General features: G+C 44.4%; 83 protein-coding genes and 2 pseudogenes (2 of these 85 only partly in view). 57 read left to right on the forward strand and 28 right to left on the reverse strand.

The window, feature by feature from the left end:
* The 3 genes from FO447_RS01440 to FO447_RS01450 form a co-directional block, all read right to left on the reverse strand.
* Positions 1 to 1,123: the 5' portion of a di-heme oxidoredictase family protein gene (locus tag FO447_RS01440; RefSeq protein ID WP_118139187.1), read on the reverse strand. Its footprint begins 569 nt before the window's first position; the window shows 1,123 of its 1,692 coding nt (coding positions 1–1,123); its start codon is at positions 1,121 to 1,123; its stop codon lies beyond the left edge, outside the window.
* Between the two features lie 141 nt (positions 1,124 to 1,264).
* On the reverse strand, positions 1,265 to 2,461 hold the full coding sequence (locus FO447_RS01445) for an imelysin family protein (protein ID WP_118139186.1): 1,197 nt from the start codon (positions 2,459 to 2,461) through the stop codon (positions 1,265 to 1,267).
* A gap of 102 nt (positions 2,462 to 2,563) precedes the next feature.
* Positions 2,564 to 3,982, reverse strand: a complete 1,419-nt coding sequence (locus tag FO447_RS01450; protein ID WP_234699038.1) for a hypothetical protein — start codon at positions 3,980 to 3,982, stop codon at positions 2,564 to 2,566.
* A 362-nt stretch (positions 3,983 to 4,344) separates the two neighbouring features.
* Between FO447_RS01450 and FO447_RS01455 the strand changes: the two genes are divergently transcribed.
* Positions 4,345 to 5,301: a LuxR C-terminal-related transcriptional regulator gene (locus tag FO447_RS01455; protein ID WP_200757352.1), complete on the forward strand. Its 957-nt coding sequence runs from the start codon at positions 4,345 to 4,347 to the stop codon at positions 5,299 to 5,301.
* A gap of 132 nt (positions 5,302 to 5,433) precedes the next feature.
* On the opposite strand, the gene FO447_RS01460 is transcribed toward FO447_RS01455, so the two are convergent.
* From FO447_RS01460 to FO447_RS01480, 5 genes are all read right to left on the reverse strand, one after another.
* Positions 5,434 to 6,063, reverse strand: coding sequence for a response regulator transcription factor (locus FO447_RS01460; RefSeq protein WP_117692118.1), 630 nt, complete (start codon positions 6,061 to 6,063; stop codon positions 5,434 to 5,436).
* 54 nt (positions 6,064 to 6,117) lie between these two features.
* Positions 6,118 to 7,389, reverse strand: coding sequence for a phospholipase D-like domain-containing protein (locus FO447_RS01465; protein ID WP_117692120.1), 1,272 nt, complete (start codon positions 7,387 to 7,389; stop codon positions 6,118 to 6,120).
* Positions 7,390 to 7,446: 57 nt separating this feature from the next.
* On the reverse strand, positions 7,447 to 8,427 hold the full coding sequence (locus FO447_RS01470; RefSeq protein WP_022120878.1) for a KpsF/GutQ family sugar-phosphate isomerase: 981 nt from the start codon (positions 8,425 to 8,427) through the stop codon (positions 7,447 to 7,449).
* 75 nt (positions 8,428 to 8,502) lie between these two features.
* Positions 8,503 to 9,252: a 3-deoxy-8-phosphooctulonate synthase gene (gene kdsA / locus FO447_RS01475; RefSeq protein WP_117692122.1), complete on the reverse strand. Its 750-nt coding sequence runs from the start codon at positions 9,250 to 9,252 to the stop codon at positions 8,503 to 8,505.
* A gap of 76 nt (positions 9,253 to 9,328) precedes the next feature.
* Complete coding sequence (locus FO447_RS01480; protein ID WP_200757354.1) at positions 9,329 to 11,689, reverse strand: mechanosensitive ion channel family protein; 2,361 nt, start codon at positions 11,687 to 11,689, stop codon at positions 9,329 to 9,331.
* 176 nt (positions 11,690 to 11,865) lie between these two features.
* On the opposite strand from FO447_RS01480, the gene FO447_RS01485 reads away from it, so the two are divergent.
* The 15 genes and pseudogenes from FO447_RS01485 to FO447_RS01555 all read left to right on the forward strand — a co-directional run bounded on the left by FO447_RS01485 (position 11,866) and on the right by FO447_RS01555 (position 35,409).
* Complete coding sequence (locus FO447_RS01485) at positions 11,866 to 12,816, forward strand: ATPase (RefSeq protein WP_118190332.1); 951 nt, start codon at positions 11,866 to 11,868, stop codon at positions 12,814 to 12,816.
* Positions 12,817 to 13,067: 251 nt separating this feature from the next.
* Positions 13,068 to 14,053: pseudogene (locus FO447_RS01490) on the forward strand (IS982 family transposase).
* A 98-nt stretch (positions 14,054 to 14,151) separates the two neighbouring features.
* Positions 14,152 to 17,316: a SusC/RagA family TonB-linked outer membrane protein gene (locus FO447_RS01495; RefSeq protein WP_118415184.1), complete on the forward strand. Its 3,165-nt coding sequence runs from the start codon at positions 14,152 to 14,154 to the stop codon at positions 17,314 to 17,316.
* A 19-nt stretch (positions 17,317 to 17,335) separates the two neighbouring features.
* The gene (locus tag FO447_RS01500) at positions 17,336 to 19,012 is read left to right on the forward strand and encodes a RagB/SusD family nutrient uptake outer membrane protein (protein ID WP_117692158.1); all 1,677 of its coding nucleotides are present in this window, start codon (positions 17,336 to 17,338) and stop codon (positions 19,010 to 19,012) included.
* Between the two features lie 39 nt (positions 19,013 to 19,051).
* Positions 19,052 to 21,151 carry a hypothetical protein gene (locus FO447_RS01505; protein WP_200757356.1) on the forward strand — a complete coding sequence of 700 codons (2,100 nt, stop codon included), beginning with the start codon at positions 19,052 to 19,054 and terminating at the stop codon, positions 21,149 to 21,151.
* An 18-nt stretch (positions 21,152 to 21,169) separates the two neighbouring features.
* A complete protein-coding gene (locus FO447_RS01510; protein WP_118415188.1) occupies positions 21,170 to 23,803 on the forward strand; it encodes a hypothetical protein in 2,634 nt (877 codons plus the stop codon).
* Between the two features lie 30 nt (positions 23,804 to 23,833).
* Positions 23,834 to 25,402, forward strand: a complete 1,569-nt coding sequence (locus FO447_RS01515; RefSeq protein ID WP_118415190.1) for a cellulase family glycosylhydrolase — start codon at positions 23,834 to 23,836, stop codon at positions 25,400 to 25,402.
* A gap of 212 nt (positions 25,403 to 25,614) precedes the next feature.
* Positions 25,615 to 26,928 (forward strand): glycoside hydrolase family 5 protein, encoded by a 1,314-nt coding sequence (locus FO447_RS01520; RefSeq protein ID WP_200757359.1) that lies wholly within the window; start codon positions 25,615 to 25,617, stop codon positions 26,926 to 26,928.
* A gap of 141 nt (positions 26,929 to 27,069) precedes the next feature.
* Positions 27,070 to 28,356: a glycoside hydrolase 5 family protein gene (locus tag FO447_RS01525; protein WP_200757361.1), complete on the forward strand. Its 1,287-nt coding sequence runs from the start codon at positions 27,070 to 27,072 to the stop codon at positions 28,354 to 28,356.
* Between the two features lie 130 nt (positions 28,357 to 28,486).
* A complete protein-coding gene (locus FO447_RS01530) occupies positions 28,487 to 28,924 on the forward strand; it encodes a transposase (RefSeq protein WP_089543290.1) in 438 nt (145 codons plus the stop codon).
* A gap of 2 nt (positions 28,925 to 28,926) precedes the next feature.
* Positions 28,927 to 29,829 (forward strand): IS3 family transposase, encoded by a 903-nt coding sequence (locus FO447_RS01535; protein WP_153083943.1) that lies wholly within the window; start codon positions 28,927 to 28,929, stop codon positions 29,827 to 29,829.
* Positions 29,830 to 30,253: 424 nt separating this feature from the next.
* Positions 30,254 to 30,601, forward strand: a complete 348-nt coding sequence (locus tag FO447_RS01540; protein WP_117695123.1) for a helix-turn-helix domain-containing protein — start codon at positions 30,254 to 30,256, stop codon at positions 30,599 to 30,601.
* Positions 30,602 to 30,606: 5 nt separating this feature from the next.
* The gene (locus FO447_RS01545; RefSeq protein WP_118417203.1) at positions 30,607 to 31,560 is read left to right on the forward strand and encodes an IS3 family transposase; all 954 of its coding nucleotides are present in this window, start codon (positions 30,607 to 30,609) and stop codon (positions 31,558 to 31,560) included.
* A 387-nt stretch (positions 31,561 to 31,947) separates the two neighbouring features.
* Positions 31,948 to 33,315, forward strand: coding sequence for an ATP-binding protein (locus tag FO447_RS01550; RefSeq protein WP_117586118.1), 1,368 nt, complete (start codon positions 31,948 to 31,950; stop codon positions 33,313 to 33,315).
* A gap of 1,149 nt (positions 33,316 to 34,464) precedes the next feature.
* The gene (locus tag FO447_RS01555; RefSeq protein ID WP_200758618.1) at positions 34,465 to 35,409 is read left to right on the forward strand and encodes a hypothetical protein; all 945 of its coding nucleotides are present in this window, start codon (positions 34,465 to 34,467) and stop codon (positions 35,407 to 35,409) included.
* Between the two features lie 88 nt (positions 35,410 to 35,497).
* Here the strand turns inward: FO447_RS01555 and FO447_RS01560 are convergent, their stop codons facing one another.
* The 7 genes from FO447_RS01560 to FO447_RS01590 all read right to left on the reverse strand — a co-directional run bounded on the left by FO447_RS01560 (position 35,498) and on the right by FO447_RS01590 (position 48,042).
* Positions 35,498 to 36,562: a hypothetical protein gene (locus FO447_RS01560; RefSeq protein WP_118139183.1), complete on the reverse strand. Its 1,065-nt coding sequence runs from the start codon at positions 36,560 to 36,562 to the stop codon at positions 35,498 to 35,500.
* Between the two features lie 6 nt (positions 36,563 to 36,568).
* Positions 36,569 to 38,929, reverse strand: a complete 2,361-nt coding sequence (locus FO447_RS01565; protein WP_200757363.1) for a cellulase family glycosylhydrolase — start codon at positions 38,927 to 38,929, stop codon at positions 36,569 to 36,571.
* Positions 38,926 to 39,381 carry a T9SS C-terminal target domain-containing protein gene (locus FO447_RS01570; protein WP_118154026.1) on the reverse strand — a complete coding sequence of 152 codons (456 nt, stop codon included), beginning with the start codon at positions 39,379 to 39,381 and terminating at the stop codon, positions 38,926 to 38,928. The genes FO447_RS01565 and FO447_RS01570 overlap by 4 nt, the downstream gene beginning before the upstream one ends.
* A 110-nt stretch (positions 39,382 to 39,491) precedes the next feature.
* Positions 39,492 to 41,507: an IPT/TIG domain-containing protein gene (locus FO447_RS01575; protein ID WP_118154023.1), complete on the reverse strand. Its 2,016-nt coding sequence runs from the start codon at positions 41,505 to 41,507 to the stop codon at positions 39,492 to 39,494.
* Between the two features lie 71 nt (positions 41,508 to 41,578).
* Positions 41,579 to 42,883: a glycan-binding surface protein gene (locus FO447_RS01580; protein WP_234699039.1), complete on the reverse strand. Its 1,305-nt coding sequence runs from the start codon at positions 42,881 to 42,883 to the stop codon at positions 41,579 to 41,581.
* 28 nt (positions 42,884 to 42,911) lie between these two features.
* The gene (locus FO447_RS01585; protein WP_119237175.1) at positions 42,912 to 44,708 is read right to left on the reverse strand and encodes a RagB/SusD family nutrient uptake outer membrane protein; all 1,797 of its coding nucleotides are present in this window, start codon (positions 44,706 to 44,708) and stop codon (positions 42,912 to 42,914) included.
* Between the two features lie 25 nt (positions 44,709 to 44,733).
* Positions 44,734 to 48,042 carry a SusC/RagA family TonB-linked outer membrane protein gene (locus tag FO447_RS01590; protein ID WP_200757365.1) on the reverse strand — a complete coding sequence of 1,103 codons (3,309 nt, stop codon included), beginning with the start codon at positions 48,040 to 48,042 and terminating at the stop codon, positions 44,734 to 44,736.
* Between the two features lie 772 nt (positions 48,043 to 48,814).
* Between FO447_RS01590 and FO447_RS01595 the strand changes: the two genes are divergently transcribed.
* From FO447_RS01595 to FO447_RS16230, 23 genes are all read left to right on the forward strand, one after another.
* Positions 48,815 to 50,104, forward strand: a complete 1,290-nt coding sequence (locus tag FO447_RS01595) for an acetylxylan esterase (protein ID WP_200758446.1) — start codon at positions 48,815 to 48,817, stop codon at positions 50,102 to 50,104.
* Positions 50,105 to 50,108: 4 nt separating this feature from the next.
* On the forward strand, positions 50,109 to 51,272 hold the full coding sequence (locus tag FO447_RS01600) for a glycoside hydrolase family 26 protein (protein WP_234699040.1): 1,164 nt from the start codon (positions 50,109 to 50,111) through the stop codon (positions 51,270 to 51,272).
* Between the two features lie 12 nt (positions 51,273 to 51,284).
* Positions 51,285 to 52,457, forward strand: coding sequence for a glycoside hydrolase family 130 protein (locus tag FO447_RS01605; RefSeq protein WP_200757367.1), 1,173 nt, complete (start codon positions 51,285 to 51,287; stop codon positions 52,455 to 52,457).
* Between the two features lie 122 nt (positions 52,458 to 52,579).
* A complete protein-coding gene (locus FO447_RS01610) occupies positions 52,580 to 53,923 on the forward strand; it encodes an MFS transporter (protein ID WP_200757368.1) in 1,344 nt (447 codons plus the stop codon).
* 41 nt (positions 53,924 to 53,964) lie between these two features.
* Positions 53,965 to 55,146: an AGE family epimerase/isomerase gene (locus tag FO447_RS01615; RefSeq protein ID WP_200757370.1), complete on the forward strand. Its 1,182-nt coding sequence runs from the start codon at positions 53,965 to 53,967 to the stop codon at positions 55,144 to 55,146.
* A gap of 163 nt (positions 55,147 to 55,309) precedes the next feature.
* Positions 55,310 to 55,927 carry a deoxynucleoside kinase gene (locus tag FO447_RS01620; RefSeq protein ID WP_200757372.1) on the forward strand — a complete coding sequence of 206 codons (618 nt, stop codon included), beginning with the start codon at positions 55,310 to 55,312 and terminating at the stop codon, positions 55,925 to 55,927.
* Between the two features lie 26 nt (positions 55,928 to 55,953).
* The gene (locus FO447_RS01625; RefSeq protein WP_006846365.1) at positions 55,954 to 56,580 is read left to right on the forward strand and encodes a deoxynucleoside kinase; all 627 of its coding nucleotides are present in this window, start codon (positions 55,954 to 55,956) and stop codon (positions 56,578 to 56,580) included.
* A 454-nt stretch (positions 56,581 to 57,034) separates the two neighbouring features.
* Positions 57,035 to 58,177 carry an ISAs1 family transposase gene (locus FO447_RS01630; RefSeq protein ID WP_118139234.1) on the forward strand — a complete coding sequence of 381 codons (1,143 nt, stop codon included), beginning with the start codon at positions 57,035 to 57,037 and terminating at the stop codon, positions 58,175 to 58,177.
* A 618-nt stretch (positions 58,178 to 58,795) separates the two neighbouring features.
* Positions 58,796 to 59,146 (forward strand): NADH-quinone oxidoreductase subunit A, encoded by a 351-nt coding sequence (locus FO447_RS01635; RefSeq protein ID WP_006846362.1) that lies wholly within the window; start codon positions 58,796 to 58,798, stop codon positions 59,144 to 59,146.
* Positions 59,137 to 59,862 carry an NADH-quinone oxidoreductase subunit B gene (locus FO447_RS01640; protein ID WP_117727080.1) on the forward strand — a complete coding sequence of 242 codons (726 nt, stop codon included), beginning with the start codon at positions 59,137 to 59,139 and terminating at the stop codon, positions 59,860 to 59,862. Before FO447_RS01635 ends, FO447_RS01640 begins: the two co-directional genes overlap by 10 nt.
* Positions 59,863 to 59,881: 19 nt before the next feature.
* Positions 59,882 to 61,453: an NADH-quinone oxidoreductase subunit C gene (locus FO447_RS01645; RefSeq protein WP_200757374.1), complete on the forward strand. Its 1,572-nt coding sequence runs from the start codon at positions 59,882 to 59,884 to the stop codon at positions 61,451 to 61,453.
* Between the two features lie 2 nt (positions 61,454 to 61,455).
* A complete protein-coding gene (gene nuoH, locus FO447_RS01650) occupies positions 61,456 to 62,541 on the forward strand; it encodes an NADH-quinone oxidoreductase subunit NuoH (RefSeq protein WP_117692680.1) in 1,086 nt (361 codons plus the stop codon).
* A gap of 34 nt (positions 62,542 to 62,575) precedes the next feature.
* A complete protein-coding gene (locus FO447_RS01655; protein WP_118153999.1) occupies positions 62,576 to 63,106 on the forward strand; it encodes a NuoI/complex I 23 kDa subunit family protein in 531 nt (176 codons plus the stop codon).
* Between the two features lie 15 nt (positions 63,107 to 63,121).
* Positions 63,122 to 63,649 (forward strand): NADH-quinone oxidoreductase subunit J family protein, encoded by a 528-nt coding sequence (locus FO447_RS01660; RefSeq protein ID WP_117587066.1) that lies wholly within the window; start codon positions 63,122 to 63,124, stop codon positions 63,647 to 63,649.
* A complete protein-coding gene (gene nuoK, locus FO447_RS01665; RefSeq protein ID WP_006846356.1) occupies positions 63,646 to 63,954 on the forward strand; it encodes an NADH-quinone oxidoreductase subunit NuoK in 309 nt (102 codons plus the stop codon). The genes FO447_RS01660 and nuoK overlap by 4 nt, the downstream gene beginning before the upstream one ends.
* 6 nt (positions 63,955 to 63,960) lie before the next feature.
* Positions 63,961 to 65,916, forward strand: a complete 1,956-nt coding sequence (gene nuoL, locus FO447_RS01670; protein ID WP_117692676.1) for an NADH-quinone oxidoreductase subunit L — start codon at positions 63,961 to 63,963, stop codon at positions 65,914 to 65,916.
* 33 nt (positions 65,917 to 65,949) lie between these two features.
* Positions 65,950 to 67,449, forward strand: coding sequence for a complex I subunit 4 family protein (locus tag FO447_RS01675; RefSeq protein ID WP_200757376.1), 1,500 nt, complete (start codon positions 65,950 to 65,952; stop codon positions 67,447 to 67,449).
* Between the two features lie 15 nt (positions 67,450 to 67,464).
* Entirely contained in the window at positions 67,465 to 68,916 is a 1,452-nt protein-coding gene (locus tag FO447_RS01680; protein ID WP_022120140.1) for an NADH-quinone oxidoreductase subunit N, read from the forward strand.
* A gap of 146 nt (positions 68,917 to 69,062) precedes the next feature.
* On the forward strand, positions 69,063 to 69,248 hold the full coding sequence (locus FO447_RS01685; RefSeq protein WP_200757377.1) for a DUF4250 domain-containing protein: 186 nt from the start codon (positions 69,063 to 69,065) through the stop codon (positions 69,246 to 69,248).
* 147 nt (positions 69,249 to 69,395) lie between these two features.
* Positions 69,396 to 70,289, forward strand: a complete 894-nt coding sequence (locus FO447_RS01690; protein ID WP_117587070.1) for a YitT family protein — start codon at positions 69,396 to 69,398, stop codon at positions 70,287 to 70,289.
* A gap of 210 nt (positions 70,290 to 70,499) precedes the next feature.
* Positions 70,500 to 72,257 (forward strand): ATP-binding protein, encoded by a 1,758-nt coding sequence (locus FO447_RS01695; RefSeq protein ID WP_200757378.1) that lies wholly within the window; start codon positions 70,500 to 70,502, stop codon positions 72,255 to 72,257.
* Between the two features lie 949 nt (positions 72,258 to 73,206).
* Positions 73,207 to 74,394 (forward strand): clostripain-related cysteine peptidase, encoded by a 1,188-nt coding sequence (locus FO447_RS01700; protein ID WP_200757380.1) that lies wholly within the window; start codon positions 73,207 to 73,209, stop codon positions 74,392 to 74,394.
* Positions 74,395 to 74,399: 5 nt separating this feature from the next.
* Positions 74,400 to 74,735, forward strand: coding sequence for an MATE family efflux transporter (locus FO447_RS16230; protein WP_200757382.1), 336 nt, complete (start codon positions 74,400 to 74,402; stop codon positions 74,733 to 74,735).
* A gap of 404 nt (positions 74,736 to 75,139) precedes the next feature.
* On the opposite strand, the gene FO447_RS01715 is transcribed toward FO447_RS16230, so the two are convergent.
* From FO447_RS01715 to FO447_RS01725, 3 genes and pseudogenes are all read right to left on the reverse strand, one after another.
* Positions 75,140 to 75,991: an Rpn family recombination-promoting nuclease/putative transposase gene (locus tag FO447_RS01715; RefSeq protein WP_118079759.1), complete on the reverse strand. Its 852-nt coding sequence runs from the start codon at positions 75,989 to 75,991 to the stop codon at positions 75,140 to 75,142.
* Positions 75,992 to 76,102: 111 nt separating this feature from the next.
* Positions 76,103 to 78,943 (reverse strand): excinuclease ABC subunit UvrA, encoded by a 2,841-nt coding sequence (uvrA, locus tag FO447_RS01720; RefSeq protein WP_200757384.1) that lies wholly within the window; start codon positions 78,941 to 78,943, stop codon positions 76,103 to 76,105.
* A 27-nt stretch (positions 78,944 to 78,970) separates the two neighbouring features.
* Positions 78,971 to 79,279: pseudogene (locus FO447_RS01725) on the reverse strand (gliding motility-associated C-terminal domain-containing protein); the annotation flags it as partial.
* 239 nt (positions 79,280 to 79,518) lie between these two features.
* Here FO447_RS01725 and FO447_RS01730 point away from each other — a divergent pair.
* The 4 genes from FO447_RS01730 (at position 79,519) to FO447_RS01745 (ending at position 83,952) form a co-directional block, all read left to right on the forward strand.
* Complete coding sequence (locus FO447_RS01730; protein WP_200757386.1) at positions 79,519 to 80,913, forward strand: LysM peptidoglycan-binding domain-containing protein; 1,395 nt, start codon at positions 79,519 to 79,521, stop codon at positions 80,911 to 80,913.
* A gap of 41 nt (positions 80,914 to 80,954) precedes the next feature.
* Positions 80,955 to 81,716 carry a porin family protein gene (locus FO447_RS01735; protein ID WP_117727060.1) on the forward strand — a complete coding sequence of 254 codons (762 nt, stop codon included), beginning with the start codon at positions 80,955 to 80,957 and terminating at the stop codon, positions 81,714 to 81,716.
* Positions 81,717 to 81,778: 62 nt separating this feature from the next.
* Positions 81,779 to 83,155: an MFS transporter gene (locus FO447_RS01740; protein WP_200757388.1), complete on the forward strand. Its 1,377-nt coding sequence runs from the start codon at positions 81,779 to 81,781 to the stop codon at positions 83,153 to 83,155.
* 122 nt (positions 83,156 to 83,277) lie between these two features.
* Entirely contained in the window at positions 83,278 to 83,952 is a 675-nt protein-coding gene (locus FO447_RS01745) for a hypothetical protein (protein ID WP_117692637.1), read from the forward strand.
* Between the two features lie 181 nt (positions 83,953 to 84,133).
* Here the strand turns inward: FO447_RS01745 and FO447_RS01750 are convergent, their stop codons facing one another.
* Positions 84,134 to 85,009 carry a sigma-70 family RNA polymerase sigma factor gene (locus tag FO447_RS01750; protein ID WP_006847025.1) on the reverse strand — a complete coding sequence of 292 codons (876 nt, stop codon included), beginning with the start codon at positions 85,007 to 85,009 and terminating at the stop codon, positions 84,134 to 84,136.
* A 302-nt stretch (positions 85,010 to 85,311) separates the two neighbouring features.
* Here FO447_RS01750 and FO447_RS01755 point away from each other — a divergent pair, with 302 nt between their 5' ends.
* The gene (locus FO447_RS01755; protein WP_117692635.1) at positions 85,312 to 86,838 is read left to right on the forward strand and encodes a peptide MFS transporter; all 1,527 of its coding nucleotides are present in this window, start codon (positions 85,312 to 85,314) and stop codon (positions 86,836 to 86,838) included.
* A gap of 535 nt (positions 86,839 to 87,373) precedes the next feature.
* On the opposite strand, the gene FO447_RS01760 is transcribed toward FO447_RS01755, so the two are convergent.
* A complete protein-coding gene (locus tag FO447_RS01760; RefSeq protein ID WP_200757390.1) occupies positions 87,374 to 89,536 on the reverse strand; it encodes a S9 family peptidase in 2,163 nt (720 codons plus the stop codon).
* A gap of 53 nt (positions 89,537 to 89,589) precedes the next feature.
* Positions 89,590 to 90,873, reverse strand: a complete 1,284-nt coding sequence (locus tag FO447_RS01765; RefSeq protein WP_200757392.1) for an O-acetylhomoserine aminocarboxypropyltransferase/cysteine synthase family protein — start codon at positions 90,871 to 90,873, stop codon at positions 89,590 to 89,592.
* A 198-nt stretch (positions 90,874 to 91,071) separates the two neighbouring features.
* Here FO447_RS01765 and FO447_RS01770 point away from each other — a divergent pair, with 198 nt between their 5' ends.
* Complete coding sequence (locus tag FO447_RS01770; RefSeq protein WP_118139612.1) at positions 91,072 to 92,535, forward strand: DUF1846 domain-containing protein; 1,464 nt, start codon at positions 91,072 to 91,074, stop codon at positions 92,533 to 92,535.
* 129 nt (positions 92,536 to 92,664) lie between these two features.
* On the opposite strand, the gene FO447_RS01775 is transcribed toward FO447_RS01770, so the two are convergent.
* From FO447_RS01775 to FO447_RS01795, 5 genes are all read right to left on the reverse strand, one after another.
* Positions 92,665 to 93,606 carry a HipA domain-containing protein gene (locus FO447_RS01775; protein WP_200757394.1) on the reverse strand — a complete coding sequence of 314 codons (942 nt, stop codon included), beginning with the start codon at positions 93,604 to 93,606 and terminating at the stop codon, positions 92,665 to 92,667.
* 3 nt (positions 93,607 to 93,609) lie between these two features.
* Positions 93,610 to 93,978 carry a HipA N-terminal domain-containing protein gene (locus tag FO447_RS01780; protein WP_200757396.1) on the reverse strand — a complete coding sequence of 123 codons (369 nt, stop codon included), beginning with the start codon at positions 93,976 to 93,978 and terminating at the stop codon, positions 93,610 to 93,612.
* A 12-nt stretch (positions 93,979 to 93,990) separates the two neighbouring features.
* On the reverse strand, positions 93,991 to 94,197 hold the full coding sequence (locus FO447_RS01785) for a helix-turn-helix transcriptional regulator (protein ID WP_117692622.1): 207 nt from the start codon (positions 94,195 to 94,197) through the stop codon (positions 93,991 to 93,993).
* A gap of 218 nt (positions 94,198 to 94,415) precedes the next feature.
* Entirely contained in the window at positions 94,416 to 96,353 is a 1,938-nt protein-coding gene (yidC, locus tag FO447_RS01790; protein ID WP_200757398.1) for a membrane protein insertase YidC, read from the reverse strand.
* A 55-nt stretch (positions 96,354 to 96,408) separates the two neighbouring features.
* Entirely contained in the window at positions 96,409 to 98,013 is a 1,605-nt protein-coding gene (locus FO447_RS01795; RefSeq protein WP_200757399.1) for a CTP synthase, read from the reverse strand.
* Between the two features lie 138 nt (positions 98,014 to 98,151).
* On the opposite strand from FO447_RS01795, the gene FO447_RS01800 reads away from it, so the two are divergent.
* Entirely contained in the window at positions 98,152 to 99,435 is a 1,284-nt protein-coding gene (locus tag FO447_RS01800) for a DUF3078 domain-containing protein (protein WP_200757401.1), read from the forward strand.
* Between the two features lie 68 nt (positions 99,436 to 99,503).
* Here FO447_RS01800 and FO447_RS01805 read toward each other — a convergent pair whose 3' ends face one another.
* Both FO447_RS01805 and rlmD read right to left on the reverse strand, forming a co-directional pair.
* Positions 99,504 to 100,673, reverse strand: coding sequence for a porin (locus FO447_RS01805; RefSeq protein WP_200757403.1), 1,170 nt, complete (start codon positions 100,671 to 100,673; stop codon positions 99,504 to 99,506).
* Between the two features lie 25 nt (positions 100,674 to 100,698).
* The gene (gene rlmD / locus FO447_RS01810; protein WP_200757405.1) at positions 100,699 to 102,150 is read right to left on the reverse strand and encodes a 23S rRNA (uracil(1939)-C(5))-methyltransferase RlmD; all 1,452 of its coding nucleotides are present in this window, start codon (positions 102,148 to 102,150) and stop codon (positions 100,699 to 100,701) included.
* 888 nt (positions 102,151 to 103,038) lie between these two features.
* On the opposite strand from rlmD, the gene ppdK reads away from it, so the two are divergent.
* The 11 genes from ppdK to FO447_RS01865 all read left to right on the forward strand — a co-directional run.
* Entirely contained in the window at positions 103,039 to 105,759 is a 2,721-nt protein-coding gene (gene ppdK / locus FO447_RS01815) for a pyruvate, phosphate dikinase (RefSeq protein ID WP_118199982.1), read from the forward strand.
* Positions 105,760 to 105,928: 169 nt separating this feature from the next.
* A complete protein-coding gene (locus FO447_RS01820) occupies positions 105,929 to 107,410 on the forward strand; it encodes a phage integrase SAM-like domain-containing protein (RefSeq protein ID WP_117587337.1) in 1,482 nt (493 codons plus the stop codon).
* Positions 107,411 to 107,470: 60 nt separating this feature from the next.
* Positions 107,471 to 107,692 carry a hypothetical protein gene (locus FO447_RS01825; protein WP_117587336.1) on the forward strand — a complete coding sequence of 74 codons (222 nt, stop codon included), beginning with the start codon at positions 107,471 to 107,473 and terminating at the stop codon, positions 107,690 to 107,692.
* Positions 107,693 to 108,883: 1,191 nt separating this feature from the next.
* Positions 108,884 to 109,567, forward strand: coding sequence for a JAB domain-containing protein (locus tag FO447_RS01830; RefSeq protein ID WP_234699041.1), 684 nt, complete (start codon positions 108,884 to 108,886; stop codon positions 109,565 to 109,567).
* Positions 109,568 to 109,666: 99 nt separating this feature from the next.
* Positions 109,667 to 109,912 carry a hypothetical protein gene (locus tag FO447_RS01835; protein WP_117588232.1) on the forward strand — a complete coding sequence of 82 codons (246 nt, stop codon included), beginning with the start codon at positions 109,667 to 109,669 and terminating at the stop codon, positions 109,910 to 109,912.
* Between the two features lie 648 nt (positions 109,913 to 110,560).
* Entirely contained in the window at positions 110,561 to 110,734 is a 174-nt protein-coding gene (locus FO447_RS01840; RefSeq protein WP_181985899.1) for a hypothetical protein, read from the forward strand.
* 753 nt (positions 110,735 to 111,487) lie between these two features.
* Positions 111,488 to 111,826 carry a single-stranded DNA-binding protein gene (locus tag FO447_RS01845; protein ID WP_200757407.1) on the forward strand — a complete coding sequence of 113 codons (339 nt, stop codon included), beginning with the start codon at positions 111,488 to 111,490 and terminating at the stop codon, positions 111,824 to 111,826.
* Between the two features lie 657 nt (positions 111,827 to 112,483).
* Positions 112,484 to 113,065 (forward strand): phosphoribosyltransferase, encoded by a 582-nt coding sequence (locus FO447_RS01850; RefSeq protein ID WP_153088334.1) that lies wholly within the window; start codon positions 112,484 to 112,486, stop codon positions 113,063 to 113,065.
* Entirely contained in the window at positions 113,062 to 113,547 is a 486-nt protein-coding gene (locus tag FO447_RS01855) for an SLOG family protein (protein ID WP_238405548.1), read from the forward strand. Before FO447_RS01850 ends, FO447_RS01855 begins: the two co-directional genes overlap by 4 nt.
* Positions 113,548 to 113,858: 311 nt before the next feature.
* Positions 113,859 to 114,875: a hypothetical protein gene (locus FO447_RS01860; RefSeq protein WP_200757409.1), complete on the forward strand. Its 1,017-nt coding sequence runs from the start codon at positions 113,859 to 113,861 to the stop codon at positions 114,873 to 114,875.
* 10 nt (positions 114,876 to 114,885) lie between these two features.
* On the forward strand, positions 114,886 to 115,343 hold the 5' portion of the coding sequence (locus FO447_RS01865) for a hypothetical protein (RefSeq protein ID WP_153088330.1). Its footprint extends 22 nt past the window's final position; 458 of the gene's 480 nt are visible here — the first part of the coding sequence; the start codon lies at positions 114,886 to 114,888; its stop codon lies off the right edge, out of view.

Below are 115,343 nucleotides of genomic sequence, written 5' to 3' on the forward strand. Positions count from 1 at the left end.
CGGTATGCTTCTTCTCAGGGTCAACCTTGTTGATATACTCAGGGAAACCCTTCTGCACGTCTGCATCGTTCATGGCTGTGGTAGCATAAATCTTGCCATCAAGACTGAGGTAGTGGTAGCGACGGTCTGGACGGGTAACATTGGTGATGTTCCAGATAGCGTTGGCACCGGCAGCATCGAGCAGCGGACCACGGCTCAAAGCGTATGTATAGCGGCGGACATATTTGGTACCGTCTCCCTGCATAGAATTGGAATAGTAGCTGTTCCACTTGTTCTCAGCCTGGTTCCACATAGCTGGGTTCAAGGCATCAGTCTTGCCCACAGAATTGAAATACTTGCTCTCAGATTCCCACTGCTTGGTGATTTCCTCATCAGGAATAGCATCAGTAAGACCTGTACCATAGATACCGATGGTAGATTCAAGACGGATACCGATTTCTTCTGCCACCTGATCGTTTGGAATCACTACTTCCTTGCCGTCCCTCTTCACGGTAACTGGTGAGTAATAGGCATCTGCAGGGATGGTTACCTCAGGATAAATCAGGTCGTAAGTCTCACCATCAGCAAACTTGTTGCCCCATTCGTCTGTATAGTGCTTCCAATCGATATTGATCTTCGTTTCATCAATCTGTGGCTTGAATGGCTCAACAGCACCAGTCTGTGGCATACCTGCTACAGAGTAGATGTAGGCGTTGGTCTTCTTGTCGTAGATAACCAGCAGGTATCCGTTACCCATATCTGAGTATCTGTAGCGCTTCTGGCGCTTGCCATGACCATATGCAGGATGGCAATAGAGGCAACCCTGACGTACATAGAGCGGACCAAGACCAGCGAATGCTCCATCGGTATTGGTATTGAAGTCGCGCTCAAAGAGTGCCTCACCAATCTGGAAGGCTGCTCCGAAACCTTGCTGCTCTACGGCAGGAGTTGGCTGCTTGTAGGCATTGGCACCTTGGAGTGTCGTAGTACCGAGCTTACCACCAGCATAATACTCTTCTGACTTTTCAGAAGTGCTGCCGCCTCCACCGAGATCAATCACATCATCTACAGATGATTTGCTGTCGCTACAGCTCATCATAGCTAGAGCGGCGCAAAATAATGGAATTAATTGTTTTTTTTTCATAATGTTGTAAATTTACTTTATATGATTCACGTATTTTGCTACGTTTTTCCCGTATCTGTTTTATTACGCAAAAGGTTGGTAGTCTTTTTTAAAAGGCTACCAACGTTTGATCTGCATATTTTCGTATTTTAGAAACTGGAATTACTTTTTCCAAGTAATCTTCTTCAATGAGTTGAGGAGTTTCAAGTCATTATCAGCAAGAGCACGGTAGGTTGGGATAACGGTGTTCTTGACGAATGCCTCGTTTACCTTCTTGAACTCAGTCTCGAGTGTTGCGTTGCCTGAGAATTTCTCGATTTCTCCATCGAGTGCATCGAGTGCACTTTCCAACTCATCAAGGGCAGCCATTGCATCCTTTGCACTCTGGTCTGTGTAGAAGAGTACGAAAGGCTTCTTCATGTTGCTGATCTTGTTGAGAGCTGCATCCAGCTTGGTCTGTGCATTCTGTGCAGCTGCCTTCATATCTGCATTGTTTACCTTGAGGCAAACACCCAGAAGTGAAGTTGCTGTTGGCTGATCAACTACATTCCAACCGCCATAGAGAGCATGCTTGCAAGACATGATGTTATCATAGAAGTCAATGATAGAGTTGCGAGCAAATGGAGACTCGATATAGTTAACGTCCGCACCAGTAGCAGGAGCGCCGATCTTAGAGTCACGTACCTCACCGATGATCTCGTTGGCACCAGCAATGATCTCACGGGTTGCCAGGGTGATAGAAGAGTACTTAGAACCTGGTTCACCTGCAGTCATGAAATCCTCACCGTAGTTCTTTGATTCAAACTCAGCATCATCAATAATCTTCTGCTCAGCCTCTGACAATTCGCCGCCCCATGCGGTAACCAACTTCAAAGAGCTGAGATACAAATCCTGTGCTGCGCTCTGAGCGAAGTAAACCTCATTGGCTGTCATATCCTTGATCTTGCGAGCCTCACCGTCGCGGAAAATCAGATACTCTACAGCGTGGAAACCTGTCAGGTTCTGACCATTTGCAATCGCATCATCAATCAGGGCTGCATCATCCTCGTCGGTTGCTGGATTGTATTTCTTCATGTACTTATCAAACTGTACGCGGTCGAATGGCCATGTGTCAGTGTGTGGGTCCAATCCGAAGTCTGTAGCAGGACCGAAGAGGAAAGCCTCAGACCACTCCCAGTCCTGGCGAGCCTCTCTCCAGTTTTCACAAGCTTCTCTCACAATTGCATCAGTACCATTCAAGTCTGGATTGACACTTGATGGAGCCTCTGGCTCGTCATTGTCATCACTGCAGCTTGCGAAACCTAATGACAGTGTCAAGGCTGCTGCAAAAAGCATAGAATACTTAAAAATCTTTTTCATTGTTTTTTTTGTTTTATTTATGTTTTTTTGACTATTTATTTTCGCTGATGGTAATCAGGAATTCAAGATTCCTGATTACCTTTTTATAAATTTGATAAAAGCTTACTTCTTAATCTGTTTCTTCAACTCCTGGAGTTCCTTGGTGAGCTGGTTGATACGCTCCATCTGGTATTTATCTACTTCCTGGGCTTTCTTGAATTTCTTGTTAACCCAGGTAGTTGTATCGAAGAGGCCAAAGAATGTGATACCCAGATTGAGGCTTGGCTCATTGTTGTAAGCACTCTCGAGGAATCGGTGGCTATACTCCGCCTTGATGGTGACAGGCTTGATAGGAGAATAGTTGATACCGGCACCCATTCTCTTCACGTGGTCGTACTCGTAAGCTACCTTCTTGTTGCCACTTGCGTATGTGTTGTAATCTTCGTAACGGCCGAAGACATAGAGCTTCTGCTTGTTTCGGAGGCTCTCTATCTGAGAGAAAACATTGTAACCGGCTTCGATACCTACAGAATAAGCACTGCTGGCAATTGGCGAGTGCTTGGAAGGAGAACCATCCTGCGCATTGTGCTTAGGGAAGGTGTTCATGAAAGCAGTCATCTTGGTAGCATCGTCCAGATGAGCATAGGTGGCATTACCACGTACTATCCAGTTCCATCGGTTCAACTCGAAACCGAAGCTGCCGATAGACAAGGCTCCATGTACATCTTTATAGGAAGCACTGGCTTTCTTTTCTGTATTCTTGAAAGTATAGCCGTAGTAGCCGCTCAAACTGAGTCGCAAACCTGGTATAGAATAGTTGTCGATGCGGGCCGCACCGGCATAAACATTGCCAATCTTGTATTCGTAAGGACTTGTAGCTCCATAATGCACGAAACAGTTGTGACCGAAACGCTCAGCATCGAGACCCGATGTGAAGATGGCCTCATAGCGCCAGTCCTTCAACTTACCCCACAGGGAAATACCCACCTGGTGCCAGGTGTTAGGAAGAATTTTGGCTTCGCCCTCAGAACGGTAAACTGAGAAGAAATTATTTGGCATGTGATAGGCGTTGATCTCACCAACAGGAATAATGATTTCACCAGCCTTGATATTGAACTTGCCACCCCAGAACGCTTTGTTGAGCCAGAACTGCTCAAGGGCAACCTCACCGCCACGCTCAGTCTCAGCCTCGTATTCACCACTTTCATCAGCATCGATTTCTACAGCATTCTCTGTTCCACCATGCTCGAACTCAATTTCCATTCCCATGGTCCAACCTTTTCCGAAATCATAGCCCAGATTGAGGGTTACGTGTGGCAAGTCGAAACGGCCATGGCTGTCATCGTCTTTATAGGTGGCAGGGTCTCTGTAACGGTTGAAATGCTGGCTATAGAAGTTGCGGCTCATTACGGCCTCTCCATAACCACCAATGGTAAATCGGGGTTTTGCTGCTGTACTGTCTGTGCAACACTGTTGTGCACTTGCCGTTGCCAAACCGGCAACCAGGGCAGCTGACATCAATCCAATTCTTAAACTGTTCATCTTTATTATTTTGAATTTATTGTTATCGTATTATCCTTAATAAAATAAAGAAAAGAGCGCGGATGTCTGCTTGCGGTCTCGACACTTTAGAGGCCTAGTATCTCCTTAAAGCCATGAGGCATGATAAGGAATTACGCAGCTCTGCCGCTCGGGAGTGGCAATCATCACCGCGCTCTTTCTCGATTTCGGGTGCAAAGGTACGGAGTTTTAAAAAATCTTGCAATACCTAAAAATCGGTAAACTGTCGCATCCCCATTTTTAGGTATTGCGAGTTTCGAAACTTTTTTGTATATTTGCAACCGAAATAGAAACATTATGAATGTTCTTGATACAAGGATGTTTTCATTTAAGGATAAAAGAAGATGAAAAATCAGAAGATGTATGAAGCTGATGACAAGATGATCAGCATCATTAGAGACAATTATAACATTTTACAGAGCCTCGGTAGCTTCGGCATCAACCTGGGCTTTGGCGACAAGACTGTGCGTGAAGTTTGCGACGAGCAGAAGGTGGATACCTATACTTTCCTGTCCGTGGTAAACTTGACGATTAATGGTTACAAGGAGTATGACAATGCCGACCGCCTGTCGCTGCCGACCCTATTGCATTATCTCAAGGCATCGCATGCCTATTACATAGATTTCCAGTTGCCGTTTATCCGTAAAGAACTGGTTGAAGCGCTGGATGAAAAGGATAATCTGGCACGCCTTATCCTCAAGCTTTATGATGATTATGCCCATAGTATAACCAATCATATGCGGTATGAAGAAAAGATGGTATTCCCTTATGTTCAGGCACTTATAGATGGTAATGCCAATGCAAACTTTGATATAGAAACCTTCTCGAAACACCATGCTCAGGTAGATCTGAAGTTAAAGGAACTCAAGAGTATCATTATCAAGTATTTGCCTTCTGATGGCTTGCATAATAATCAGCTCAGCGCCACTCTTTATGATATATATAATAATGAGGAATGGCTCACCCATCACTCTGAGGTAGAGGAAGAAATCTTTATTCCTGCAGTAAGAAATGCAGAGCGTAAACTGAAGCAGAACGATGTGAGTGCCAAGATTTCGAGCATGATTAATCAGACTCCGATGAGTGACGAACAGTTGAGCGACCGTGAGAAAGATGTGATTGTTGCTTTGGTTCAGGGAATGACCAACAAGGAGATTGCTGACCACCTGTTTATCTCTATCAATACGGTCATTACGCATCGCAGAAACATCGCCCGAAAGCTTCAGATTCACTCTCCTGCAGGTCTTACAATTTATGCCATCGTGAACAATTTGGTTGATATTTCTTCTGTAAAGCTGTAGTTTATCTGTGGAATATCAGTTTAAATAATGTTATTTTTTCTAAAATGATAGCGCCTTCCTCTCACATGAGGGGAAGGCGCTATCATTATATTTAGGTATGTGATGATTCTGCATCACTATTTATGGTGAAGGCTAGATCATATTGATGTCAACAAAACCATGCATCACAGCATAAATGGTGAGTGAAGACACACTTTTTAATCCCAGTTTTTCCTGTATTTTCTTGCGATGGGTAATCACAGTAGTCAGTCCGATACAGAGTTGGTCGGCTATCTCTTTGTTGATTTTCCCTTGTGCTACCAGAGATAATACCTCTATTTCTCTATCCGACAGAACTTTTTCCTGAGTGACAGGGGGCATGGCAGGGATATGTTCGCCATGAGGATGACCGGAATGCTGCAGGTTGAGAAGCTCTTTTATCAGGTATCCTTCTGGTACATTGACGCAGAGACAATGAAATTCTGCAAGTTGCGAATTGGGATCGTTGCTGGGTGTTAGAACGATTACGTGGCGGTTCCTGTTGCCCTGTGTGAAGAAGTAACGGTGTTCCAATACAATGTGCATAGATACAAAGCTATGAACAAAGTGGTCTGGATTGTTTGCCTCGTACTGACGGAACGAACCGAAGGTCGAGATTTTCATCATGGGCATCACCGACTCAAGCAGTTGTCTGAGTCCCATTGCGGCGAGTGTATTGCTCTCTACTATTGCCATTTCTGGCATCTGTTTGCCAGCCATGGCTTTCATCATTTCTTCATTCATCTCTGTTTATTTTACTTCTGCTAGTGAAAGTTGGGTTATACTTATATCTTGTTTTTACAAGAATGGAGTGAGTACCTTTGCGGCAAACCATCCTTTGAATCTTTGCCAGCCCGTACGCCATTCTCTCCAGTTCTTCTCATTGAGTAAGAAACTGTCTTTCTTTTCCCCATCAAAGAGCTGTACCAGTTGTTGTGTAGTACAAGAATCCACAATCACTGCATTCTCTTCATAGTCCCAGCGCAGGCTTCGGGCATTGAGATTGGCACTGCCCACGGTACAGAACTTGCCGTCTACCATGATAATCTTGGTATGGTGGAAGCCCGGCGTATACATCCAAACATTGCATCCTGCCTTCATCAGCTTGTGCGCATTATAGAAACCACAGTCAGGAGTCAGCGGAATGTCGCTCTTGGTAGAGAGCATGATTTCTACCTTTACTCCTCTTTTCACAGCATTCTTCAATGCCTTTTTGAGTTTATGACTCAAGGTAAAGTAGGGGCTGATGATCTTGATGCTGTCCTGTGCATCATTGATGGCATTCACATAGAAATATCGGATGATATCCTTTGTAATATGCGGTTCGCGGTTGATGATGCCGACCATCTTTCTGTAGGCTGTTGCTGTCGTATCTGGCTTGAGATTCTCTACCAGATAATCCTTCTTCTTATATCTCCAGAACTCAGTGCTGTGCACATTCTGTCCGCTCACCTTGTTCCACATCTTGAGGAATATCTTCTGTAGGGTATTCACCTCGCTTCCGTCGATGCGACAGTGCATATCGTGCCATTCTCCTACAACCTTCGTACCTTTTATATAATAGTCGGCAACGTTCATACCGCCTGTGTAGGCAATCTGCCCGTCGATGACAACGATTTTACGGTGATCACGGTTGAAAATTGCATGTACCCATGGAAACTTCAGGGGCTTGTATTCATAAATCTCTATACCGTTGGCACGGATTTTCTTGAGATGTCTCTTTCGCAGAGGCTTATTGTTGGAAGAGTTTCCGAAACCATCATATAAGGCTCTCACCTTCACACCCTCCTTGACTTTCTGAGCTAGCAGGTCGAAGAGGAGGGAGGCGATGCTGTCGTTGCGAAAGTTAAAGTATTCCAGGTGTACACTATGTTTAGCCTGTCGGATTGCCTGGAACATATCATCAAACTTTTCCTGACCATTCATCAGTAGGGTTACTGAATTATCGTGAGAAAAGCTGACTCCTTTCCCACGAAGCTGATTAACGATCAATGAATCGCTGGTCTGTGCGCTGCACAGCGAACTGGCAAGCATCAGTGTTATCGTTGTTATTATCTCTCTGAGTCTCATGTCAACTCCTAATAATCTATTTGCTATAAATTATTAATTATAAATTGTTAATTAAAATCACACCATGCAGGCATAGTGATCTACAATGCCCTTTAAATGATTATCCTTGTCTACAACCAGTACCGTATGCACCTTATACTTGTGCATGATGCGCTGAATCTCCGAAATCTTCGTCTTCGGAGTCACCATTTTCGGAGTGGTGGTCATGATGTCGCTTACAGTCTTGTTAAAGAATTCTGCCTGCCATTTCTCCATGGCGCGTCGGATATCACCATCGGTAATAAGTCCGATAACGTGGTTGTCTTCATCCAATGAGATACCCAATCCCAGTTTGCCCTTGCTTACGTGGATGATAGCCTCGCCCAGGTGCATTTCCTTAGGAATGATAGGCATATCATCGCTGCGCATCACATCTTCTGCTGTGGTCAGCAGTCGTTTGCCTAATTCTCCACCAGGATGGAACTGTGCAAAGTCACGAGGCTTGAAGTGGCGTACCTGCATCAGGGCGATAGCCAGTGCATCACCCATAGCCAATGCTGCAGTAGTACTGCTGGTAGGGGCGAGGTTCAGCGGACAAGCCTCCTTCTTTACCTTTACGGTGATATGATGGTTGGAGTATTTTGCCAGCAGGGAATCTGGATTTCCGGTGATGGAAATGATAGGAACATTCATGTGGAGTACCATCGGGATGAAACGAAGCAGTTCATCGGTCTGACCGCTGTTACTCAGTGCCAGAACCACATCCTTGTCGGTCATCACACCTAAGTCGCCGTGATAGACATCCAGTGGATTGATGTAGAAGGCTGGTGTGCCTGTAGAGGCAAGTGTAGCGGCAATCTTGGCACCTACGTGTCCACTCTTGCCCACACCTGTAACGATAATCTTGCCTTGGCAATGATACATCATGTCTACTGCTTTCTCAAAGTTGTCGTCCAGATAAGGTATCTGGTCGAGGATGGCCTGCGCCTCGTCTCTAAGAGCCTGTTCGCCATAACCGCGAACAATCTTATCATCTATATTGTTATTTTTATCGGTCATTTCTAAATCATTTGAATTGGCTTTCCATTCGTACGCCGAACGTTGTTTCTTCATTCTTCGTTCTTCACTTTTCACTTAAAGGAGTTCCTGGATAAGTGATTCCAACTTGTTTAATTCCAGCATGTTGGCTGCATCGCTCTTGCCCTGGTCTGGGTCAGGATGTACTTCAAAGAAGTAGCCGGTAGCTCCGAAAGCTTTAGCCGCCTTTGCCATTGCTGGAACGAACTTACGGTCGCCTACCGTCTTGCCGTCACCTGCACTCGGGCGCTGAACGCTATGGGTACAATCCATGATGACATTTGGCACAATCTCCTTCATGTCAGGGATGTTTCTGAAATCTACCACGAGATTGTTATAGCCGAAACAATTGCCGCGTTCTGTGAGCCAAACTTCCTTGGCACCGCTCTCCAATGCTTTTTCTACAGGATATTTCATATCTCTACCGCTCAGGAACTGTGCCTTCTTGATGTTGACGGTTTTACCAGTCTTGGCTGCAGAAACCAGAAGGTCGGTCTGTCGGCAGAGGAAGGCTGGAATCTGGAGAATATCACATACTTCGCCTGCTGCTGAAGCCTGATAACTCTCATGAATATCTGTTGTAACCTGAAGGTTGTACTTCTCCCTGATATCTCCCAGCATCTGGAGTCCTTTCTCCAGTCCTGGACCACGGAAAGAGTGGATGCTGGTACGGTTGGCTTTGTCGAATGAAGCCTTGAATATGATTTTAGTTCCTAACTTTTCGTTGATGCGGACGAGTTCCTGAGCTACTGTTTCCAATAGTTCCATTGACTCGATGACGCAAGGACCTGCTATGAATGTTGCCATATCTTTTTATAGTTTATAGTTGATAGTTTATAGTTAATAGGGAGTAAACCTGCTATTAACTGTAAACTACAAACTGTTAATTATTAACTTGTTTGATTGTAATCTCACGCTGTGGGAACGGAATCTCGATGTTGTGATCGTTGAGCGTATCGTAGATGCACTCCATGATGGTGGCATCGTCGATGGCTTGGGTAAGCACGTTCACCCATACTACAATTCTGAGTGTGATGCAGCTGTCATCGAAACTCTTCAGTAACACCTTCACCCCTTTGTCCTGATAGATACAGTCCAGTTTCATGAGGGCTTCGATGAGAATCTGTTTCACTTCCTTCACATTGCTGCCATAAGCAATACCTACCTCCAGAATATCCAGCTCATAACCATGATTCTTGGTCATGTTCTTGTAGTTCTTCGAGAAGAGCTGCGAGTTCTGGAAGGCTATGACCGAACCGTCGGTAGCCTCCAGCATCGTAGAGGTATAACTGATACTGCTTACCTTACCACGGGTGCCGTCACAGATAATGTAGTCACCCACCTTCACACGGCCCATCATCAGAGATATGCCGTAGTAGATGTTCTCAAGAATATCCTTTGATGCAAAACCCAGACCGGTTGATAAGCCGGCAAAGATAGCTAGCAGCCATGATTTACCAACTTGGAATACGTTCAGGGCTATCATCAGCCAGATACCCCAGATAATCACCTGCATCACGTTCTTGAACATCACAATCTTTGAGGCAGCCGACGCCGGGTCTGCTTTCTCGAAGTGATGACGCATGAAATCTACAGAAGTAATGTTGATGTAGTTGAACAGGAAGTACAGACAAGCTACCTCTGAAATACTGAAAAGCGATGCAGTGAAGTTGCTGGTCTTGATGTAATCCTTGTTGAATATCTCCCAAGTCGTATCACTCATGTTGAATACATCTGCTGCCCAGTAGATAGAGATGATGAACGAGAGTACACCTGAAATAGGGAGCAATACCTTATAGATAAAGCGATACAGCCATTTGTCGGTAATCGCCCTGTCTGCCAGCTTTTTACGCTTGGCATATACGCTGAGCCATCCCTCGCAGCAGGTAATGGTAAGCACGCAGGTAAGCTGCATGGTCCACCAGATGATAAGCTGGACGGCAAGCAGTGTGAAACCTGTCCAGGCAAAAATGGTACTTACTCCGAATACGGCAAGCGATATGAATGCGTATGTCTTGTCAGTGCGCAATACCTGGTTGTGCTTTCTGCCAATCACATTCCACTGCCAGAGAGCGCAGAGCAGAAGGACTGGTGGAAAGATGAGGTTTACAAGGTCGTTTGGTATCAGGATGATACGGAACACGATAACGATGAAACCTACCAGCATCAATGGCGAATAGATACGGAAGGTATTCTTGATCTTATCGTTGTCTACACGTAGCAGGATAGATACCAAGATGACGCCAACTAACCAGGAATATTCTACCAGCAGCTGGCTTGCCATAATCACGAAGTTCTGGGTAACCGCCATTCTTACGATACCGAGAATAACTGCGAAGGTTACTACCGTCATCGCCATGATAAGGCATGGTCGTTTTGCCATAAAACTTTCCTTTCTGTTCTCGAACATACCATGCTTCATGAGTTGGGTAATTACGATGCGGATGGTAAAGAGATTGAGGAAGATGGAGATGAGACCCCAGAAGATGATGATACCAAAGAGGATGAAGATGATACGAACATCCCATTGCGACATCATGCCCGGTACGGGCTTGTATTTCTCGGTTACAGACATCTTTGCCTCCTTATAGTTCATGCTGATATTACGGAGTATGCGCAGATAGTTGTCGCCTCCATTATTGAAAATGCTGTTCTGGATATCTTCGTATCTGCGGTTGGCATAGTCGTTGAGTGCCTGTAACTTACGGTCGGTTCTGTCGTAAGCCTGTACATAGGCTTGCAGCTGTTTCTGTTTCTCTACCAGCTGGCGGCGGATATTGACAGCCAGAGTCAGGTCAACGTTTCGGTTCACCTGTGCTTCTTCGCTGAGAAACATGGTGTTCATGCCGTAGAGATAGTTGATGAGCGAATCGAAACGCGCCACCTCAACATTGTTCTTCTTGATCATCTGGCGGAAAGGAACAGCCTTCGACTTAAACTTCTTAAACTGCTCTGTAGCCTCATGACAGGCATACGTCATGTCGAAAATATACCCATTGCGCTGCGAATAGAGCATGATGGAGTTCTGGTCAGCCTGTTTCACAATACTGATGAGCTCCTGAATCACAGCCAACTGTTGAGCCTTGGCAGCTTGGTTCTGTTTCTCCAAGTCTATGTGATAGTTGGTCAATTCTGTACGCAGCATATAGAGCGTTGTGTCCAGGTTGGCTTCCTTGAGCACTGCGTTGCTTGGCAGTACGAATGCCACCATCAGCAGAATTATGATGTATAGTCTCTTCTTCATATTTAGTAAATTTGACTGCAAAGTTATTAATAATTCGTGAAAAAGCAAAGAGAAAATCGCCTTTTTTGATATATTAGCACCTTTACGTTCGATTTTTAGGGTTATCTTTTGCATTTTTCATATAAATTGATTACATTTGCAACGTCAAAGGATACGTTAATTAATCAGATTGGAATATGAAGATACTCATAGCAGATAGTGGCAGCACCAAGACCGATTGGGCTCTGGTTGATGAACAGGGTAACGTGATGGTTACCTGTAAGACGCAGGGCATCAGTCCGATTCATCAGAGTGATGCCGAGATTTTGGATGTATTGTGTAAGGAACTTGTTCTGTCAGAGCAGCCTCAGGAGGTTTTCTTTTATGGCAGTGGTGTAACCGAGGCGATGAAGTCTCGCATGAAATCACTCTTGCAGCAGTCTTTCCCCGAAGCCAAGGTTGAGGCTGAAGGTGATATGCTGGGAGCAGCCCGTGCCCTGTTTGGCAAGAAACCGGGTATCGCCTGTATTTTGGGAACCGGTGCCAACAGTTGTCTTTACGATGGAGAGAAGATTGTGATGAACACGCCTCCGTTGGGATATATCCTGGGCGATGAGGGTAGTGGGGCAGTAATCGGCAAACTTTTCCTCAATGGTATCTTCAAGGGCACATTGCCTGTATCGCTAAAGAATAAATATCTTGCCTGGTCGGGTTTGGATTATCCTACTATTATTAATAAGGTGTACAGACAGCCGCTTGCCAATCGCTTCCTTGCTTCCATCTGTCCTTTTATCTCAGAACAGATAGCAGAAGGTGAGAAACACGAGAACGGGACTGACGAACTGAATGAAGCCATGTCACTCTATCGTATGATATTGGAGAGCTTCAATCAGTTCTATGCAAAGAATCTCACACCTTATATTAAATATGTCAAGGCGAGCACCGAAGATATAAGTCAGTTGGAGCCAGGCATGAAGGCATGGCATTCATCCTTGGAAGAAGAAATCCCAATGCTTGGTTTTGTTGGAAGCATAGCTCATTACTTTGAATCACCTTTGAGAAATGTGATGGAGGATGAGTTTCATCTCAAGATTTCCCAGATTTTGAAAGCTCCGATGCCGGGGTTGATAAAATATCATATTAATTAAACTATTTTTGCACCAAAATGTATTTTATGCTACATTTTGGTGCTTTTTCGTTAAAAAATGTAGGTTGTGCAACATTTTATACGTAATTGATTAACCAAAACATACCCCATTGTGTCTGTTTTTTATCTATCTTTGCCCCCGGAAAAGTAAATGTAAACAACGATAAATCGAGGCAATCCTCATAACCGAGGCTTATACCTTATTTATATAAAGACCTGTTGGCGGAATTAAAAAACCGCCTGAAAATTAGTATATTTTTATGGAGAAAAAAGTTGTGCATCTCGTTGATTTTTAGTAACTTTGTAGTGTCCAATTATAAAGTTATATATTTCACGCTATGCACAACTTGTATGCAAATTTCGTAAAAATTCTTGAGATATGCAAGGATTTCTCCAAAAATTTAGTTAATGAGCTAGGAAATATTCCTCGCCCAGGAGTCGTACCACGTTTTTCAGACCTCGAAGTTGTTGCTTTGAGCTTGACAGCCGAGCATCTTAGCATCGACAGTGAAAACAACTTGTTCGATAGGCTGAAGGAGTATAAGGCAGATATGCCAAATCTGATTTCTCGACGCCAGTTCAATGACAGGCGAAAGTTCACTGCGGAACTATGTGAGAAGATTCGTAAGCGCATAGCGTCAAAGATGGATGGTGCAGAAGAATATTTCTGCATAGATTCCAAACCAATAGAGGTGTGTCGCTTGTCCAGAGGCTTGCGTTGCAAGATGAAAGGAACAGACGTAACAAACTCTCCTGCATTTGGCTATTGCGCTACTCAGAAGATATACTACTTTGGGTATAAACTCCACGCTGTCTGTGGGTTAAGTGGAGTTATCCACTCGTATGACCTGAGTCCAGCTAATGTTCATGACATTCATTTTCTTAAAGATGTAAAGTTTCAATTCCATGACTGTTGCATCCTTGGCGATCGAGCTTACCTCAGTGCGGAACTACAGCAAGACTTGTTTTCTTCTGTAGGCATCAAGTTGGAAGTTCCATATCGCTTGAACATGAAGAATTGGCGACCAACATTTAAGCCTTATGCTAAGGCGAGGAAGAGAATCGAGACAAATTTCTCTCAACTTTGTGATCACTTCATGCTCTTCCGAAACTATGCTAAGCAAACACTAGGACTGTTTACCCGAATCATCGGGAAAATCAGCGCATTTACAGTCTTGCAATATATTAATTATGTAAACAACAGACCGGTTGGCAGGGTTAAGTATGCGCTAAATTAATTCCGCCAACGGGTTATAAAGGCAATATTCGTCCTATGTTACATAGGCCCTATATTAAACCTAGAAGCAACAATTATTAATTTAAACCTAAAGTAATTATGAGAAAAACATCTCAGAAATTCTCGCAGAGCCACATGCTCTGCAAAGTTGCTCTGGTAGCCATCATGTTGGTGTTCCAGGCAATGTTAGGAATCGGAGCGGGTGTCCTCAATGCTCAGACGGTTAAGGGTACTGTCATCTCTGGCAGTGACAATGAACCATTGATTGGTGCAAGTGTCATGGTACAGGGTACAAAGACGGGTGCCGTTACTGACCTGGATGGTAACTTTACCATTGAAGCAAAGAATGGACAAACACTCGAAGTTTCGTATCTGGGCTTTATCACCCAAAAGATTAAAGTTACAGGTTCGACAATCAACGTAACCTTAAATGAAGACAAGCAGTCACTTGATGAAGTTGTCGTAGTAGGTTACGGTGTTCAGAAGAAAAAGCTGGTGACGGGTGCTACCGTTCAGTTGAAGGGTGACGACATCGCCAAGCTTAACACCACCAACCCTCTTTCTGCCATGCAGGGACAGACACCTGGTGTTAACATCGTTTCTACTTCTGGTCAGCCAGGTGCAGCCATGAGTGTTACCATTCGTGGTTTGGGTACCGTAGGAAACTCTCAGCCTCTTTACTTGATTGATGGTGTGGGTGGTGATATCACAACCTTGAACCCTGCCGACATCGAGAGCATCGACGTGTTGAAGGATGCTGCTTCTGCTGCTATCTATGGTGCACAGGCTGCCAATGGTGTAGTCCTCGTTACAACCAAGAGCGGTAAGGAAGGTTCTTCCAAAATTACATACGATGGATATGTAGGTTGGCAGACTCTGGGGCGCCAGATAAGTATGCTCAATGCCTCTGAGTATATGACAATTATGGATGAGGCTCGCCTCAACTCAGGTATGTCTCCTGTTGATTGGATGTCTTTGAGGGGTATTCGTAATGCAGAGGGTGTTATCAATAATACAGACTGGATTGACCAGGCTGTAGATAATGGTGCATTGACCACAAGCCACAGTTTGGCCTTTACCGGTGGTAGCAAGACTTCTACTTATTCTATTTCTGGTGGTTATACAGGACAGGACGGTCTCATTGGCGGTTCTGACGTTTCTTATTATAAAAGGTATAACCTTCGTGCCAATTCAGAGCATAAAATGTTCAATGGTTTGGTTACTGTAGGTGAGCATGTAGGCTTTGTTTATAAGGATAGCCGTGGTATGAACACAGGTAATATTTATAACAATAACCTTCGTGGTGCTTTTACAACCTCTCCTTTGGTTCCTGTTTATGATGCCAATGGTAACTTTAATTCTACAGAGAGTTCTGACTGGAATGTGAATGATGGTAACCCTTATGGTACCATGATGATGAACCGTTACAATCAGAGCAAGTCTACTTCTGTTGATGCAAATGTATATGTTCAGATTGAGCCTATCAAGAACTTGAAGTTTAAGACAGTCTTTGCTGTTAATTACGGTGGTTCAGACTATCGTTCTTATTCTCCTGTTTATAAGTTTACTCCACAGAGTGGTAATGGTATCACTAAGGTTAGTCAGAGTGATGGTAGTGGTATCTCTCTGGTTTGGACTAATACCCTGACTTATGATTTCAATATCAAGGAACATCATATTAATGCCTTGATTGGTAGCGAGACTTCTAAGTATGATGGTAGCTCTTCTGGTAGTACCGGTTATGGCTTGACAGCTGGTTTCAATGATTGGGATCATGCTTATGTCAAGAACACCGACCAGAGTTCAAGCGACCGTACCATCAGCGGTGCTCCATATAACCCTACTCGTGGACAGTCTTTCTTCGCTCGTTTGGGCTGGTCATGGAAAGACCGTTATATGGTTAATGCAACCATGCGTGCCGATGGTTCTTCTAAGTTTGCAAGAGGCAACCGTTGGGGTTACTTCCCATCTGTTTCTGCAGGTTGGACATTGACAGAGGAAAAGTTCATGAAGTCTACTGCTTCTTGGTTGGATTTCTTGAAACTCCGTCTCTCTTGGGGTCAGGTAGGTAATGCCAATGTCAACTGCTTCCAGTATTTGGCTCCTGTTACAACATCCAAAACCAACTACAACTTTGGTGCTACCGGTGGTACAGATGCCTGGGTAATGGGTGCATACACTAGCCGCTTGGCAAATGAGAAAGTGAAGTGGGAGACTTCTGAACAGTACAATCTCGGTATCGATGCACGTTTCCTCCGTCAGCGTCTTTCTCTGACATTCGATACTTATATCAAGAACACCAAGGATTGGTTGGTACAGGCTCCAGTATTGGCAACAGCCGGTACTCAAGGTCCAGTCATCAATGGTGGTGATGTAAAGAATAAGGGTGTCGAACTTGGTCTTTCCTGGAATGATCAGATTGGCAAGGACTTTGTTTATAGTGTAGGTGCCAACTTCGCTTACAACCACAATGAAGTAGGTAATATTCCTACATTGGATGGTATCATCCATGGTGCTACCAACCAGATTTATCAGAATGCAGAAGAGTTCTATCGTGCAGAGAATGGTCATGCAATCGGTTACTTCTGGGGTTACAAGACAGCAGGCATCTTCCAGAGCCAGCAGGATATCAATAATTGGATTGCTGCCGGTAATGGTGTGCTCCAGTCAAATGTACAGCCTGGTGATGTAAAGTATGTTGATGTTAACCATGATGGTGCTATCAATGCTAATGATAAGGTTGATCTGGGTAATGGTCTTCCTAAGTATACTTTCGGTTTCAATTTTACCCTTGGTTATAAGGGCTTTGATTTGAGTGCAAACTTCACTGGCGCTGCCGGTTTCCAGATTGCACAGTCTTATCGTGATCCTAGTGGTTCACAGGGCAATTACAGTCATCGCATTTTAGGCAGATGGACAGGTGAGGGTACAACCAATGAGATGCCTCGTGTTACATACGGAGACGTAGGTAACTGGTTGTTCTCAGACCTCTATTTGCAGGATGGTGACTACATCCGTTTGCAGAACCTTACCTTGGGTTATGATTTCAAGAAACTTATCTCTTGGAAGGGCCTCTCTAAGTTGCGCCTCTATTTCCAGGTACAGAATCTTTTTACTTTGACCAAGTATGATGGTATGGATCCGGAAATCGGTTCATACAATGGTACAGATGGTAACAGTAGCGACTCTTGGGTATCAGGAGTTGATATGGGTTACTATCCACACCCACGTACTTTCATTGTAGGTGTAAATGTTGCATTCTAACTCTAAAATTGAAAGTGATATGAAAAGAAAACATATATTCATGAGTGCGTTGATTTTGTCAGCTTTGACACTTACTTCGTGCGATGATTTCTTAGATACAGAGTCCAAGACCGACCTCAACTCAGAAACTGCTTACAGTAATGCTGAGACAGCAGAGATTGATCTCGTGGGCTGTTATGATGGATGGCAACGCACCTATACAGATGCGGGTGTCGGCATGTATCTGATGGCTGAGTTTGCTTCTGATCAGGCTTTTGCAGGTTTGGGACTCTCTGATGCCAAGAATAACAATGTGATAGACCAGTTTGATATTAGCATCGCTCCTTCGTATAACGACTTGTTTAATACAGACTGGAAGAACTATTATGCAGCTATCTTTCGCTGTAATCAGTTGATTGCTGCTGAGAATACCATCAATTGGGGTGGTAATGATAAGGTGAAGGGTCGCATTCTCGGTGAGGCTCGCGCCATCCGTGCCATCCTGTATTTTGATATGGCTCGTTTGTTTGGTGATGTGCCTTTGCTGTTGACACCATCTGAGGAAAATATTCCTCGTACACCAGTTAAGGATGTTTACCAGGTTATCTTTGATGACTTCAAGTATGCCATCGCCAATATTCCTGCTGATGCTTATCCGCTCGATAATCGTGATAGCAATGATGGTCGTATTACCAAGTATGCTGCCGAGGCTATGATGGCTCGGGCGTACCTCTATTATACAGGTTACTATGGTGAGGAGCATCCTGCTTGCTCTAAGTCTGATGCTGTTGTAGCAATCAATGATGTGGTTGTAAATGGAGGATATGAGTTGGAGGCCAACTACAAGGATCTCTGGATGCCTGCTTGTACCAAGGATGCTTCTTCTAACGGAGAGTATGCATGGAGTACAACTTATGCCGGAAAATGGTATGATGGCAAGACCTGGAAGGCTGGTCAGGGTAGTCTCTCTAAGGAGATTGTGCTCAACATGAAGTTCAATTCTACTCACGACTATAACGGAAATGGTGATGGTAATACCTTCTCTGTTTATCTGGGTCCTCGTAACCGTAGCGCTGCTGATATTTGTATTGCAAGTGGATGGGGTGCCTGCACTGTTACTCCTTCTTTCGTAGAGCAGTTTAAGAACGACACTCGTTTCTCTGCTTGTGCATGGAGCTGCAAGGAAGCAGGATTCTCTCCTGACTTGAATGATACTTACGAATACACTGGTTACTATACCCGCAAGTATGCACCTATGTGTTTTGCAGATGGTACTCGCCAGGAGGTAGGTTTCAAACTCGGTGAACAGCATCAGAATATCACCTACTATCAGGATTATACCATTATGCGTTATGCAGATGTACTCTTGATGCAGTCTGAGTTGACGGGTTCTAACTCTGGTTTGAATCAGGTTCGTGCCCGTGCTGGTGAACTCCCAGAGGAGTATAGTATTGAGAATATCCGTAAGGAGCGTGCTATCGAGTTTGCTTTCGAAGGCCTTCGCTATTGGGATTTGATGCGCTACGAAAAGGATGGAGCTTTTGCTGCTAAGACAATTGCTGAGGCTCAGAATGGTGCTTCTGTCCAGAATGGTGGAGCAGCTGCAAAGACCAAGTTCGTGGAGTCTAACTTTACGACCAAGAAGGGCTTGATGCAGATTCCTAATACTCAGATTACACTTTCTGGTAATGTCTTGACACAGAACCCAGGATGGTAATAAGTATAGTTGATTTTAATCATTTAAAAATCGGAAAATATGAAATTATTCAATCATATATATATGGTACTTGCCATATTTGCTACTTTGTTGATGGCGGCTTGTTCGCCTGACAACTTGAGCATGGGCGGCAAGGCTTACTCTCCTGAGGAATTGGTGGAGGGCAAGGCTTATACCGTGACCATTAATGGCAATGTTGTGACCTTGACATCCAATATTCCTGATTGTACGGCTCTTTGGGTTACTCCTTCTGGTCGTTCTCAGAAACCGGTTCAGAAGTTGGAGTTGCCTTTCGCTGGTGACTACGAGGTTACTTTTGGTGTTGAGACCAATGGTGGTGTGGTTTATGGTGAACCATACAAGTTTAATCTTCCTCAGAACGACTTCTCGCTCTTGAACGATAACAAGTGGTTCTATCTGGCTGATCAGGATTATAAGGGTGGTCAGTTCCCTGATGCGGAGACTTTGGCTGCTGGTGTCAAGAAAAAATGGATTCCTTGCTATGCAAGTTTTGGCATCGGTCAGTGTTCTGGTCCTGTGATGTATGCTTTACCTTATGACCCTGATGGTGATGGTAAGGGATTTACAGAGGATGACAAGCTCGGCAATGTTTACAAGGATATTCTCTTTGAGAACTTTAAGCCTAACTGGGATCCTGGATTCCAGAGCTGGTTGATTCCTGAGACTGACCCTTATATGGATTCATATATGGAGTTCAGTATGGATGCCAAGAATGGTTGCGTGGCTACCATGTATCGTGGTGAGGCAGGAACAAAGGGAGCTAGTACCGGATCTAATCTCATTGGTAAGTTTAACATGAATTTAGAGGAGAAGACGATGCCTAAGATTTCGTTCTCTGATTGTTATGCTATGCACAATGTTGCCTTTGATGAAGTTTGTTCTAACTATACCCAGGATATCTCTATAGTTGAACTGACTCCTTATATGCTTCAGTTGGCTACTCGTCGTACCAACTCTGAAGGTAACTGGTATATCATCTGGAACTTCGTTTCTCAGGAAGTTTTGGATACTAAGGGTAAATGTATTCCTGCTGCCGACAAACTTTTGGATGTTGTATCTCCTAAACTTCCAGAGTATCCTAACTTGGCAACAGATTTGTTCACTATCGAACATAATGATGTTTCTTATGTTGGTAATAAGGCTACATTCATTCTCGATTCTGAGAAGCCTTACGATATCTTGTGGTGGAACAATTCTCCATTTACTTACGAAACATCGAATGCTAATGGTGTACCTAGCAAGCAGGAGATGGCTGTTCAGAATGCTGCTCGTTGGAAGTCTGTAATTGGTGATAAGTATAACGAAACATGGGCTCCTAAGCCTGCAGATGCTGTAGTGGATAACTTCCAGCTTTCTATTGAGAAGATTACGGGTCAGGATTTCTACAAGTTCTCTTGCACAGACTGCGAAGGTCAGGAACTCGAAGGAAGAATGGAAATCAAGGATGGTAACAAGTTGGTATTCAATAAGTATATCAATATCATTGCAGCTTCTAGCGATAAGCGTACTATCAAGTTGAGAACTCGTGAGTTTACAGTCTTGGGCGAGGATGCTGCTGGTCAGTTGATGATTGGTGTTCCTGAAGCAAAAGATGCTGACGGTAATGTCAATACTTATCTCGTAGCTTGCCTCAACCATAAGGCTATTGGTGGTGGACAGACAGGTCCTACTATCGTGGGTATTGATGCAACCAAGATTCCTGACAAACTTTGGACCGAGAATGGTTGTCTCCGTTTAGGCTTCTGGCATTACGGAGCTTCTGGTTCTGGTATCTTCAAGGATGAGATTGGCAAAATTAAATTGAAGAAGAAGCAGACTATCACAGTTGTCTTCAAGATTAATAGTGGTATTACGTGGTCTGCTACTCCAAAGTGTGCTCTTATTACTGATAATAAGGATATAGGTGGTATTTGGGAGCCAAAGCGCTTTGAACAATCTGATGCAGTTGAACTGAATACTAATGGTGAGACAACTGTCTCTTTGACTAATACGTCAGGTTCTACAGTTACCTTTACTGGTACTTGCCTCGACCTTTCTATACAGTTGGATGGTTATGGCACATTGGATGGTGATGCCTCTGCTGTAGGTGTGGAGATTGTTTCATGTACGATTCAATAACTTTAATAGAATTCAATTATGAAGAATAAAATATTATTTGGAATAATGGCATTTGTCATGAGCATCTTCTTCGCAGGATGCTCTGACGATGACTATTCTCCTAGCACAACCCCATTGCTGGATGAAAATTCCGTTGTTACGGGGTCTGCTGACGTTACAGCCTCTTCCGCTATCTTCCATGGTACGGTGAAGGGACTCGAAAGTCAGTCGTCCGGATCTTACACTGTAGGATTCATGTATGGTGATGCCGAGGACAATCTTTCTGAGAAGGTAACCGGCGAAAGCACCTCTGAGTTCAGTGCTTCTATCTCTGGCACTCCTGGTCAGGTGGTTTACTATCAGGCTTTCGTTACCTTGCAGGGGCACGTTACTTATACGGGTACTGTCTCCAGTGCAGTCTTAACCGATTCCAAGGCTATCACTGGTGAGGTAAAAGATCTGACAGCTACCACTGTTACTTTCCAGGCTTCTTTGGAGAAAGCTCCTGCTGATGCCGTAAGCGGTATTATCCTGTCACCTGATACTAAGACAGAGAAAATCCGCAAGGGTGTACGTATTCAGGCTGATGGTATCAACGACAACTATGAAGTAAAGACAGAGGGCTTGTTGCCTAATACTACTTATCACTATACAGCTTACCTCGACTTGGGTAATGGTGTTATCTATGGTGAGGAAAGAGAGTTTACAACTCCTGAGTCTAACTTTAATCCAGATAATGATCTTGTAGACCTTGGTCTCTCTACCAAGTGGGCTAGGTATAATGTTGGTGCTACCAGTGAAACAGAGTTTGGTGGTCTCTTCGGCTTTGGTGATATGACTGGCTTCAAAACCAGCGTATTAATGGAGGATTATGCTTCTGCTGACATCTATAAGACTGATCGTGATGTTGCCAATAAGGCTTATGGCTCTTGGTTGACAATGCCAACTGTGGAAGAGTTTGAGGAGTTGTTTAATGAGTGTAAGAAAGAATGGGTAGAACAGGCTGGTGTAGCTGGTTACAAGCTTACAGGTCCTAACGGTAATTCCATCTTCTTGCCAGCGGCAGGTTCTCGTACTCAGCAGACTGTTTCCGGTCAGGGTATCAATGGTCTCTATCTCTCTGGTTCTATCAATCCTGCTGACAAACAGTTTGCTTTGGGCTACAGCTTCGACCGTAATTCAGATCGTCGTACTTCTACTCCTGTTTATCAGGCATTGGCTATCCGCCCTGTATCTGTGGCTAAGAACGTGAAGTTTGTTAAGGAGAAGTTGTATAATACTTGGGAGTTTGACTTGAAACCAGATGAATCTCATTATAAGTTTGTTGGTCCTGTATTCTTCTATGGCAAGGATGCAAGTTGGGCTTCTTATACCAATAACCAGCCTGTTGTAGGTGAAACTACCGGTTGGGATGCAGAATATGCAAATATTAAGTCTTGGGCTATCACTGATCCTAGCCATTGTAATGGTACAATGACATTCTATCAGGATGAAGATGGCAATGATAAGGTAAAGGTTCATCAGGTTCAGGCTGATGGTTCTTATAAGGATTCTGAAGGTACATTTACCGTTGATGAGAAGAATAAGACAATCACAATGACCATTGACCCTCTGAATGCAGTTGAGTATATCGGTGGTATCACCCGTACTGATGAAACCAAGATCAAGGTGATGTCTCTTTCTGACGAGGCACTTCAGTTGGGTGTAATCCGTTCTAGTGATGGTCAGTTGATGATTTATAACTATGTAACCTCAGATGTCAAGAATGGCTATGTTGCCAAGTTGACTGCTTGGGGTGATGGTGGCAACTGGGATGGCGCTTCAACTGTCGTTTCTGGTGGCTCAAAGGCTGTTGGTCAATATACTGTAAAACTTGAAACAACTGAAGCCCGCACCAATGGTAAGGTTTACGTCCTTGATCTGGAAGGCTTTGCTGCAAAATACCCTAAAGCATTGGTTCGCATTGATGCTATCAAGGCTGATGGACAGGATTTGAAGTTTGATGCCAACAAGTTCCATTATGGTGATATCGAAGATAACGGCAACTATCGTATAGAGTTGTTCAATATCTGGGGTTCAGGTACTGCTCAGAATTCCCCATTCCGTGCTAGTGGAGGTCCTGGTGAAGCAGGTGAGCCTGCTCTTGCCTTCAATAAAACCTTGGAGGTAACATTCACTGTAGTTTCTACAACTAGTGATGGTACTGGTGTCTACACTCCTACATTCAATGCCGTTCGTGGCTGGGGTGAAGGTGAAGCTCAGTTGTGGGGATATAACGATGGTTCTACTTTGAAAGTTGTTAAGAGTGACAAGGGGCAATACTCTCTCGAGAACAATCAGTTCGATATGACTTATGAAGGTTCGGGCTTTGAAGGTGGTACTATCATGACATTCGTTGAGATTGCTGACCTTTATGGTTTCTTCCCAGGCACACACAGTACTTTGGATGAGTTCTATCTTGACGGTAAGGCTGTTTCTTACGATAAGTCTAAGGTGATTGACGCCAATGAGAATCCTAAGTATCGTTTGGAATTATTTAATTGCTATGCTGCTACAAAGGATAATTGTGCATTTGGTGTCAAGGATGGTGATTTGATGCGAGAGCTGGGCTTTAATAAGTCTATGCGCGCTAAGTTTACTGTCCATAGTCTTTTCCCTGTACCACAGTGGTAAAAATAAAGTACTACGTAAAAATATACGATTATGAAGAAAGTAAAATTGATATTTGCAACCATGCTTGCCTTATGTTTCTGTTTCGTGATGGCGGCATGTAGTGATGACGATAATGATGTTACTGAAATCTTCCATGTTGAGGGCACTGAGTTTGCCCTCAGCAACGAAGCTGCTACAGAAACATTCTCGGTGACGGCATCCAGTAAACCGCTCGTTGTGGTCAGAGACAAGGATGACGCCGGTAAGAAAGTGGATGTCTCTTGGCTTACCTTGACAGAGGGTAGTGCAGAGGGAAATGTATATAACTATTCTTTCGCAGTGACAACAAACAAGAGCGAAAGTCCACGCAGCCTTCTCATCAAGGTGACACAGGGTACCAATATGAAGGAGATTTCTATCACTCAGGCTGGTGAACCTCTTGTTGTTCCTGAAGGAGAAATGGCTCACAATGCCAAGGAACTGGCAAGCATGATGTATGCCGGTATTAATCTGGGTAACCTGATGGAGGCACCTGGAGGTGAGGGCTCTTGGAGAAATGGTAAGGTTTCTGAGGAGTATATCAAGAGTTTGAAGAATGCTGGTTTCAATACCGTCCGTATTCCTTGCGCTTGGGCTGCCCACTTTACTCATCGTTCTACAGATCCAGCATACACCATTGATACCAATTGGCTTCATCGTGTAAAGAAAGTCATCAGCTGGTGTGTTCAGAATGATATGTATGTTATCCTCAATTGTCATTATGATAAGGATGGAGATACCGAAAAAGATGGCGGTTGGCTTGAAGACCATATCTTTGATGATTTGTTGGAGCCATCTATCATTGCAAGACAGAAGGCTATCTGGACTCAAGTGGCTTCTTACATGAAGGACTTTGATGAGCACCTCCTCTTTGCAGCCTGCAATGAGCCAGGTATGAACGAAACTTCTGGTAAGTCTGATATGTGGAAAGATAAATATGCTGTGGAGCGTGTGGTTAGATATGAGCAGACCATGATTGATGCTGTTCGTGCTACTGGTGGTAATAATGCTTCTCGTACCATCATTGTTCAGGGACTCGGTGCTGATATCTCAAATACCTGCAACTATATGGACAACCCTGATGAGACTGAGGTGGCAACATTCCCTACAGACAAGGTGCCAGACCGTCTGATGGTAGAGGTTCACTTCTATGAGCCATATCTGTTCTGCTTGCTGGATAAGGATGGAAATGATGCATGGTCTAAGTGCTACTATTACTGGGGCAAGGATAATAAACTTGCTGGCAGCAACCGTAATACTCCTGACAATTATGCCGAGGCATGGGTTGACGCTCAGATGGCTAAGATCAAGGCTAAGTTCGTAGACAAGGGTATCCCTGTTATCATCGGTGAGTATGCTGCTATCTTCCGTACTTTAGGAGAAGGAGAGGATCAGGAATTGCACGATAAGTCTGTGGCTTACTTCGATGAATATGTTACCAAGGTAGCCAAGGACAATGGTTGTGTTCCATTCTACTGGGAGACTGGTGACGTGATTGATTGCACCAATGGCGTAGTGAAGAAACAGTATATCTTCGATGCCATCATGAAGGGTGCGAGCCAGGGTAAATACCCATGGTAAAAAACGAGATATTAAGTCTTTAGGTTTAATATAAAGTGTGTGGACGCATATCGGAGAATCTTTCTCTGATGTGCGTCCTTTTTTGTGCAAATATCGTACATCCTAACATAATATACCTATCCTTTTATCAAAAGTATACATTCACGCTACAGTTTTTTCGCTATCTTTGCAACATGATAACTTCAAAACCCGATAATACGTTAGATTGATATATGAAGAAGATAGTTATGATTATATTGGCTGCCGCTCATTTCGCTTGGGCTGGCGCACAGGTTAAACCAGTGGATGGCCGTATCTCGAAAATGAAACTCACGGCTACCGAACTGGCTCACTATATGGCTCCAGGAGTCAACCTGGGTAATACGATGGAGGCGTGCGACTGGAACGATGTCTTTACCAATCAGGCAGGACTGAAGTCGGAAACTTCATGGCAGAATGATAAGACTACTGAGAGCTATATCCGGAGTTTGAAACAGCAGGGATTCAACAGTCTTCGCATCCCTACATCCTGGGTGGCTGGGCATCTTACGGATAAGGAGAATATGACCATAGATCCTGTCTGGATGAAACGAATCAAGGAAATCGTAAACTATGGTCTCAATGCCGGTCTCTGTGTCATCATCAACGAACACTGGGATGGCGGATGGATGGAGCATGATGCCTTTACCAGCGGGGCGAATGTGGCAGAGCATAAGGAGATGTTCCGCAAGCTGTGGACGAATATAGCAAAGGAATTCAAGACGTATGACCAGCGGGTTCTCTTTGCTGCCCTCAACGAACCGGGAGTGGGAGGCGCCAGTCCGCAGGTTCAAGGCGACATGCTGGCTCCTGATAGTAAGGAGTTTACCGACCGTCTCCTGGCATACGAACAGGTGTTTATCGATGCCGTCCGTGCTACCGGTGGTAATAATGCCAGCCGTGTGCTCATCGTACAGACTCCAAAGACCGAGATTGATTTGGCTGCCAAGGATTATTATGACATTACCCGTCTGAAGGATAAGGCGAAGAACTGCCTGATGGCAGAGGTTCATTTCTATGATCCCTATACCTTCACCCTGATGGACAAGGATGCTGATTGGGGCAAGGTGGCTCTTTATTGGAAAGGACATGCGCCTGCCGATGACCAGGGACGAACCGTAAACACCATCTTTTATAATAATAAGAACGTGGATGCCTACCAGCATATTATCAACCAGGTGATGAAGATGAAGAAGAAGTTTGTGGACAAGGGCTATCCGGTAGTCATCGGCGAATATGGTGCCAACCGTAAGGATGCCTCTCTCTTCGGTGGTAATCAGGAGAAGCATAATGAGAGTATGATGGCATGGTATGGTGCTGTGACTGCCGAAATGATGAAGGCAGGACTTATCCCATACGTCTGGGATATCAATGTGCAGCCTCTTCCTCACATGACCATCTTCGACAGAAAGAAACAGGTAGTTTCCGACTCCTATATATTTAAAGGTGTGATGCAGGGAGCAGGCGAAGGGATGGAAGATTACCTGAAAATCTATCCGAAACCTTAGAAAAAAGCAGAAAAAGCAATAATAAATAAGCATAGTTTAGATTTATATGTAGAAAGGGCAAAAAAGTATCATGCTTTTTTGCCCTTATTTAGTATCTTTGCAACCGAAAATGAATCTTTAAACTGTAAACTTAAATAATAAATGAAGAAGATATTTATTTTATTGATGATGGCATTGGCTACATGCAATATCTCAGCGAAGTCAAACTTTGTGCAGGTAAAGGACGGACATTTCGTTCGTGATGGTAAACCTTATTATTATGTAGGTACCAATTTCTGGTATGGTGCAATCCTCGGTTCAGAAGGACAGGGTGGCAACCGTGAGCGTCTCTGTAGGGAACTCGATAAGATGAAGGAGATGGGCATTGATAATCTCCGCATCCTGGTGGGCTCTGATGGAAAGCGAGGAGTGAAGACCAAAGTTGAGCCGACGCTGCAGGAAGCTCCGGGCGTTTATAACGATACGATTCTTGCAGGTCTTGACTATCTTCTGATGGAGATGGGCAAACGCAAGATGCTGGCCGTGCTCTACCTGAACAATTCCTGGGAATGGAGTGGCGGTTATGGCTATTACCTGGAGCAGGCTGGTTTGGGTCAGGCTCCCCGTCCTAACGAAGATGGATATCCTGCCTTCATGAACTTCGTCGCCAAATATGCATCCTGCGAAAAGGCGCATCAGCTTTTCTATGATTATGTGAAATTCATACTTACGAGAACCAACAGATATACAAAGAAGAAGTATAAGGATGACCCGGCCATCATGTCATGGCAGATAGGTAATGAGCCTCGTGCTTTCAGCAAAGAGCAGTTGCCTGCTTTCGAAAAGTGGCTGGGTGAAGCGAGCAAGCTGATCCGTTCGCTCGATAAGAATCATCTGATTTCTATCGGTAGCGAAGGTAAATGGGGATGTGAAGGAGAACTGAACTGTTGGGAACGGATCTGTGCCGACAAGAATGTGGATTATTGCAACATTCATCTTTGGCCATACAACTGGAGTTGGGCTAGAAAAGACCATTTGCAGGAAGATTTGGGAATCTCCTGCCAGAACACAAAGGACTATATTGATGAACATCTTGAGGTATGCGGACGTATCAGGAAGCCATTGGTGATGGAGGAGTTCGGCTATCCTCGTGATGGTTTCTCTTTCTCAACTTCTTCTACAACAGAAGCACGTGATGGATATTATAAGTATGTGTTCAGTCTTGTTGGCGACAATGCAGCATCCGGCGGTTACTTTGCCGGTTGCAACTTCTGGGGATGGGGCGGCTTTGCCAATCCTAAGCATGAGCAGTGGCAGGTAGGTGATGACTACACCGGTGATCCTGCTCAGGAAGCGCAAGGTCTGAACTCCGTTTTCTCTACCGATAAATCTACATTGGATGTAGTAAAGACGCAGGTAGACAGAATGAAGAAGATTGGTAAGTTATAAGTTTAGTGAAATTGTTAGTTGTTTTAGGAGGGTGTGCCATCAGTTCATGGTGCACCCTCTTTTTTCTGGCTTTTTCGTGTCCTGTACTTCCCTGAAAAAGGTTGTCACTTAGGAACAAACAGAAGTGACAATGAAACGTAAGACAAGAATTGAACGTGTGTATAATGAGGACACAGGTTGGTTTGAGACCCGTGAGGTAGAGTTGAATAGCTACTCTTTTACAGATGATGATCGTATCATGATAGTTCGAGAGTATATGGAGAGTGGGCTCCCAGCAGAAGAAATCATCAAGAAATACTATATAAGCAGTCGTACAGTGCTATTTTCTTGGATGGATAAGTTCTTAAATGAAAAAGATTTGTTATCTTTGCCGCCAGAAGACCAAAACCGTGACGATATGGCAAAGACAACAAATGAACAGTTGAAAGAGAAAGATGCAGAGATTAAGCGTCTCCGCAAGGCTTTGGAGTTAGAGAAGCTTCGCTCTAAGGCATTCTCCACCATGATTGACCTCGCAGAAGAAACCTTCAATATTCCTGTGAGAAAAAAATCTGGTACCAAACAGTAAGCTTGCTCCGCACAGAGTGCCAGAGCCAAGGTTTAGGCACTCTATGCGGGCTGTTTGGTTTCACCCGGCAAGCATATAATAAGCGCAATGTCTCTGACGGCTTTGCTGAAGAGGCCATTGAGTCTATCATCATTGAAAAGGCACGTGAGTATCGTAAGTCGAATCCTGGCTTAGGAGCTGCAAAGTTGCATGCCATATTGAAACAGATGTTTGAGGATACTGGCTGCTTCCCTGGTCGTGACGCATTTATTGAGATGCTGCGTAAGCATGGACTCATGGTACGTATAAAGCGCCGTAGGCGCTATAAGACAACAGATTCCGACCATAATTATCGCAAATATCCAAACCTGATTAAGGGAGTAGTTCCTACCCATCCGAACCAGATTTGGGCAAGTGACATCACCTATGTTGAAACCAATGAAGGTGTGTGCTATCTCTCGCTTATAACAGATCTGTATTCCCATAAAATCGTTGGATGGGCTGTTGGTCCAACATTAGAAACTGTATATCCATTAGAAGCGCTTAAAATGGCATATAAAAGCATTGATGAAGAAACTGCAAAAGGACTCATTCATCACTCTGACAGAGGAAGCCAGTATTGCAGTCAGAATTATGTATCTATCCTAAAAAGTCATGGCTCACAAATAAGTATGACTCAAACAGGAGATCCTTTGGAGAATGCTATAGCAGAACGTGCAAACGGCATTTTAAAAACAGAATGGCTTTATAGAATGACAATTCCTACTCGTAAAGTATGTAAGAAGGAACTGACCAGGATTATTGCGTTTTATAACGACGAAAGACCGCATATGAGTATCGGTAATCAAACACCATCAGTTGCACATACTCAAGTGGGGCCACAGCAGAAAATGTGGAAAAATCCTTGGGAAAATTCTTCTAATTAGTTGAAAATGTGTATCTTTGCATTTGAAAGAATATCATCACCGTAACCTTTCTAGGGATAGCTCCTTAAAAAGAGTAACCTAGTTAGGTATAATGGGTATTCGCTGACAACCCATATAGTGATAAAATTAAAAATGCGTAACTCATTTAGTGATACAAAAAATAGATAGTAACAAATTTAGTTTAACCATCCTAAAGGTGACAACTTTTTCACGTATAAGACACAACTTTTTCACGTATAAGACAAGTATGCTGCCCCTCAAAAAGTAGACACAGAAAGGTGGAAAACTGATGGAAAATGATTACCTTTGCAAGCAGATAGAGTTGTGTGCCCTGTAGAGAGGGCGTAGCCCGAACGTAAGGGCACACAACTTGCCGAAGCACGGTTATCTTATCGTCAAGTATTCACCAGAAAGGAAACTTTTTATGGCAAAGCATTTAAATCCATTGGAAAAGGAGTTCTTGATTCGTAAGTTCAAGGGAAACTCCAAAGTTAAGCTCAGTGATTTCTGCAGGGCAAACAATGTCTCGGAAACTTCTTTTAAGAAGTGGCTGAAGCAATATGAAGAAGCAGGCATAGAGGGGTTGGCTCGTGCTGATGCTGAGATTGGGAACATACTTCCTGAGGGCATTGACAAAACCAAGGAGGGGTATAAGCGAGAAATCCTACGCTTGCGTATTGAGAATGAACGGCTCAAAAAAAAATATCTGGTGAGGCAGAACGAGGATGGGCAAACGGAGTATGTTCGTTTAAAAATGAAGAGTTCAAAATAGTGGACATGCTATCGCACGAGTATCCTGTCAAGGATATCTGCAAGATGATGGGAGTAAGTCGGTCGGGGTATTACAAGTGGCTTAGAAGAGAGCCTTCATCCCGTGAGATCAATCGTGAGTTCATGGTGGGTGTGGTTGAGGACATACACTCGGAACACCCTACACATGGCTACAGGTGGGTGGCAGCGTACATAAGAATCAATTTACAGTTGAGTATCAGCGACAATTTCTCTTATAAATGCTTCCAATATCTTGGTATTCAGTCACAAACGAGACACAAGATACATTACAAACCACGTAAGGTAAAGGATAAGTACCCCAACCTCATTTATTCCACGTGGGACACGGTAGACAGACCTCGACAAGTTATCGTCTCTGACATGACAGTCATCAAATACTCTTGGTTCTTCTTTGAGTTGACCATGTATTTCGATGTCTTTACGAAAGAAATCCTAACGTGGCATGTGGCTGAGAGACGTGGACATAGAGACCAGTACATTGATGGGCTAAATGATGTCATCAACCTGTTGAAGGGCACAGATGAGCCAACTGTTCTTCATACGGACCAAGGTAGCGTGTATGCTTCGCTCGCCTATAATGAGCTGATAAAGGACACCTTGATTGTGAGGTCTATGTCCAGGGCAGGAAAGCCTACAGACAACCCTGTGAACGAATCCCTCAACGGATGGATAAAAGAGGAATTGTTCATAGACTTCAAGATTGAGACATGTAATTCAAGAGAGGAGTTCGAGGAGGCCTTGGACGCATACGTGGATTATTACAATGAGAAAAGACCATGTTATGCTATCGGCTATGATACGCCAAATAATTACAGGAAGAGGTTTTATAAAGGGGAGCTTCCAAGAAAGGACACTTTTGGGAAGCGAGAGGCTAATGCAACACCGAAGTTCATCACAGAACGGAAGAAAATGGCTGGAAATGAGAAAAATAAAGAATAATGTTCACTTTTATAAAGAAAAACTTGCAAATATGGATGAGATTGTCTACTTTTGCAAATGAAAAGGAACGAAATTTGATAGATATGTGTACTTTTAAAAATATAAATAATTAATAATCATTTTTTGTGTCCACTTTGGGGAACTGCTACAAGTATAAGACAAAAACCTCTGACTTTTTTATAATTTAAAATCAAAAAACCTCTGACTTTTTTATAATTTAGCATCAAATAACCTCTGACTTTTTTATAAAAAAGCTTAATTGATTGGCTTTTATTCAGATAAAAGTGCTATCTTTGCATAAGATAAGCTGCACTCGGCAATCAGAAAGCAAGCTTTCATTGCGCTCGTTTGCATTATCTTTGCATTGAAAATCAATAATATAGAGATATGAAGTATCTGAAAAGACAAATAGATAAAGAGTTTGAAGCGTGGAAAAGTTCTGTAGAGCATAAACCATTGCTTGTGAGAGGAGCAAGGCAGGTAGGTAAGTCAAGTGCCATTAGACACTTGGGAGAGTCCTTTCCTTATTTCTTGGAAGTTAACTTTGAGCGTGATAAGACTGTCAAGGAATTCTTTGATGGAGATTTAAACGTGAAGTTTATTTCGGAGCAATTGTCGGCATATTTCAAAGTTCCCGTTATTCCTGGCAAAACCTTGTTGTTCTTAGATGAGATACAGGCATGCCCTAATGCCATCCATAGCTTGTGGTTTTTCAAGGAAGATTATCCTGAACTTCATGTAGTGGCGGCTGGATCGCTGTTGGAATTTGCATTGAAGGATTTAGGTGCTTATGGAGTAGGGCGTATCCGCTCGATGTTTGTATATCCGATGTCTTTTGATGAATTCCTTTATGCTTTAGGTGATGATGGATTGGTAAGTATGAAACGGAATGCAACCTCTCAAAAGCCATTGATGAATGTCTTCTATGAGCGATTAGTGGAGAGGTTTCGTTCATTCTTGCTTATAGGTGGTATGCCTGCTGCTGTGGCTAAGTACGTTGATACGAATAGTTATTTGGAAGTAGACTCTGTGCTTAGTGAGTTGAAGCAAACTTATATAGATGATTTCGTGAAATATAAAGCAAAGGTCAATCCTGTTTTGCTGCGTCAAACATTGTTTAGTGTGGCTCATCAAGTGGGGAGTAAATTCGTGTTTAGCCAAGTGGAAGGGGGATATACGACTGCGCAAGTCAAGAATGCTTTGGAGATGCTTAGAGATGCTGGTATCATTATACCTGTATGGCATACTGCGGCAAATGGCATTCCGCTTGGTGCAGAGATTAATCCGAAGTTTGTGAAGTATAATCTGATAGATCATGGCTTTCTCCTCAATCTGTTAGGAATAGGAGACTCTACTAATTCTATAGTGAAAGAACTATTGGTTGACAATGCTGCAGACTTAGTTGATAAGGGTAGTTTGACGGAGATGGTGGCAGGATTGGAATTACTAAAGTATATGTCGCCTAATGAGCGCCATGACTTATACTATTGGCAAAACTTGACTCGTGGAACCGTTTCGGAGGTTGATTATGTCTTGTCTCGTGGCATTGACATTGTTCCGATGGAAGTGAAGTCTGGTTTACGAGGTTCGATGGCGAGTCTTTATGTTTTTATGGAAAAAGAGCATATTAAGTATGCCATTCGCTGTTCTTTGGAGAATTTTGGGGAGTTTGTCAGCCCCAAAGGGAAGAAGATATTAGTCAATCCTCTTTATGCTATTTCTAACTTGTTTTCTTGTGGTGAAAGACTTCTGTAGGATTTTTTTTCGTAAAAGAATTGCCATATTGCCATATAAGCTGGTAACAGCCTGATTGTTAGTTGATACCGATATTGCAATAGCTTTTTAATTGCCATAATCTGCCATATATTGCCATAAAAATAGCGATACTTAGGTGTTTTTTCGGTTCAATGCCTATTGTTTTTGATGCTATTTTTCCCGTATAATCTCCAATGCTGTTCCCGAAATTGCGTCCCGACGTAGCATCTGGTACGTCCCGACGTGATAACAGACGCGTCACGACGCAGCGCCAGATACGTCGCGATGTAATTTCGGATACATCCTGTCCAGATTCAAGTGAGCCTCATTTGAACTATCGCAAGTGTTTCAACAATGATATGCAGTATCTGGTAATGTGTAGTGAGAATATTGTGAGGGATAACCCCAAATCGTGATGGATAGCGTGATGGATATTTCCGTTTTCGAAGTATCCGTCACGCTATTTAAGCGTCTGTATATTAGTATGTTAAGAAGCTTAGGAGTACAAATCGTGATGGATGATAGATGATTACATAAAACTTATTCACGAATACGGCTGCATCGGGTTATAAATACGGCTGCATCGGGTTATAAATACGGCTGCATCGGGTTATAAATATGGCTGCGTCGGGTTACGAATATGGCAGCGTCGGGTTACGAATATGGCAGCATCGGGTTACGAATATGGCTGCGTAGGCTAACGGAGACGTATCTGTAAGCTTATCGAGACGTCTGCATCAGCTAACAGAGACGTCTGAACTCGCTAACTGAACTACTTGAGTTGCTTGATTGAACCACTTGAGTTAGCTGACTGAACCACTTGAGTATTCTTCTTCATGTGCTTGCATGCAACCATAAAACTTTTTCAGCAACTTTTCCCGGAAGTATGGAAGAAGGCAGAGTTGAAGGCAAACATGAGGCCAACACAGAAACGGCCTTCAGCCCGTACTGAAATCACATGCGAAAGTTTAGTTTAGATAAATTGCATCAAATTCTAAAAAAAAAATGGCATGTAGAAAGAATAGTATTGATAATGAGCAAGATAATATCATGTATTTCGCTACTTTTGTCGTATATTTGCCACGAAAAGAACCAATAAACGTGTTGATTCTAAAAACAATATTTAAACCTATAAAATATATAAAGCTTATGAAAAAGTTATTTACTCTAGTGTGTGGCGTATTATTTGCTATGTTTGCTAACGCAGCTACTCTTGATATTGGAGAGCCAAGCAACAATGTGAAGGATGGTGAAACTGTTTGGTATGATGCAACGACCAAAATTATTACATTCCACGAAAAATGGAGCTATCGCCCAGGATGGTGGCTTGGCAGTAAGGATTGCTCTGATTACGATGATTTCGTGTTAGAGATTGAAAATTCTGATAAGGTTAATGTTCAGGTTGTTGTAGAATATGATGCCAAAGGTGATGATGGTAAAACAATTTGCTCAACAGCAATGGGTACAGACAATAAAATTACTGTTCCACTGAATGCAGACCATAAGAACGTTGTTCGCCAGATTTATTTGCAGTGTGCAGATGATGCTCCTAAGACAGTCACTTTCAAGAGTGCTTATTTCCAAAATGCGGTTAAGCATACTGAGGTTGAATTGACATTGGTTGAAGGTCATACTATTTTGGCTTCAGAATTTGACAAATATGCTGATGATACAAAGGTGAAACTAAGCTTCGAGAATACGACAGATCCTTATGTATCTCGCAATGGTTGGGGGATTGGTGGATTTGCCAATTCTGATAATTGGAGTCCAACCTATGAATTGAATGCTGCTGATGGTAAGAATTTTGATATCTTTGTTACTGTTGGTGATTTCAAGAAGGCTGCCAAAAATGGTACAGATGCTTATGTTGATGGTGAATCTCATAAGGGTGGTGTAACTTTCAATATCTATAATAATTGCAAGTTAGTTCACGCTTATGTATTATTGGTAGACAATACTCCAGCTAATATATCAAATGCGCTTGTAGCTCCAGCTGCTAAGAATGCTCCGGTTTACAACCTCGCTGGTCAGCAGGTTAATGCATCTTATAAGGGTGTAGTAATCAAGAATGGTAAAAAGTATGTTCAGAAATAGTATAGAGTTATATTTTTAGTTTGTTGAAAAGAAAAGAGAGGGTATGTGAATGCCCTCTCTTTTTGATTTTATCCGTTTCGAACATTGATTAATGTTCAAGATATAGTCCGTTTAGCTTTTCCAGGAAAACACAAACTTCATCATTTATCATTTCCATGAACCCATGAGTCTTCTTGTTCGATACACCAGGATATGGAGTATAGTAATGCTCCTCAATCGGTTCTCCTTGGTTTCTGCCAAACATCAGGTAAGCTATGTGATGCTGCTTGAGTACTGTAAGCAATGTCTCTGAAAAAATACTGGAATCACCAATAGATTCTACTCCTGTTGTCAGTCCGAAGGCATTGTTGTGGTCTTGGGCAAAAGGCAGAGCCTGCTTCACAATCTCCTTGATGCTCTTCTGGTAGAGTGGGAGGTCGATGGCATTTTTGCTTTGCAGATATGTCACGTTGATCACATCAATCTTGTTGTCCGGATAGCGATCCATCAGATTCTTGCCCGGCTGGTAGGTTTCAGAATAACTATAAACTACATTCGTTACATTCTCGTCATCCAAGAGATCCTGTATCTTCTTGTAAAGACTGATATAGTCGTCTTTGCTGAGTTTACAGTACCATGTCTTACCGTCTACAGGAAGAAGATTGAGTACTACAGGTGCTTTGATACCATAACCATCTTGCAGTGTATCAAGATATTTGGCAACCTGTTTGGTATATTCCTCCAGCATATCATTATTGCCGTTATAATCAGGCATTGTCCAGTTCATGATGAGTAAGCCTCCCTTACGAAAGTGTTTCAGCACATCTTCCCGGATAGCCTTGAACGGAACACCGTCTATGTTCTGTGATTTTCCATTTTCAATGCCAGCCAACTCATATCCATTTGCAGCCGGTCTGTAACCGCAGAGAGTTTTCAAGTCGCATCGGTCGCTGTCACTTTGCCAGCGATTCCAGCCTATTCCGGTTAAGGTTCCATACATCTGGCCTATCAGCGTACCTTTGTTGGCATACGCCTTGATGTTGGTTTTCAGATTCTCTGTGCGGGTTGTGAGACCGCTCATGGCAATCTCATCATACGATTTCTTTTTCTTCTCACCGCAGGATGAGAAAGCCATGAGGGCCGCGAACATCAATATAATATATTTGATTCTCATAATTTGTTATTCATTATAAGCCTTTTTCATAGCTTCCACTACTGTAGGGAGTGTCCACTGAGGAACCGTTCTGTCTTTTTCGCTGAAGATGCTCATCCAGTAGAAGGTCGCTACGCCGTATGTCTTTGCCTGCTTCACTATGTCGGCAGCCTGGTCGGCAGCAGCCTGAATCTCGCTGGCAGAACTGTTTTTGCTGACACTCTTGCTTCCGTGAGTACCGTATTCACCGATGATGCAAGGAATGCCCTTGCTGATGAACTTCTTGTTCAGGCGGGTGAACATATCAGCGATTTCCTTGCTGCAGGAAGCATCCCACTTGCCTTTGGCAAACCAATCCCATGGAGCATAGGTGTGAACTTCTACGGCGATATGCCCCTCTACCTTGTCGGTAGGGATAGTGAGGTTGTTCAAAACCTCGTCTCCGTTAGCTGCTGCATAGGTATTGACGATGAGGTTGCGGGTCTCGTTGTTGCCACCGGTAGCACGTACTGCATTCACGAAACTCTGGGCATATCCGTTCAAACCCTTATAGCTGCTAGCATTCTTTGGCGCATTCCAGGTGTTGTCTGCATCAAGCATCTCGTTGTAACCTTCGAACACCAGATGATGGTCGTAGTTCTTGAAACGGGTGGCAATCTGGGTCCAGAGATATTCAAACTTCTCCTTGTTCTCCTTATAGTTGGCTTCATCAGCCTTGATCCAGTGCTTCACATCCTTATCGTCTGCACCTGTATCATGGTGAACATTCAGGATGCAGTACATTCCGTTATCAATGACGTAATCAACGATTTCCTGTATTCTGTTCATCCAGGCTTCATCCACGGTTCCGTCTGCCTTCATGTGCTGGAACCAGGTAACGGGGATGCGGACGGAATTAAAACCGTTCTTCTTCAGGAAATCTACCATCGGTTTGGTCGTTGGCTCCTGTCCCCAAGCTTTCTCGAAATCAGTAACAGAATTGCTGTTCATGTTCATCCACATGGCTACCACATCTGTGCAGTTGCCGAAATTGGTACCGATGCCCATGTTCTTCACAGCATCTACTGCGCTTTCCTCTACGTAGTTGGCATTCAGGTTCACCTGGTCACGGGTAATCACGTTCTTGCTGCTCAATGCTGCCTTCCACCAGTCGTTGGATGGCATGTTGCTTCCATACCAAGGCATGAAGAAACTCCATTTCGCGCCAGCGTTCCAAGCTTCGTCAATACCTGCTGTAGCTGTATTGTTGTTGGCATCAGTTCCGCACTCAGCCAGAGCGATGAGTTTACCAGGATAGCGTGCCTGAATCTCCTTGAACTCCTGAGCCTGCTTGGCAGCATCATAACCGTAGAGGTCGCGACCGATGATATCTACATACTTGTCGCCAGGATACCAGTCGGCATCATTGTTATAGGTATTTGCATCGCCATTGTAATTCTGTGTGGTCCAAGCCCAAATCAGGTTGTGGATTCCCTTGTTCTGGAAGTAATCAAACATGGTCTGCCAAAGCTTTTTGTAAGTTTCGGCACCATTATATCCCCACCAGAACCAGGACTTACCCCAGCTGGCACCTGATTTCAGACAGGCATTACCGGCAGCTTCGTGGAATGGTCGCCAAATGGCAACAACGCCTGCATCCTGCAACTTCTGCAGAACTTCCACCACCTTGTCCATCTCCTGATAGAACCATTTGTTCTCCCAAGAGCCAGCAGTAAATACGTTGGCTGCCTTGAAGGTGGTTTCGGATGGGGTGCAGGTCACACCGCTTCCATCTGTTCCCAGAGTGGTGCTTTCTGTCTTAGGCACGTTGAAGTGCCACATCAGCGATACCAGTCCGCCCTGGTCTGCCCAGTTGGTGACAGGAGTGATGTCGTTGTAGTTGATCCAGCCGTTGGAACCCTGCTTAGGAACATAGATATGGATAAAATCATAGCAGTTCATGGCAGGGTATTTGCCTGTTGCCTTATAGATCTTGTCAGCCTCCTGGGTGTTCCAATTGACGTTGGCGATGACCGAAGAGATGGTCTTGCTGCCATAATTCAGCTGCAGATATTTGTAGAGACGCTTGGTCTTTTCTGTAGCTGAAGGGTCGGCGAGATTCACATTGCCTACTTCGCTTTCGTGATAGATAGAGAAGGAGATGTTGTTGATGTCGTTGATGTCGTAGGTTTCGAAAGCACCATAGTCTTCCAGACCCGTCATCACGAATCCCACTTTACCATCTGCAGAGTGTGTGATTTTAGAAACTGGAGCCTGTCCGTCTGCTGTCAGATCCCAGACTTGTGATGTACCATTCTTTAGGTTGATGGTCAGCTTGTCTCCTTTCGTTTGTGCCAAGGCAGTGAATGAAATCATTACTGCTAGGAGTGAGAGTAATAGTTTTTTCATTGTCTTGCTACTTTTATGGATTTGTTATTGATTTTGATAATATAGACCCCATGTGTCAATTCACTGAGATTGATGATGGTCTTGTCGCCAGCTGTGATAGGAGAGAGTTTGATGTTCTTCCCATCCAGTGCGAAGGCGCTTACCTTGTTGTTGGTACCATCCACGATGATACGGTCACCTTCGAAGGCAAACTTGTTGTTGGTTTCTACCTGCTTGATGCCTGTCGTTGTACCATAAGTGAAGGTGGAAACCTTCCATAGTTCATAGCTGGCAGCAGTAGCTGTAGATGTTACAGTCATCTTATCATCTCCGAAGGACACTTCCGGTAGCGTGCTCAGTGCAAACTCTATCTTGCTACCATCGTTGAATGATACAAACAGCGACTTGCCGTCGGCAGCTTTGGCTGAGATGCAGCTCAGAGCTATCAGTAAGGATAATGCTATTTTCTTCATATCGGGTTGATGTTTTGGTTTTAATTAAAAATGTGGCGCAGTTGATCTAACTACGCCACAAATTTACGAATTATATTTCACATAAATGCGTTTTTTATGTTAAATATCACTTATGGGAGGATAACAATCTTGTTTGCTTTCCCTAAGTCACCTTGGATAATGAATGCAGTGTCGCTCCAACCGTCAGAAACATTGTTGATGGCATTCATCATTTTGTCATCAAATTCTTGTACAAGCTGAGCTTCTGTTCCGTTCCAGTCTGCAATTGTATAAAGACCAGCCCAATTTGCGTCATTGATTTGAACTTGTCCTGTAACACTTGCATCCTTATAAATTATCAACTTAGAACCCTTCTTTACGCCAAGTTTAATAAGATCTGCTTTGTTGAGACGGAATTTACCCGTACCATCGCCCCAACTGAACACAAATGGATAGGTAATGGCTGTGCCAGCTTCATTTTTGGCAAAGTCAGCTATGTCTTTCTCTGCAGGAACCACCTTGAACTCGGGACCCTCAATCTTGTTGCCGTCTGGGTCTTCCATCACGATCTTGTATGTACCTACTTCTGCTGTGGCAGGAACCTGGCAGACAATCTCTGTGTTGGTGCGAGATGTATAGCGGTTTACCTTGTAAGAACCGATGTAGAGGTTCTGGATGTTCTGGAAGTTCTTGCCAGTGATGGTGATGGTTGAACCTGCGATAGCCTCACCTGGTGTAACAGATGCAATAGCTGGATCTGTTGCTGCCTTAATGCTCAATTGACTATCGATGTTGACAGTAGTACCATTCTTCAGGTTGAGCTTGAAGCCTGAACCGGCGCAGGCTGCAGGAACTGTTACTGCGATAGCATTGGCTGTACCCTTGAAATCATCTACTGTCATGTCTACATCGCCAGGGAAGGTGATGCTCTTCACGAGGTCGAGATCTGTACCTTTGATGATGGTCTTCTCGCCAGCTGTGATGGCTGCAGGAGCGCAAGCGGTAACGGTTGGCTTAACCAATTTATAGGCTACTGTTACAGTCTTACCATTATCAAGACTCAAAGTGATGTCGCCTTCCTGTGCATCCTCTGGTACTGTAGAAGTAACCTTTGTTGTCTCAACCTTGTTAAGCTTAGATTCCTTGGCGTTAGGGAATGCGATGCCTGTAATCAGATCCATATCCTTACCGCTGATTGTTATCTCTTTACCATTCTTGATAGGGGAAGGAGTTGCAACGAGTTGGCTAGGAACAACGGTTGTAATCTCACCGAAAGGAATTCTTATACCGCTTTTTGTTACAGCTGTAATTTCACCGTCTGCTACCTTAGAAGAGATAATGAAGGTAATCTCAGAAGCTGTTTGTGACTTGAAGTCAGCTGCTTCTACGGTTGCACCATTCAACTCAATGCTTGCAATCTGATCAAGTGAAGTACCTCTGAGGACCTCTGTTTCACCAGCCTTGATGAGAGACTTACCGATAGCATTGTTTGCATCGATTTCAGGAGCATTGATACTTAAAGCACCTTCAGAATACATATAGTTGTTTCCATCGCTAATCTGGAATCTGCCTTCTCCTGCTTCTGCTGGGATTACCAGCTGAATCTGATAGCGGGTCTGAGATTTAAAATTCTCGGCATCCATAGTTGCGCCATTGGCAAAAATGACAGATGTAATATTGTTGAGATAATCGCCTTCAATAGTGAGGACGTCTCCAACATTACCTACCAGGTTTTCCTTGTTTTCACCTACGTAGAAACCTGTGAATTTCAAATTCTCAATGTATGTGATTGGGGTAAGTGTCTTGATTTCACCATTCTTGGCGGTCTTCAATGTAACAATACCTGGTTCACATTTTTCTGCAGGAACTTCAATATTGATTTCTGAGTTTTTTCCTGATGTAACAACATTAATGCTGGTAATAGCTTCTGCACCAGGAAGATCTATTTCTGTAATTTGGTCAAGATTGGCTCCCTTGAAAGTAAGGACACCCCCACGGAGTACAGGGTTTGGACCGTATGATAATACAGATATTTCATTGCCATACTGGTCGGTGTTCAAGTCATCACGGTCGCATGATGTGAACGCAAATGTACTGCATATCAGTAGCAGAACCAACCAGAGGAAAGATTTATTATGTCTTTTCATAATGATTGACGTTTATTGTTTTTGTTTGTTTGCAGTGCTGGCAGTTGGATGGCTGCCAGCATCAGCAAATTTTATTCATTGATAGGGCAAACACGAATGTTATCAACGCAAATTGTTGGTGAGCATTCTACAGTAGCCTCTTTGTATGGTCCTGTATAGAGGAACATGGTCATACCTGTGAGATTCTCAAACTTCAAACCACCCAATTTGTTTCCATATCTGTCGTATGCAAATTCTGATAATGGAATAGAAACAGTCTGCCAGTTTCCTGAAGTGCTGAATGTGTTGTTTGTTGCTCCATACCATGGAGTCCAAAGTGCACGTGGAAGCTTGTCATCTGCAAGATAGTTGTTGTTGCCTGTTGAGTATGTTACCTGGTCGTTACCGGTAAAATATACCTGTAATGACAAGCCTGTCCAATCATTAGGAATGTTAACCTCAAACTTCACTTGTATGTTGTCAACATCATCCCATTTCATCAGCGAGTTCAACTCAGGATAACCTGCAGCCGGCTCTGGCCAGTAGTTGAATGAGTATTCATCTTCAGCCCATGAATCGAAATTAACGGTCTTGCCTCCTAAGTAGTAGTAATTTCCGTCAAGAGGCTGAACTCCTTCAACATCATTCCTCATACGGTTACCATTTTGAATTCCATCACGCCAGCCATGACCTGTTGCTATTGCGTCATCTCCGTCATTATCCCAGTCGAAGAGTATGCAGCGGTCGTCACGGAAATAGAACTTAGACTTACCTTTTCCATACATGCTTTCTACTGTGACAAATCCTTTCTGTGCACCTTCTGGTACCACAAAAGTAACGGCACTCTTGGAAATGCTCTTGAAATCTGTAACATCTACGTTGCCTGGGAATGTGATTTTAAGATGAGCATTCTCGTAATCCAGCAGGTAGTCGCCTTTCAGGGTTACTGTTTCGCCATCTTTTGCAAACTCATTGCTCAATGATGTTACCACCGGTTCTGGTACGAGCGTCTTGAAGTCATATTCAGTACACTCACCATCCTTGTTGTACATGTAGATCTTATTGGTAGGATTGTCAGTAAGAGTCTTTGGTACATCTACAATCAAGGTATGGTCTGTAATCATACTTGTATTCAAAATAGCCTGCTGATCGTTGAAGAGCATTTTTGTTATACTTCTCAAGTTGTTACCGACCAGACAGATACTTGTACCCATGTATGCTCCAGTTAACATGGAATCTTTCTTGGTTACATCGCACAGGCGAACGTAATCAATAGAAGGAGTTCCACCAGCTATTTCATATTTGTCAGGCTCATCCACACAACTTGTAATGCTGAGTCCTGTAAATGCTGTAGCTCCAAGAAGCATGACACTTAATATTTTATTATTTAGCTTCATAATTGTTCTGTTTTTGAGGTTTCTTATATTAATAAGTAAACTGAGAAATGTCAACATGCTGTGGTGCCTCCAGCAAATGAGGGTTCATGGTTGCATCTTCTGTAGGGAATGGGATGGTAAAACTGCTCACCTGAACGTTCTGATGCTTACCAGGATCATCATTGTATCTTACATCGCTGTTCAAGTTCCAAGGACCATCATAGCTACCCTTGTTGTACCATGTCTCATAGAGCGCATTCAGACCATAATACTCATTTCTCTTCTGTGCGTTCAACTCAGCAATTGTTGCATCAGGATCGAAGTAGAACCTGCGTACGTAATCATACCAGCGATCGCCCTCAAGTGCTAACTCCAATCTGCGCTCCTTCCATACATCTTCGAAACTGATAGATGTTGGGCGTTCGTATGTAGATACCGCACGGTTGCGAACTTTGTAGAATGCATCAATGGCAGATGCATCTGTTGTTGAGCCTGCATTGCCAATCTTGGCTTCTGCATAGATGAGATAAACATCTGCAAGACGTAACAGCTGAGTATAGTTACCATAAGCCATCACATCAAAGTCGCAGCCTATATGCAAGTTATGGTCGGCTTTATCACCAACAAGATGCTTGACACATTGTGCTCCTGTTGGACTCTGGAGTTCTCCGTTGCCTGGGTGCTTCTCGTATCCTTTATATACGTGCTTCAGGAAATCGAAACCGCCACAGTCTGTGTAGAAATAGTCGTATTTATCACCAGCCATCATCATGGTAGCCTTACGGCGGATGTCGGTGTTGTTTCTAGTCTGGCTTGTTGGATTATCTCCGAAAGCTTCTATCAGGTCTACTGATGGACCAGCCCATCCTCCCCAGTTGTTACCTGTTTCATCGAAACCCGTAATAGCGAGGTCACTTTGAAGTGAGTTTTGAGATGTCCAAGGGTCACGTGTGGCACGCCAGTGCCATGCGATGAGTGATTCTGGACCTTTGTATGCACCATAGAACATTGCTGGGAAATTAGCTGCAGATTCAAGACTTCTTCCACTGTTGTCAATCACGTCCTTTGCATATTTTGCAGCGTTGTCAAGATCTTCCTGATTGCGCTGGTGATTGGTGGTCTTGATGTATGCCACACTTCCCTGTTCGTAAGTTGTAGTTGCTGGATCGAAACCAGACTTTGTCAGGTAAACCTTGGCAAGCAAGCCTTCTGCGCTGTATTTATCAATACGTCCAAGACCTGTAGGATCTTTTTCCGGTAACAGTTCAATGGCTTTTTTCAAGGTCATGATGATGTAATCGTATACATCCTCTATGTTGGCCTTATACTGGTCATTGTATGTACCGGCACCGATAATGTCTGTGTTGTTATGGATGATTGGCACAGCACCGAATGTACGTACAAGATAGAAGTATGCCATAGCTTTCCATGTCAGGCATTCTCCCATACATGCACTCTTTACGCTTGCGCTTGCGCTGGCACCTTTCAGTTTATCATAAATGGTGTTAGCGTAGGCATTTACTGTCCAAAGTGAATAAGACATATCTTTCAGGTTGGCATTGTTGGCAGATACGTTACAGTTCCAGTATTGAGTATCTTCACTTCCCCACCAATAATAGTTTCCTGACATTACTTCACCAACTTTGAAGAAACCTCTTTGGAAATCATACCATGGCATACTGTACAGAGAATTGGCGCCTTGATAGCACTCTGCATCACCATTATAGAACGTGTCTGCATTGTAGTTGGAATTGTCTGGCTGATCCAGAAAGTCCCCGCAAGAAGACAAGCTGAGACCCAAGACGAATGCGCAAACGGCCGTTTTATATATATTGTATTTTTTCATAATTGTTTATTCTTTTGTTATTTAATTAGAAAGCAAGGTTGATACCGAAAGAATATACCGTTGGTGAAGGATAACGTCCGTTATCTACACCGAAGCTGTATCCCTGTGAATCGGATGTACTTGCACCAACTTCTGGATCATAACCGTCGTAACCGGTAATAGTGAAGAGGTTCTGTATATTTGCATATACTCTCAAACTCTCAATATGAAGGTATCTTGCATACTTTTTAGGCAATGTATAACCTAAAGTGATATTCTTCATTCTCAAGTATGATCCATCTTCAACATATCTGTCACTGATAACGCTAGAGTTTCCGGCTGGGTCACCGATAGCAAGACGTGGAATGTTGGTTCCTGCGTTTACTACATAAATGTTGTCTACGTCATCATACCAGTTGTATACGGTATAGGCATTGTTGCCTTTATAACCATTACTGTAGTCCTTGTTCGGATCAATTGGAGCCAGTACGGCATGATTCTTGACACTTGCACTCTGGTTTACCCAGGCATTGTTCATCTTGCTCATGCTGATATTCAGGTAGTTCATAACCTTGTTTCCTACAGAACCGCTGACGAACAATGTCAGGTCGAAGTCCTTATAACGGAATGTGTTGGTCCAACCAAATGTATATTTAGGCTGTGGATTACCGATGTAAGTCTTGTCGTAATCGTCGATAACTCCATCAGGCTTTCCGTCAGGACCTGAAATATCCTTAAACTTGATATCGCCTGGCCATACGGTTGTTCCCTTATTCAGGGCTCCTTCCTTGTAGCTCTTAGGCTTAGGAGAGTTTTTGATATCTTCAAAATCCTTGTATACGCCATCGGTCTGATATCCCCAGAATTGATAGAGAGGTTTGCCGATGTTACTAACACAGACCACGTCGTTCCACTGGCCATAGCCAATGATGTTGGCATTGGTTGTGCCGCTGAGACCTACCAGTTTGTTCTTGTTCCAAGAAATGTTGAACTCTGTATCCCAAGAGAAGTTCTTGTTAGCAATAGGATGAGCGTTTACTGCCAACTCGAAACCGGTGTTCTTGATCTTACCGTAGTTACCCCAAGGTGCATTAAGACGTGAAGAACCATTGCCTTGAGTACCCATATATGAAGGCAACTGTAAAGGCATCAGCATATCGTTGGAAACCTTGTTGTACCAGTCGAGAGTGAAACCAATCTTATCATTGAAGAGTCCAAGATCGAGACCGATATTGGTCTGTTCCTGAGTTTCCCACTTGATAGAAGTGTTTGGAATATTGGTAGGACGGTATGCTACGCTTGTTTGACCAACAAGGAACTTGGTTACGGTAGTACCCCATTTGTAAGCACCGATATTGGCATTACCAGTCTGCCCCCAGCCAATACGAATCTTACCATTGCTCAACCATTTACCTGCGATGCTCTTGATAAACTTCTCGTTAGAGAAACGCCAGCTTGCTGCAAATGAGTGGAATGAAGCCCAACGGTTTTCAGGACCGAAGTTAGAACTTCCGTCACGACGGAATGTATATGTTGCTAAATAACGGTCATCGTAGTTGTATGTCTCACGTGTAAAGAATGATGACATGGTTGTAACACCGAAACCAGACTTGATACTAGGAGTGCTGGAACCCAAAGATGGCAAATGGATTGTATTGTTTGGCAAATTAGCGTTTGCCTGATAGGTATAATCCCAGTCACTGCGCCAAGCTTCCTGACCCAGCATGGCTGTGAAAGAATGCTTTTTGATACTTCCATTATAAGTAATATAGTTCTTAAACTGCCAATACTTGCTTGTATTCTTCTGCCAGCTTGCAAAGTTTGTGTCCTGGTTCCAGTTGCCTAAGTGCATAGTAGGTGTAAAGACCTCTGCATCACTCCATGACAAGTCGTAACCCAACTCTGTATGCCAGGTGAGGTTCTTTATAGGAGTAATGTCTGCAAAAATGTTACCGGTCAGCTTGTTGCGCTTCATGGTGATATCCTTGCTCAATGCCTGTGCAATAGGGTTTGGTGAAGACCAGCCGTCACGTACTACAGATGTGTAGTTTCCGTCTACATCGTAGATGGCAATATCTGGTGGTGTGGTCAATGCGTATGTAATAACACCTTCTGTACCATCAGCATGGAGCAGGCGCTCCTTGGTTCTTGTGTATGTAGTATTCATACCTATCTTGAACCATTTCTTCAGTTGAGCGTCCAGATTGGCACGTACGTTCAAACGCTTGAAGTTAGAACCGATGATAGTACCATCCTGATCCATCATACCGCCACTAACATAGTACTTAACCTTCTCTGTACCACCTTGTGCAGCAACCTGATGCTGGTGCTGGAAAGCTGTGCGGAATACAGCGTCCTGCCAGTTGGTTCCTCGACCCAAGATAGATGGGTCTGAGAAATCAGGACGTGCCTGATCCTGTGAAATCCATCCGTTGTTTACAAAATCATTATAATATTCTGAGAATTCACGAAGATTCAGAATGTCAATACGCTTTCCCTGGTATTGCCATGCTGCCATGCCGTCGTATGTAAATTTTGCTTCTCCAATCTTACCCCGTTTGGTTGTGATAAGTACAACACCATTTGCACCCTGGGCACCATAGATGGCTGTAGCAGAAGCATCCTTCAGAATTTCCATACTGACGATATCGGCAGGGTTGATAGTTGACATTGGTGATACGGTAGAAACAGAACCGTTTCCTAAGGCATCTCCCAAACCTAATGAACCGCCGCTTGAACCGCCGCCCTGGAAGATGACACCATCAATGACATAAAGTGGTTCTGCACCGGCATTGATTGTTGACTGTCCGCGAACTCGGATTGAGGTAGAAGAACCTGGAGCACCTGAAGTCGCTACAGATGTAACACCGGCAACGCGACCTTGGAAACTCTGGTCTAAGTTTGTGATAATAGAACCTTTGATTTGGTCTTCTCCCATGGAAACAGAAGCTCCTGAGATATCGCTCTTCTTCATGGTACCATAACCTACAACTACCACCTCGTCAAGACTGTTGTTGTCTTCTACCAAAGTGATGTCGTACTTGCTTTGGCCTCCTACTTTGAAAGTTTTGGTAACATAGCCTACGTAAGTTACCTCTACAGTCTGTCCGGCACCTACATTCAGTGTATAGTTACCATCAAAGTCTGTCACTGCGGCATTTTTTGTGCCTTTCACTTTTACTGTTGCACCGATGATAGGACCCATTGCATCGGATACGTTACCAGTAATCTTCTTGGTCTGTTGCACAGCCTGATTCGTTGTGATCTGGGCTGCGAAAGTTTGCTGAGGGGAGATGCCGAGAAGACTCAGGGCAGCTACACTAGCAAGCAACTTTTCTCTACTTTTAAAGTTCATACAATTTTTGTTAGTTGGTTAAAACAGTTTGGCTCTTTCACTTATACGATCGATACGGGAAAGAATCCAAAACGGATTAGTGCTCTCTGATTATTCCTTCGTCATCTTTTTCTGATGAGAAGAAAGGGCTAGAGGCTAGCTCTAGGTTGCATTTACTTTTTCCATTGTTGTGATTATGTTTATTTGTTTTATATTGTTTATTCTAAACCTTTAGGCTGTTTTGTAAATCTGCTGCAAAGATAGCTATTTTTTGCAAAATAGCTTGTACATATTTTGCTGATTACTAATACTTTTCTGCTTTAGTGAAAATAAAATGTAATTTTCGTCATATTTATTAAAGATTAAGTGTTAGCGTTACAATTTATTTACTTGATGGTTGATTTATATTGATTATTCTATTATTTATCTATTATATATTAAGGTACGCGTACATTATTTATTATATGAATTGTCATAACTTTTTGTGCTTTGTTAATTGGTCTTTGGTTGTTTCCGGTCAATTCTTGAGTTGAATAGAGTGTGTGTTTTGTTGTTTTCTTTGCTTTTTCTGACTTGATGTGTGTCAATTCTTATTTCTGTTTTCAGATATTTTCGAATATTTTTCTGCCTTTGCAACAAAGTATGTTTATTCAGCAAAATAATACACGGATATATCGGAAATTATGCCTAACTTTGCAACCGTAAAACTGAATGTTTAACTAACAAGATTACCAACGACAATATGAATCATCGTATAGCAAATGTTTTTAGGTTAATAATTATAGGTGTTCTGATGAGTGTGCTGGGGACTTCAAGCCTCAGCGCACAAATCAGAGGAAACAACATCGTGGTAACGGTAACTCCTGACCATCAGGACTGGAATTACCGGGTAGGCGAGAAGGCTAACTTCACGGTGAATGTGAGAAAGAGCGGTACGCTACTCAACCAGGTGAAGGTTGATTATGAAGCCGGTCCGGCAATGTTTCCGGAGGTGAAGAAAAGTACCACTCTCAAGGGCGGAACCATGAAATGGTGCGGCAGTCTGAACAGACCGGGCTTCTATCGTCTCAAGGTTATCGCTCATGTTGATGGCAAGGATTACGAGGGACTTTGCACGGCAGGTTTCTCTCCAGAGAAGATCCAGCCTTTCGCACAGGAACCTAAGGATTTCGATGCTTTCTGGAAGAAGGCACTGGATGAGGCAAGACAGAATGACCTCAATCCTACCAAGGTGCTTCTGCCTGAGCGTTGTACCAAGGATAAGAATGTATATGAAATAAGTTATAACAACAACCGATGGGGCTCTAAGATGTATGGCATCCTGAGTGTCCCGGTAAAAGAAGGTAAGTATCCGGCTTTGCTCCGTGTACCTGGTGCGGGTGTACGCCCTTATGCCGGCGATACTTATACGGCTCCTGCTGAGTGCATCGTACTGGAAATCGGTATTCACGGTGTTCCTGTTACCATGCAGCAGAAGATTTATGATGATCTTGCCAATGGCGAACTGAAAGGCTACTGGGATACCAATCTCGAGAATCCTTATCGCAATGCTTACAGACGGGTAGTAACCGGTGCAGTCCGTGGTGTGGATTATATCGCTTCGCTCCCTGAGTGGAACGGAAAGACTATCGGTGTAACGGGTTCATCACAGGGTGGATTTCTTTCCATCGCTGTGGCAGCTCTCGATAAGCGAATCACATTCCTGGCTCCTGTTCATGATGCTATGTGTGATTATGAAGCTGAGATTCACGGAGTTGCAGGCGGCTGGCCTCACTATTTCTATAAGGAAGACAAGGCACAGGGGGCTGCATGGAAAGAGCAGAAACTTACGTATTTGGAAAAGGCAAGACTCGAAGGTGCACGCTATTATGATGGCGTCAACTTCGCCCGTCGTATCACCGTTCCTGGCTGGTACAGTTTCGGTTATAATGATGAGGTGGTTCCGCCAACATCGTCTTACGGACTTTATAATTCGGTAAAAGCGCCAAAGACATTGAGTCTGTACCAGATGACCGGTCATTACTGGTATCAGGAGCAGTGGGATGAGTGGCAGGCTTGGATTATTCAGCAATTAAAGAAATAGATATATGATAGGAAAAAGAATTTTGATTGGTGCAGCTTGCCTCATGGCGATGCAAGGAGCAATGGCACAGGTTGATGGCGTTACGGGCGCATCAGTCCAGACTGCCACTACTTCCTGCTGCAAGGGTAAAAAGCAATGTTGCAATACTCCGGCAGAGCAACTGAAGGTCAGACTGCAGAAATTACTGAACAAGGGAATCATGCTCGGTCATCAGGATGATCCGGTGTATGGTACTACTTGGAAATGGGATGAAGGAAAGAGCGATGTGCTCCTCACTACAGGTGATTATCCTGCTGTGATGGGTTTCGATCTTGGAAAAATAGAGTTGGATAGCAAGGAAAACCTTGACGGCGTGTCTTTCGATCGTATGCGAAAAGAAATCATTGCCCAAAATGAGAGAGGAGGCATCGTCACTTTGAGTTGGCATCCTTGGAATCCGGTAACAGGCGAGAATGCCTGGGATCCGAAAGGTGATGCTGTAGCTGCTGTCCTGGATGGAGGCGCCCAGCAACAGAAGTTCGACGGATGGCTCAAGAAGGTTTCCGATTTCATCCTTTCTTTGAAGACAAACGATGGTAAACTGGTTCCTGTCATCTTCCGACCATGGCATGAAATGAATGGCGGATGGTTCTGGTGGGGAGCTAGCAGTTGCACACCTGTACAATATAACCAATTATACGTAAAAACCCTAAATATACTTACTAAAGCAGGGTGCAATAACATCGTTTGGGCTTGGTCACCAAATCTCAGCGACGAGAAGACAGTAGAAAAATTCCTGGAGCGATTCCCGGGAGAAAAGTATGTGGATATGCTGGGTGTTGACGTCTACGAGTTCGACAACGGCGATGCCAACTATCAGCAGAACCTTGCTGCTACGCTCGATGTGCTGATGGAGGCAGCCAAGAAGGTTGGCAAGATTCCTGCCCTCACCGAAACGGGTTGCAGGGGTATCTCCAGCAAGAAGGACTGGTTTACCCAAACCCTTTGGCCTGTACTTCAGAAGTATCAGTTGAGTTATGTACTCTTCTGGCGTAATGCCTGGGATAAACCTCAGGAAGAGGCTTACCTCCCTGGAGTAGGCGATGGTGCCATCGTCGAGGACTTCAAGAAATTCAAGAAGGAAAAGAAAGTTCTCTTTGCCAAAGACATTGTAAAGGTAAAAAAGTAAAATAGATATATTATGACTACATTTCAAGACAAAGTGAAAGCACTTCGCGCTCATCATGAGGAACTGCTGAGCCGTAAGAATGAACCGGTAGAGTGGGGAAATGGTATCTATGAAAAGTATAAGAACCCAATCCTTACTGCAGAACATACACCATTGGAGTGGCGTTACGACTTCGATGAGAAGAGTAATCCGTATCTCATGCAGCGCATCATGATGAATGCTACGCTCAATTCGGGTGCCATCAAGTGGAATGGTAAGTATCTCCTCGTTGTTCGTGTTGAGGGTGCTGACCGCAAGAGTTTCTTTGCCGTAGCAGAGAGTCCTAATGGTGTTGACAACTTCCGTTTCTGGGATGAGCCTATCACCATGCCGGAGGATGTTGTTCCTGCTACCAACATCTATGATATGCGACTCACAGCTCATGAGGATGGTTATATCTATGGCGTGTTCTGTGCAGAGCGTCATGATGATGATCAGCCTGGAGACCTCAGTGCTGCTACTGCTACTGCAGCCATCGCCCGTACCAAGGACCTGGTAAACTGGGAACGCCTTCCTGACTTGAAGACCAAGAGCCAGCAGCGCAATGTGGTTCTCCATCCGGAGTTTGCTGATGGCAAGTATGCTTTCTATACCCGTCCACAGGATGGTTTCATCGATACAGGTTCTGGTGGTGGTATCGGTTGGGCTCTTGTTGATGATATCACTCATGCCGAAATCAAGGAAGAGAAGATCATCAATGCCCGTCACTATCACACCATCCAGGAGGTGAAGAACGGTGAGGGTCCTCATCCTATCAAGACTGATAAGGGCTGGTTGCATCTGGCTCATGGTGTTCGTGGCTGTGCCAGCGGTCTCCGCTATGTGCTCTATATGTACATGACTTCTCTTGAGGATCCTACAAAGGTGATTGCAGAACCAGGTGGATATCTCCTCGTACCGGAAGGTCCTGAGTATATCGGTGATGTAATGAACGTAGTCTTTGCCAATGGTTGGATTGCAGATGAGGATGGCAAGGTATTCATCTACTATGCTTCTTCTGATACCCGCATGCATGTGGCAACTTCTACCATCGACCGATTGGTAGACTACTGCATGAATACACCAAAGGATGATTATCGTACTCAGTTCTCAGTAGAGAAGATCAAGGCTTTGGTAGCAAAAAATAAACAGACTTTAAGTAAATAAGTTTCAGGTATTAAGATTGTAGGGATTCGTACTCCTCATCCGTATTATCAGATATAGATGGGGAGCGAATCCCTTTTTTAGTAATTTATAAATTATTCATTGTAAATTGTCAATTAAAAACAATGGCTCGTTTAAAAGAAAAAATAGCTTATGCATTGGGTGATGCCGCTGCGGGTGGTATTGTATGGAAGGTGATGTCTATCGCTTTTCCTCTGTTTTTTACAAATGTCTTCGGACTCTCGTTTGCGGATGCGGCAGTACTGATGCTCGTAGCCCGCATGTTCGATGTGGTTACTGACCCGCTGATGGGCTCGCTTGCCGACCGTACCCAGAGCCGTTTCGGTACCTACCGTCCTTGGCTCATCTATGGTGCCATTCCTTTCGGATTGATATTTGCCCTCTTGCTCTACACGCCAGACTTCGGTCCTGTGGGCAAGCGAATCTATGCTTACGCCCTCTATCTGCTGATGATGGCGGTATATACCATGGTGAATGTGCCTTACGGCTCATTGCTCGGTGTGATGACCGAGGATGATGATGAGAAGAACCAGTTCTCTTCTTTCCGTATGGTGGGTGCTTATGCCATGGGATTCGTCACCCTGCTTTCTTTCCCTTATCTCCAGAAGATGGTAGGTGGAACAGCCGCACATCAGTATGCTGTCATTGGTGCCGTGCTCGGTATTATTGCAGCTGTGATGACATTGGCTTGCGGACTCCTTACCAAGGAACGTCTGAAGCCGAAACGCGCAGAGAAGTTCTCTTTCCAGCAGTTTGCCGACCTCGTTCACAACAAGGCTTGGCTCTATATGACAGCCATCGCCGTGTGTACCAACTTCTTCAACGGATTCCGCTATGCCGTAGCTGGCTATATGTTTGATTACTGTCTGCATGGCAATGTAACCATCGAGGGATTGATTATTAACTATACCGTTTTCATGGCATTCGGTGAAGTAACCTGTATGATTTTCGGTGGTGTATCTCCTTGGTTCACCCGTCTGGTAGGCAGCAAGCGCATGGCATTCTTCTGGGCTGCAGCGCTCTGTCTGGTTCTCTCGGTTGTCTTCTTCTTCATCCCGATGGATCCATCGTATATCTGGGTGATGATAGCCATCGTTATCCTTACCTCTATGGGTATCGGTATCTATTCGCCATTGATGTGGTCAATGTATGCCGATGTAGCCGACTACCATACCGAGCATTTCGGAACATCAGCTACAGGTCTTATCTTCTCTTCCGGTACGATGAGCCAGAAGTTTGGTACAGCCATTTCCGGTTCTCTCATCGCCCTCTTCCTGGGCTGGGCAGGTGCCAACATGATAACAGATAAGATGGGTAATACGATGATCGACCCAGCCAGTGTCACCGACTCTGTGCTTACGATGGTATGGTCATTGTTCTCACTGTTCCCAGCCGTCATCGCCTTCCTGCTGATGGTGCTTGCCTGGAAGTTCCCTATCCGCAAATAATTGTTTTAACATAACTAATAATCACTATTAAGAAAAGAAAAATGGAAAATCTTAAAGAAACGATGCGGGATGTTCTGGAGAACAACATCCTCAGCTATTGGCTAACGAAAGTGAAAGATGAAGAAAACGGTGGCTTTTATGGACGTGTAGATGGTAACGACCAGGTACATCCTGAAGCCGAGAAGGGTGCGGTGATGAATGCCCGAATCCTCTGGGCGTTTTCTGCTGCCTATCGTGTCTTGAAGAAGCCGGAGTATCTTGAGGCTGCCACCCGTGCCAAGGATTATGTGCGCGATTATTTCCTCGACAGGGAATATGGCGGCATCTACTGGAGTGTTGACTATCAGGGTAATCCGCTCGATACCAAGAAGCAGACTTACGCCATCGGCTTTGCCATCTATGGTTTCTCGGAGTATGCCCGTGCAACAGGTGACAAGGAGGCGTTGGATATCGCCATCTCCCTGTATCATGACATAGAGAAGCATGCCTTTGATGCCAAGAACAACGGATATATCGAGGCATTGACCCGTGAGTGGAATCCGATTGCAGACATGCGTCTCTCTGATAAGGATGAAAATGGTTCCCGTACGATGAATACCCATCTGCATATCATCGAGCCATATACCAATCTTTATCGTGTATGGAAGACTCCGGAACTGGAGAAGAGCATCCGCAATCTGCTCGACATCTTCACCGATAAGCTTCTGAACACAGAGACTTATCATCTCGACCTCTTCTTCAATGACGAGTGGGAGGGCAAGCGCAACATCGAGAGCTATGGTCATGATATTGAGGCGTCCTGGCTGCTCCACGAAACTGCGCTGGTTTTGGACGATAAGATATTGCTCCATAAGATAGAGCGCATCATCCGTCGTATAGCCGATGCTGCGGATGAAGGCTTACGTCCGGACGGCAGTATGGTTTATGAGCATTGGAAAGATGGAGATAAGTATGATCTCCAGCGCCAGTGGTGGGTGCAGTGCGAGAACATCATCGGCCATATCGACCTCTATCAGTATTTCCGCACCGAAGAACATCTCCAGACTGCCATCGCCTGCTGGAACTATGTAGCCAAGAATCTGCTGGATGCCAAGAACGGTGAGTGGCACTGGGCTATCCTGGAAGATGGTACGGTGAACAAGGAGGATGATAAGGCGGGTTTTTGGAAATGTCCTTACCACAACTCCCGCATGTGTCTTGAACTCATCGAACGTGACTATTAAAATACAGTTCCCCTGCAAGGCAGGAGTAGAACACAAAAATCCAAGCAAATCATATATTTGCTTGGATTTTTTTGTTTATCCCGATTTTTTATTGTACTTTTGCAGCCAATGCGGCGCCAGCCCCATTATTCATTATTAAATTGTAAATTATTCGTATTAATAAATGTATATAGCAATAGCAGGAAATATCGGTAGTGGAAAGACAACACTCACCAAGATGCTTTCTAAACATTATGGATGGAAACAGTACTTGGAGCCCGTGGCTGAAAACCCCTATATCGATGACTATTACAAGGATATCTCGCGATGGGCTCTCAATATGGAGGTGTTCTATCTGAAGCAGCGATTCAAGAATCTGCTGGAAATCCAACACAGTAAAGAGACGGTCATCCAGGACCGCACCATCTTTGAAGGTGTCTATGTCTTTGCGGCCAACAACCGGAAGATGGGCAACATGGACCAGCGCGACTACGAGACTTATATGGAGCTCTTCGAGTCGATGATGGAAGTGGTGGAGATGCCTGAACTGATGATATATCTCCGTTCTTCAGTTCCTCATCTCGTGAAGAATATCCAGAAGCGCGGCCGTGATTATGAGCAGAAGATGCCTTTGGATTATCTGGAAGGTATCAACAAGCTTTACGAAGATTTCATCATGAACAAGTATAAGGGCAAGGTGCTCATCGTAGAAGTTGATAATCTCGATTTCGAGCACAATCCCAAGCAGTTTGGTGAAATCATAGATAAGATAGATGCCAAGCTCTTCGGGCTGTTCTCTTAAAGGTAAAAAAGTAAAAAGGTAAAAAAATGCATATAGCAATAGCAGGAAATATAGGTAGCGGCAAGACAACATTAACCAAGATGCTTGCCAAGAGATATGGCTGGAAAGCTAATTTCGAGCCGGTAGATAATAATCCATATCTGGCTGATTATTACAAGGATATGGAACGTTGGTCGTTTAATCTTCAGATTTACTTCCTGAACAAGCGATTCCATGATGTTGTGGAGATTTCCCGTTCAGAGCAGACCATAGTACAGGATAGAACCATCTTCGAGGATGCGCGTATCTTTGCGCCTAATCTTCATGATATCGGTATGATGAGCGACAGGGATTTCAAGAACTATACCGATCTCTTCGATCTGATGATCAGTCTGGTAAAACTCCCAGACCTGATGATATATATCAAGAGCAGCATTCCTACGCTCGTAAAGCATATCGAGAAGCGTGGCCGCGATTTCGAGAAGAGCATCCGCATCGATTATCTCCAGGGCTTGAACAAGCGTTATGAGGATTGGATCAAGGATTATAAAGGTCGCCTCATCATCATCGATGGTGATAATCTGGAGTTCGGAGAGAATCCGGAAGACTTCCGAAAGGTTACTGACCTGATAGATGCTGAGCTCTTCGGCCTGTTTGCTGAAAAGGGAGTTTAAAGGTAAAAAGGTAAAAGGGTAAAAAGGTAAAAAAGTAAAAAGCGCAACCCCGCTAGGCGTCAAAGGAGGAACGCCTGGCGGGGTTGCGTTTTATGGTTGTACAGCTAAAAGGTATATGGTTGTACAACTAAAAGGTTTATAGTTGTACGACTATAGGGTGTATGGTTGTACGACTATAAGGGTTGTAGTTGTACGATTAAAAGGTGTTGTCACTAGGCTCAGCAGACCTGCTGACTGCAGTCGGCAGAGCTGCTGACTAGGCTCAGCAGGTCTGCTGAGCCTAGGGGCAACCTTCGAGAAGCAGTCTCCTTCAGGGCAGACGCATTAAATATTTTATTCGTTAACATCTGCGTTGTGCAGTTGTAACTTACTGAATATTAACATTATATATTTGTATATATGAAATATTTTTTGTACCTTTGTAAAGAAATAATTAACAAATAAAAGGTACAAAATGAGCATTATTAAGTTATCTAAACAAATAGCCGACCCACGAGTTGCGGGTCGAACTGTCCATAAAATGGAACATATCATTTACATTACAATCGCTGCGGTAATTGCAGGAGCTCAATCTTGGAACGAAATTGCAGAGTTTGGAAAAAGTAAGTTAGACTTCTTCAAAAAGCGTTTGCAGGGGTTGGAGACTATTCCAAGCCATGACACCTTCAATCGTTTCTTTTCTATCTTTGATCCAAAAGGATTTGAAGAGATCTTCAGAAACTGGGTTAGAGAAATTGTAGGGGAAGTCAAAGGTGTTGTTGCCATTGATGGCAAGCTTATGCGTGGATCAAGCAAGTGTGATGCCGAGCACACTATTGGTCAAGCTGACTTCCGCACATGGATCGTATCTGCTTGGTCAGCAGACAACAGCATATCACTTGGGCAAGAGAAAGTCGGTGAAAAAACAAATGAAATCACGGTCGTTCCCAAGTTGCTTAGTGCTATAGACGTGTCAAATGCCATTGTGACAATAGATGCTATGGGATGCCAAACTTCTATAACAGAGAAAATCATAGAAGGCAAGGGGGACTATATTATCGCCTTGAAGGAAAATCAGAAGAAAAGTTACGAATTTGCTAAGGACATGATTTACGAGCATGAGTATAGAGGCAATTGTAATGTAGTGACAAAACATTATTCCTTTAATGAGGGACATGGTCGTCAGGAAGAAAGAACCTGCATTGTTGTAAGCTATGGGGACATAATGCAGAGAATGTTTAAGAACAGGTTTGTTGGGTTAAGGTCTGTTGTCGGGATTACCTCAAGAAGATCTGTTGCGACATCTGGTGAAACATCTGAGGAAACAAGATACTATATAACTTCCTTAAGTAATGAAGACCCCGAAAAGATAGCAAGCGCCATTAGGCAACATTGGTCCATAGAAAACAACTTGCATTGGCAATTGGACATTACTTTCAGAGAAGACGAAAGTAAGAAAGTCAAAAATGCAGCGAGGAACTTCTCTACCATAAGCAAAATGGTCCTCTCCATCTTGAAAAATGACAAGACGACCAAGGGAAGTCTCAACCTGAAAAGATTGAAGGCAGGCTGGGATGAAGAGTACCTGTCAAAACTTTTGGAGGGCAGCGCAATTTAATGCGTTTGCCCTGCAGTCTCCTTCAACTCGAAAAGCAGTCTCCTAAAACTAAAAGAGACGTCTCTTTGAACCCAAAGAAACGTCTCCTTTCGCTTATTCAATCATATTCTTTCGCTTATTCAAACATCTGAATACGCTTATTCAATCATCTCCTTCTGCTTATTCAAACATCTGAATTCGCCAGCAGAACTATCTCCTTCCTCCGGAAGAGCCGGGAGCTTTATAGAACTTACCTTTCTGGCGGGAGATGAAGATGCCTCCTTGAGCAGAGGCTTTATCTACTTGCTGGCCATTGAGATTATAGATAATCTCTTTCTCATTCTTCTTATGAAGGGTAGGAGAGGCGATGGTAGTTGTGCCGGAAACAATGGAGAAACGGATGGATTTTTTAGGTAAAAATTCCTACTATTCTGTTCCTTTTTGTTATAAAATATGCTTGTTTTCTCTGTTTCTGATCCTCCATTAAGTCTGTCTGTTGACTGATGAAATCAGGCTGTTTTTTGAGTTTTTTCACTTTGGATGCAAATTAAACCATAAAAAAATGTGCTCTTTCAGAAAAAAGTGTTACCTTTGCAACCGCTTAGAAGCATTTATATAAAATAACGTTATAACAAATTTATGAACTTTACACTATTTATCACCGTTTTGCTGACGGCTGTAACACTGGTGGTGGCTGCTTATGTCATCGCGAAGTTGATCGGTCCTCGTTCATACAATCCGGTAAAGGGTGAACCTTTTGAGTGCGGTATTCCGACACGTGGCAGCTCATGGTTGCCATCACACATCGGCTACTACCTCTTCGCCATCCTTTTCCTGATGTTTGACATCGAGACAGTATTGCTTTACCCATGGGCAGTCGTAGTTAAGCAGTTTGGACCTATGGCTCTCGTGAGCATCGGGTTCTTCTTGTTGGTATTGGTATTTGGCCTTGCATACGCTTGGCGGAAAGGAGCATTGGAATGGAAGTAAACAAAAGAGCCTCTATCAAGAGTATTCCTTACGACGAGTTTAAGGACAATGATACCCTCGAAAAGATTGCGCAGGAGCTCAATGAGGGTGGTGCTAACGTGGTAGTCGGTTCGCTCGATGCTGCCATCAACTGGGGACGCAGTAACTCACTCTGGTCACTGACCTTCGGTACTTCTTGCTGTGGTATCGAGTTCATGGCTGTAGGTTGTGCCCGTTACGACTTCTCCCGTTTCGGTTTCGAGGTAACCCGTAACTCTCCACGCCAGGCTGACTTGATCATGTGTGCCGGTACTATCACCAATAAGATGGCACCTGTTTTCAAACGTTTGTACGATGAAATGGCTGAGCCTAAGTATGTGGTAGCTGTGGGTGGATGCGCCATCTCTGGTGGTCCGTTCAAGAAGAGCTACAACGTAGTTCGTGGTATCAGCGAGTTGGTTCCTGTAGATGTTTATATCCCTGGCTGTCCTCCACGACCTGAGGCAATCCTTTATGGTATGATGCAGTTGCAGCGTAAGGTAAAGGTTGAGAAATTCTTCGGTGGTGCTAACCACAAGATGACTCAGGATGAGAAGGAACTCTCTATGAGCAAGGGTGGTCTTCGCGGCTTGAGCAACGAGAACCTCTCTGATAGCGAGAAGCTCGGACACAAGGAGCCTATCATCGTAACTGAAGTACCTGAGGATTTCGACCCTCAGAAAGGTCTAACTGATTAATATAATAAGGTATAAGAACATGAAACTGAATAATATTGAATTGAGTTTTGATAATTTCGCTTCTGAAATGGCGAAGTTGAAGAACGAGAAGCATTTCGACTACCTTGTTACCATCATCGGTGAAGACTTCGGTGAGGAAGGTCTCGGATGTATCTATATTCTCGAGAATACTCAGACCAACGAGCGCTGCTCAGTAAAGACCATCGCCAAGAAGGTGGATGGCAGTGATGTAATTCCTACAGTAATTAACCTTTGGAAGGTAGCTGACCTTCTGGAGCGTGAAGTCTTCGATTTCGTCGGCATCAAGTTCCTGGGTCACCCAGACATGCGTCGTCTCTTCCTCCGTACCGATTTCCAGGGCTATCCATTGCGCAAGGACTTCGATATGAGTCCTGAGGCAAACAAGTTCCCTTGCACTGATGAGCCTGAGGATGACTTCACCGTGGAGTATTCCTTGAGCGAGGATGGACATCTCGTTGCTACAGAGAAGCGTCGCTTTGACGAGGATGACTACGTAGTCAATATCGGTCCTAACCACCCATCTACCCACGGTGTGCTCCGTCTGCAGACCGTTATTGATGGTGAGACTGTGAAGCGCATCTATCCACACCTCGGTTATATTCACCGTGGTATCGAGAAGATGTGGGAGAATATGACTTATCCTCAGACCTTGGCATTGACCGACCGTCTGAACTATCTTTCTGCGATGATGCACCGCCACGCGTTGGTAGGCGTTATCGAAGAGGCGATGGGTATTGAACTCTCAGACCGCATCCGCTACATCCGTACCATCATGGATGAGTTGCAGCGTATCGACTCACACTTGTTGTACCTCGGCTGTACCGCACAGGACTTGGGTGCCTTGACAGCATTCCTTTACTGTATGCGCGACCGTGAGCACGTATTGAACGTGATGGAGGAGACAACCGGTGGCCGTCTGATCCAGAACTACTACCGTATCGGTGGCCTTCAGGCAGATATCGACCCTAACTTCGTTCAGAATGTGAAGACCCTCTGCAAGTATCTCCGTCCGATGATTCAGGAGTACCTCGACGTATTCGGTGACAACGTGATTACTCACAATCGTCTCGAAGGTGTAGGTCCAATGAACTATGAGGATTGTATCAACTATGCCGTAACCGGTCCTGCTGGTCGTGCATCAGGTTGGAAGAACGATACCCGCAAGCGTCATCCATACGATATGTACGACAAGGTAGAGTGGAAGGAAATCACCCTTACCGGTTGCGATTCAATGGATCGTTACTATGTACACATCCAGGAGTTGTATCAGAGCTTGGACATCATCGAGCAGTTGATTGACAACATTCCAGAGGGTGAGTACTACATCAAGCAGAAGCCAATCATCAAGGTTCCAAAGGGACAGTGGTACTTCTCAGTAGAGGGTGCCAGCGGCGAGTTTGGTGTATATCTCGACTCAAAGGGTGACAAGAGTCCATACCGTATGAAGATGCGTCCGATGGGTCTCTCACTCACAGGAGCCTTGGATCCAATGCTCCGTGGTCAGAAGATCGCCGACCTCATCACTACAGGTGCAGCAATCGATTTCGTAATCCCTGATATTGATAGATAATTATGTTTGATTTTAGTATAGTAACAACATTCATCGACAATCTGCTTCGCCAGACCTTGGGTCTGGGCGACTTCCTGTCGATTCTGATTGAGTGCGTGCTCGTGGGTATCTGTATTTTGACAGCATACGCCCTCATCGCTATCGTACTTATCTTCATGGAGCGTAAGGTGTGTGCCTACTTCCAGTGCCGTCTCGGCCCTATGCGTGTAGGTCCTTGGGGTATCTTCCAGGTATTCGCCGACGTGCTCAAGATGTTGATCAAGGAGATCTTCGCTGTAGATAGAGCCGACAAGCTGCTCTACTACATAGCACCATTCCTCGTGATCATTGCCTCTGTAGGTACTTTCTCATTCCTTCCATGGAACAAGGGAGCTCATATTCTTGACTTCAACGTAGGTGTATTCCTCATCACAGCCGTAAGTTCTATCGGCGTGCTGGGTGTGTTCCTCGCAGGTTGGGCATCTAACAACAAGTACTCTGTGGTATCTGCCATGCGTGGTGCCGTACAGATGATTTCTTATGAGATGTCTCTCGGTCTCTGTCTGATTTCTGCAGTCGTTCTTACCGGCACCATGCAGGTAAGCGGTATCGTAGAGGCACAGACTGGTGCTTGGAACTGGTTGATTATCAAGGGTCATGTGCCAGCTATTCTGGCTTTCCTGGTATTCCTCGTAGCAGGTAATGCTGAGGCAAACCGTGGTCCTTTCGACTTGGCTGAGGCTGAGAGTGAGTTGACCGCTGGTTACCACACTGAGTATTCAGGTATGGGCTTCGGTTTCTACTACCTGGCAGAGTACCTCAACCTCTTCGTGATTTCTGGTATTGCTTCTACCGTATTCCTCGGTGGTTGGGCGCCATTGAACATCGGTATCGAGGGCTTCGACAATCTGATGAACCTCATCCCAGGTTTCATCTGGTTCTTCGGTAAGACCTTCGCGGTGGTATGGCTCCTGATGTGGGTACGTTGGACATTCCCACGTCTCCGTATCGACCAGATTCTGAAGTTGGAGTGGAAGTATCTGATGCCATTGTCACTGGTCATCCTGATCTTGATGACAGTATGCGTAGCATTCGGATTCCACGGATAATCTTTAATACACATTATTATAATAATAAGAAAGTATGTCTAACAATTCATATTTCGGCGGTATTGCTGCGGGTTTGAAAACCCTCGCTATCGGTATGAAGACTACCATGAAGGAGTACTTCACACCAAAGAGCACAGAGCAGTATCCTGAGAACCGCAAGACTACACTCCACATCTCTCCACGTTTCCGTGGACGCTTGGTCTTCGTTCGTGATGAGAACGAGGCTTACAAGTGTGTGGGTTGTACATTGTGTGAGAAGTCATGCCCTAACGATACCATCAAGATTGTAACCGAGATGGTGGAGGACCCAGAGACAGGCAAGAAGAAGCGCAAGCTGGTAGATTACCAGTACGACTTGGGCGACTGCATGTTCTGCGAACTCTGTGTGAACGCATGTAACTTCGGTGCAATCAAGTTTGTCAACGATTTCGAGAATGCAGTCTTCGACCGCAACAAGTTGGTGATGCACCTTGACAAGGAGGTTTATAAGGGCGGAAGCCTTCCAAACCTCATCGAGGGTGGTGCGCCATTGGAAATCGGTAAGTTTAACACCAAGACTAAGTAAGGAGGACTTTAGACAATGATAACAGCAAATTTATTTATGTTCGTCATCTTGGCAGTAGTCATCCTTGGCTCAGCCATCATGTGCGTGTTCACCAAGCGCATCATGCGTGCGGCAACCTTCCTGTTGTTCGTACTCTTCGGTGTAGCAGGCATGTTCTTCCTGCTCGACTATACTTATCTGGGTGCAGCTCAGATTTCTGTATATGCCGGTGGTATCACCATGCTTTATGTCTTCGCTATCCAGTTGGTATCAAAGCGTACCCTCCAGGGTCTTTTGGAGCATGTCAAGGGTAGCAAGGTTGTAGGTCGCGCACTCGTCTGCCTCGTTGGTTTCGTAACCTTGGCAGTCATCGTGTTGAAGAATCACTTTATTGATATGGCTGCAACCGTAGCCGACACCGAGGTGCCAATGGACCAGGTTGGTTCTGCACTGGTAGGTGCTGACAAGTATGGCTATGTATTGCCATTCGAGTTTATCTCTGTATTCTTGTTGGCATGTATCATCGGTGGTATCTTAATCGCAAGAAAGGAGGATAAGAAATGATTCCAGTACAATATTTCTTCGTGCTCTCAGCACTCTTGTTCTTCATCGGAGTCTATGGCTTCTGTACACGCCGTAACCTCGTTGCCATGCTCATCTCCATCGAGCTTGTATTGAATGCAGCCGACCTGAACTTCGCTGTGTTCAACCGCATCCTCTTCCCAGGACAGTTGGAAGGTTTCTTCTTCACATTGTTCTCTATCGGAGTAGCAGCAGCCGAGACAGCCGTAGCGCTCGCTATTATTATCAACGTTTACCGCAACTATCACAGTGACCAGGTGAACAGTATTGAAAACATGAAATTCTAAAAGACAATGGAATACAATTATGCATTTTTGATACTTCTTCTGCCATTCCTGAGCTTCCTGGTTCTGGGACTTGTGGGTATGAAGATGAAAAGACCGGTAGCAGCACTCATCGGTACCGTATTGATGGGCTGTGTATTCGCGATGTCTGTCTATACAGCATACGAGTACTTCTTTGCAGTGGGTCGCGATGCCTCAACAGGTATGTACCCAACTGTTACCGTATTTAATTTCACATGGTTGAAGTTTACTGAGTTGCTCACCTTCAACATCGGTTTCCGCCTGAGCCCAATCTCCGTATTGATGCTCATCGTGATTACCACCGTCAGCTTCATGGTTCACATCTACAGCTTCGGCTATATGGCAGAGCGTGATGAGAACTACAAGGTTGAGGAATATGAGAAGGGTATGCAGCGTTTCTACGCTTACCTGAGTCTCTTCACCATGTCTATGTTGGGTTTGGTAGTAGCTACCAACATCTTCCAGATGTATCTGTTCTGGGAGTTGGTGGGTGTTTGCTCATACCTGCTCATCGGTTTCTACTATCCAAAGCATGCTGCAGTTCATGCCAGCAAGAAGGCGTTCATCGTAACCCGTTTCGCTGACCTCTTCTTCCTCATCGGTATCCTGTTCTACAGCTTCTATGTAGGAACCTTCAACTACGACTTGAATGCTCAGCCAGAGCTCAACTCTGCTTTGGCAGGTGCAGCTTGGGTAATGCCAACAGCGTTGTTCCTCATGTTCATCGGTGGTGCCGGTAAGAGTGCGATGTTCCCATTGCACATCTGGTTGCCAGATGCGATGGAGGGTCCAACTCCTGTTTCTGCCTTGATCCACGCTGCTACCATGGTTGTAGCCGGTGTTTATCAGGTAGCCAGCCTCTTCCCAATCTGGGTACAGTATGCTCCTGAGACATTGCACTATGTAGCTTACATTGCAGCCTTCACCGCATTCTATGCAGCAGCAGTAGCTTGCTGCCAGCGTGATATCAAGCGTGGTCTGGCTTTCTCTACTATCTCTCAGATTGCCTACATGCTCGTAGCTCTCGGCGTTTGCTTCGCAGTAGATAACCACCACGGTGGTTTGGGTTACATGGCTGGTATCTTCCACCTGTTTACCCACGCTATGTTCAAGGCATTGCTCTTCCTCTGCTCTGGTGCCATCATCGTCATCATCGGCAGCAACTTCAAGGAGTACATGGGCGGTCTGCACAAGTACATGCCTATTACCAACATCTGCTTCCTCATCGGTTGCTTGGCGATTGCAGGTATTCCTCCATTCGCAGGTTTCTGGTCAAAGGATGAGATTATCTCAGCATGCTTCCAGTTCTCTCCATTCATGGGCTGGTTCATGACAGTGGTTGCTGGTATGACTGCATTCTACATGTTCCGTCTCTACTACGTAATCTTCTGGGGACAGAGCTACTATGAGCTGGATCCTGAGAACCGTCGCAAACCACAGGAGGTTCCTTTCGTGATGTGGGGTCCATTGGTATTCCTCGCCATCATCTCTTGTCTCTGCGGTCTGATTCCATTCGGTCACTTCGTATCTGCTACAGGTCAGAGCTACGATATCCATATTGATATGAGTGTGGCAACTACATCTGTTATCGTTGCTATCATCGGTATCGGTCTGGCTACTTACATGTATGCTCCTAAGAAGACTCCATTGGCAGACGCTTTGGCTAAGAAGATGCCTAAGTTGCACAAGGCAGCGTTGAACCGTTTCTATATTGACGATGCTTGGCAGTTCTTCACTCACAAGATTGTCTTCGGTTGCTTCTCAAAGCCAATCGCATGGTTCGACCGTCGCGTTATCGATGGTACCTTCAACTTCATGGCTTGGGGTACACAGGAGGCAGGTGAAACCATCCGCCCATGGCAGAGTGGTGATGTTCGCAGCTATGCTATCTGGTTCCTCACCGGTACCGTAGCATTGACATTGTGCCTGCTCGCACTTCTTTAATGAAAGTCTCACAATTAAGTAAATAGAAAAGAAATGAATTTAAGTATATTCGTCATAGTACCACTCCTGATGTTGCTCGGCCTCTGGTTGGCACGCAACGACAAGCAGGTTCGTGGTGTGATGGTAGCAGGTGCCAGCGTATTGCTCGGTCTCTCCATCTATTTGGTGTTTGCATTTCTCGAAGCTCGTGAGACAATGCCAGCCGACCAAGCTCCGATGCTCTTCACCTACTGTGTGCCTTGGTTTGAACCATTGCACATCAACTATTCACTCGGTGTGGATGGTATCTCAGTGGTGATGATTCTCCTGACTTCTATCATCGTGTTCACTGGTACATTTGCTTCTTGGCAGATGGAGCCAATGAAGAAGGAATACTTCCTCTGGTTCACACTCCTGAGCATCGGTGTATATGGCTTCTTCATCTCTATCGACATGTTCACCATGTTCATGTTCTATGAGGTTGCGCTGATTCCTATGTACCTCCTCATCGGTGTATGGGGTAGTGGTGCAAAGGAGTATTCAGCCATGAAGTTGACTTTGATGTTGATGGGTGGTTCTGCCCTTTTGGTTATCGGTATCCTGGGAATCTACTTCTACAGTGGTGCTCAGACCTTCGAAATCCTCGATATCGCTCACCATACCAATGGTGCTCATGCGATTCCTGAGAGCGTGCAGAACGTGTTCTTCCCATTGCTCTTCATCGGTTTCGGTATCCTCGGTGCGCTGTTCCCATTCCACACATGGTCTCCTGATGGTCACGCCAGTGCGCCTACAGCCGTATCTATGTTGCACGCCGGTGTATTGATGAAGCTCGGTGGTTACGGTTGCTTCCGTATCGCCATGTTCCTCTTGCCAGCTGCTACTCACGGCTTCTGGATCAAGGTGTTCCTCGTACTGACTACTATCTCTATTGTATATGGTGCTTTGTCAGCATGTGTACAGACCGACTTGAAGTACATCAACGCTTACTCATCAGTATCTCACTGTGGTATGGTGCTCTTCGCTCTCTGTATGATGACCGAGACAGCTGCTACTGGTGCTATCCTCCAGATGTTGTCTCACGGTTTGATGACCGCCCTCTTCTTCGCCGTTATCGGTATGATTTACCATCAGGCTGGTACACGTGACGTACGTTACCTGGGTGGTTTGATGAAGATTATCCCATTCCTCTCAGTAGGTTATGCGGTAGCAGGTTTGGCTAACCTCGGTTTGCCAGGTTTCTCAGGTTTCGTTGCCGAGATGACCATCTTCGTAGGTTCTTTCCAGAATGCAGATACATTCCATCGTGTATGTACCATCATCGCTTGTACATCAATCGTAGTAACAGCGGTTTACATCTTGCGTTGTGTAGGTAAGATCCTTTATCAGAAGGTTCCTAGCCCTAAGTTGGAGAAGCTCCACGATGCTACCTGGGACGAGCGTATCGCTGTAGCAGGTCTTATTGCCTGCGTTGCAGGTCTCGGTATGTTCCCACTCTGGGCAGAGGAGATTATCATGGACGCTGTAGGTCCTATCTTTAGTGTAATCATGTAATAAATATCAGAAGAAATGAATTACAGTCAATTTTTAAATATGATTCCAGAAGCTACCCTGATGGTAGTTCTGTTGATCACTTTCATTGCTGACTTCTGCAGTTCCAAGAGCGCAGACCGTAAGTGGTTCAATCCTCTGGTATGTCTCTTGATGGTGGCTCACATTGCCATCAATATCTTCCCAACAGAAGCCACAGAGGCATTTGGCGGCATGTACACAACAGGTCCTGCTGCCGGTGTCCTGAAGACTATCCTGGCGCTGGGTACCCTCATCGTGATGGTACAGGCTAAGGAGTGGTTGAGCCGCGAGGACACAGCCTTCAAGGAGGGTGAGTTCTATATGCTGATTATCTCTACCTTGCTCGGTATGAACATGATGGTTAGTGCCAACCACTTCCTCCTGTTCTTCCTCGGTCTCGAAATGGCATCTGTGCCAATGGCTTGCTTGGTAGCATTCGATAAGTACCGTCACAATTCTGCTGAGGCAGGAGCTAAGTTCATCCTTACTGCTACTTTCTCAAGTGGCGTGATGATCTACGGTATCTCGCTGCTCTATGCTGCTTGTGGTACTTTGTACTTCGATGATGTAGCAAAGGTTATCTCTGCATCTCCATTGACCATCGCCGGTATGGTATTCTTCTTCAGTGGTCTCGGTTTCAAGATTTCCTTGGTTCCATTCCACTTCTGGACAGCCGATTCATACCAGGGTGCACCAACTACTGTTACAGGTTACTTGTCAGTAGTATCTAAGGGTGCTGCAGCGTTCACTCTCTGCGCTATCCTCATGAAGGTGTTCCAGCCAATGGTAGAGTACTGGACCGTATTGCTTTACATCGTGATTGTACTTTCTATCACTATCGCCAACCTGTTTGCCATCCGTCAGAGCGACCTGAAGCGTTTCATGGCATTCTCTTCTATCTCTCAGGCAGGTTACATCATGTTGGCTGTGGTAGGTAACTCAGCGATGAGCGTGAGCGCCCTGACTTACTATGTATTGATTTACGTAGTAGCCAACCTGAGCGTCTTCACCATCATCTCATCTATTGAGGAGCACAACAACGGTACTGTTCAGATGGACAGCTACAATGGTTTGTACAAGACCAACCCACGTCTGGCATTCCTGATGACCTTGGCATTGTTCTCATTGGGTGGTATTCCTCCATTTGCCGGAATGTTCTCGAAGTTCTTCGTGTTCATGGCAGCGGTTGGAACACACGACATCCACACCACATTGGGAGCCTGGGCATACGGCGTAGTATTCATCGCGTTGGTAAACACAGTTATCAGCTTGTACTACTATCTGCTCATCGTGAAGGCTATGTTCATCAAGCACAGCGATAATCCGCTTCCTACTTTCCAGAGCGCATGCTCAACCAAGTTGGCGCTTGCTATCTGCACCGTAGGTATCGTAGCATTCGGTATTTGCTCATTCGTCTTCGACTGGATTTCAGTTGCAGTGAATGCGTAAATCATCAATAATTTATAAAAATCCCGCTAATCGTATAGATTGGCGGGATTTTTTTTTGTTTTATCTAAAATTTGCAGTACCTTTGCACCCCGAAAGAGGCATGGTGCCTCCACTATAAATTGTAAATTATAAATTATAAATTTAAAATGGATAAGTTACCAATGAATGATGTTCCGATGCTCGTAAGCGCCATCAACTTCCTGCTTCGTGACCACGAGTTTGAAACACTCGATGAGATTTGTAATCACTTCAATGTGAACCGTGCGGCATTAGAAGCCAAAATGGCTACCCAAGGTTTTGAGTGGTCAGAGCAGCAGAATAAATTCTGGTAAAACCCACACGCTCAGAAAAGTATAGTCAGCACGCCCTGTAAGGGCAGAAGCTCCTAGCCCAGGGCAACACCCTGGGTAAATGTAATTGCATTTAAAAACGCCCTGTAAGGGCAAAAGCTTTTAAAAAATATAAATTATTAATTAATTATGACTCCTCCTCGACCCTTGTGGAAGTCTGTACAAGACTATGTTTTGATTGCGATAGGTATGATATCCTACGCTATTGGATGGAATGTATTCCTCTTGCCAACCAATGTAACAGCAAGCGGACTTCCTGGTATCTCCAGTATTATCTATTGGGCAACCGGTTGCCCTGTGCAAATTCCGTATTTCATCGTCAACGCCACCTTATTAATATGTGCGTTCAAGATTTTGGGAGCTAAGTTCTGTGTCAAGACCGTTTATGCCGTTATCGTGGTAACCATCCTGACCTCTTTCTTCTCCAGCCGTTTAGGTGATGTTCATCTTTTGGAAAACCAACCTTTATGGGCTGCTTTCCTGGGTGCCGTTTTCTGTGGCTGCGGAATCGGACTCGGTTTCTCGGTTGGTGGAAGTACGGGTGGTACGGATATTATCGCCGCCATCGTCAACAAGTATCGCGACATTTCTCTAGGTAGAGTGATTATGATATGCGACATCTTCATCATCAGTTCCAGTTATCTGGTGGTACACGATTGGGAGAAGGTGTTATATGGTTATGTAGTTCTTTGCGTTCAGGCATTCTGCATCGACCAGGTGGTAAACAGCAGAAGACGAAGCGTACAGTTCTTTATCATTTCACAGAAGTATGAGGAGATAGGCAAGCGTATCAATGTAGATGCTGATAGGGGAGTAACGGTGGTGAATGCCAGCGGTTTTTATTCCGGTCAGGATGTGAAGATGCTTTTCGTGTTAGCCAAGCAGCGTCAGGCTCCTGCTATCTTCCGTCTTATCAGCGAGATTGATCCCCATGCCTTTGTCAGTCAGAGTGCCGTTATCGGTGTGTATGGTGAAGGTTTTGACAAGATTAAATATAAAAGCAAAAAAGAGCACGGAGTTTAATATTCCGTGCTTTTTTGTGTTATAACAAATGAGTTTCGGAAAAAATCACTATAGCCATCAAATCTATTCAACTATTAGGAGGTTATATAGGGTTCATATTGCAAAAATACCAATAATTTTTAGCAATACAAAGAAAAGACAGACAGATTCTTTGGCATATTCAGATAATTTTCTTATTTTTGCAAAGGTAAAATATTAAAAGGAGCAATCATGAATCAGAATATGAAACGTTTGCCTTACGGCATCAATGACTTTGAGGCTGTTATAGAGCAAAATCAATATTATGTGGATAAGACGATGTATTTGCCTTTGTTGGAAAACCAACCTAGCAACATCTTCTTCATTCGTCCACGTCGGTTTGGTAAGAGCATATTCCTGAGTATGCTCCATGCTTATTACGACTGTAGCAAGAAAGAGAAATTTCAAACTCTTTTCGGTGATTTATGGGTAGGTAAGCATCCTACTCCTTTACAGGGGAAGTTTCAGATTCTTCACCTTGATTTCTCGTATGTAGGTGGTAGTATCGACAAGTTGGAGGAAAACTTCAATATGTATCTTCGTGTCAAATTAGATGGCTTCATGCGAGTTTATCAGGAATTTTATCCAGAAGATGTTAAGAAGAAGTTCTTTAAGTCTGATTCTGCTACGGAGAAATTAGCTTTGCTTCAGGATGAGACTGCCACCAAGAACCTTCCTCTCTATCTGATTATCGATGAATATGACAATTTCACCAATACTGTGCTCAATGAGCAGGGTGAGAATGTATATTGGGCAATCACCCATGCCGATGGCTTCTACCGTGATGTCTTCAAGAAGTTCAAGGGTATGTTTGAACGTATTTTCATCACAGGTGTCAGTCCTGTTACCTTGGACGATGTGACGAGTGGGTTCAATATTGGCTGGCATATCTCCACCAAGCCAGAGTTCAATCAGATGTTGGGCTTCTCCATGGAGGAAGTACGCAAGATGTTTGCTTATTACAAGGAAGTGGGAGGTATTCCTGCAGCAAGCGATATCGAGGCGATGATAGACGAGATGAAACCTTGGTATGATAACTATTGTTTTTCTGAGGATGCTCTGCATACTCAGAGTAAGGTGTTCAATAGTGATATGGTCATCTATTATCTCCGAAATTATATAGATAGGGGAGAAGCTCCAAAGCAGATGATAGACCCAAACACAAAGACTGACTACAACAAGATGAAGAAACTTCTTCAGTTGGATAAGTTGGATGGCGACCGCAAAGGTGTTATCCGCACGATAGCCGAGACGGGGCAGATTGTGGCTCCTTTGACAGAAACCTTTTCTGCCTATAGGTTGACCGACCCTCAGATATTTACGAGTCTGCTGTTTTATTATGGTATGTTGACCATCAAGGGAACTCGTGGCGATAAGATGATATTGGGTATTCCAAACAATAATGTCCGTAAGCAGTACTATGGCTATTTGATGGACTTGTATGAGGAAAGGTCATACGTAGATACCAATCAACTTACTGATTATTATTATGATATGGCGTACGAGGGTAAGTGGCGTGAAGGATTACAGTTTATGGCAGATGCCTATTCCAAGGTATCGTCAGTTCGTGACGGCATAGAGTCGGAGCGTAATCTTCAAGGTTTCTTCATGGCATATCTGAATTTGAACAATTACTATTATACTGCACCGGAGCTAGAGTTGAACCATGGCTATTGTGATTTTTTCCTTTTGCCAAATCTTACTCATTATGCTACGAAGCATAGTTATATCCTGGAGCTGAAGGTGTTGTCGAAGAAAGATTACGAGTCAAAGTCAGAGGTTGGCAAACTTTCTAAGGCAGAAGCCCAATGGCAAGAGGCTGAGGAACAAATCAAGCGATATGCCGCAGCTCCAAGGGTCGAGGCGCTGCGCCAGGGTACAACGCTCCATAAAATCATCATGCAGTTTGTAGCTGGCAAGTTGGTGAGGATGGAGGAGGTGGTATGTTGAGAGACATTGAATTATTTTAGTGTTCAAAGAGCACGGAGTTTAATATTCCGTGCTTTTTTTGTGCATCAGGAAAAGTCAAGAGGGTGAATCATAAACTTATGACACACCCTCACTTTACCAAAAGAGCAAGTACGGGTTCGGTAAGTCCAGTTGAAGGGTAGCAACTCAAGTAGTTCAGTAAGACAATTCAAGTATTTCAGTAAGCTAGTTCAGACGTCTCAGTTAGCTAATGCAGACGTCTCGATAAGCTTACAGATACGTCTCCGTTAGCTTACGCAGTAATATCTGTAACCCGATGCAGTAATATCTGTAACCCGACGCAGTAATATCTGTAACCCGACGCAGTAATATCTGTACCCCGATGCAGTAATATCTGTACCCCGATGCAGCCATATCAGTTACCCGATGCAGTAATATCAGTAACCCAGCGCAGCCTTCATATGAACAAATTTTATGTAATCATCTATCATCCATCACGATTTGAATGTATCATACATTTTAATATGTTAATATACAGATACTTGAATAGCGTGATAGATACTTCAAATACGGAAATATCCCTCACGCTATCCCTCACGATTTGGGGTTATCCCTCACGATTTTCTCACTACACTTTATCAGATACTGCATATCATTGTTGAAAAGCTTGCGATGGATGGCATCTGAGAAAGGTTACGGTTTCTAGAAGTGAAACAAACTGATACGTGTGGTTTAACGATTTTAGTTGACCAAGAAATTGATTTTGATATAGGTTACGAGACGAATATTCCTTGGATTGAGGCAATCTGAGGCTTTGTTGCTAGGCAATTCAAAATGATTCGTTTAAAACGATACGAGTCAGTTTAAGTTAATATAGGTGGATAAGATGAAAAATATCGTAAAAAATAACATAAAATAGCTATTGTTGGCAAAAAAATCACTAACTTTGGAATAAAAAATGTGTTAAGCAATGAACATAAGTAAAAATAAATTATCACATATAATATTCATATTTATCACGTTGGTCTCACTGACTATCATGATTTCATGTTCGAGTGAAGAAGAAATTGTTGTTCCAAAGGAAGAAAATGAACAAACAGTCATAATGTTTTTCCCTTGGAGTTCAAATTTGTTACCTTATTTTCAACAAAACATAAAAGATTTTTCTAAAAGTATAGAAGAAAGAGGCTCACAAAATGCACGAGTCATGGTCTGTTTAGCTACAACGCCAAATACTGCGGATCTCATGGAATTAAAGTATGATAATGGAAGTTGTTTCGTTGAGAATATTAGAACTTATGACAATCAAAGATTTACTTCGCAAGAGGGTATTTCTAATATATTGAAGGCTATAAAAGAATATGCGCCTGGAAAGAAATATGGATTAATTATCGGCTGCCATGGAATGGGATGGTTGCCAGTAATTCATACAAAATCCAATGAAACTCAAGAGATATTTCATTATAATGTAAGTAATGGCCCAATGACAAGATATTTCGGTGGATTAACACAGGAATATCAAATAGAAACGTCTGTCTTGGCTCAAGCAATTTTAGAGTCCGGAATTACTATGGAATATATACTATTTGATGATTGCTATATGTCTTCAATCGAGGTTGCATATGATTTAAAAGATGTCACGAAATATTTAATAGCTAGTCCCACTGAAGTAATGGCATATGGATTCCCATATCATGAATGTGGGAAATATCTTATAGGAAATGTTGATTATGAGGGAGTTATTCAAGCATTTTATGAGTTTTATAGTCAATATACATATCCATATGGTACAGCAGCTGTTACGAATTGTCAAGAATTAGAACAATTGGCAAATATTGTGAAAAGAATTAATATCGAAAATCAAAATAATAATATATCAGCAAATAGTATCCAGGTAATGGATGGATATACTCCGACTATTTTCTTTGATTTTGAAGACTATATTAATAAGATTTGTAATGATAGTGTGATTCTTGATGAATTTTCAAATCAATTGAGGAAAACAATATTATTCAAATGTCATACTCCACAATACTATTCTGCTTTTAAAGGAATATTGCCCATTAATCATTATTCTGGTATTACTACTTCTGATCCTAGTAGTAATAGACTTTCAAATCCAAAAATATATACACGATGGTATAATGCCACCCATTAATTTGTATGAATTGGGATTCGATAAAGTCTATATTAAAATTATCAATTCCTCTAATTATATCTCAATTAGGCTTGTTTTTTGTCCAACTGTCAGATATTGTAATGGTTGGACAAATAGGTTCTCGTGACTTGGCTGCAATTTCTTTTGGTGGGAATGTTTATTTTTTTATTTATATATTTGGAATTGGCATCGTAAGTGGTTTAGTCCCAATTATAGGAGAAGTTTATTCGAAATTTCATTTATCTAGGACGTTATTGCACAATGCAATAGTTCTATTTACGATATTGGGATTTATATTTATGGGATTTCAAATATCGTTAATACCTTTTTTGAATACTTAGGCCAACCTAAGGATGTGATAAATATCGCGATACGATACTATATATATATCAATCTCAACGGTTCCATTAATTATATTCTGTATTTTTAGATATTTTTTAGAAGGAATTGGAAATACGAGAGCTGTTATGGTATCTATGTCGAATAATTCAAACAATCTTCTGCAAGATTTGATTGGCAAGGATTCCTCGGCTTGGCTGATGAAGTCATCCTCATGGCTTCTAATGTAAGCATCTATGTCTTCCTCCTTTACAAGGATTGGGCCTTTGATGTTTGTAAAGATGAAAGGGTAGCAGTCGTCATATTTTATATTGAAATGAAAATACCCCAACCCTCTTGAGAAAGTAGGTTGGGGTTATTAGTTATGGTATCCAGCATAAAAGAAAAACGTTAGTTTTCGCTTTTATCAGTAGCTCAGATTTTGAACCATATCCAAAGGTAGCTGGGTCGCTTTAGCAACCTGTTCTGTTGGAAGTCCCATAGCCAGCAAACGTTGAGCAGTTTCTATATTAGCTTCTATTCTACCTTCCCTTTTCGCCGTATCAATAGAGTTCTTGATATCCCGATATGCCATCTTGCTTGCTTCATATTCCCGAATCTCCTGTGGTGTGAATTTGGCAATCTCGGCTTCTTCGAAAAGTCGGTCAAAAACCTTGTCGCACAGCTCCTTTGGGCGTTGGGTAAGCTTATAGAGGTTCTTCAGTGCATATAGCCATTTATCATACAATGTTTCCAGTTCATCCAAAGTCTTGTCGAATTTGGCAATCTCTACATAGATAAACTCCAGCTTATCGTAAAAAATCTTATGGGTAGCGGTATCGCACAACTGTACATGGTGGCGGATTTCCTCCTTGTCGAAGGCGTCCTCGTTCATGTTGAAGTTGAGCAGCGCAACTGTATAGACATGGTTGAGTTTGAAATCCCAATCACTTCCCTTTGGTGCCTGCTCGCGGATAGGGAAAGTAGAGTAGAAGAGGGAACGATCCTTAAAATATGCCTGATAGGCATTTTGCATTTCAACGATGAACTTCTCGCCGTTTTCTCCTTCGCAATACACGTCGAAGATAGCCTTGCGGTCGGTATAAACATCACCGACATGCTCTGGGTTCAGATACGAAACGTCCTTAACAACCTGTCTGCCATTGAACAAGCTGTTGAGGAAGCAAATGAGCAAATCCTTGTTCATTGCTGTTCCAAAAATGCGCTTGAAGCCGAAATCGGTCAGCAAGCTGATGTATCGTTCTTCTACCTGTTTCATACGCTGTTTGTTTTATATCTTATGCAAAGATAAACTTAATATTTGTAACATCCAAACTTTTAGAGCGTTTTTTTTATTTTCTTCTGCCACAGTCTTCGTTCCTATCCTGATTTATTCTGGTTTCCCTGATTTCTTCAGTAAAGGGGCGAGGAACTTGTAGGTATATCCCTTCTGCTGCTTTACCATTTCTTCTGGTGTTCCGGCAAAGAGGAGCTGACCGCCGCCTCGTCCACCTTCCGGACCCATGTCGATGAGCCAGTCGGCGAGTTTGATGACATCGAGATTGTGCTCGATGATGATGACCGTATTGCCACGCTCTACCAGTTTCTGGAGTACATCCATCAGAATGCGGATGTCTTCGAAATGCAGACCGGTTGTCGGTTCATCGAGAATATAGAGCGTCTTGCCCGTATCACGCTTCGAGAGTTCTGTAGCCAGTTTTACGCGCTGACTTTCACCGCCAGAGAGGGTAGTGGAACTCTGTCCTAACCTGATGTATCCGAGACCTACATTCTGTAATGCCTTGATCTTCTGCAGTATCTGAGGAACATTCTCGAAGAAATCTACCGCCTGGTTGATGGTCATGTCGAGAACATCGGCGATGCTCTTTCCCTTGTATCTTACCTCCAGCGTCTCGCGGTTGTAGCGTTTGCCGTGGCATACCTCACAAGGTACGTAGACATCTGGCAGGAAGTTCATTTCGATGGTCTTATATCCGTTACCCTTACATTCTTCGCATCTTCCACCTTTCACGTTAAAGGAGAATCTGCCCGGCTTGTAACCGCGGATCTTTGCTTCGGGAAGTCCTACGAAGAGTGAGCGGATATCGCTGAACACGCCTGTGTAGGTAGCTGGATTGCTGCGAGGCGTTCTGCCAATAGGACTCTGGTCTACATTCACCACCTTGTCGATATTCTCGATACCCTCGATGCTCTCGTATGGCATCGGTTTCTTGAGTGAGCGGTAGAAATGCTGCGAGAGGATAGGCTGGAGAGTCTCGTTGATGAGAGTGGATTTGCCTGAGCCGCTGACACCCGTTACGACAATGAGTTTGCCGAGTGGAAAATCAACATCCACCCCCTTGAGGTTGTTGCCCGTAGCTCCGTGAATGGTGATATGCTTGCCGTTGCCTTCTCTGCGGAGGGCAGGCACCTCAATAGCCATCTTGCCGTTGAGATACTGGGCGGTGATGGTATTGGTCTTGAGCATCTCCTGAGGTGTGCCCTGGAAGACAACTTCACCTCCCTTGCGTCCCGCCTTCGGACCGATATCTACTATCCAGTCGGCAGCCCGCATCATATCTTCATCGTGCTCCACCACAATAACGGTATTGCCCAGGTCGCGAAGTTCCTTCAGACTGTTGAGCAGACGTTCGTTGTCGCGCTGGTGCAGACCGATGCTCGGCTCATCGAGGATATAGAGCACGTTGACCAGCTGGCTACCAATCTGAGTAGCCAGACGGATGCGCTGGCTCTCGCCACCCGATAGAGAAGCTGACTGGCGGTTGAGCGAGAGATAATTGAGTCCCACATCGAGGAGGAAGGTAACGCGTGAGCGCAACTCCTTGATGATTTCGTGAGCCACCTTCGCTTTCATCGAAGGCAGATGCTGTTCCACTTCTTCGAGCCAATCGCGCAGTTCATCGATGTCGAGACTGGCTACTTCGGATATATTCTTATCCCAGATCTTGAAAGAGAGCGATTCTTTTTTGAGTCGCAAGCCATGGCATTCAGGACATTCGATGGTAGAGATAAACTGGTCGGCCCATTTCTTGCCTGCTGCACTCTCGTCATCCTCCATCACCTTCTGCAGGTAGTCGATGATGCCATCGTATGCGCAGAAGTAGTCGGTAGAGGTATGCACCTTTTCCTTCTCGATCTTCACGTTTTCGAGCGAGCCATAGAGGATTTCCTGCATGGCATCGCCCGGAATCTCGCAGATAGGCGTCTTCAGGTTGAGGTCATACTTGCTGAGCAATGATTCTATCTGCCAGAAAATCATCTGGTTTTTGTATTTGCCAAGTGGAGCGATGCCGCCCTCATGGATGCTGAGTTTATCATCGGGAATTACCTTCTTGATATCAATCTGGTTCACCTTTCCCAGACCCTTGCAATGCGGACAGGCACCTTCGGGAGAGTTGAAGGAGAACATGTTAGGAGCAGGATCCTGGTAGGCGATACCTGTTACAGGGTCCATGAGACGCTTGGAGTATGTCTTGGCCTCCTTGGCACCTTTCTCAAGAACCATTACCATGCCGTCGCCCTGTTTCATAGCCGTCGCCACACTCTTGCGGATGCGTTCCTCATCCTCTTCCTTCACCACCAGTTTATCGACCACAGCTTCTATATTGTGGTTCTTGTAGCGGTCGGTTTTCATATTGGGAACGATTTCGAGGATGTTGCCGTCGAGTCGCACGTAGAGATACCCCTTTCTGCGCATGCTTTCGAAGAGTTCGCGGTAATGACCCTTGCGCTGGCGTACGAGGGGAGCGAGCAGGAAGATAGCCTTGCCCTTATAATCGCTGAGAATCATGTCGATGACCTGTTCCTCGGTATATTTCATCATCTCCTCGCCACTCTGATAGCTGTAGGCAGTACCGGCGCGGGCATAGAGCAGACGGAGATAATCGTAAATCTCGGTGGTAGTGCCCACGGTAGAGCGGGGATTCTTGTTGGTGGTTTTCTGTTCTATGCTGATGACCGGACTCAATCCCGTAATCTTATCAACATCCGGGCGTTCCATATTTCCCAGGAAGTTGCGGGCATAGGCAGAGAATGTTTCGATATATCTGCGCTGACCTTCGGCAAAGATGGTGTCGAATGCCAGTGAACTCTTGCCCGAACCCGAGAGTCCGGTAATCACGGTGAGGGAATCACGCGGAATCTCCACATCTATGTTCTTGAGGTTGTGGACCCGTGCGCCCCATACATTTATCTTTTCTTCTGAATTCATATTCCAATTCTGCTAATTGCTGTTTGCCTAATAGTTACTGTTCTGCTCTTCGGTATAACCTCTGAGCAGGTTGACATCACGTTTGATGTTATACGCCACGCCATCTGCCCCCTTCGCCTTGACGAGACAGAAGTAGACACCCTCCTTGACCGGTTTTCCGCGGTAGGTGCCATCCCATCCCGTGGCAGGGTCGGTCCATTCATAGAGTTTCTGTCCCCACCTATTATATATATAGGCGTGGAATTCCTCAATGTTCCGGTAACCATCCTTGGGCTTGTAGATGTCGTTGATGCCATCGCCATTTGGAGAGAAGGCATTCGGCATGAGAAGAGAACTGACCTTGGTCGTCTCTTCTGTGTTGTCCTCCTCGTCGTCGTTGACTTCCTGAGCGTGTAATTGACACGTTAAAAGTGGCAACATGATGCAAAGTAATGCTATTTTTCGTCTCATTTCTAAAATAATTTGTGCAAAGATAATAAAAAGATGAGAGATATTGCGTCAGATGCAAGATTTTTTGTATTTTTGCAGATGAAAACATGAAATATTTGAAGATATCGTTAAAAAAATCTTGAGATATGAGACAAAAAATGAGATATTTCCTGCTGTTCGTTGGGCTTCTGCTCAGTGTCAGCATTGGCGCGCAGACTGTAAAATGGCGCGACATTTACACGGTTAAGAAGAAAGATACCATCTTTGGTATCGCCAATAAATATGGATTGAGCCTTCCTGAACTGATGGATGCCAATCCGGAGATGAAGCGTGAGGGATACATGCTGCAGAAGGGAGCTACGCTCTTTATTCCATACGCCAAGGACCAGAAGAACCCTAATCAGGTGAACGGTCAGAAGTCGGGGAATGGGGCAACGGTTCAGAAAACTGCTACAGCTCCGACCACTTCAAAGGCTGCTGTTGCCAGAAATGCGGTAAAGGTAGGCGTGATGTTACCTTTGCATAATGTTGATGGCGACGGCAAGCGAATGGTGGAGTATTACCGCGGATTGCTGCTGGCTTGCGAAACCCTGAAGCAGCAGGGCACCGATATAGATGTGCGTGCCTGGAACGTTCCTATTGATGCTGATATCCGGAATACACTCTTGCAGGAAGGCGCTAACCAATGCGATATCATCTTTGGTCCACTTTATACCAAGCAGGTGGCTCCGCTGACCAACTTCTGCAAGACCTACGGCATCAAAATGGTGATTCCGTTCTCTATCAGCGGAGATGATGTAGAAAGAAACAAAGAGATTTTCCAGGTTTATCAGAGCGATGATGCGCTGAATGATGCGACCATCAAGGCATTCCTGAGCCGTTTTACCAATGTGCATCCTATCTTTGTAGACTGCAATGATTCTACTTCGAGAAAGGGCAACTTTACGTTCGGTCTGCGCAAGGAACTGGAACGCAGGAAAATCAATTATAGCATCACCAATGTGAATTCAAGTATCGAGCAGTTTGCCAAGGCTTTCATGCCTTCCAAGCAGAATGTGATAATTCTGAATACGGGACGTTCACCACAGTTGACTCAGGTGTTGAACAAACTCGACGAATTTGATGCGAAGTATCCGGGTGCAGCCATCTCTCTCTTCGGCTATACCGAATGGCTGATGTATGCCAAGTATAATCTGGAAAGATTCTATAAGTATGATACTTATATCCCTTCCACCTTCTATTATAACCCGAACTCAGCACAGACCAAGGCGCTTGAGAGCCGTTATGAGCGATGGTTCCATCAGCCTATGATGGTGGCACAGCCAAGATTCGCCATCACCGGTTTCGATCACGGAATGTATCTGATTCAGGGTGTCAAGAGATATGGCAAGAACTTTACAGGTGAGCGCCAGCAGATGACTTACCAGCCTGTGCAGACTCCACTCCGTTTCGAGAAGACCAGTAGGGGAGGATACAAGAACAAGAGTTTCCAGTTGATTCACTATACCTTTAATCATCAGATAGAGGCGGTGAAGTACTAGTTTATAGTTTACAATTTATAGTTTACAATTTATAGTTGATAATGAATAGAAATATTGGGCTGCTGATTCTGATGCTCATCTTCGGAATTCCAGTTTCGGCACAGATAGGAGAACATCGTAGTGATTTCGCCATTGGTTTTAATGGGGGCTATATGATGAGTAGCGTAGGATTCACACCCGAGGTACAGCAGAAGCAGCACGGCGGACTGACGGGCGGTTTCTCGATGAGATATACCTGCGAGAAATATTTCAAGACCATCTGTTCTATCTATGCCGAGGTAAACTATTCGCAGGCAGGATGGGAAGAGGATATCCTGGATATGGAGAATAATCCGGTGATTATCACCGAAACCAAAGAGGCGATGGCTTACAAGCGTACCATCAACTATATTCAGGTGCCAATCTTTGCGCATCTGGCATGGGGTAGGGAGACAAGAGGACTGAATATCTTCGTGAATGCTGGTCCGCAATTTGGACTTTATCTGAGTGATTCGCAGAAGACCAACTTCTCGGTAGAGCACATGCCGGCAACCGACAATAACCGTGTAAGTCCGGTGGTGGCTCAGGATACGATGGCAGTCAAGAACAAGCTCGATTATGGTATCGCCCTGGGTCTGGGTGCTGAATACAGTATTCCGAAGGTGGGGCATTTCCTTGCCGAAGCCCGATACTACTATGGTCTGGGAAATATCTACGGTGCTTCTAAGCGTGATTATTTTGGAAAGAGTAACTACGGACAGATTGTTCTGAAACTCTCTTATCTCTTTGATATCACCAGAACGAAGAACGTGAAACGGAAATAGATGATAATTAATAATTGATAATTAATAATGATAACGGGTTTATCATTTATGTTTTAAAGAAAATGAGTACAACAGAAAAAATGCAGATGAAATTGAGCGACTCTAAGTCAGCTCGCTGGACCGCCCTCCTCATCGTGAGTGTCACGATGATGTTCGGTTACTTTTTTACAGATGTGATGTCTCCACTGGAGCCTCTCTTGACAGCAGCCAAGGGAGCAGAGAATGGTCTCGGACTCGGATGGAATTCGGATGAGTACGGCTTCTTCTCTGGAGCTTACGGATACTTCAATGTGTTCCTCCTGCTCCTCTTCTTCGGTGGTCTTATCCTCGATAAGTTTGGCATCCGTTTCACTGGTATCCTTTCTACCGTCCTGATGTTTGGTGGAGCCTTGTTGAAGTGGTATGCTGTAGGTCATGAGTTTGACGGAATGGTTGCTGTACCATTCTTCGGTACTTATAGTACGCAGGTAGTGATAGCTGCTCTTGGCTTTGCCATCTATGGTGTAGGATGCGAGATATGCGGTATCACAGTGAGCAAGGTTATCGTGAAGTGGTTTACGGGCCATGAGTTAGCTCTGGCAATGGGTGTACAGGTTGCTACGGCTCGTTTGGGAACTGCTGCAGCCCTGAGTGCTTCTCTTCCTTTTGCCAAGGCAATGGGTGGAGTTTCTGCTTCTATTGCTTTGGGCGCTGTATTGCTTTGCGCTGGTGTACTGGTTTATCTGGTTTATTGCGTGATGGACAAGAAGGAGGATGCTTCTGTGGCAGCTGTGGCTACTGAGCCGGAAGAAGGTTTCAAGTTCTCTGACTTGGGAGGTCTTTTCAAGACAATAGGTTTCTGGTATGTGGCTGTACTTTGTCTGATGTTCTATGCAGGCGTATTCCCATTCCTTAAGTTTGCTACCAAGCTGATGATTTTCAAGTATGGTGTGGATGCTAATATGGCAGGTCTGATTCCTGCAATGTTGCCTTTCGGTACCATCTTCCTCACACCGCTCTTCGGTAGTATATACGATAAGTATGGCAAGGGTGCCACGCTGATGATTATCGGCAGTTGCCTCCTGACCTTTGTGCACGTCATGTTTGCCCTGCCAATCAACTCTTGGGTGCTTGCCATCGTGCTGATGCTCATCCTGGGCATCGCATTTGGACTGGTACCATCAGCCATGTGGCCATCTGTGCCAAAGATTATTCCAATGAAACTCTTAGGAACTGCATACGCTCTTATCTTCTACATCCAGAACATCGGACTGGCTCTCATTCCGGTATGGATTGGTAAGGTAAACCAGGCGAATACCGCAGCCGACGGCACCATCGACTATACCCAGACGATGACTATCTTTGCCGGTTTCGGAGTAGTAGCCATCCTCATCGCTTTCCTCCTCTTGTTTGAAGATAAGAGAAAGGGATATGGTTTGCAGAAGCCTAATGTGAAATAAGTGAAGAGCGAAGAACAAAGAGCAAATTGAGTGAAGAGTAACAAACGAAGAGTGTAGAATCCGTTTGCTCTTTGTTCTTCTAAATCTTTGAAAGTATAATTTTTAAAAGAAAGGAAATAACCATGAATGCGACACCTGAATCATTGATTAAGGACTATGCTGACCCGATAGAGCAGCAGGAGATTGACAAGTTTGTATGTTCTGAGATGGGCAGACAGATACACCGGTATATCAAGGGTATGTCGGGTACCAAGCAAGCTATGTTGAAATTTGAGGAAAGGCTAGCCAGCCTCTCTGTACCAGAGAAGGAGAAGGCGATAGCCAAGTATATTGATCTGAACAGAAAAGCATTGGATGGTCTTGACTTGAAGATGATTCTGGTCCGTTCGGTAGCCAATTATTGTGACACCTTCCAGTATATGCTGGATTTTGTCAACGATAAGCGCAAGATGGTTTTCTATTACCAGCGCATCAAGGCGAAATACATTCAATATCATGAAGTATTTGAGCAGGATGGAAAGTTCGGTATGAAAGATCATCAAGGCAACATCTTACTCTCGCCAACTTATGATTTCTTGCGCACCTGCTACATTTATAATGATGACTTGAGCATCATGCCGGTAATAGCTGAGAAGAATGGCAAGATGGGACTGGTAATGCCGGATGGTAACGATACGGTAGTGGCGGATTTCCTTTACGACGAAATTTGCTTGCGTGATGAATATCCTTACTTCGAAGCATCCCGTGAAGGTATCAGTGGCTTTATTGATAAGTTTGGAAACTTTGTTAATGGTTAATAGTTAACAGTTTATAGTTAATAGAGAAAGGGCAATCAGATTGGGATGAACCAACTGATTGCCCCTTTTTACTTTCGTTGCTATGAGCAACTTGGTTTTATCTATTTTTCTCTCGTCTTCAAAACCTAGTGAAGAAAAGCAAAAGAATTCTTCACTCTTCACTATTCGTTCTTCACTTACTTTATCCCAAGTACTTCATCAAGATTTTGATCTTACCGCTATCACGGAGCTTGATGATACTCTTTTCGCGAATCTGGCGAACACGCTCACGGGTAAGATTGAACTCGCTGCCGATTTCCTCCAAACCCTTCTCGTGGCAACCGATACCATAGCAGTAGCACAGAATCTTGCGCTCACGGTCTTTCAATACAGAATTGAGAACGCGGTCAAGCTCGCTCGCCATAGACTCGAAGTCTACACCCTTGTCGGTACGGCTGTCATCACCCGAAGCCATCACGTCGACCATCGCATTGTCATCATCGTCGCTACCGAATGGAGCATCGATACTCATGTGGTGATTATCTGCCTTGATAGTCTGGTCGATTTTGCTTTCTTCCATCTTTGTGATTTGAGCGAGCTCAGCAACAGAAGGTTTGCGCTGGTTCTCCTGCTCAAACTTACTGATTTCTGCACTAATCTTACTCAATGCACCTACCTGGTTCAAAGGCAGGCGAACGATACGGCTCTGCTCGGCAATAGCCTGCAGGATGCTCTGACGAATCCACCATACGGCGTATGAGATAAACTTAAAGCCGCGGGTCTCGTCAAACTTTTCAGCAGCCTTTACCAAACCGATATTACCCTCGTCGATGAGGTCGGTAAGAGAAAGGCCTTGGTGCTGATATTGCTTAGCAACAGATACAACGAAACGAAGGTTTGCTTTTACCAATTTCTCCTTGGCACGTTCTCCCTCACGACCGCCTTTGCGAATCTTCTGGGCAAGTTCGATTTCTTCATCGATAGAGACCATAGGCTCTCTACCAATCTCCACCAAGTACTTGTCGAGTGCTTCACTGGAACGGTTGGTTATACTCTTACTAATCTTAAGTTGTCTCATAAATATCCTTTTACCTTTCTATTTAGAATTTTTTGAAGTATTTTTGTGTATCCCGAAACCTCCTCATGGTTTCGGGATGCAAAGGTACGAAAAAAAATGCAATTACGTTGTAATATAAACGGATTTTTTTAATCTGATTTGTCTGTTTTTTAGAATTTTAGCCGGTTCCTAGTAGAAAAATGCTATGTGAAGTGCGCTTTTTGGTGCAATAAGTTTGAAATATGGAATAATTTATGTATCTTTGCACAAAAATTGCGAGAAAAGAATAACTAAATAATAAAATAACAACAAAACAAAAAATTATGTTTGAGAATCAACCAAAAGGTCTGTGGGCCTTAGCTTTGGCAAACACGGGTGAGCGTTTCGGCTATTACACCATGCTTGCTGTGTTCTTGCTTTATTTGCAGGCCAATTTCGGTTTTGAAACTGGATTGGCAAGTACTATTTATTCTACATTCCTGATGATGGTTTATTTCCTTCCTATCATCGGTGGTATCGCAGCCGACAAGTTTGGCTTTGGACGTATGGTTACCACAGGTATCTTCATCATGTTCATTGGCTATCTTGTTCTCTCGCTTCCTCTTGGCAAGGACACCGTTGCCATTGCTGCCATGGGCATTTCACTTATCCTCATCGCTTTGGGTACTGGCTTGTTCAAAGGTAATCTGCAGGTGATGGTAGGCCGTCTCTACGACGAGCCACAGTATGCCAGCAACCGTGATTCCGGTTTCTCGCTCTTCTATATGGCTATCAACATCGGTGCTATGTTTGCTCCTACTGCTGCCATCAAGATTATGAAGTGGGCGCAGGAGAGCCTGAGCGTGTCGGTGGAAGATTCATACCACTTCGCATTCGCCGTGGCATGTGCTTCGCTTATTGTTAGTATCGCTATCTACTATGCCTTCAGCTTTACATACAAGCATGTTCTTGCTTCTGAGACCAAGAGTAAGGATGATAAGACTTCTGCCAAGGAGACAAACGAACTTTCTAAGGCTGAGACCAAGGAGCGCATCATCTGCCTCTGTCTCGTATTCGCTGTGGTTATCTTCTTCTGGATGGCTTTCCATCAGAACGGTAATACATTGACACTCTTTGCCCGCGATTATACACAGAAGACTTCAGAGGGTCTGCAGTCAATGGCATTCGACGTTACCAACCTCGTAGCCTGCATCTTCGTGGTCTACGGTTGTTTCGGTCTGGCACAGAGCAAGACTGGCAAGGGTAAGGGCATCTCTCTTGGCGTCATCGTTGCTGCCATCGCTTTCCTCTTCTACAAGTACAGCAACCTTGAAGGTGCCGTAGATGTTGAGGCTCCTATCTTCCAGCAGTTCAACCCATGCTATGTAGTGGCATTGACACCAGTGAGCGTTGCTTTGTTCTCATGGCTCCACAAGATTGGCAAGGAGCCTACATCGCCAGAGAAGATAGGTTTGGGTATGCTCGTTGCTGCTCTCGGTTTTGTATGGATGGCTGTAGGTTCTATGGGTTTGGAGCTTCCTTTGACACAGGGCGATCCTGCTACAGAGGGTACACGTGTAAGTGCTAACCTCCTCATCTCTACATACCTCATCCTTACATTCGCAGAGCTTCTGCTTTCTCCAATTGGTATTTCATTTGTATCGAAGGTAGCTCCTCCAAAGTATGCTGGTTTGATGATGGGTCTCTGGTTCGGTGCAACAGCCATCGGTAACCAGTTGGTTATGATTCCTGGCATCATGTGGGGTCAGAACTTCAACCTCATTGCCATCTGGGGTGTTCTCGCAGGTATCTGTCTGGTTTCAGCTCTCTTCATCTTCTCTATCATCAAGAAGTTGAATCGCGTAAGCTAAATCTTAGAATTATAATATATAAAAAAGGCTTGCTTCATTTTTCGAAGCAAGCCTTTTTTATCATATTTCCAGAAAAAAACATCTTTTTCTTTGCTAGTTTGAAAAGAAAGTTGTATTTTTGCAATGTTTTAAATATAAAAGCGTATGACAGCTCGGGAAGATAGAGAAAAGTTAAGGTCTAGCCGCGAGAACTTAAGTAAATTCTTCTATGATTTGGCTAAGGCTACTTTCACAGCTATGGTTGTGGGAGATGTAGTAACTATGTTTTTAAAGGAAGATGTAACAACTATTAGTGTTTGGCTCTTTGTTACTGGTTTAGTTACTACAAGTTTGTTGTCTACGATTGGGTACAGAATTTCTAAATTGTAAAGATATGGAAGCATTAATTATGACATTGGCTGGTACTGGAGTAGTAGCTTTGGTATTAAATATTTGGTTAAGTACCAAATCAGGTAAAAAATGGCTTAAAAGTCTTTAAGGAAAAAACGAGGTATCAGGCGTAACCTGTTACCTCGTTTTTTTCGTTTTTAATATATTATTTCTTCAACCACTTGTCTAACCATCCGAAGAAGGTGCGCTGCCAGAGCACGCCGTTCTGTGGCTTCAATACCCAGTGGTTCTCATCAGGATAGATGAGGAGCTCGGCTGGGATGCCACGCATGCGGGCTGCATTGAAGGCGCCCATGCCCTGGTTGGCATTGATACGGTAATCCTTTTCGCCGTGGATGCAGAGGATTGGAGTATCCCACTTGTCTACAAACTTATGAGGACTGTTCTCGTAAGTCTTCTTGGCGTTGGCACTCTGGTCCTTGTTCCAGTAAGCATCCTCGTATTCCCAGTTAGAGAACCAAGCCTCCTCTGTATCGGTGTACATGCTCTCCAGGTTGAAAGCACCATCGTGAGAGAGGAATGCCTTGAAACGCTTGTTGTGATGACCGGCGAGATAGTATACTGAGAAACCACCGAAGCTGGCACCTACACAACCCAAACGATCCTTGTCTACGTAAGGAAGATTGTTTGCAGCATCATCAATAGCTGAAAGATAATCGTTCATGCACTGGCCTGTCCAGTCGCCAGAAATCTCTTCGTTCCATGCGCTTCCGAAGCCAGGGAGACCGCGGCGGTTAGGCAATACGACTACATAACCGTTGGCTGCCATGATCTGGATGTTCCAGCGGTAGCTCCAGAACTGGCTTACCGGACTCTGAGGACCACCCTCGCAGAAGAGAAGGGTAGGGTACTTCTTGTTGGCATCGAAATTAGATGGCAACATAATCCATACCAGCATCTGCTTGCCGTCGGTAGTCTTTACCCAACGCTGCTCACACTTACCCAGATTCAACTGGTTCAGAATATGGTCGTTCTCGCGAGTAATCTGCTCTACCTTGGTAGTCTTGGCATCCTTGCCTGGAGTTACGATGTAGATATCAGTAGGATGACTCATGCTAGCCTTGGTAGCGAGAAGCTTGTTGCCGTTGTTGGCAAGCGAGATGCTTCCGTAGTCAGCCCACTCGTTGGTAATCTGCTTTACTTCGCCCTTGAAGTTAGCCTGATAGAGGTTCAGGGTTCCGTGCCATACACCGATGAAGCTGAGGCTTTTATTGTCCTTGTTCCATACGAAGCCCTCTACGCTAGAGTCGAACTTCTCTGATACATAGTTCTTCTTGCCGGTAGCGAGTTCGTAAACACAGAGGCGGTTGCGGTCGCTCTCGTAGCCATCGCGAGCCATGCTCTGCCAAGCGATGTACTTGCCGTCAGCAGAGAACTGAGGGTTCACGTCGTAACCCGGATTGTTCTTCAGATTCTCAGGAGCGTTGACAGCCTGGTTCTTCATGCTCTTGGTAGCATCAATCTTAGGCTCTACATAGCCAGCCTCTTTGCAGAGGTTCTTTGTCTCGCGCGTACCTATATTATATAGGTAGATATCAGAGTCGGTAGAGATGGCATACTGAACGCCCTCCTTCTTACGGCAGGTGTAGGCGATTGTCTTGGAATCCGGACTCCATGCCAGCTGCTCGATGCCACCGAATGGAGCCATAGGGCACTCGAATGGTTCATCCTTCAGGATGTCTTCGCCGGTATTGATGGTACCGTCTTCAGCCACATCAGCCACGAAAGGATGGAGAAGGCTCTCTACGTAGTGGTCCCAGTGGCGATAGTTCATATCAGTTACGAGACGGCCGGTAGCCAATGGAAGATCAGAAGGATTCTCCTTGATGGTTCCGTGGTAAGGGAGTTCCTTGATGAGGATTACCTTCTTGCCGTCAGGAGAGAAGCGGAAACCCTGGATGCCCAACTTGTCGTTGGTGAGCTGCTTTCTGCCTGTACCGTCAGGGTTCATGCTCCAGAGCTGTCCGTCGCGGATGTAGGCAATCTTCTGTCCGCCCTGAATCCATGCCGCATCGGTCTCGCTCTTGGCATCCGTGGTCAATGCCTTCTGGTTCTTGCCGTTGGCATCCATGATGAAGAGCATCTGATGACCCTTGTTTTCCTTTACACTGTAGTAACCTACCTGGTACACCACCTGCTTGCCGTTAGGCGAAGCTTCGGCGCCACCGATACGTCCCATTGCCCAGAGAGCCTCAGGAGTCATCAGGTGGTTTTCTACCTTGATGTCATTTTTCTGAATCATAGTCTGTGCATCAGCTGCTGTGCCCATCGTGAGAGCCGCAGCAGCTAAAATCATAGCTTTAATCATGTTTCTATTTTTACTGTTATAATGTTGCTTTGTTGTTATGTATCCTATTTGTCTTAAATCTGATCCAAAGCCTGCTTGATATCATCGAGGATGTCTTCTACATCTTCGATACCTACAGAGAGGCGAATCAGATCTGGCGCAACACCTGCTTCCTTCAGCTGCTCTTCGCTGAGCTGGCGATGGGTGTGACTGGCTGGATGGAGCACACAGGTGCGGGCATCGGCTACATGGGTTACGATGTTGATCATGTCGAGAGAATCCATAAACTTGATGGCTGTCTCGCGATCTCCCTTCAATCCGAAGGCAATAACACCGCAGGTGCCGTTTGGCATATACTTCTGGGCAAGCGCATGATACTCATCGCCCTCCAGACCGCTATAATGAACCCAAGCCACGCGTTCATCGTTCTGCAGGAACTCTGCCACCTTCTGTGCATTGGCACAATGCTGGCGCATACGGAGGTGGAGACTCTGAAGACCGAGGTTGAGGATGAACGAATTCATTGGGGCAGGGATGCTGCCGAGATCGCGCATCAGCTGAGCTACGAGTTTGGTGGTGTAACCCATATTGCCGAAAGCCTTCACATAGGTCAGACCATGGTAGCTGTCATCCGGTGTGCAGAGACCTGGGAACTTATCAGCATGAGCCATCCAGTCGAAGTTGCCGCTGTCTACTACAACGCCACCTACCTGTGAAGCGGTACCATCCATATACTTGGTCGTACTGTGGGTAACGATGTCGGCACCCCATTCGAATGGGCGGCAGTTGATAGGCGTAGCGAAGGTGTTGTCAACGATGAGAGGCACCCCATTCTTGTGAGCAATGCGTGCAAACTTCTCGATGTCGAGTACTGCGCAGCCCGGGTTGCTGATGGTTTCGCCGAAAACAACCTTGGTGTTAGGGCGGAAAGCCTTCTGGATTTCTTCTTCGCTATCGTTCGGATTCACGAAAGTACACTCAATGCCGAGTTTCTTCAGGGTTACGCCGAAGAGATTGAAGGTACCACCATAAATCTCATTAGATGTAACGATATGGTCGCCAGCTTCGCAGATGTTGAACACAGCATAGAAGTTGGCAGCCTGACCGCTGCTGGTTAATACGGCTCCCACGCCACCTTCGAGTTCGGCAATCTTCTTAGCCACAACATCGTTGGTAGGGTTCTGGAGACGGGTATAGAAGTAGCCTTCCTTCTTCAGGTCGAAGAGCATAGCCATCTCCTCAGAGTTGTCATACTTGAAAGTAGTGCTTTGATAAATTGGCACTTCAATCGGTTCGCCGTTCTTTGGCTCATAGCCTCCCTGCACGCAGATAGAGGCGGTACGTAAATTCTTTTTCATTTGTCGGTTATGTTTTCTTTTAAACTTCATGTTTTTGCGATATGACATGTTATGCTGCCCATTGCAAGATGCAAAGATACGGCAAATCCTTGAGAATTAAGAATAATTTGCGTAAAACATTGTTCTATAGCCAGTTTTTTTTGTACTTTTGCAGTCAAATTTGCAAAATAATAGCGATATAGTTTTATTTAAAGTAGTATGAAGATAGGTTTTGATAACGAGAAGTATCTGAAGATTCAGTCAGAACACATCAAGGAGAGAATCTCACAGTTTGACGGAAAGCTTTACCTCGAATTGGGCGGTAAACTTTTTGACGATCATCATGCCAGCAGAGTTTTGCCGGGTTTCCAGCCTGACAGCAAACTGCGCATGTTCCAGAAAATCAGCGATAGCATCGAGATTGTTATCGTGATTAGTGCAGCCGATATTGAGAAGAACAAGAAGCGTGCCGACTTGGGCATTACATACGATGAGGACGTGTTGCGCCTTCGTGGTGAGTTCCAAAACCGTGGTTTCATGGTGGGTTCTGTTGTCATCACTCATTATAATGGCCAGCCTGCCGCCATCGCCTTCAAACAGCGTCTGGAGCGTGAGGGCATCAAGACTTACTGCCATTATCTCATCGAGGGCTATCCTCACAACGTGAGTCTGATTGCCTCTGACGAGGGCTTCGGTCAGAACGATTATGTTGAAACAGAGCGTCCGCTGGTTATTGTTACTGCACCGGGTCCTGGCAGCGGTAAGATGGCGGTTTGCCTGAGTCAGCTTTATAATGAGAACAAGCGTGGTGTGCGTGCCGGTTATGCCAAGTTTGAGACATTCCCTGTGTGGAATCTCCCATTGAAGCATCCTGTGAACATCGCATACGAGGCTGCTACTGCCGATCTGAACGATGTGAACATGATAGACCCGTTCCATCTGGAGGCTTACAACAAGATAGCCATCAACTATAACCGTGATGTAGAGATTTATCCTGTGCTCAATGCGCTGTTCGAGGGTATCTATGGTAGCAATCCATACAAGTCGCCTACGGATATGGGTGTGAACATGGTTGGTTTCTGTATCTCTGATGATGAGGCTTGCTGCGAGGCATCCAAGAATGAGATTGTCCGCCGTTACTATGCGGCTACCAACAAGATGGCGGCTGGTGCTTGCAATGAAGATGAGATCAATAAGATTCAGATGCTCTTCAATCAGGCTAAGATTACTACTGATTACCGCAAGGTGACGGTAGCTGCCAAGAATCATAAGAAGGAGACGGGTCATACCTCTTCTGCCATTGAGTTGGAGGATGGTACCATTATCTGCGGTCATAGCAGCGAGTTGCTGGGCTGTAGTGCCGCCTTGCTCCTGAATGTTACCAAGCAGTTGGCAGGCATCGACCATGAATTGAAGCTGATTCCTCAGTCGATGATTGAGCCTATCCAGCATACCAAGGTGAATTATCTCGGTGGTCACAATCCTCGTCTTCATACGGATGAGGTTTTGGTAGCTCTTTCTGTTCTTTCAGAGAATGATGAGAACTGCAGGAAGGCATTGGAGCAGTTGCCTAAGCTTCGCGGCTGTCAGGCTCATTGCACCGTGATGCTGAGTGATGTAGACCAGAAAATCTTCAAGAAGCTCGGTGTGGATATCACCTGCGAGCCGGTATTGAAGAAGTAAATTTGGGTTGGATACTATTGAAGAAGCAAATTTGCTTTAAACAATATACCCCCGAAAAGTTATAGTTAATCTCGTAGATTGATTAATTATACCTTTTCGGGGTGTTTGTTTTTGTTTTATCCGAAGATATTATCTTAATGCCATAACTCTGCTGAGGATCAGTTTTTTGTATTCCTTCTTCATGCTGTCTGGCAGGAAGGAGGCTTCTATCAGGTCGAGCCATTTCACGATGGATCGGCGGAACTTTTTGGCGATGTTGTTGATTACCTTGTCGCTGAGGCCCGAGGCGGTCATTACCTTGACGAAATCAGATTTCTGAATCTTTCTCTTTCTTCCGTTGAGCGTCAGGGCGAGTTCCTCGGTATCTTCTGGCATAACTATCTTCGTGCAGAGGAGGTCGTAGGCTGGAGTTAAGCCATAACCCAACTTGCGGTTGTTGTAGAGCGAGAAGTTCTTGAGGTGCATGTCAGCGTTGCCCGTAATCCATGAGAAGATGACCACTTCCCAATAGTTCACGAGGTCGAGCTGCGAGAAGGCGGAATACTTCTTGATGAGTCTGGCTACCTGCTCGTAGGAACCTTTATATTTGTATTCGGTAAGGCGCTCTGACAGCTGACACATATCTTCCATCGGTACCTTTTGTCCATCATCCAGTCGGTCTATTCTCCGGGTGATATAACAGAGTTCACCATCGGCAAAGCGAATCAGTCCGTGGGGAACCACAGCTATCTTGGCGGCTTCGGCGAGATGCATCGTGAGGTCTTCTATTTCCGGTAGACAGCGGTAGCGGTCGGTTTGTGGCTTGAGGATATATTTTCCCCAAAGACCTACGATGGTGAAGCGGGATGGTTCGTTCTTTCCGCCCGGATTTACATCGAGCGAGAGCTTCGCCTGCACACCGGTGAGGGTGGTCTGGGCACGCACTACCTGTTTTGCCAGGTCGCCAATTTCCTTTCTAACGTAGGGTAGGACAGGGGCTTCCTTGGTGCCGAAGAGCTTGCGTGCGCAGGCGGGATGGTAATCTACCTGACCAGGCTTGAGCGGTTTATAACAATATAGACATTTCTCCATATCTTATTCTCCTTTCTGTTTATGGGATGAACCATTCGTTTCTTCTGCTGGAGATTCGTTTGTAGGAATCACGCTTACTGCTCCGATGCAATCCTTGCAGCAGGCAAGGAGGAGCGACATTCTGTCGCGCTGGTTGATTTTCCAACTGCTTTCTGCGATGTTCAGCAGCCATCCTTCGGGGATTAATCCATCGAAGAATGGGAACAGTACGGTATCGTGGTAGGGCTCATCGGATAAGGGAAGTGTCAGACTTACGGCTTCCGCACCATCCGATGCCAGATAATCTGAATCATAGGCGAAGGTAAAGCCTGTCTCGTCTTCCGTCAGCAGACCTACGTATTTGTCGTAGAGATATATTTTTCCTTGTTTCATGATATTTTATTTTTATTCTTTTGTGATAGGAACGGGGCCTATTTCCTGACCGAACAGGAGGAGGACCTGATTTACTTTATCGAGTCGCAATGTTTCCTTTCCCTGTTCCAGTTCTCTTACGAATCTGAGTCCTACGCCCGATTTCGCTGCCAGATCTACTTGCGTCAATCCGAATTGCTTGCGCATTTCCTTGACGTATGATGATAATGTATTGCTCATATTCTTGTTGTTTTATACCCTATCGGGTAATATTATGTATGGGATAATATTATATTATACCCTTTCGGGGGCAAATATACGAATAAAAAATGAAAATATCCCCGAAAAGGTATAATTTATAATATCATTTAACAAATTATACCTTTTCGGGGACAAAAAAAGCGTAATGAACACCTTATCAGGTAATCCATTACGCTTTCATTTTTATCTGGTAATCTTTATTTTCCGAGATTATTTTTCTTCTCGTTCAGTTCTGCCTGCTTGCGCATCATCTCTTCCTGCTGCTTGCGCTGCATCTCCTGGAGAGCCTGCATTCTTGCCATCAGGCCGCTTGCTTTCTTAGGGTTGTTCTTGTTCTCCTGATAGCGCTTCTCAAGGATGGCGAGGAGTTTCTCGTCGTCGGTGGTTTTGCGCAGGGTCCACATGATAGCGGCGCTGAAGAACAATGAGATGAAGTAGTAGAAGTTCAGACCGGCTGAGTAGTCATTGAACATGAAGAAGAACATCAATGGCATGAGATACATCATCCACTGCATCATCTTCATCTGCTCTGCCTGCTGACCTACCATCTGGTCGCGCTGCTGACGCATGGTCATCCAAGAGTACAACAGGTTGGCTACACAGAACAGGATACAGGTCAAACTCAAGTGGTCGCCAATCAGCCAGATGTTGGTATTCCATTCGAAGATTGGATCGAAGGTACTCAAGTCGTTCATCCACAAGAACTTCTCACCACGAAGCTGGATGGCATTAGGCACGAAGTTGAACATCGCAACCCAAACCGGCATCTGAATCAGCATAGGCAAGCAACCAGATAATGGGCTTACACCATACTTGGCATATTCCGCCATCATCGCCTGCTGCTTCTGCATCTGGTCCTCAGGCTTGTTATACTGAGCTGTAGCAGCTTCGAGTTTTGGTTTCAGCACGCGCATCTTGGCTGAACTCATGTAGCTCTTCTTTACCATAGGGTAGGTGATGAGCTTGAGGAGCAAGGTGATGAGAATCAATACGATACCCATTGGGAACACGTTGCTCAACCAGTCGAATACGTAGAGTGTGAAGAAACGGTTGATCCAGCGGATGATAGGCCATCCCAGGTATACGAGCTTCTGGAATTCCAAGTCTTTGCCGAAGGTACTTTCCTTCTCGGTATTCTTCAGAATCTGGAAGTCGTTAGGACCGAAGTAGAACTCAAACTCAGATGCCTTCTTACCGGTTGGGTCGAAAGCAGTCTTCATCTTAGCCTGGAACTGCTTCAGATAGCCCGAACCCTTCTCCTGAGGGATAGAGGTCATGAAGGCATCCTTCTCGAAGTTATCCTTTGCTACGATGATGGCAGAGAAGAATTGGTTCTTGAAAGATACCCAGTCGATGGTTTCTTCTATTTTCTCGTCAATCTTCTCGCTACCCTCGTTGAGGTGGTCGGTACCGCCTTCTGCATTATGGTAGGTGAGGGTAGTGTAACGGTTTTCGAACATGAAACCACGTTCCTGCTGGCGTGCCTTGTCGCTCCAGTCAACATCCATCTTATTATAATTAGGTGAGAACAGACCCGCCATGCCATTTGCCTGAAGGCTCATGTGCAGCATGTAGTCATTGCCCAATGTATAAGTCAGGGTGAGCGTCTTGCCTTCACCAGCCACAGCGGTCAGGGTGACAGACTTGTCGGTCACGTTGGATGGAGTGAAGTAGAGATCGCTGGTGATGATGTTGGCCTCCTTAGCCTCGAGCATGAACTTGAGACTCTGGTCGTTACCGTCGAAGAGGGTTACGTCCTTGGCATCAGCCGAACCGTCTTTCACCTGCAGGTTGTGTCCCACATAGCCCTTGATGACAGCCTTCTCTACAGTAGCACCCTTGGTGTTGAGTGTTAATTCTACCTTCTCGTTTTTCAATACAATCTTCTTAGCCTGGCCTTTGAGTGCCGAATAGAAGAGGGCGGTTGAGTCTGCCTCAACCTTTGCTTTGGCATTAGTCTGGCGCTTAGCAGCGGCAGCCTTGCTGGCCTTTTCCATCTCGGCATGTTTAGCCTTGGCGATGGAGTCCTGAACGAATGCCGTTCTCTGTTCTTCGGCAGATGGCTGGTTATACCAGCTAAAGCCAATCAGCACTACGGCAATCAGGAGGAAACCGATAATGTTGTTCTTGTTCATTTTTAAAATTTGAAATTAAAGGAGTAAAGGGGATCACTCCTTTAACTCCTAATATTTACTTTTTGTTTTCTATTGCTGTCTTTACGAAATCCATGAAAAGTGGATGTGGTTTCAGCACCGTACTCTGGTATTCAGGATGATACTGTGTACCTACGTACCACTTCAAGCCTGGGATTTCTACGATTTCTACCAGGTCGCTCTCAGGGTTTCTGCCTACGCACATCATGCCGTTCTTCTCAAATTCCTGCTGGAACTCGTTATTGAACTCATAGCGGTGGCGATGGCGTTCCTGAATATGCTCCTTCTTGTAGATATTGAACACGCGTGAACCCTGTTTCAGTACACACTCGTAAGCGCCGAGACGCATGGTTCCACCCATGTTTGATATGTTCTTCTGCTCCTCCATGATGTCGATGACATTGTGTGGAGTCTTCTCGTCCATCTCGCGTGAGTTGGCATCCTTGTAGCCCAATACGTTGCGGGCAAACTCGATGACTATCATCTGCATACCCAGGCAGATGCCGAAGGTAGGGATATCGTGGGTGCGGGTATAGTGAGCGGCGATAATCTTGCCCTCGATGCCTCGCTGGCCGAAGCCTGGGCAGATGACGATACCATCCTGTCCCTTCAGCTGTTCAGCCACGTTCTCTTCTGTGAGATATTCTGAGTTGATGAAGGTAATCTTCACCTTGTGGTCGTTGTAGGTGCCGGCATGCGAGAGACTCTCGCGGATACTCTTGTATGCATCCTGCAGGTCGTACTTGCCTACGAGACCGATGTTTACCACCTCTGTAGCCTTGTTTCTGCGGTCGAGGAATGTTCTCCAAGGACCCAGCGCTGGTGTCTCGCCGATAGGTTCGCCCATCTTGCGGAGGATGGCGGTGTCGAGGCCCTGGTTCTGCATGTTTACAGGCACCTCGTAGATGCTAGGAAGGTCTTCGCTCTGAATCACACAGTCCAAGTCTACGTTACAGAAGCTTGCTACCTTCTTCATGATTCCCTCTTCGAGATGCTTCTCGGTGCGGAGAATCAGGATATCTGGCTGAATACCTACGCTCTGCAGTTCCTTCACGGAGTGCTGGGTAGGCTTTGTCTTCAACTCGCCTGCTGCCTTCAGATAAGGCACATAGGTAAGGTGAATGTTGATGGCGTTCTTGCCCAGCTCCCATTTCAGCTGTCGGATAGCTTCCATGTATGGGGCACTCTCGATGTCGCCGATGGTTCCGCCAATCTCGGTAATCACGAAGTCATAGTGATACTTCTTGCCGAGCAGCTTCACGTTGCGCTTGATCTCGTCGGTGATGTGAGGCACCACCTGGATGGTTTTGCCGAGATAATCGCCACGACGTTCCTTGTCGATGACTGCCTTGTAGATACGACCAGTGGTGAGAGAATTCGCTTTTGTAGTCTGAATGCCGGTGAATCGCTCGTAGTGTCCGAGGTCGAGGTCGGTCTCCATACCATCTACCGTTACGTAGCACTCACCATGCTCATACGGGTTCAGCGTACCCGGGTCGATGTTGATGTATGGGTCAAACTTTTGGATAGTAATGTTGTAACCTCTTGCTTGAAGAAGTTTACCGATGGATGAAGATATGATTCCTTTACCCAAAGAAGAAACCACACCACCAGTTACGAAGATGTACTTTGTTTCAGCCACGATATTTATAATTTAAATTAGAATAATTTGGCTGCAAAGTTACGACATTTTTGTGAAATGAGCAAAAATATTCCTAATAAAGGGCATAGATTTATGAATTATTTATTACCTTTGTGCCCAAATTTATAAAATTAAGGTATGAAAATAAAATTTGGATTACTCGTTCTTGCGTTTCTTTCGGCTCTGACACCTGTTTCTGCCCAGCGCAAATTGAAGAAGGTGGAGCCCGAAGAGGCATCGAAGAACAAGTTGGCTGAAATCTATGCTGACTCGCTCTTGATGTGCCGTCAGCGCATCGATTCCATGAAGATGGATTCCGGGGACAGCAGATATGCCCAGCTCTTTACGCCGCTCACCTTCTATCATGGTCCGGCAGCCCGCATGTTGCGACTCAAGCCTCAGGATGGGGTGAAGGATTCGCTCGGAACGATGCTCGACCAGACGCTGATGGATGTATATCTCAAGCGTCCCGACCTGGTGCGCAATACTGAGTCTCATCTCAAGGAGGTGGGGGCACCGCTGGCTGCGCAGAGCAAACCGAAGAAGAATCATCCTGATATCGTAGAGCTGGTGGCTCCGAAGGCGATTGAGGTGGATGCGGCGCCGATGGATATCGTCATCACCCGTCCTAACTTCTGGACCATAGGTGGCGATTATTATCTGCAGTTCCTGCAAAACTATGTTTCTGACAACTGGTATAAGGGTGGTGAGAGCAATTATTCGGTGCTCGGAAGAGTGACGATGTTTGCCAATTACAATAACAAGCAGAAGCTAAAATGGGATAATAAGGTGGAGATGCGCCTGGGTTACCAGACTTCGAAGGGAGATACGGTTCATACGCTGAAGACGAGCGACGATATGATACGATACACCGGAAAACTCGGTCTGCAGGCTTCCAGGAAGTGGTATTATACCATCCAGCTGATTGGTCAGACTCAGTTTACGCATGGTTACAAGAGTAATGACAAGACGGTTTATTCCGATTTCTTCTCGCCATTCAATCTGAACCTCTCTGTCGGTATGGATTATAATGTAGACTGGTTCAATCACCGCCTGAAGGGTAGTGCTCATCTGGCTCCTCTGGCTTTCAACTGGAAGTATGTGGGCAGAGCGTCGCTGGCTACGCGGTACGGACTGGATGAGGGGAAGCATGGCATGACCGATTACGGTTCTGAGTGTACCTTCGACCTGTCGTGGCAGATAGCGGATAATATCAAGTGGAAGACCCGTCTCTGGGGATACACCACTTACAAGCGTGCTGAAATAGAGTGGGAAAACACCATTACCTTCCAGTTTAACCGCTATATTTCTACCAACATCTTCCTCTATCCTCGTTTCGACGATGGTGTGAAGCGCAAGGATGATGATAGCTATTGGCAGTTTAAGGAATTCATGTCAGTAGGTTTCTCTTATTCATTCTAGATAAGTAGTTGACAATAAACACAATAAAGGCTCGTTCCTGTAGCAGGAGCGAGCCTTTGTTGTATCTGTTAGAATCGGAAGCAAACCTCGGCATCTGCCATGGAGTAATTATGCTTCGCGAGTGTCTTGTCGTTGATGAGCGCATACTCGGTAAGGATAGAGATTCGCTTGCCGATGTGGAAGTTCAAACCAGCCTCATACTGGGTTCTCTGCATGTTACTCTTGCCGTTAGGCTGATACATGTCGTAACGCGCCTTCACGTCGATACGGCTGTTCTTTGGCAGCTGAGCCAATGGGGCGATAACCAATCCATATACACCCTGTGCCTTGTCGCCGATTTTTGCATTCAGATTGCAGTCCTTGGCGTTGGCATCGTTGAAGTTGGTGATGCTCTTGGCAAAAGCCTTGCCGGTAGAGTGGATATACTCAGAACGTACGGTCCAGCCGTCTTTCTTGTATTCGAAAGAGAAGGCATAGCGGTTTTGGCTGAGCTTGCGAACGCCAGAGCGTTCCTGAATGTCGGCAGTATAGGAGGCATCATGCTCGTCGGTCCAGGTTCCCTTTCTTGCATAAGAACCGGTCCATCCGAAGGCACCGATGCGCATGCCGCTTACAGGCATTACCCATACACCACCAATCACATTCTTCTGATTATCAACGTCCTTGGTATTGGTTCCTTGTCCGTTGAATACACCAATCTGATAGTGCAGCAGGTTTCTGCCGTTGGCATTCTTGAGGAAATCGCCCTGGAACTGAAGACCGATGTCACGGCCGTTGGATGCATGTTCTCCGGCACGGTCGCTGAAACCAGCCAGCTTGCTCACGTTCTGTGAATATCCCATGAAGCCCTGGTCGATAGGGTGCATCGGATTCTCAAAGGTGAACGGGTTCTTGAACTGACCGATCTTCACCTTGAAGTATTCATATTTCTGCCATTCTGCAAACAGATCCACCATTCTCGGACTGGAACCGAGGGTAGAGGTGTTGCCGTTGAACTGAATCTGAGTCTTCCAGTAGAAGTCGCCTGCTATGCGACCTTCGAGAGAAATACGCGCCATACGGATGTTGAATGAGTTGGATTCAGCATCTTTCTGTCCGCTGTACTGATACTGGGTCATTCCATACCCCGACAATTTCACGTTGCTCAACCATGATGGTATTTCGATGGTCTGCTTCTGCTGGGCGCTGGCTGAGACCGAAGCTACAGCCATGAGCGCCATGATGATGGTTTTCTTCATCTTGTTTCTATTTTGATTTCTAGGTTTATCTCTTTTCGAGCAATACCACGTTCTCTACGTGAGGGGTATGAGGGAACATGTCCACCGGCTGAACGGCAGCTACCTTATACTGTGCATCCATCAGCTGCAGGTCGCGAGCCTGGGTTGCCGGGTTGCAGCTTACGTATACGATGCGCTTTGGTGCTGCATTCAGAATGACGTTTATTACGTCTGGGTGCATTCCGGCACGTGGTGGGTCGGTGATGATGACGTCAGGACGACCGTGCTGTGCGATGAAATCGTTGGTCAGGATATCCTTCATGTCGCCTGCATAGAAGAGGGTGTTCTCGATGTTGTTCACCTGAGAATTCACCTTGGCATCCTCTATGGCCTCTGGCACGTACTCGATACCGATTACCTTCTTTGCCTTGTGAGCCACGAAGTTGGCGATGGTTCCGGTTCCGGTATAGAGGTCGTAAACCAGCTCATCTCCGGTAAGGTTGGCAAATTCGCGGGCCACGCAGTAGAGGTGGTAAGCCTGCTCGGTATTGGTCTGGTAGAAACTCTTAGGACCCACCTTGAACTTCAGGTCTTCCATCAGTTCGTAGATATGGTCGTTGCCCTTGAAGAGGCTGAGTTCCAGGTCGTTGATGGTATCGTTTCCCTTCTGGTTGTCTACATACATGAGCGATGTAATCTGAGGGAACTTGTCAGCCACCTGCTGCATCAGTTCCAATGCTCTCTGCTCATCGCCCTCCTCATCGTAGTGGAACTGGAAGACGAGCATCCACTCTCCGGTGTTCGAATTGCGGATCATCATGTTGCGGAGCAAACCGTGCTGCTCACGCAGGTCGTAGAAGGTATAGTCGTGAGAATCAGCATATTCGAATACGAAGTTGCGGATTTCGTTGCAGAGGTCATCCATCAGCCAGCACTTCCTGATAGGATAAATCTTGTCGAAGGCTCCGGTGATATGGAAACCGATGGCGTTCTGGGCGTGGCGCTCCTTGAGCGATGTTACGGTTTCATCCTCTTTCTGAGGGAGCTGAGCCAGTTCCTCGGCGGTGAACCATCGTTTGTTGCTGCATCCGAACTCTATCTTGTTGCGGTACTCCTGGGTCTTCACGCTACCCATGATAGGGCGGAACTCAGGGAGTTCAATCTTGCCGATGCGGGTGAGCTGGTCTTCCACCTGCTTCTGCTTAGCCTTGATCTGCTCTTCGTAAGGCAGGTTCTGCCATTTGCATCCGCCGCAGATGCCGAAGTGCTCGCACATAGGCTCCTGTCGCACCTCGCTCTTCTTGATGAAGCGAACCACCTTGGCTTCGCAATACTTATGTTTCTTCTTTACTACCTGCAAGTCGACAACATCTCCTGGCACACAGAAAGGTACGAAGATGACCTGCTCATCTACGCGTGTGATGCACTTACCCTCGGCTGCTACTGCCTCGATGGTGATGTTCTCTAACAGAGGTAATGGTTTACGTTTTCTTGCCATAATAATGTTTTGTATTTTTTTATGGGTGCAAAGATACTGCAATTTTATGAGAAATGCAAGAGTTGTCCCAAATTATTTGCGAGTAAAGGTAAAAAGGCGTTTAAAGGTAAAAAGGCGTTTAAAGGTAAAAAGGTAAAAAAGTAAAAAGATTATCAGGCGATAACAAAAATAACAGAAGTAACAGGTAATATTCGGTGGTTGTAAAGGGATGAAATGTGAATGTGAATGTGAATTTGAAATGTAAGTGAAGAAAACGGACTGTCATGTGTATCCTTTTGTCGAGGCTGTTTATTGATGATTTTTGATAGTATATATTTTAATTGTACGTACGCGCGTACCTTATTATATTGGAATTAAATGATATAATATCATTACATGCATTCTTTTTTTCATTGCATTTACATTTCAAATTCACATTCACATTCACATTTTTACATCAGAAGTCACCTGTTACTTTTGTTACTTTTGTTATCGCCTCACAATCTTTTTACTTTTTTACCTTTTTACTTTTTTACCTTTAAACGCCCTTTTACCTTTAAATTGCGTCCCGACGCAGCCGTTGCTACGTCGCGACGTGTCTGGCGCTGCGTCGGGACGTAGCCATCGCTACGTCGTGACGCAGTTTCAGATGCATCGGGAGGAGGTAAAAAACATCAGAATGCAGGCTGCAATCCCGAGAGACGCACTTTCAGATTCGTCAAATATCTTTCTATCGTATTCGGGATTGTTAATTTTCTGCCCGTGTGTGCGTCAACAGTATAAAATGTAATCTCGGGATAGCAAAAAAGCGTATAAAAGTTTGGTAGTATCAAATAAAAATCGTATCTTTGCATTACAATTAATAATTAACAACGTTAAACGGAATAAAATATTATACCTATAACAATTATGAACGAAAAAAGAGTTTATACATTCGGAAACGGAAAAGCAGAAGGCAATGCCCAAATGCGAGAAGTACTTGGTGGTAAAGGCGCGAACCTTGCCGAAATGAACCTGATTGGTGTACCAGTTCCTCCAGGTTTCACCATTACTACAGACACTTGTAATGAATATTATGAAGTGGGTGAGGAAAAAATCAAAGAACTTCTTCAGGACGAAGTGAAGGCTGCTGTGGCTCATACTGAGGCATTGATGAACAGCAAGTTCGGTTCTGTAGAGAATCCACTCCTCGTATCAGTACGCTCAGGTGCACGCGCATCTATGCCTGGTATGATGGATACCATCCTAAACCTCGGTTTGAATGACGAAGTAGCTGAGGGATTGGTCAAGAAGACCGGTAACCCTCATTTCGTATACGATTCATATCGCCGTTTCGTACAGATGTACGGTGACGTTGTTATGGGATTGAAGCCTGTAAACAAGGAAGATATCGACCCATTCGAGGCCATTATCGAAAAGGTGAAGGAAGAGCAGGGCGTTACACTTGACAAGGACCTCTCTGTAGAGTCGCTCAAGAAGCTCGTTGAACTCTTCAAGGCTGCTATCAAGGAGCAGACAGGTCAGGATTTCCCTACTAACCCAATCGATCAGCTCTGGGGCGCTATCTGCGCTGTGTTCCGTTCTTGGATGAACGAGCGTGCTATCCTCTACCGCAAGATGGAAGGTATTCCTGATGAGTGGGGTACTGCCGTATCTGTCATGGCGATGGTATTCGGTAACATGGGCGATACATCTGCTACAGGTGTTTGCTTCTCACGTGATGCAGGTAATGGTGAGAATCTCTTCAATGGTGAGTATCTTATCAATGCACAGGGTGAGGACGTGGTAGCCGGTATCCGTACTCCACAGCAGATTACAAAGATTGGTTCTCAGCGCTGGGCTGAGCGTGCAGGTATCTCTGAAGAGGAGCGTGCTGCCAAGTATCCTTCTATGGAAGAGGCTATGCCTGAACTCTATAAGGAACTCGATGCGCTGCAGGATAAGCTGGAGCACCACTATCACGATATGCAGGATATGGAGTTCACCGTACAGGAAGGCAAACTCTGGTTCCTCCAGACACGTAACGGTAAGCGTACAGGTACCGCTATGGTGAAGATTGCCATGGATCTCCTCCACGAGGGTATGATTGATGAGAAGACTGCTATCCTGCGCTGTGAGCCTCAGAAGCTCGATGAGCTTTTGCATCCTGTATTCGATAAGCTGGCTCTCTCTAAGGCTAAGGTCATCACACAGGGTCTCCCTGCATCTCCAGGTGCTGCCTGCGGTCAGATTGTATTCCACGCTGACGATGCTCAGGAGTGGCATGAGGACGGCAAGAAGGTTATCATGGTTCGTATCGAAACATCTCCTGAAGACCTCGCTGGTATGTCGGCTGCTGAGGGTATCCTTACTGCTCGTGGTGGTATGACTTCTCACGCTGCCGTTGTGGCTCGTGGTATGGGTAAGTGCTGTGTATCAGGCGCCGGCTCTATCAACGTAGATTACAAGACTAAGACTGTTGAGATTGAAGGCGTTGTGTACAAGGAGGGTGATTACATCTCTCTGAATGGTACAACAGGTCAGGTTTACGCAGGACAGATTGAGACAAAGGCTGCAGAACTTTCAGGCGACTTCAAGGAGCTGATGGACCTCTGCGACAAATATACAAAGATGGAAATCCGTACCAATGCGGATACTCCACACGATGCTGAGGTAGCCCGTGCATTCGGTGCCAAGGGTATCGGTCTGACACGTACAGAGCACATGTTCTTCGATGATCAGAAGATTGTAGCTATGCGTGAGATGATTCTGGCAGCCTCTGTTGAGGGTCGTGAGAAGGCACTTGCCAAGCTCCTCCCATATCAGAAGGCTGACTTCTATGGAATTCTCAAGGCAATGGATGGCTGCCACGTGAACATCCGCTTGCTCGATCCACCTCTCCACGAGTTCGTACCTCACGATTTGGCTGGTCAGCAGACCATGGCTAAGGAGATGGGCGTAAGCGTAGAGGAAATCCAGAAGCGTGTAAACTCTCTGGCAGAGAACAACCCTATGCTCGGTCATCGCGGTTGCCGTCTCGGTATCACATTCCCAGAGATTACAGCCATGCAGACCCGTGCCATCCTCGGTGCAGCCTGCGAGTTGAAGAAGGAAGGTTACAACCCATGTCCTGAAATCATGGTTCCGCTCATCGGTACCGTTCAGGAGCTTAAGCAGCAGAAGTCTATCATCCTCGCTACTTCTAAGGAGGTATTCGCTGAGTACGGCGTAGAGGTAGAATTTGAGATTGGTACTATGATTGAGATTCCTCGTGCTGCCCTTACAGCAGGGCAGATTGCAGAGGAGGCTCAGTACTTCTCATTCGGTACTAACGACTTGACACAGATGACCTTCGGTTACTCTCGTGATGACATTGCTTCCTTCCTCCCTGCCTACATGGAGAAGAAAATCTTGAAGGTTGACCCATTCCAGGTTCTCGACCAGGAGGGTGTTGGTCAGCTTATCAAGATGGCAGTAGAGAATGGTCGTGCTACCCGTCCTAACCTGCGCACAGGTATCTGCGGTGAGCATGGTGGTGAGCCTTCATCAGTTAAGTTCTGCGCTAAGGTCGGTATGAACTATGCTTCATGCTCACCATTCCGCGTGCCAATCGCCAGACTTGCTGCGGCGCAGGCTGCTGTTGAGGAATAAAGAATATTTGTTGATTATCAGTTAATTAAGAGGAAAGTCCTTTAAACAGGGGCTTTCCTCTTAATTCGTTTTTAGCAATAGTAGCACTAAAATGCTAAAAATGAAACGAAATGTTTAGAAAAGTTTTAGAGTAATTTTGTTTAACGTTTAGAGCGTGTTTAGAAGTTTTATGGCTACATTTAAGGTAATTGTTCAGAAACAGAGAAATGATGGCTTTTGGCCAGTTTACATCCGTATCACTCACAATCGTGGAGTGAAATATATAAGGACGGATAAGATTGTTGATTCTAAAGGTGTGGACAAGAAAAACAGAGAGGTTAAGGATCCTTTTGTCCTTCAGTCTTGTTCTGCAAGAATCGCAAAGTTTGCAGAGTTGTTGAATAAGGTGGAGATTAGAAAGTGGAGCGTCCATGATGTTGTGGCATATTTGGAGAAAGGTACTGCGGACATATGTTTTTCTGACTACGCTAGAAAATATCATGATGAAATGTATAATGATGGGCATGAGCGAAATGCAAGAAACTACGAATTGGCTTATCAGCATTTGGAAAGATATGCCGGAAGCAACAAGGTTATGTTCTCCCAGCTTACTACCCAGTTTATCAATGGTTGGATAAAAGCTCTATCTAAGACAGCTAGAGCCAAGGAGATGTACCCTGTTTGTGTGAGACAGATTTTCAAGCAAGCATTGGCTGAGTTCAATGATTATGATAATGGTATGATTCGAATCACTACAAATCCTTGGCTAAAGGTGAAAATACCAAGTTCTGATGTTCCTGAGAAGAAGGCCATCACCATGGAAGAAGTTCGGGCGTTCTTTGCTGCCCCACTTCCAGAGAGCGACAGAGTCTTTCCTTTGCCAGAATTAGGCAGGGATGTTGCTATGATGGTCATGTGCTTGGCTGGTATCAATACCGTTGATATTTACAGGTTGAAGAAAGAGGACTATCATGATGGAATAATTGGCTATGAGCGAGCAAAGACAAGAAATGCCCGACGAGATAATGCTTATATCGAGATGCGAGTGCCTGGAATCATCCTGCCTTTATTTGAGAAGTATTTGGATAAGACCGAGTCGCCTTACTTGTTTAATTTCCACCAAAGAATGACTTCCAGTGACTCTTTCGGTGCCAATGTCAACATTGGCATAAGAAAAGTTTGCGAGAAATCACTTGGTATGAAGCATGATGAAACTTATTGCGTCTATACTTTTCGCCATACGTGGGCTACTGTGGCTCAAAATGAATGTGGGGCTACGTTGGCAGAGGTTGGCTTTGCAATGAACCACTCTGATCGCTATAGAGTTACGAGAACTTATGTGAAGCTAGATTTTACGCCAGCCTGGGAACTCAATGAAAAGGTGGTGGAGAAGATTTTCTTCACGGAAGATCGCTCTACTACTCATGTTTCAGATGAGAAAGGTGACCATTTCGAAAGATTCTCATATAAGCAGCTCATCAAAGGTACGCTGTATTATAGAGGCAAGGCTCTAGTGAAGGTGGAAGATGTCGGCTTCAATAATGTAAATGATGTTATTGAATATCTTATGGCTAGAATGCCAGATACCATCCCTGCAAGAACGATGGTTCAAATCCGTATCGAAAACAAAGATAAGGGGCAAACTAAGGATTATAGTAGAATAGTGAAATAAATATTAGTAATAACTTGCAAGTTACGAAACTTTTTCGTAACTTTGCCAACAATTAAGAAAATGAAACAGAAAAATGAGAAAGAAAGGTTTATCAGAGAAACTGTAATCAAGTATTTCTTTGACATGAGCAAATTTACATACACTATTATGGTCTTGGGTGGATTGGCGGCACTTTTTAAAATAATAAAGACAGACCAAGATGGCACGGTATCGGCTATATACTTGGGGATTGTCTTGACAATAGTCTTGGCTATAATTGGATTAATAATATCAAAAAGATAAAATTATGAATGCTTTAGGATTAACTTTTGCTATTTGCTTAGTGCCAGCATTGGCTTTTTTAGCATGGCTTTATACCCCATGGGGTAAGAAATGGTCTAAAGAACTTTGAGTATTAAGACAAAGAGAGGTGGCAAAGTTGATTTGTTACCTCTTTTTGGTTTCGGCTGCTCCCTGTTCAGTCGCAGCCAACAAACGAACCGTTCAGCTTCGCCTGTAAAGCGGTATCGCCGATGGGTGTCTTGGCAAATGTTCCAAATAGTAGCTGTTTTGAACATTTGCGCTTTTCTTATGTCTATGGCTTCGCTTTATTCCCTTTCTCCTGGCTTTCATCCATCCTCGGCTTCACTGAGTTCTCCTGATAGTCTGGAGAAACTGCACTATGAAGCCATAGAGCAGCAAGGGAGATAGGTCGAACCTTCATGTGGAGCTTTGGCCACCACACCCCTTGGCGGATGGCATACATGCGAGGAGGACTTTTCTTTCAGGGTAGGCTTGCTTCCGTTTTTGGCGAAGATGGACTTCCTTCCCATCTCCACCTATTTTGAAAGCCAGGCTACCCCTCTCTCCAAACCACATGGACATGCCATTCTCCTCACAAGTGTGCCATCCTCTACGCTCCTATATCTATAGCCGAAGTTTCGGAATCTTATTTTTCTGTTTCTATATTTCCTTATTTTCTTATTTCTTTATATATTTATATAAGTATATAGTTCTATAAGAATATAATTGTTTCTACCTATAGAACTACAGTGCTATATCTATATTTTTCTTTTCTACTTTTCTTATATCTATGTTTTCATATTTGTTTCTGTTGTTCGACCTCACTTTTTTATTGAAGCGGTAGCGTGCCGTCTGCCCTCCCTTGCTTTTTCCTGTGCAAAGTTATGGCGGCCCTGTCAGATGCCAAGTACCAGGAGAGGACTCCTTATTTGGCTAAAACTTTTCTGGAAGCCTTCCGCAAATAATTCTTATTTGGGTATTCCTGAAAAGTTTCTGCCAAATTCCTTGGCGTTCTGACTCCTCTGGGCTGCCATCCTTTCTGCTCGTAAAAAGGCTACAGGAGGCGAAGGACACGCCGAGGTATGATAAAAAAAATATCGGATCGAACGAAACAAATAACTGTAAAAGGCTAGAAGGTTCCGGAAATCCAAAGTATAATTTTTAAAGTTGAACCCTATAAAAGTGAACGCAATGGAACTTAATTTTAGTGATTTCTGTATGGAGGAGCATCCGCAGGTTAGAGCCTACAATAATGGCTTCGAAAGTTTGACAGTAGTAGAGTTAATTTCTATGATTATTGGTACTGGTACCAAGCGCAATGTTGAACAAGCTCGTCAGATTTACAACGTGATGGGACAAAGTTTGAGAAACATCGCCAAGGCAAGACCAGAAGAACTTCAGGTAGTACAAGGGATAGGAGACAACAAGGCTATGGCTCTTCAAGCTGCTATGGAATTGGCAAAGCGTTTCCATTTGGAGAAAATGGGTGAAAGACCAGACTTGAGTAGTAGCCTTGCTATCTACAACTTTCTTCATCCTATTATCGGCAACTTAGACCATGAACAGGCACACTTGTTGTTGATGAATCAAAACTTCAAGTTGATTAAGGATGTGAAGATAAGTGAGGGTGGTTTGACTGAAACTGCTGTGGATATTCGAATGATAATCCGAGAAGCAACGCTCAATAATGCAACGATTATAGCTTTCGCTCATAATCATCCTAGCAATTGCCCTACTCCAAGCAAGGCAGATGACTTTTTGACACAACAAATAGCTAAGGCTTGCGAGTTGATGAGATTGTTCTTCATGGACCATGTTATCATCGCCGACGGAACGTATTATTCTTATCATGATAAGGGAAAACTTGATAATTGAGATAGGGAGGGTAAAATCCTCCCTATTAGTAAAGAAATGTTTGAAATAACTTGCAAGTTACGAAAAAGTTTCGTAACTTTGCCATCAAATTAAAGTAAAATGACAACAAGAGAAGATAGAGACAAAGCAAAGTCTGCAAGGGAAATGCTGAGCAAGTATTTCTTTAGCCTAAGTATAGCAACTTATACGGGTGCAGTTATGGGTACATTGGCATCAATGTTAGGTTTGTTGAAGGGCACAGATTTGGATTCGGGGGTGATAGGAACTGTGGCAATATTTGTTATTGGCTCGATTTTGACGGTGATATTTGCTTTCGTTGGAAATAAGATTATTAAAGGTAAATAAAAATATTACAATTATGATGTTAGCATTATGTTTTGCATGGTTTACACTCTTGGCTGGTGCATTCCTTATTTGGCTATATACCCCAAAGGGAAAAAAATGGTTACAGGAACTTTAAACGTTTTCTTGGAATATTAGTCATATGGAAGGATTTGCATTGGTAATGTGTATAGGTGCCGTAATTGGCATAAGTCTCGCAATTTGGTCTAATACCAAATCTGGACAAAGATGGATAGATAATTTGTAAAAGTTTGAAAAAATATAGAGGTGGCAAGTTGCATTGCTGCCTCTTATTTTTTTCGTCTGCTCCCTCTTCAGTCGCAGCCTACAGACGAACCGTTCAGCTTCGCCTGTAAAGCGGTATCGCCGATGGGTGTCTTGGCAAATGTTCCAAATAGTAGCTGTTTTGAACATTTGCGCTTTTCTTATGTCTATGGCTTCGCTTTATTCCCTTTCTCCTGGCTTTCATCCATCCTCGGCTTCACTGAGTTCTCCTGAAAGCCTGAGAAACTGCACTGTGATGCCATAGAGCAGCAAGGGAGATAGGCCGAACCTTCATGTGGGGCTTTGGCCACCACACCCCTTGGCGGATGGCATACATGCGAGGAGGACTTTTCTTTCAGGGTAGGCTTGCTTCCGTTTTTGGCGAAGATGGACTTCCTTCCCATCTCCACCTATTTTGAAAGCCAGGCTACCCCTCTCTCCAAGCCACATGGCTATGCCATTCTCCTCACAAGTGTGCCATCCTCTATGCCCCAAGATTCTATAGCTGAAGCTGTGGAATCTTGTCCCCTGTCGGCATCGATGATGGTGCCATGGGACTAAAGGGAGAGCGGTTGGCTTGTCCAGGATGTCCTAAAGGATATGGTGGACAAACCGATTGTTACATTTTCTTATATGGTTCTATATTTATATTTTTATTTTCTTATTTGTTTATATAATTATATATCTATATAAGAACTTAACTCGCTCTTTATAAGCCTCTTTTCTATTGTATAGATTACCAATTGTTGTAGAACGTATATATTTGAATGTTTGTAGTCTTTTTTTGTTTTTTGAGTTGTTTCATGGTAACAGTCTTCTTGATGGTGATACTTCTTGTTCTTGGTATAGTCGTCTAGATTAAATCCTTTCGATTTTGATATTACTCTTCTAGAACAAAATGGCGATGTTTGTTCTTTTATGCTTCAATGTCAAGAAGCTGTTTGATTTCTTGCTTCCTTTTTCTGTGTTATATTTTGGCATCTTCGTGCAAATTTGATTTTGTGTATAGATGTTGCTCTGCATTATCTAAAACCAGTTGTGAAATCAGTAGTTCTGATGCGTTCAGCTAATTTTTATAATCCTGTTAACAACCATTTTACTTTGCAAAGTTAGCCCAAGCGGTGTTGGCAAGGGCGCACATCCTGTTTGTCTCAATATCTTTTTCAGACTTTTTGGGTGCAGTTGCTCCGGTTTCAAAAACTCCATGCCCTATGGGTGAAAAACATATTGGACATCTCTTGCCGCGACTCACCTTCTCCTTGGTTGCTGTTTTTATGCACGTAAAATTAGTATTAACATTTAAAAATTACAATTATGAACGCAATGAATAATTTCACAATCTCTGGTTTCGTAGTAAATAACGCAGAAGTACATAACTTTGAGAAATCAAGCATCGCACGCTTCGGAGTCTCATATAGAACCTCAGTGAAAAAGGATGACCAGGAAATCAAGCTCTCGGCTATCCTTAACATCGAGACATGGATTAAGAATGATGACACCGCCACCTTGGATTTGCTCCAGAAGGGTAAGTTGATAAAGGTTGAAGGATTCTTCAAAGCTGATACCTATACCAAGGATGGAAAGGATTTCCATGTCACCAAGATGACTGCCACCAAGATTGAATTGGTGCGAAAAACAGCAAAGGAGGCTTAGACCTCCTTTAGTTTCTATGTTCTACTTTTATTGGCAATATCAAAAAGGCTATTTTTTGAATAGCCTTTTTGACTGCTCGTTACTAAGTTGCTTATATCTAGTAGTTTATGCTTTATATCTATATATTGTTATAGATGTATATATTTATATGTCTATATTTTTATATAAACATATAGTCCTATAAGGATATAGTGCTTTGTTTCTATGTTTATATAGGGCAATATCTATATGGCTATATTCTACTTTTCTTATATCTATGTTTTCATATTTGTTTCTGTTGTTCGACCTCACTTTTTTATTGAAGCGGTAGCGTGCCATCTGCCTCCCTTGCTTTTTCCCGTGCAAAGTTATGGCGGCCCTGTCAGATGCCAAGTACCAGGAGAGGACTCCTTATTTGGCTAAAACTTTCCTGGAAGCCTTCCGCAAATAATTCTTATTTGGGTATTCCTGAAAAGTTTCTACCAAATTCCTTGGCGTTCTGACTCCTCTGGGCTGCTATCCTTTCTGCACGTAAAAAGGCTACAGGAGGCGAAGGACACGCCGAGGTATGATTAAAAAAAATATCGGATCGAACGAAACAAATAACTGTAAAAGGCTAGAAGGTTCCGGAAATCCAAAGTATAATTTTTAAAGTTGAACCAATAAAACATAGTGATTATGGCAAAAGTAATAGACGAAAACATTCAGCGTCAGCTGGATAAGAAGATTAGTTTCTTCGTGAAATACTTTCCTGCTCGCATTCAGAACGTAGGTGAGGATGCCAAGGCTGCAAGGCAGTTGGTATGGGCTTTCAAAGATTCTCGTGATTCTGCTTATGAGAAAGTAGCTCAGATGACTGCCAAGCACTTGAAAGAGGAATATGGCGAGAAAGTAAAAAGTATGGTTTTGGTCTGTGTTCCGACGAGTAAGAAGGAGAATTACCAAAGCAGATACATGATGTTCTGTAATAGAGTAAGTGAACTTACAGGCATAGGCAATGGTTTTTCTCACGTGTGCGTACTTCAAGACCGCTTGGATGTGCATAACCATCGAAGAGGTAAGAAAAAGACGGAACGCCAAGCGCAACTTATTGACTTGGACACTTACTATTTCAAGGACAAGGAGATATGTGTGTTTGACGATGTTGTCACCACAGGCAAAAGCTATGCGGATTTTGCGAACAAATTGGAGGATAGCGGAGCACACGTTTTGGGTGGTATGTTCTTAGGTAAAACTTATTATAGATATAATAGACAATGATTGAAAAGTATGAAAAACGGTGTTCCGTAGCATTTACGGGACACCGATTCATCTCTTCTGGTAGAGTGGAAGAGGTGAGGGAGAGTGTTAACAATGAGATTCGCTTGCTTTATTTCAAGGGATTTCGTAATTTCTTTTGTGGAATGGCTCTAGGCTTTGATATGCTTGCTGCTGAAGAGGTGCTGAAACTGAAGGAGGAACTTCCAGGCATCCTTCTTGTTGCCACTGTTCCATATCGGGAGCAAAATGAAAGATGGGGTGCCAATCAGAAAAAACGTTATCTGAAGATTTTGGAGAAAGTGGATGATGTTGTTGTGTTGAGTGAATATTATTACAATGGTTGTTTCCTCAAACGCAATGATTTCATGTTGAACCACGTTGCGGCTTTGCTTGCATACTTTGATGGAATGCCAAAGGGAGGAACTTTTTATACTGTAAGGAATGCAAAGCGGTTGCGCTTGCAAATTTGCAACCTGTTTTGATGGTTGCCTTTTGGATAGGTATTGCTAAAAAGGTAATGCCTATCCTTCATATCTAACTTGTTGATGTAATTGGATAATTCTTTTATATTCTCATTTGCCTATTATGTGAGATGGCGTATCTGTGTCTTTTTGTGGGGGTGAATATGCCATATAGTTGTTATTTGGAATATTATTGTTTTCTTTTTGTTCCTATAGTCTATAGGTGGGTAGAAAAAGAATATGTTAAATAAAAAGGTATATCGTGTTTATGCAGCCGTTTCTATCTAATTTATATACTTTTGCGATGAAATTTTCAATTAAAACAATGATTTATGAAATTTAAAAAGGTATTATTATTAGCGTTGCTTTGTTCCTCTGTCCTGGTGGGGTGCGAGGAACATCCTTCTTTCAAGACTTCCGTAGATGCTGTGGAAGGTTGCAAGAAGGAGCTAGCAGAGTTGAAGGAAATGGATGATGTATCTGTGGAGAATCTAGCAAAAGCTACCTCTGCATGGCTGGAAATACAAGATTCGGCTTATAGTGTATTCTCTCGTGACACTACCATCAATCTAAGAAGCCCTGTTGCCATGGCTTACTTTGTTGTGTCGGATTCTATACGTGGAGAACTCAAAAGACTGGCGTTTGCCAATCCTCGTTCTCTTCGTGATGTCATGTATCTTAAATTGAATACGGCAACGGCAAGAAAGAAGATAGAAAAGTCCGATGTGTATAAGGAGGTATTGGATTTCTATGACAAGCTCGATAAGCAAGATACTTATCCAAACTTGACAAAGACACTTATTGTGTATTCGGCTTTGCTGCATAATGCCAAGCCTTTCAAGCATGAAAGTGAACTTCTTGGATTCATCTCTGAAGAAGATAGATGCTTTCGTTCTTTGATGAAGTTTTTGAGTCAGGTTTCTAATGAGCAACTGCAGCAGCTTACTGATGCTACTGCTAGCATCTTCGATGGATTGTATTCTTCAGTCGGCAGAAAAGTTGATGATGTCAATGATCGTACAATGCTTTATCTTACCATGCGTTTCAATCGCCGCATCGTTCAAAATGCCTTGGCTTGCAAGCAAGATGTGGAGAATGGAAAGAAGCTTAGTCATCTCCAGAGGGCTAACTACAGATGGATGCTCATTCAGCCGTTCATGGCTATTGATGACTATTCTACTGCTGCGCTAACAAGTAAGCAAAAGGAGGAACTTCTTGACATGTCAAATGAACTTCCTATGTTGCTGAACAAATTGGAGTTGGAAAAGCAGACTAAGGAGGAAGAAGATAAATTTACAAAAGTCCTTTCCGAATATTTCTTGAAATCGTATTTGTCAACATCTTTATAATAATAAAAACATGAACGAACTTATAGACTATACTCTCATCGAGAATGAGATTTTGAAAGATTCAATCTCTGATTTCCTCTCGGAAATTAGAGAAAAATCACCTGAATACTTCAATTCCCTTGGTGTGAAAACAGTATTGCACCGTGGCTATGCAGAAGTGTTTGTACTATTGAACAAGCAAGTGATGATGGAACATTTGGTGGATGAGCTGGCTAATGTGTTGGGCATCCATGTTCTGTATGCCGTCCGAGATAATAAAGGGCAGACATATAAGGCTGTGGCTTATTCCGTTCCTGTGGAAAACAAAATGTATGTCATTCATCTGGCTTCACAACAACATGGTGTCATAGAAAACATGACGGTCAACTTCTTTGATAGCTTGGAGATCATGTACAAGCAGGTTTGTAAGGAATTTACCAACATGCCGAAGTTTGATATGTTTATCCTTGAAAAGGAAAAGTACTCGGA

This window comes from Segatella copri (genome assembly GCF_015074785.1).
Classification (GTDB): Bacteria; Bacteroidota; Bacteroidia; order Bacteroidales; family Bacteroidaceae; genus Prevotella.

Coding starts and splice junctions, on each gene's coding strand:
- FO447_RS01615 (WP_200757370.1), top strand. CDS start 53,965: ATGGAAAATCTTAAAGAAACGATGCGGGATGTTCTGGAGAACAACATC.
- FO447_RS01800 (WP_200757401.1), top strand. CDS start 98,152: ATGAAAATAAAATTTGGATTACTCGTTCTTGCGTTTCTTTCGGCTCTG.
- FO447_RS01715 (WP_118079759.1), bottom strand. CDS start 75,991: ATGAAACAGGTAGAAGAACGATACATCAGCTTGCTGACCGATTTCGGC.
- FO447_RS01465 (WP_117692120.1), bottom strand. CDS start 7,389: ATGAGACTCAGAGAGATAATAACAACGATAACACTGATGCTTGCCAGT.
- FO447_RS01730 (WP_200757386.1), top strand. CDS start 79,519: ATGAGACAAAAAATGAGATATTTCCTGCTGTTCGTTGGGCTTCTGCTC.
- nuoL (WP_117692676.1), top strand. CDS start 63,961: ATGGAATACAATTATGCATTTTTGATACTTCTTCTGCCATTCCTGAGC.
- FO447_RS01765 (WP_200757392.1), bottom strand. CDS start 90,873: ATGAAAAAGAATTTACGTACCGCCTCTATCTGCGTGCAGGGAGGCTAT.
- FO447_RS01635 (WP_006846362.1), top strand. CDS start 58,796: ATGAACTTTACACTATTTATCACCGTTTTGCTGACGGCTGTAACACTG.
- FO447_RS01550 (WP_117586118.1), top strand. CDS start 31,948: ATGAAGTATCTGAAAAGACAAATAGATAAAGAGTTTGAAGCGTGGAAA.
- FO447_RS01625 (WP_006846365.1), top strand. CDS start 55,954: ATGCATATAGCAATAGCAGGAAATATAGGTAGCGGCAAGACAACATTA.
- FO447_RS01645 (WP_200757374.1), top strand. CDS start 59,882: ATGAAACTGAATAATATTGAATTGAGTTTTGATAATTTCGCTTCTGAA.
- nuoK (WP_006846356.1), top strand. CDS start 63,646: ATGATTCCAGTACAATATTTCTTCGTGCTCTCAGCACTCTTGTTCTTC.
- FO447_RS01565 (WP_200757363.1), bottom strand. CDS start 38,929: ATGAAAAAACTATTACTCTCACTCCTAGCAGTAATGATTTCATTCACT.
- FO447_RS01745 (WP_117692637.1), top strand. CDS start 83,278: ATGAATGCGACACCTGAATCATTGATTAAGGACTATGCTGACCCGATA.
- FO447_RS01605 (WP_200757367.1), top strand. CDS start 51,285: ATGACTACATTTCAAGACAAAGTGAAAGCACTTCGCGCTCATCATGAG.
- FO447_RS01840 (WP_181985899.1), top strand. CDS start 110,561: ATGGACTTCCTTCCCATCTCCACCTATTTTGAAAGCCAGGCTACCCCT.
- FO447_RS01805 (WP_200757403.1), bottom strand. CDS start 100,673: ATGAAGAAAACCATCATCATGGCGCTCATGGCTGTAGCTTCGGTCTCA.
- FO447_RS01850 (WP_153088334.1), top strand. CDS start 112,484: ATGGCAAAAGTAATAGACGAAAACATTCAGCGTCAGCTGGATAAGAAG.
- FO447_RS01450 (WP_234699038.1), bottom strand. CDS start 3,982: ATGAACAGTTTAAGAATTGGATTGATGTCAGCTGCCCTGGTTGCCGGT.
- FO447_RS01560 (WP_118139183.1), bottom strand. CDS start 36,562: ATGAGAATCAAATATATTATATTGATGTTCGCGGCCCTCATGGCTTTC.
- FO447_RS01755 (WP_117692635.1), top strand. CDS start 85,312: ATGTTTGAGAATCAACCAAAAGGTCTGTGGGCCTTAGCTTTGGCAAAC.
- FO447_RS01510 (WP_118415188.1), top strand. CDS start 21,170: ATGAAGAATAAAATATTATTTGGAATAATGGCATTTGTCATGAGCATC.
- FO447_RS01620 (WP_200757372.1), top strand. CDS start 55,310: ATGTATATAGCAATAGCAGGAAATATCGGTAGTGGAAAGACAACACTC.
- FO447_RS01690 (WP_117587070.1), top strand. CDS start 69,396: ATGACTCCTCCTCGACCCTTGTGGAAGTCTGTACAAGACTATGTTTTG.
- FO447_RS01445 (WP_118139186.1), bottom strand. CDS start 2,461: ATGAAAAAGATTTTTAAGTATTCTATGCTTTTTGCAGCAGCCTTGACA.
- yidC (WP_200757398.1), bottom strand. CDS start 96,353: ATGAACAAGAACAACATTATCGGTTTCCTCCTGATTGCCGTAGTGCTG.
- FO447_RS01750 (WP_006847025.1), bottom strand. CDS start 85,009: ATGAGACAACTTAAGATTAGTAAGAGTATAACCAACCGTTCCAGTGAA.
- FO447_RS01460 (WP_117692118.1), bottom strand. CDS start 6,063: ATGAATGAAGAAATGATGAAAGCCATGGCTGGCAAACAGATGCCAGAA.
- FO447_RS01485 (WP_118190332.1), top strand. CDS start 11,866: ATGAAGATACTCATAGCAGATAGTGGCAGCACCAAGACCGATTGGGCT.
- FO447_RS01640 (WP_117727080.1), top strand. CDS start 59,137: ATGGAAGTAAACAAAAGAGCCTCTATCAAGAGTATTCCTTACGACGAG.
- FO447_RS01775 (WP_200757394.1), bottom strand. CDS start 93,606: ATGGAGAAATGTCTATATTGTTATAAACCGCTCAAGCCTGGTCAGGTA.
- FO447_RS01575 (WP_118154023.1), bottom strand. CDS start 41,507: ATGAAAAGACATAATAAATCTTTCCTCTGGTTGGTTCTGCTACTGATA.
- FO447_RS01610 (WP_200757368.1), top strand. CDS start 52,580: ATGGCTCGTTTAAAAGAAAAAATAGCTTATGCATTGGGTGATGCCGCT.
- FO447_RS01785 (WP_117692622.1), bottom strand. CDS start 94,197: ATGAGCAATACATTATCATCATACGTCAAGGAAATGCGCAAGCAATTC.
- FO447_RS01540 (WP_117695123.1), top strand. CDS start 30,254: ATGGCAAAGCATTTAAATCCATTGGAAAAGGAGTTCTTGATTCGTAAG.
- FO447_RS01735 (WP_117727060.1), top strand. CDS start 80,955: ATGAATAGAAATATTGGGCTGCTGATTCTGATGCTCATCTTCGGAATT.
- uvrA (WP_200757384.1), bottom strand. CDS start 78,943: ATGAATTCAGAAGAAAAGATAAATGTATGGGGCGCACGGGTCCACAAC.
- FO447_RS01830 (WP_234699041.1), top strand. CDS start 108,884: ATGGAACTTAATTTTAGTGATTTCTGTATGGAGGAGCATCCGCAGGTT.
- FO447_RS01695 (WP_200757378.1), top strand. CDS start 70,500: ATGAATCAGAATATGAAACGTTTGCCTTACGGCATCAATGACTTTGAG.
- FO447_RS01595 (WP_200758446.1), top strand. CDS start 48,815: ATGAGTGTGCTGGGGACTTCAAGCCTCAGCGCACAAATCAGAGGAAAC.
- FO447_RS01500 (WP_117692158.1), top strand. CDS start 17,336: ATGAAAAGAAAACATATATTCATGAGTGCGTTGATTTTGTCAGCTTTG.
- FO447_RS16230 (WP_200757382.1), top strand. CDS start 74,400: ATGAATTGGGATTCGATAAAGTCTATATTAAAATTATCAATTCCTCTA.
- FO447_RS01860 (WP_200757409.1), top strand. CDS start 113,859: ATGAAATTTAAAAAGGTATTATTATTAGCGTTGCTTTGTTCCTCTGTC.
- FO447_RS01835 (WP_117588232.1), top strand. CDS start 109,667: ATGACAACAAGAGAAGATAGAGACAAAGCAAAGTCTGCAAGGGAAATG.
- kdsA (WP_117692122.1), bottom strand. CDS start 9,252: ATGGCAACATTCATAGCAGGTCCTTGCGTCATCGAGTCAATGGAACTA.
- FO447_RS01530 (WP_089543290.1), top strand. CDS start 28,487: ATGAAACGTAAGACAAGAATTGAACGTGTGTATAATGAGGACACAGGT.
- FO447_RS01580 (WP_234699039.1), bottom strand. CDS start 42,883: ATGAAGCTAAATAATAAAATATTAAGTGTCATGCTTCTTGGAGCTACA.
- FO447_RS01820 (WP_117587337.1), top strand. CDS start 105,929: ATGGCTACATTTAAGGTAATTGTTCAGAAACAGAGAAATGATGGCTTT.
- FO447_RS01495 (WP_118415184.1), top strand. CDS start 14,152: ATGAGAAAAACATCTCAGAAATTCTCGCAGAGCCACATGCTCTGCAAA.
- FO447_RS01525 (WP_200757361.1), top strand. CDS start 27,070: ATGAAGAAGATATTTATTTTATTGATGATGGCATTGGCTACATGCAAT.
- FO447_RS01685 (WP_200757377.1), top strand. CDS start 69,063: ATGGATAAGTTACCAATGAATGATGTTCCGATGCTCGTAAGCGCCATC.
- FO447_RS01675 (WP_200757376.1), top strand. CDS start 65,950: ATGAATTTAAGTATATTCGTCATAGTACCACTCCTGATGTTGCTCGGC.
- FO447_RS01630 (WP_118139234.1), top strand. CDS start 57,035: ATGAGCATTATTAAGTTATCTAAACAAATAGCCGACCCACGAGTTGCG.
- FO447_RS01680 (WP_022120140.1), top strand. CDS start 67,465: ATGAATTACAGTCAATTTTTAAATATGATTCCAGAAGCTACCCTGATG.
- FO447_RS01770 (WP_118139612.1), top strand. CDS start 91,072: ATGAAGATAGGTTTTGATAACGAGAAGTATCTGAAGATTCAGTCAGAA.
- FO447_RS01455 (WP_200757352.1), top strand. CDS start 4,345: ATGAAAAATCAGAAGATGTATGAAGCTGATGACAAGATGATCAGCATC.
- FO447_RS01470 (WP_022120878.1), bottom strand. CDS start 8,427: ATGACCGATAAAAATAACAATATAGATGATAAGATTGTTCGCGGTTAT.
- FO447_RS01480 (WP_200757354.1), bottom strand. CDS start 11,689: ATGAAGAAGAGACTATACATCATAATTCTGCTGATGGTGGCATTCGTA.
- FO447_RS01585 (WP_119237175.1), bottom strand. CDS start 44,708: ATGAAAAAATACAATATATATAAAACGGCCGTTTGCGCATTCGTCTTG.
- FO447_RS01515 (WP_118415190.1), top strand. CDS start 23,834: ATGAAGAAAGTAAAATTGATATTTGCAACCATGCTTGCCTTATGTTTC.
- FO447_RS01825 (WP_117587336.1), top strand. CDS start 107,471: ATGAAACAGAAAAATGAGAAAGAAAGGTTTATCAGAGAAACTGTAATC.
- FO447_RS01655 (WP_118153999.1), top strand. CDS start 62,576: ATGTCTAACAATTCATATTTCGGCGGTATTGCTGCGGGTTTGAAAACC.
- FO447_RS01780 (WP_200757396.1), bottom strand. CDS start 93,978: ATGAAACAAGGAAAAATATATCTCTACGACAAATACGTAGGTCTGCTG.
- FO447_RS01570 (WP_118154026.1), bottom strand. CDS start 39,381: ATGAAGAAAATAGCATTATCCTTACTGATAGCTCTGAGCTGCATCTCA.
- FO447_RS01700 (WP_200757380.1), top strand. CDS start 73,207: ATGAACATAAGTAAAAATAAATTATCACATATAATATTCATATTTATC.
- nuoH (WP_117692680.1), top strand. CDS start 61,456: ATGTTTGATTTTAGTATAGTAACAACATTCATCGACAATCTGCTTCGC.
- FO447_RS01855 (WP_238405548.1), top strand. CDS start 113,062: ATGATTGAAAAGTATGAAAAACGGTGTTCCGTAGCATTTACGGGACAC.
- rlmD (WP_200757405.1), bottom strand. CDS start 102,150: ATGGCAAGAAAACGTAAACCATTACCTCTGTTAGAGAACATCACCATC.
- FO447_RS01760 (WP_200757390.1), bottom strand. CDS start 89,536: ATGATTAAAGCTATGATTTTAGCTGCTGCGGCTCTCACGATGGGCACA.
- FO447_RS01845 (WP_200757407.1), top strand. CDS start 111,488: ATGAACGCAATGAATAATTTCACAATCTCTGGTTTCGTAGTAAATAAC.
- FO447_RS01520 (WP_200757359.1), top strand. CDS start 25,615: ATGAAGAAGATAGTTATGATTATATTGGCTGCCGCTCATTTCGCTTGG.
- FO447_RS01545 (WP_118417203.1), top strand. CDS start 30,607: ATGCTATCGCACGAGTATCCTGTCAAGGATATCTGCAAGATGATGGGA.
- FO447_RS01505 (WP_200757356.1), top strand. CDS start 19,052: ATGAAATTATTCAATCATATATATATGGTACTTGCCATATTTGCTACT.
- FO447_RS01740 (WP_200757388.1), top strand. CDS start 81,779: ATGAGTACAACAGAAAAAATGCAGATGAAATTGAGCGACTCTAAGTCA.
- FO447_RS01555 (WP_200758618.1), top strand. CDS start 34,465: ATGAAAAAGTTATTTACTCTAGTGTGTGGCGTATTATTTGCTATGTTT.
- FO447_RS01590 (WP_200757365.1), bottom strand. CDS start 48,042: ATGAACTTTAAAAGTAGAGAAAAGTTGCTTGCTAGTGTAGCTGCCCTG.
- FO447_RS01600 (WP_234699040.1), top strand. CDS start 50,109: ATGATAGGAAAAAGAATTTTGATTGGTGCAGCTTGCCTCATGGCGATG.
- FO447_RS01660 (WP_117587066.1), top strand. CDS start 63,122: ATGATAACAGCAAATTTATTTATGTTCGTCATCTTGGCAGTAGTCATC.
- ppdK (WP_118199982.1), top strand. CDS start 103,039: ATGAACGAAAAAAGAGTTTATACATTCGGAAACGGAAAAGCAGAAGGC.